Origin of the sequence: Planktothrix agardhii (assembly GCF_904830935.1) — a bacterium.
GTDB classification, from domain to species: Bacteria; Cyanobacteriota; Cyanobacteriia; order Cyanobacteriales; family Microcoleaceae; genus Planktothrix; species Planktothrix agardhii.
In genome coordinates, this window is record NZ_LR882952.1 from 4,475,001 (window position 1) to 4,590,343 (window position 115,343).

At 39.7% G+C, this 115,343-nt stretch carries 98 protein-coding genes, 4 tRNA genes, 2 rRNA genes and 4 pseudogenes (1 of these 108 only partly in view); 60 read left to right on the plus strand and 48 right to left on the minus strand.

Translation table 11 applies throughout. The features are described 5' to 3' along the window. The 6 genes from NMG88_RS20455 to mnmA form a co-directional block, all read right to left on the minus strand. Positions 1-320: ribosomal RNA gene (locus tag NMG88_RS20455) — 23S ribosomal RNA — on the minus strand; it reaches 2,567 nt to the left of the window's first position. 208 nt (positions 321-528) lie between these two features. Further along, positions 529-601 (minus strand) — tRNA-Ala (locus NMG88_RS20460). Positions 602-613: 12 nt separating this feature from the next. Further along, positions 614-687: transfer RNA gene (locus tag NMG88_RS20465), tRNA-Ile, on the minus strand. A 118-nt stretch (positions 688-805) separates the two neighbouring features. After that, a 16S ribosomal RNA gene (locus NMG88_RS20470) occupies positions 806-2,298 on the minus strand. Together the 16S and 23S rRNA genes with 2 tRNA genes alongside form the textbook arrangement of a ribosomal RNA operon. Positions 2,299-2,964: 666 nt before the next feature. Next, positions 2,965-4,257 (minus strand): M16 family metallopeptidase, encoded by a 1,293-nt coding sequence (locus NMG88_RS20475; RefSeq protein ID WP_026797974.1) that lies wholly within the window; start codon positions 4,255-4,257, stop codon positions 2,965-2,967. 176 nt (positions 4,258-4,433) lie between these two features. Next, positions 4,434-5,522: a tRNA 2-thiouridine(34) synthase MnmA gene (gene mnmA, locus NMG88_RS20480; protein WP_042156405.1), complete on the minus strand. Its 1,089-nt coding sequence runs from the start codon at positions 5,520-5,522 to the stop codon at positions 4,434-4,436. 136 nt (positions 5,523-5,658) lie between these two features. On the opposite strand from mnmA, the gene NMG88_RS20485 reads away from it, so the two are divergent. After that, positions 5,659-6,630 carry an SPOR domain-containing protein gene (locus tag NMG88_RS20485; protein WP_235766090.1) on the plus strand — a complete coding sequence of 324 codons (972 nt, stop codon included), beginning with the start codon at positions 5,659-5,661 and terminating at the stop codon, positions 6,628-6,630. 316 nt (positions 6,631-6,946) lie between these two features. Here NMG88_RS20485 and NMG88_RS20490 read toward each other — a convergent pair whose 3' ends face one another. Further along, the gene (locus tag NMG88_RS20490; RefSeq protein WP_254035756.1) at positions 6,947-8,626 is read right to left on the minus strand and encodes an ArnT family glycosyltransferase; all 1,680 of its coding nucleotides are present in this window, start codon (positions 8,624-8,626) and stop codon (positions 6,947-6,949) included. 7 nt (positions 8,627-8,633) lie between these two features. Here NMG88_RS20490 and NMG88_RS20495 point away from each other — a divergent pair, with 7 nt between their 5' ends. The 6 genes from NMG88_RS20495 (at position 8,634) to NMG88_RS20520 (ending at position 17,452) form a co-directional block, all read left to right on the plus strand. Then, positions 8,634-8,789 (plus strand): hypothetical protein, encoded by a 156-nt coding sequence (locus NMG88_RS20495; RefSeq protein ID WP_167541241.1) that lies wholly within the window; start codon positions 8,634-8,636, stop codon positions 8,787-8,789. After that, positions 8,715-9,837, plus strand: a protein-coding gene (prfB, locus tag NMG88_RS20500; RefSeq protein WP_235752158.1) for a peptide chain release factor 2 whose coding sequence is annotated in 2 segments (ribosomal slippage) — positions 8,715-8,786 and positions 8,788-9,837 — 1,122 coding nt in all. Because the reading frame shifts where the segments join, the coding sequence is not laid out codon by codon here. The genes NMG88_RS20495 and prfB overlap by 75 nt, the downstream gene beginning before the upstream one ends. A 52-nt stretch (positions 9,838-9,889) precedes the next feature. Next, positions 9,890-11,164: a caspase family protein gene (locus tag NMG88_RS20505; protein WP_042156413.1), complete on the plus strand. Its 1,275-nt coding sequence runs from the start codon at positions 9,890-9,892 to the stop codon at positions 11,162-11,164. Between the two features lie 117 nt (positions 11,165-11,281). Further along, positions 11,282-15,262 (plus strand): nSTAND1 domain-containing NTPase, encoded by a 3,981-nt coding sequence (locus NMG88_RS20510; RefSeq protein WP_254035757.1) that lies wholly within the window; start codon positions 11,282-11,284, stop codon positions 15,260-15,262. After that, entirely contained in the window at positions 15,243-16,835 is a 1,593-nt protein-coding gene (locus NMG88_RS20515) for a tetratricopeptide repeat protein (protein WP_254035758.1), read from the plus strand. Before NMG88_RS20510 ends, NMG88_RS20515 begins: the two co-directional genes overlap by 20 nt. 95 nt (positions 16,836-16,930) lie before the next feature. Further along, positions 16,931-17,452, plus strand: a complete 522-nt coding sequence (locus tag NMG88_RS20520) for a C39 family peptidase (RefSeq protein ID WP_254035759.1) — start codon at positions 16,931-16,933, stop codon at positions 17,450-17,452. Between the two features lie 40 nt (positions 17,453-17,492). On the opposite strand, the gene NMG88_RS20525 is transcribed toward NMG88_RS20520, so the two are convergent. Next, positions 17,493-18,902, minus strand: coding sequence for a hypothetical protein (locus NMG88_RS20525; RefSeq protein WP_254035760.1), 1,410 nt, complete (start codon positions 18,900-18,902; stop codon positions 17,493-17,495). A gap of 153 nt (positions 18,903-19,055) precedes the next feature. Continuing rightward, complete coding sequence (locus NMG88_RS20530) at positions 19,056-19,322, minus strand: hypothetical protein (RefSeq protein ID WP_042156422.1); 267 nt, start codon at positions 19,320-19,322, stop codon at positions 19,056-19,058. Positions 19,323-19,650: 328 nt separating this feature from the next. Here NMG88_RS20530 and NMG88_RS20535 point away from each other — a divergent pair, with 328 nt between their 5' ends. Next, a complete protein-coding gene (locus NMG88_RS20535) occupies positions 19,651-20,883 on the plus strand; it encodes a molybdopterin molybdotransferase MoeA (RefSeq protein ID WP_027249622.1) in 1,233 nt (410 codons plus the stop codon). A 58-nt stretch (positions 20,884-20,941) separates the two neighbouring features. On the opposite strand, the gene NMG88_RS20540 is transcribed toward NMG88_RS20535, so the two are convergent. From NMG88_RS20540 to NMG88_RS20560, 5 genes are all read right to left on the minus strand, one after another. Continuing rightward, the gene (locus NMG88_RS20540) at positions 20,942-21,121 is read right to left on the minus strand and encodes a chlorophyll a-b binding domain-containing protein (RefSeq protein WP_026786275.1); all 180 of its coding nucleotides are present in this window, start codon (positions 21,119-21,121) and stop codon (positions 20,942-20,944) included. Beyond that, entirely contained in the window at positions 21,118-22,131 is a 1,014-nt protein-coding gene (locus NMG88_RS20545; RefSeq protein ID WP_027249621.1) for a succinate dehydrogenase/fumarate reductase iron-sulfur subunit, read from the minus strand. The genes NMG88_RS20540 and NMG88_RS20545 overlap by 4 nt, the downstream gene beginning before the upstream one ends. Before the next feature lie 99 nt (positions 22,132-22,230). Continuing rightward, complete coding sequence (locus NMG88_RS20550; RefSeq protein ID WP_027249620.1) at positions 22,231-23,754, minus strand: hypothetical protein; 1,524 nt, start codon at positions 23,752-23,754, stop codon at positions 22,231-22,233. Between the two features lie 37 nt (positions 23,755-23,791). Further along, positions 23,792-24,586: a TIGR03943 family putative permease subunit gene (locus tag NMG88_RS20555; protein WP_042156428.1), complete on the minus strand. Its 795-nt coding sequence runs from the start codon at positions 24,584-24,586 to the stop codon at positions 23,792-23,794. Positions 24,587-24,610: 24 nt separating this feature from the next. After that, on the minus strand, positions 24,611-25,705 hold the full coding sequence (locus NMG88_RS20560) for a permease (RefSeq protein ID WP_083621069.1): 1,095 nt from the start codon (positions 25,703-25,705) through the stop codon (positions 24,611-24,613). A gap of 378 nt (positions 25,706-26,083) precedes the next feature. Here NMG88_RS20560 and acsF point away from each other — a divergent pair, with 378 nt between their 5' ends. Further along, positions 26,084-27,160 carry a magnesium-protoporphyrin IX monomethyl ester (oxidative) cyclase gene (gene acsF, locus NMG88_RS20565; RefSeq protein ID WP_042156432.1) on the plus strand — a complete coding sequence of 359 codons (1,077 nt, stop codon included), beginning with the start codon at positions 26,084-26,086 and terminating at the stop codon, positions 27,158-27,160. A gap of 95 nt (positions 27,161-27,255) precedes the next feature. Here acsF and NMG88_RS20570 read toward each other — a convergent pair whose 3' ends face one another. Then, positions 27,256-28,758 (minus strand): CHAT domain-containing protein, encoded by a 1,503-nt coding sequence (locus tag NMG88_RS20570; protein WP_235766099.1) that lies wholly within the window; start codon positions 28,756-28,758, stop codon positions 27,256-27,258. A gap of 199 nt (positions 28,759-28,957) precedes the next feature. On the opposite strand from NMG88_RS20570, the gene tatC reads away from it, so the two are divergent. Next, a complete protein-coding gene (tatC, locus tag NMG88_RS20575; protein WP_235752002.1) occupies positions 28,958-29,929 on the plus strand; it encodes a twin-arginine translocase subunit TatC in 972 nt (323 codons plus the stop codon). Positions 29,930-29,974: 45 nt separating this feature from the next. On the opposite strand, the gene NMG88_RS20580 is transcribed toward tatC, so the two are convergent. Next, on the minus strand, positions 29,975-31,339 hold the full coding sequence (locus NMG88_RS20580) for a hypothetical protein (RefSeq protein ID WP_042156433.1): 1,365 nt from the start codon (positions 31,337-31,339) through the stop codon (positions 29,975-29,977). A gap of 235 nt (positions 31,340-31,574) precedes the next feature. On the opposite strand from NMG88_RS20580, the gene NMG88_RS20585 reads away from it, so the two are divergent. Further along, positions 31,575-32,456 carry an NAD(P)-dependent oxidoreductase gene (locus NMG88_RS20585; protein WP_042156436.1) on the plus strand — a complete coding sequence of 294 codons (882 nt, stop codon included), beginning with the start codon at positions 31,575-31,577 and terminating at the stop codon, positions 32,454-32,456. Positions 32,457-32,497: 41 nt separating this feature from the next. Here NMG88_RS20585 and NMG88_RS20590 read toward each other — a convergent pair whose 3' ends face one another. Beyond that, positions 32,498-32,794, minus strand: a complete 297-nt coding sequence (locus tag NMG88_RS20590; protein WP_052369682.1) for an NUDIX hydrolase — start codon at positions 32,792-32,794, stop codon at positions 32,498-32,500. Between the two features lie 190 nt (positions 32,795-32,984). Here NMG88_RS20590 and NMG88_RS20595 point away from each other — a divergent pair. Then, positions 32,985-33,056: transfer RNA gene (locus NMG88_RS20595), tRNA-Gln, on the plus strand. Positions 33,057-33,191: 135 nt separating this feature from the next. Here NMG88_RS20595 and NMG88_RS20600 read toward each other — a convergent pair. Continuing rightward, positions 33,192-33,869, minus strand: a complete 678-nt coding sequence (locus NMG88_RS20600; RefSeq protein WP_026786286.1) for a lecithin retinol acyltransferase family protein — start codon at positions 33,867-33,869, stop codon at positions 33,192-33,194. Positions 33,870-33,905: 36 nt separating this feature from the next. Next, positions 33,906-35,825, minus strand: coding sequence for a putative bifunctional diguanylate cyclase/phosphodiesterase (locus NMG88_RS20605; RefSeq protein WP_227381150.1), 1,920 nt, complete (start codon positions 35,823-35,825; stop codon positions 33,906-33,908). 141 nt (positions 35,826-35,966) lie between these two features. On the opposite strand from NMG88_RS20605, the gene mutS reads away from it, so the two are divergent. From mutS to NMG88_RS20620, 3 genes are all read left to right on the plus strand, one after another. Then, positions 35,967-38,630 (plus strand): DNA mismatch repair protein MutS, encoded by a 2,664-nt coding sequence (gene mutS / locus NMG88_RS20610; RefSeq protein WP_254035761.1) that lies wholly within the window; start codon positions 35,967-35,969, stop codon positions 38,628-38,630. Between the two features lie 191 nt (positions 38,631-38,821). Beyond that, the gene (locus NMG88_RS20615; RefSeq protein WP_254035762.1) at positions 38,822-39,643 is read left to right on the plus strand and encodes a MotA/TolQ/ExbB proton channel family protein; all 822 of its coding nucleotides are present in this window, start codon (positions 38,822-38,824) and stop codon (positions 39,641-39,643) included. A 67-nt stretch (positions 39,644-39,710) separates the two neighbouring features. Next, on the plus strand, positions 39,711-40,331 hold the full coding sequence (locus tag NMG88_RS20620; RefSeq protein ID WP_026786288.1) for an ExbD/TolR family protein: 621 nt from the start codon (positions 39,711-39,713) through the stop codon (positions 40,329-40,331). A gap of 34 nt (positions 40,332-40,365) precedes the next feature. On the opposite strand, the gene ruvA is transcribed toward NMG88_RS20620, so the two are convergent. Beyond that, a complete protein-coding gene (gene ruvA, locus NMG88_RS20625) occupies positions 40,366-40,998 on the minus strand; it encodes a Holliday junction branch migration protein RuvA (RefSeq protein WP_254035763.1) in 633 nt (210 codons plus the stop codon). A 75-nt stretch (positions 40,999-41,073) separates the two neighbouring features. On the opposite strand from ruvA, the gene NMG88_RS20630 reads away from it, so the two are divergent. Next, positions 41,074-41,265 carry a hypothetical protein gene (locus tag NMG88_RS20630; RefSeq protein WP_026786290.1) on the plus strand — a complete coding sequence of 64 codons (192 nt, stop codon included), beginning with the start codon at positions 41,074-41,076 and terminating at the stop codon, positions 41,263-41,265. Between the two features lie 36 nt (positions 41,266-41,301). Here NMG88_RS20630 and NMG88_RS20635 read toward each other — a convergent pair whose 3' ends face one another. After that, positions 41,302-42,540 carry a BaiN/RdsA family NAD(P)/FAD-dependent oxidoreductase gene (locus tag NMG88_RS20635; RefSeq protein WP_254035764.1) on the minus strand — a complete coding sequence of 413 codons (1,239 nt, stop codon included), beginning with the start codon at positions 42,538-42,540 and terminating at the stop codon, positions 41,302-41,304. Positions 42,541-42,549: 9 nt separating this feature from the next. Continuing rightward, positions 42,550-42,711 (minus strand): rubredoxin, encoded by a 162-nt coding sequence (rd, locus tag NMG88_RS20640; protein ID WP_071783089.1) that lies wholly within the window; start codon positions 42,709-42,711, stop codon positions 42,550-42,552. Between the two features lie 94 nt (positions 42,712-42,805). Between rd and NMG88_RS20645 the strand changes: the two genes are divergently transcribed. The 8 genes from NMG88_RS20645 (at position 42,806) to NMG88_RS20680 (ending at position 49,957) form a co-directional block, all read left to right on the plus strand. Further along, positions 42,806-43,510 carry a polysaccharide deacetylase family protein gene (locus tag NMG88_RS20645; protein ID WP_043938587.1) on the plus strand — a complete coding sequence of 235 codons (705 nt, stop codon included), beginning with the start codon at positions 42,806-42,808 and terminating at the stop codon, positions 43,508-43,510. 43 nt (positions 43,511-43,553) lie between these two features. After that, a complete protein-coding gene (locus NMG88_RS20650) occupies positions 43,554-45,995 on the plus strand; it encodes a calcium-binding protein (protein WP_227351278.1) in 2,442 nt (813 codons plus the stop codon). 15 nt (positions 45,996-46,010) lie between these two features. After that, positions 46,011-47,636 (plus strand): S-layer homology domain-containing protein, encoded by a 1,626-nt coding sequence (locus NMG88_RS20655; protein ID WP_227364748.1) that lies wholly within the window; start codon positions 46,011-46,013, stop codon positions 47,634-47,636. Between the two features lie 48 nt (positions 47,637-47,684). Next, positions 47,685-47,975, plus strand: coding sequence for a type II toxin-antitoxin system HicB family antitoxin (locus NMG88_RS20660; RefSeq protein ID WP_227351280.1), 291 nt, complete (start codon positions 47,685-47,687; stop codon positions 47,973-47,975). Next, complete coding sequence (locus NMG88_RS20665; RefSeq protein WP_235752005.1) at positions 47,953-48,183, plus strand: type II toxin-antitoxin system HicA family toxin; 231 nt, start codon at positions 47,953-47,955, stop codon at positions 48,181-48,183. Before NMG88_RS20660 ends, NMG88_RS20665 begins: the two co-directional genes overlap by 23 nt. 62 nt (positions 48,184-48,245) lie before the next feature. After that, positions 48,246-49,196 (plus strand): class I SAM-dependent methyltransferase, encoded by a 951-nt coding sequence (locus tag NMG88_RS20670; RefSeq protein WP_430203986.1) that lies wholly within the window; start codon positions 48,246-48,248, stop codon positions 49,194-49,196. Between the two features lie 397 nt (positions 49,197-49,593). Then, positions 49,594-49,689, plus strand: a complete 96-nt coding sequence (locus NMG88_RS20675) for a DUF5615 family PIN-like protein (protein ID WP_235752006.1) — start codon at positions 49,594-49,596, stop codon at positions 49,687-49,689. A gap of 22 nt (positions 49,690-49,711) precedes the next feature. After that, positions 49,712-49,957, plus strand: coding sequence for a DUF5615 family PIN-like protein (locus NMG88_RS20680; protein WP_202807919.1), 246 nt, complete (start codon positions 49,712-49,714; stop codon positions 49,955-49,957). A gap of 47 nt (positions 49,958-50,004) precedes the next feature. Here the strand turns inward: NMG88_RS20680 and NMG88_RS20685 are convergent, their stop codons facing one another. Continuing rightward, positions 50,005-55,320 (minus strand): CHAT domain-containing protein, encoded by a 5,316-nt coding sequence (locus NMG88_RS20685; RefSeq protein WP_254035765.1) that lies wholly within the window; start codon positions 55,318-55,320, stop codon positions 50,005-50,007. A gap of 125 nt (positions 55,321-55,445) precedes the next feature. Between NMG88_RS20685 and coaE the strand changes: the two genes are divergently transcribed. The 9 genes and pseudogenes from coaE to NMG88_RS20725 all read left to right on the plus strand — a co-directional run bounded on the left by coaE (position 55,446) and on the right by NMG88_RS20725 (position 63,617). After that, positions 55,446-56,087, plus strand: a complete 642-nt coding sequence (gene coaE / locus NMG88_RS20690) for a dephospho-CoA kinase (protein ID WP_027249607.1) — start codon at positions 55,446-55,448, stop codon at positions 56,085-56,087. 67 nt (positions 56,088-56,154) lie between these two features. Then, complete coding sequence (gene psb28 / locus NMG88_RS20695; RefSeq protein ID WP_026793357.1) at positions 56,155-56,505, plus strand: photosystem II reaction center protein Psb28; 351 nt, start codon at positions 56,155-56,157, stop codon at positions 56,503-56,505. A gap of 292 nt (positions 56,506-56,797) precedes the next feature. Then, positions 56,798-57,244, plus strand: coding sequence for a T3SS (YopN, CesT) and YbjN peptide-binding chaperone 1 (locus tag NMG88_RS20700; protein ID WP_026786304.1), 447 nt, complete (start codon positions 56,798-56,800; stop codon positions 57,242-57,244). 270 nt (positions 57,245-57,514) lie between these two features. Further along, positions 57,515-57,697: pseudogene (locus NMG88_RS20705) on the plus strand (AAA family ATPase); the annotation flags it as partial. Further along, positions 57,688-57,870, plus strand: a pseudogene (locus NMG88_RS22785) (CapA family protein); the annotation flags it as partial. The pseudogenes NMG88_RS20705 and NMG88_RS22785, both read left to right, overlap by 10 nt. Before the next feature lie 557 nt (positions 57,871-58,427). Then, the gene (locus NMG88_RS20710) at positions 58,428-60,245 is read left to right on the plus strand and encodes an AAA family ATPase (protein WP_227351282.1); all 1,818 of its coding nucleotides are present in this window, start codon (positions 58,428-58,430) and stop codon (positions 60,243-60,245) included. A gap of 278 nt (positions 60,246-60,523) precedes the next feature. After that, a complete protein-coding gene (locus tag NMG88_RS20715) occupies positions 60,524-62,512 on the plus strand; it encodes a CapA family protein (RefSeq protein WP_227351283.1) in 1,989 nt (662 codons plus the stop codon). A 69-nt stretch (positions 62,513-62,581) separates the two neighbouring features. Next, positions 62,582-63,475 (plus strand): aldose epimerase family protein, encoded by an 894-nt coding sequence (locus NMG88_RS20720; RefSeq protein WP_042156452.1) that lies wholly within the window; start codon positions 62,582-62,584, stop codon positions 63,473-63,475. A gap of 70 nt (positions 63,476-63,545) precedes the next feature. After that, positions 63,546-63,617, plus strand: a tRNA-Lys gene (locus NMG88_RS20725). Between the two features lie 91 nt (positions 63,618-63,708). On the opposite strand, the gene NMG88_RS20730 is transcribed toward NMG88_RS20725, so the two are convergent. After that, positions 63,709-65,448 (minus strand): GmrSD restriction endonuclease domain-containing protein, encoded by a 1,740-nt coding sequence (locus NMG88_RS20730; protein WP_227351285.1) that lies wholly within the window; start codon positions 65,446-65,448, stop codon positions 63,709-63,711. A gap of 429 nt (positions 65,449-65,877) precedes the next feature. On the opposite strand from NMG88_RS20730, the gene fba reads away from it, so the two are divergent. Further along, positions 65,878-66,957 (plus strand): class II fructose-bisphosphate aldolase, encoded by a 1,080-nt coding sequence (gene fba, locus NMG88_RS20735; protein ID WP_026793361.1) that lies wholly within the window; start codon positions 65,878-65,880, stop codon positions 66,955-66,957. Between the two features lie 376 nt (positions 66,958-67,333). After that, on the plus strand, positions 67,334-68,428 hold the full coding sequence (locus NMG88_RS20740; protein WP_087882223.1) for a sensor histidine kinase: 1,095 nt from the start codon (positions 67,334-67,336) through the stop codon (positions 68,426-68,428). Between the two features lie 7 nt (positions 68,429-68,435). Here NMG88_RS20740 and NMG88_RS20745 read toward each other — a convergent pair whose 3' ends face one another. Continuing rightward, positions 68,436-69,218, minus strand: a complete 783-nt coding sequence (locus tag NMG88_RS20745; protein WP_051319792.1) for a calcium-binding protein — start codon at positions 69,216-69,218, stop codon at positions 68,436-68,438. A gap of 192 nt (positions 69,219-69,410) precedes the next feature. Between NMG88_RS20745 and NMG88_RS20750 the strand changes: the two genes are divergently transcribed. The 11 genes from NMG88_RS20750 to NMG88_RS20800 all read left to right on the plus strand — a co-directional run bounded on the left by NMG88_RS20750 (position 69,411) and on the right by NMG88_RS20800 (position 79,482). Then, a complete protein-coding gene (locus tag NMG88_RS20750) occupies positions 69,411-70,826 on the plus strand; it encodes an HD domain-containing phosphohydrolase (protein WP_235752009.1) in 1,416 nt (471 codons plus the stop codon). Positions 70,827-70,848: 22 nt separating this feature from the next. Then, positions 70,849-71,463 carry a pentapeptide repeat-containing protein gene (locus tag NMG88_RS20755; RefSeq protein ID WP_026787597.1) on the plus strand — a complete coding sequence of 205 codons (615 nt, stop codon included), beginning with the start codon at positions 70,849-70,851 and terminating at the stop codon, positions 71,461-71,463. A gap of 126 nt (positions 71,464-71,589) precedes the next feature. Continuing rightward, on the plus strand, positions 71,590-72,498 hold the full coding sequence (locus NMG88_RS20760) for a tetratricopeptide repeat protein (protein ID WP_042156465.1): 909 nt from the start codon (positions 71,590-71,592) through the stop codon (positions 72,496-72,498). A gap of 79 nt (positions 72,499-72,577) precedes the next feature. Next, positions 72,578-72,928, plus strand: coding sequence for a VOC family protein (locus tag NMG88_RS20765; RefSeq protein WP_026787595.1), 351 nt, complete (start codon positions 72,578-72,580; stop codon positions 72,926-72,928). A gap of 25 nt (positions 72,929-72,953) precedes the next feature. Next, entirely contained in the window at positions 72,954-74,207 is a 1,254-nt protein-coding gene (gene rodA, locus NMG88_RS20770; RefSeq protein ID WP_026787594.1) for a rod shape-determining protein RodA, read from the plus strand. An 82-nt stretch (positions 74,208-74,289) separates the two neighbouring features. Next, positions 74,290-74,700, plus strand: coding sequence for a lysozyme inhibitor LprI family protein (locus tag NMG88_RS20775; RefSeq protein WP_026787593.1), 411 nt, complete (start codon positions 74,290-74,292; stop codon positions 74,698-74,700). Continuing rightward, positions 74,700-75,653, plus strand: a complete 954-nt coding sequence (locus NMG88_RS20780; RefSeq protein WP_201799587.1) for a lysylphosphatidylglycerol synthase domain-containing protein — start codon at positions 74,700-74,702, stop codon at positions 75,651-75,653. The genes NMG88_RS20775 and NMG88_RS20780 overlap by 1 nt, the downstream gene beginning before the upstream one ends. Positions 75,654-75,684: 31 nt before the next feature. Continuing rightward, positions 75,685-77,589 carry a hypothetical protein gene (locus NMG88_RS20785; protein ID WP_227398112.1) on the plus strand — a complete coding sequence of 635 codons (1,905 nt, stop codon included), beginning with the start codon at positions 75,685-75,687 and terminating at the stop codon, positions 77,587-77,589. Between the two features lie 118 nt (positions 77,590-77,707). Then, a complete protein-coding gene (petJ, locus tag NMG88_RS20790; protein ID WP_026787591.1) occupies positions 77,708-78,043 on the plus strand; it encodes a cytochrome c6 PetJ in 336 nt (111 codons plus the stop codon). Positions 78,044-78,214: 171 nt separating this feature from the next. Next, positions 78,215-78,637, plus strand: a complete 423-nt coding sequence (locus NMG88_RS20795) for a BlaI/MecI/CopY family transcriptional regulator (RefSeq protein WP_026787590.1) — start codon at positions 78,215-78,217, stop codon at positions 78,635-78,637. After that, positions 78,637-79,482: a M56 family metallopeptidase gene (locus NMG88_RS20800; RefSeq protein WP_042156470.1), complete on the plus strand. Its 846-nt coding sequence runs from the start codon at positions 78,637-78,639 to the stop codon at positions 79,480-79,482. The genes NMG88_RS20795 and NMG88_RS20800 overlap by 1 nt, the downstream gene beginning before the upstream one ends. Positions 79,483-79,548: 66 nt before the next feature. Here NMG88_RS20800 and hypD read toward each other — a convergent pair whose 3' ends face one another. The 6 genes from hypD to NMG88_RS20830 all read right to left on the minus strand — a co-directional run bounded on the left by hypD (position 79,549) and on the right by NMG88_RS20830 (position 83,963). Beyond that, positions 79,549-80,691, minus strand: coding sequence for a hydrogenase formation protein HypD (hypD, locus tag NMG88_RS20805; RefSeq protein WP_254035766.1), 1,143 nt, complete (start codon positions 80,689-80,691; stop codon positions 79,549-79,551). Positions 80,692-80,765: 74 nt separating this feature from the next. Then, positions 80,766-81,131 (minus strand): hypothetical protein, encoded by a 366-nt coding sequence (locus NMG88_RS20810; RefSeq protein WP_254035767.1) that lies wholly within the window; start codon positions 81,129-81,131, stop codon positions 80,766-80,768. After that, positions 81,131-81,346 carry a hypothetical protein gene (locus NMG88_RS20815; RefSeq protein WP_254035768.1) on the minus strand — a complete coding sequence of 72 codons (216 nt, stop codon included), beginning with the start codon at positions 81,344-81,346 and terminating at the stop codon, positions 81,131-81,133. Before NMG88_RS20815 ends, NMG88_RS20810 begins: the two co-directional genes overlap by 1 nt. A 41-nt stretch (positions 81,347-81,387) precedes the next feature. Then, positions 81,388-81,603, minus strand: a complete 216-nt coding sequence (locus NMG88_RS20820; RefSeq protein WP_254035769.1) for a hypothetical protein — start codon at positions 81,601-81,603, stop codon at positions 81,388-81,390. Continuing rightward, positions 81,596-82,492 carry an AAA family ATPase gene (locus tag NMG88_RS20825; RefSeq protein ID WP_254035770.1) on the minus strand — a complete coding sequence of 299 codons (897 nt, stop codon included), beginning with the start codon at positions 82,490-82,492 and terminating at the stop codon, positions 81,596-81,598. The genes NMG88_RS20820 and NMG88_RS20825 overlap by 8 nt, the downstream gene beginning before the upstream one ends. A 130-nt stretch (positions 82,493-82,622) precedes the next feature. After that, positions 82,623-83,963: an adenylosuccinate synthase gene (locus tag NMG88_RS20830; protein ID WP_254035771.1), complete on the minus strand. Its 1,341-nt coding sequence runs from the start codon at positions 83,961-83,963 to the stop codon at positions 82,623-82,625. Positions 83,964-84,600: 637 nt separating this feature from the next. Between NMG88_RS20830 and NMG88_RS20835 the strand changes: the two genes are divergently transcribed. Beyond that, a complete protein-coding gene (locus NMG88_RS20835) occupies positions 84,601-85,635 on the plus strand; it encodes an amidohydrolase family protein (protein ID WP_042156476.1) in 1,035 nt (344 codons plus the stop codon). 54 nt (positions 85,636-85,689) lie between these two features. On the opposite strand, the gene NMG88_RS20840 is transcribed toward NMG88_RS20835, so the two are convergent. Further along, a complete protein-coding gene (locus tag NMG88_RS20840; RefSeq protein WP_042156479.1) occupies positions 85,690-86,121 on the minus strand; it encodes an ATP-binding protein in 432 nt (143 codons plus the stop codon). A 44-nt stretch (positions 86,122-86,165) separates the two neighbouring features. Beyond that, a pseudogene (locus NMG88_RS20845) lies at positions 86,166-87,138 on the minus strand (RNA-guided endonuclease InsQ/TnpB family protein). A gap of 163 nt (positions 87,139-87,301) precedes the next feature. On the opposite strand from NMG88_RS20845, the gene NMG88_RS20850 reads away from it, so the two are divergent. Both NMG88_RS20850 and NMG88_RS20855 read left to right on the plus strand, forming a co-directional pair. Further along, entirely contained in the window at positions 87,302-87,598 is a 297-nt protein-coding gene (locus NMG88_RS20850; protein ID WP_042156481.1) for an antitoxin, read from the plus strand. A gap of 22 nt (positions 87,599-87,620) precedes the next feature. Further along, complete coding sequence (locus NMG88_RS20855; RefSeq protein WP_254035772.1) at positions 87,621-88,757, plus strand: PP2C family protein-serine/threonine phosphatase; 1,137 nt, start codon at positions 87,621-87,623, stop codon at positions 88,755-88,757. A gap of 116 nt (positions 88,758-88,873) precedes the next feature. On the opposite strand, the gene NMG88_RS20860 is transcribed toward NMG88_RS20855, so the two are convergent. The 3 genes from NMG88_RS20860 to dps form a co-directional block, all read right to left on the minus strand. Beyond that, positions 88,874-89,203 carry an STAS domain-containing protein gene (locus NMG88_RS20860; RefSeq protein ID WP_026797310.1) on the minus strand — a complete coding sequence of 110 codons (330 nt, stop codon included), beginning with the start codon at positions 89,201-89,203 and terminating at the stop codon, positions 88,874-88,876. A gap of 101 nt (positions 89,204-89,304) precedes the next feature. Further along, positions 89,305-89,967 (minus strand): helix-turn-helix domain-containing protein, encoded by a 663-nt coding sequence (locus tag NMG88_RS20865; protein WP_254035773.1) that lies wholly within the window; start codon positions 89,965-89,967, stop codon positions 89,305-89,307. A gap of 17 nt (positions 89,968-89,984) precedes the next feature. Continuing rightward, positions 89,985-90,491, minus strand: coding sequence for a DNA starvation/stationary phase protection protein Dps (gene dps, locus NMG88_RS20870; protein WP_026793374.1), 507 nt, complete (start codon positions 90,489-90,491; stop codon positions 89,985-89,987). Between the two features lie 348 nt (positions 90,492-90,839). On the opposite strand from dps, the gene ftsH4 reads away from it, so the two are divergent. After that, positions 90,840-92,738 carry an ATP-dependent zinc metalloprotease FtsH gene (ftsH4, locus tag NMG88_RS20875; protein ID WP_042156489.1) on the plus strand — a complete coding sequence of 633 codons (1,899 nt, stop codon included), beginning with the start codon at positions 90,840-90,842 and terminating at the stop codon, positions 92,736-92,738. 174 nt (positions 92,739-92,912) lie between these two features. Then, on the plus strand, positions 92,913-94,766 hold the full coding sequence (ftsH, locus tag NMG88_RS20880; RefSeq protein ID WP_254034610.1) for an ATP-dependent zinc metalloprotease FtsH: 1,854 nt from the start codon (positions 92,913-92,915) through the stop codon (positions 94,764-94,766). Positions 94,767-94,826: 60 nt separating this feature from the next. Here ftsH and NMG88_RS20885 read toward each other — a convergent pair whose 3' ends face one another. From NMG88_RS20885 to NMG88_RS20895, 3 genes are all read right to left on the minus strand, one after another. After that, positions 94,827-95,207, minus strand: coding sequence for a hypothetical protein (locus NMG88_RS20885; RefSeq protein ID WP_235752016.1), 381 nt, complete (start codon positions 95,205-95,207; stop codon positions 94,827-94,829). A 407-nt stretch (positions 95,208-95,614) separates the two neighbouring features. Continuing rightward, positions 95,615-96,517, minus strand: a complete 903-nt coding sequence (locus NMG88_RS20890; protein ID WP_235752017.1) for a CHAT domain-containing protein — start codon at positions 96,515-96,517, stop codon at positions 95,615-95,617. 202 nt (positions 96,518-96,719) lie between these two features. Next, positions 96,720-97,190, minus strand: coding sequence for a DUF29 domain-containing protein (locus tag NMG88_RS20895; RefSeq protein ID WP_227351294.1), 471 nt, complete (start codon positions 97,188-97,190; stop codon positions 96,720-96,722). A 169-nt stretch (positions 97,191-97,359) separates the two neighbouring features. Between NMG88_RS20895 and NMG88_RS20900 the strand changes: the two genes are divergently transcribed. The 4 genes from NMG88_RS20900 (at position 97,360) to NMG88_RS20915 (ending at position 102,528) form a co-directional block, all read left to right on the plus strand. Beyond that, positions 97,360-98,547, plus strand: coding sequence for an iron-containing alcohol dehydrogenase family protein (locus tag NMG88_RS20900; RefSeq protein WP_235752018.1), 1,188 nt, complete (start codon positions 97,360-97,362; stop codon positions 98,545-98,547). Between the two features lie 249 nt (positions 98,548-98,796). Then, on the plus strand, positions 98,797-99,984 hold the full coding sequence (locus tag NMG88_RS20905; RefSeq protein ID WP_026787575.1) for an aspartate aminotransferase: 1,188 nt from the start codon (positions 98,797-98,799) through the stop codon (positions 99,982-99,984). A gap of 107 nt (positions 99,985-100,091) precedes the next feature. Then, positions 100,092-101,276, plus strand: coding sequence for a class I SAM-dependent methyltransferase (locus NMG88_RS20910; RefSeq protein WP_235766107.1), 1,185 nt, complete (start codon positions 100,092-100,094; stop codon positions 101,274-101,276). Between the two features lie 406 nt (positions 101,277-101,682). Beyond that, positions 101,683-102,528, plus strand: a complete 846-nt coding sequence (locus NMG88_RS20915) for a PEP-CTERM sorting domain-containing protein (RefSeq protein WP_227364736.1) — start codon at positions 101,683-101,685, stop codon at positions 102,526-102,528. A gap of 327 nt (positions 102,529-102,855) precedes the next feature. On the opposite strand, the gene bioU is transcribed toward NMG88_RS20915, so the two are convergent. Beyond that, the gene (gene bioU, locus NMG88_RS20920) at positions 102,856-103,869 is read right to left on the minus strand and encodes a (S)-8-amino-7-oxononanoate synthase BioU (protein ID WP_227351298.1); all 1,014 of its coding nucleotides are present in this window, start codon (positions 103,867-103,869) and stop codon (positions 102,856-102,858) included. A 103-nt stretch (positions 103,870-103,972) separates the two neighbouring features. Continuing rightward, positions 103,973-104,587, minus strand: a complete 615-nt coding sequence (locus NMG88_RS20925) for a hypothetical protein (protein ID WP_026797321.1) — start codon at positions 104,585-104,587, stop codon at positions 103,973-103,975. A gap of 233 nt (positions 104,588-104,820) precedes the next feature. Here NMG88_RS20925 and ureE point away from each other — a divergent pair, with 233 nt between their 5' ends. The 5 genes from ureE to ureA all read left to right on the plus strand — a co-directional run bounded on the left by ureE (position 104,821) and on the right by ureA (position 107,925). Then, positions 104,821-105,258, plus strand: a complete 438-nt coding sequence (gene ureE, locus NMG88_RS20930; protein WP_042156506.1) for an urease accessory protein UreE — start codon at positions 104,821-104,823, stop codon at positions 105,256-105,258. A gap of 19 nt (positions 105,259-105,277) precedes the next feature. Further along, positions 105,278-105,967 carry an urease accessory protein UreF gene (locus NMG88_RS20935; RefSeq protein WP_042156508.1) on the plus strand — a complete coding sequence of 230 codons (690 nt, stop codon included), beginning with the start codon at positions 105,278-105,280 and terminating at the stop codon, positions 105,965-105,967. A 51-nt stretch (positions 105,968-106,018) separates the two neighbouring features. Next, positions 106,019-106,618 carry an urease accessory protein UreG gene (ureG, locus tag NMG88_RS20940; protein ID WP_026787568.1) on the plus strand — a complete coding sequence of 200 codons (600 nt, stop codon included), beginning with the start codon at positions 106,019-106,021 and terminating at the stop codon, positions 106,616-106,618. Positions 106,619-106,743: 125 nt separating this feature from the next. Beyond that, positions 106,744-107,592, plus strand: coding sequence for an urease accessory protein UreD (locus NMG88_RS20945; RefSeq protein WP_227351300.1), 849 nt, complete (start codon positions 106,744-106,746; stop codon positions 107,590-107,592). A gap of 27 nt (positions 107,593-107,619) precedes the next feature. After that, positions 107,620-107,925 carry an urease subunit gamma gene (gene ureA / locus NMG88_RS20950; RefSeq protein WP_227351301.1) on the plus strand — a complete coding sequence of 102 codons (306 nt, stop codon included), beginning with the start codon at positions 107,620-107,622 and terminating at the stop codon, positions 107,923-107,925. 149 nt (positions 107,926-108,074) lie between these two features. On the opposite strand, the gene NMG88_RS20955 is transcribed toward ureA, so the two are convergent. The 7 genes and pseudogenes from NMG88_RS20955 to NMG88_RS20990 form a co-directional block, all read right to left on the minus strand. Next, positions 108,075-109,355 (minus strand): HhoA/HhoB/HtrA family serine endopeptidase, encoded by a 1,281-nt coding sequence (locus NMG88_RS20955; RefSeq protein ID WP_227351302.1) that lies wholly within the window; start codon positions 109,353-109,355, stop codon positions 108,075-108,077. A 179-nt stretch (positions 109,356-109,534) separates the two neighbouring features. Continuing rightward, positions 109,535-109,984: pseudogene (locus NMG88_RS22615) on the minus strand (zinc ribbon domain-containing protein). Between the two features lie 187 nt (positions 109,985-110,171). After that, positions 110,172-111,323, minus strand: coding sequence for a SpoIID/LytB domain-containing protein (locus NMG88_RS20970; RefSeq protein WP_254035774.1), 1,152 nt, complete (start codon positions 111,321-111,323; stop codon positions 110,172-110,174). A gap of 266 nt (positions 111,324-111,589) precedes the next feature. Then, positions 111,590-112,507 carry a sensor histidine kinase gene (locus NMG88_RS20975; protein WP_227351303.1) on the minus strand — a complete coding sequence of 306 codons (918 nt, stop codon included), beginning with the start codon at positions 112,505-112,507 and terminating at the stop codon, positions 111,590-111,592. A 175-nt stretch (positions 112,508-112,682) separates the two neighbouring features. Then, positions 112,683-113,282, minus strand: a complete 600-nt coding sequence (locus NMG88_RS20980; protein ID WP_042156516.1) for an L-threonylcarbamoyladenylate synthase — start codon at positions 113,280-113,282, stop codon at positions 112,683-112,685. Positions 113,283-113,325: 43 nt separating this feature from the next. Next, a complete protein-coding gene (gene prmC, locus NMG88_RS20985; RefSeq protein ID WP_235766109.1) occupies positions 113,326-114,315 on the minus strand; it encodes a peptide chain release factor N(5)-glutamine methyltransferase in 990 nt (329 codons plus the stop codon). A 24-nt stretch (positions 114,316-114,339) separates the two neighbouring features. After that, positions 114,340-115,134, minus strand: a complete 795-nt coding sequence (locus NMG88_RS20990; protein WP_052369690.1) for a Tic22 family protein — start codon at positions 115,132-115,134, stop codon at positions 114,340-114,342. Positions 115,135-115,343: the final 209 nt, after the last annotated feature.

The window sequence follows — 115,343 nt, forward strand, 5'->3', positions numbered from 1 at the left end:
TTTGTCTAACTCTCTAAGTCCAGTGTCGCTGTCCCACTACCCCAATCGGTAAACCGACTGGTTTAGGCTGTTTCCCTTTCGCTCACCACTACTCGGGAAATCGCTTTTGCTTTCTTTTCCTCGGGCTACTAAGATGTTTCAGTTCGCCCGGTTCGCTCATGCCCACCTATTTGATTCAGTGGGCTGTTTTTGGGTTGCCCCATTCGGACACCCCCGGCTCGTCGCTCGCTTCCAGCTCCCCGGAGTTTATCGTCGGTCGCCACGTCCTTCTTCGCCTCTGTGTGCCAAGGTTTCCACCGTCAGCCCTTTCTATCTTGACCACTTTCTCTTTTTTAGAGATTTTCTGTTCGTTTCCGAACTCCTGAACACCAGAACTTTTCCGGGTTTCTGATTCCCGGTTCTGGTTTCATTGTTGATCCCTTTTGATTCTTCTATGCAGTTTTCAAGGTTCTGGCTGGAACTTTTTCCAGCATTTACTCTTTCTTCACAGAAAGCTGTAGTGCTGATTTGTTCTAGGAATATTTTTAGTGGAGGTAAGCGGACTCGAACCGCTGACATCTGCCTTGCAAAGGCAGCGCTCTACCAACTGAGCTATACCCCCACATTTTTTAGGTGGGCCATCCTGGACTTGAACCAGGGACCTCACCCTTATCAGGGGTGCGCTCTAACCACCTGAGCTAATAGCCCTTTTTCCGAACTTTAGATACGTTTGAAAGTCTCTTTCTTTCCTAGCACGACCTGGGATGACTTTTGATGGTGCTATTTTTGTTGGATTTGGCACTCTCATCAAAAGTAGGTCTCCCTAAAAGGAGGTGATCCAGCCACACCTTCCGGTACGGCTACCTTGTTACGACTTCACCCCAGTCATCAACCCCGCCTTCGGCACCCTCCTCCCCCGAAAGGGTTAGAGTAATGACTTCGGGCGTGGCTCACTTCCATGGTGTGACGGGCGGTGTGTACAAGGCCCGGGAACGGATTCACCGCAGTATGCTGACCTGCGATTACTAGCGATTCCTCCTTCATGCAGGCGAGTTGCAGCCTGCAATCTGAACTGTGCCAGGGTTTGTGAGATTCGCTCTCCCTCGCGGGTTGGCTGCTCTGTGTCCCTCGCATTGTAGTACGTGTGTCGCCCAGGACGTAAGGGCCATGCTGACTTGACGTCATCCTCACCTTCCTCCGGTTTGTCACCGGCAGTCTCGCTAGAGTTCCCAACTTAATGATGGCAACTAACGACGAGGGTTGCGCTCGTTGCGGGACTTAACCCAACATCTCACGACACGAGCTGACGACAGCCATGCAGCACCTGTCTTCTGGTTCCTTACGGCACTCTCCCCTTTCAAGGAGATTCCAGAGATGTCAAGTCCTGGTAAGGTTCTTCGCGTTGCATCGAATTAAACCACATACTCCACCGCTTGTGCGGGCCCCCGTCAATTCCTTTGAGTTTCACACTTGCGTGCGTACTCCCCAGGCGGGAAACTTAACGCGTTTGCTTCGGCACGGCCCGGGTCGATACAGGCCACACCTAGTTTCCATCGTTTACCGCTAGGACTACTGGGGTATCTAATCCCATTCGCTCCCCTAGCTTTCGTCCCTCAGTGTCAGTTATAGCCCAGCAGAGCGCCTTCGCCACCGGTGTTCTTCCTGATCTCTACGCATTTCACCGCTACACCAGGAATTCCCTCTGCCCCTACTACACTCTAGTCTTCCAGTTTCCACTGCCTTTACGAAGTTAAGCCTCGCTCTTTAACAGCAGACTTGGATGACTACCTACGGACTCTTTACGCCCAATCATTCCGGATAACGCTTGCATCCCCCGTATTACCGCGGCTGCTGGCACGGAGTTAGCCGATGCTTTTTCCTCAGGTACCGTCATTGTGTTCTTCCCTGAGAAAAGGGGTTGACAATCCAAGAACCTTCCTCCCCCACGCGGTCTTGCTCCGTCAGGCTTTCGCCCATTGCGGAAAATTCCCCACTGCTGCCTCCCGTAGGAGTCTGGGCCGTGTCTCAGTCCCAGTGTGGCTGATCATCCTCTCAGACCAGCTACTGATCGTCGCCTTGGTGGGCTCTTACCTCACCAACTAGCTAATCAGACGCAAGCCCCTCTCTAGGCGATTAATCTTTTACCTTTCGGCTCATCCGGGTTTAGCAGTCGTTTCCAACTGTTGTCCCCGTCCTAGAGGCAGGTTCTTACGTGTTACTCACCCGTCCGCCACTAAATCCCTAAGGATTCCGTTCGACTTGCATGTGTTAAGCAGACCGCCAGCGTTCATCCTGAGCCAGGATCAAACTCTCCGTTTTGAAGAATCTGTTAGCTCTTCTGTTGACTAATTTAATTAGTCATGTTATTTTTGAGTCATCAACTTTACAGTTGACTCCTCGTTTAGTTTTTTGACTAGGAGTTTGTAAATTCGACTTTCAAACGTATTCTTTTTTCTAGGTTCGGCGCGCTCTCGTCGCTTTCGTTTCTCAAGCGCATTTACTAATTTATCTAATCTGCTCTGGTTTGTCAAGCTTTTTTTGAGGTTTTTTTGTTTTTTTTTGAAATTCTTGTACCATCAGGGTTTGGGCTGTTTTGAGGTTGGGCAGATCTGAGAAATAAACTGAACGCACAACGAAATCCAGCAAAAATTTATTGGACATCGGGATGATACCCATGGCTCAGGGACGGGTTCCGCTGCTTCCACCTTTGAGAAATAAATCTGTTAGTGCCACTTGGACTCCCCCCCTTTAAACAGGACTGTTTCACTCTCCAAAATTGGGGAGTAACCATCTTCTGTCGTTTTTAATCTAGTAGTCAAGGAAGTTAGGACATCAACAAGAATGTCAAACCCGACAAGATTCAGACTTTCCTTTCAAAATCTTGACAACAAGACTGCTATATATACATCGTAGCTCCATCGGTTCTGAGTTAGCAAGGGAGGATCTCACGCTATTTCCCCATGGGTTCAAAGCCAGAGTCAACCCCTAAGACTGGGAAGTAGAAAAGGAACTCACGAAAGATTCCGGGCCAACAACGGAAAGATAGGGTTCAATAAAATAGTGGTTAGCGACGTCCAGGGTTTCTGAGGAAGTCACCGCCGCAATATTATTCTGAAATTCCGTATCAAATTCAATCCCCAACCCTAAACACTCATACCAGCCATAAATTTGCGCCAGTTGGGAGTTAGTTTGTTTTCCTAGAGCATATTGACCCAACAGTTTATTTTTAGACACCTGTAACTCATCGGGCGTTAGGGGAATATTGACCAGGCGTTCTACTTCGGTGCGTAACCCTTCAATAGCAATTTCGGTATTTTCCGGCGCCGTACCCATATAGACAACAAATTGAGACTGGTCGAGACGGGTGGGGAAAAAAGCCGATACATCGTAAGCTAAACCCCGTTTTTCCCGCAATTCCACAAATAACCGACTGGATAACCCATTTCCCAGATAGGTATTTAAGACTTTTAAGGCTGAATAGTCCTCATGATTGACAGAACTGGTTAAATAGCCCAACATGACAACGGATTGTTGGGTTTCTTGGGGAGTAATGGTGTTTTGGGGATAGGAAGTTAAGATGGGTAGGGATAGGGTAGGTAAGGGAGTAGAAGGGGCCCTCCAGTCACCAAATACCTGTTGTATTTGTTCTAGGGCTTGTTCTAGGGTCACGCATCCGGCGATGGAAATAATTAAATTATCAGGACGAAAATAGGTTTGATGGAATTCTTGTAGGTCAGTGCGGCTGATTTGGGCAACGCTGGCTTCGGTTCCTAGGATGGAGAGGGCGTAGGGATGATGTTGATACATCTGTTGTCGCAGTTGTTCAAAGGCGACGGAGAAAGGTTGTTCCCGTTGTGAGCGAATTCCTTGGAGGGTGATGCGACGTTCTAGTTCGATTTCTTCTTCGGGAAAGGAGGGAAACCGTAATAACTGACCCGTTAGACTTAAGATTTCTTGAAAATCGGAAGCAACGGTTTTTAGACTGAGTAAAAAGTAATCCGTTGATGTGTCTGCACTTAATTTAGCCCCTACTGATTCAACTTGTTCGGCAATTTCCAGGGAAGAAAGCTGGTCTGTTCCTTTGGTTAATACCGCCGCTAATAGATGGGATAATCCTGCTTTTTCTTGGGGTTCCCATCGGCTTCCTGTGCGTAAAAATAAACGAGTTGCAACAATATCAGCGGCAGGATTTTGGGTGACTAGCAACACAATTCCGTTATCGAGAACTGTGCGATGGACATTACGAATGGCATTAGATGGGGTTAAAGTTTGGGTCACAGTTCCTCTATTTTTCCTTCAAGGTCAGGGGGTGAGATCGGCATGGGTAATGGGTAATGGGTAATGGGTAATGGGTAATCCCTATTTCTTCCTATTGCCCATTGCCTATCCCCTATTCCCTGTTACTGCATTTTTTAACACAAATAAACCCCAATTTGTCATCGTTCAATTAAAACTTATTTTTGAATATCAATAATTCCCCCACCTAAAACTAAATCTCCGTCATACCAAACTGCTGCTTGACCCGGAGTAATCCCAAAGATGGGTTCATCAAAAATGAGTTTAACGCAGGAACCGATTTTGGGATCAATTTCTGCTCCATCTGGGGGATGAATCGGAATCACGGTAACGGGCTGGGGTTCCGACCGATAGCGAATTTGGACTTGGGCACGAATGGGGGTGTTAGGTGTCCCTATCCCCACCCAATTTACTCGTTTAATCGCACATTCAGTTTGTACCGCACTTTCTTTGTCCCCCACAATCACTTGATTCCGACCCGCATCAATCCCAACAACATATAGGGGATTGGGAGCCGAAATTCCTAAGCCTTTGCGTTGTCCAATGGTATAATGATGAATGCCTTCATGTTGTCCTAAAACTTGACCCTTGGTATCAATAATATCGCCTTTTTTTCCCGTAATATATTTATCTAAAAAAGCCTGCATGGAGCCATTCGCTTCTACTAAACATAAATCTTGACTTTCGGGTTTGTCGGCGGTTTTTAATTCATATTGATTAGCAATTTGACGGGTTTCAGTTTTTAAAATTTCTCCCAGGGGAAATAGAGTTGCAGCAAGTAAATCTTGGGTTAAATCGTATAAGAAATAAGACTGATCTTTATTGCGGTCTAGGGCTCGTTTTAATTGATAGCGATCGCTCTTTTCATCATATTCGATTCTAGCATAATGACCCGTGGCAATTCGATCAATTCCTAACTGTTCCCGAGCATAATTTAACATCGGGCCAAATTTCACCGTCCGATTACATTGAGAACAGGGTAAGGGGGTAATTCCCTCCCGGTATCCATCCACCAAATAGTCTATAATATGGGTTTGAAATAAATCTCGACTATCCACAATATGATGAGGAACACCTAATTGTTCACAAATGTAGGCTGCATCTACCATCCCTTCAGAACAGCATTGTCCTTTTCCCTTCATCAACCAAAGGGTTAAGCCCACCACCTCATAACCTTGGTGGTGTAGCAGGGCGGCGGCGGCGGAACTATCGACTCCACCCGAAAGACCTACAACAACTTTTCTCATAATTCCATTAGAATAACTTGCTAATCTTGATCAACTAACCTAACTTTAATCTTGACTGTTCTGCCAATTTTGATTAATCTGAACTGACTTACTTACCAATATCAAACGAACCCACTCAAAACGGGAGAACACCAAAATGTCATTCCATTCCATTGTAATACAGAAAAAAACAAATCGCCTGACAAAATTGATCTGGAAAATACCTCTATTTTCTAGTCTGATGCTATTAGGGGTATATGGAGCCATAGTTTCCCCTGTTTTAGCTCAAGAACGCTATGGGGTTTATGTCAATGGCGAAAGTCCTTTTCTCCTAGAAGTCGTGCAGCAAATTCAGCCCGGAGCCATGATGCAACGATATGATAATCGTAACATTATTGATCTTGGTATTTATTTTAATCAAAGTGAAGCTCAAAAACTGATTGAAAATTTAAGAAGACAGGGAGTTCAAGGAGAAATTATTAACTTAAAATCTGGAGAAGATTTCAATAGTCCAGTCCAGGTTAATCCCATGGTGATTCCCCCTGACCAAACGGATATTAAAGTGATTAAAAGTTCGATTCCCACGGGTCAACTTCCGATTACAACAGACTTAGGATTATATCAAGTTTACGTCAGTCCGACTACAAATTCTTTAAGTGCAGTCCGCCAAATTTCTCCCAATGCTCGAACATCAACCTATCAAGGACAATTAATTATTCAAGCGGGCAGTTTTGTGAATCAATCTAATGCTGACCAACTTCGTCAAAAGTTATCCTTCGCGGGGATTTCTTCGACTATTATTAATAGTACCGCACAATTACAAGCATTTTTAGCTAGTATTCCCAATATCCCCCCGAATACTTTGCCCGCATTTCCGGGTTCTGGTTTAGGATTAGGGAATACCGATAGCTATTTTATCTTAATTCCTAGCCAAAGAAACCAACTGGTTTCTTTGGCTGAAAATGTGGTAGCTTTGGGCATTCCTTCCCAAAGTATTCAGATGCAACAGGCGACTGCTAATCCGTTTGTTGCAGTTGGCCCTTTTGCCAATCAACAGTTAGCTAAAGAATGGGAAATTTACTTGCAAAGTTCGGGTTTATCTCGCGCTATTGTTTATTTTGGGAGATAATGTTCAATTAGATATATTGTAGGAAGAATATCTTTAACCCTATAGTGCTACGGATTACAGTTAGGACACTTCTAAATCCAACAAACTCATTCACTACTTACTTTTTCCTCCCCCCCTAGCCCTGCGTTTACGGGGTGTTTGGGGGGCTTTTCCCCTGTTCCCCAGTGCGTAGCGCTATAGAATTGGTAAGTACCTAAACAAAATTAATTACACATCCTCTACCCTGTTCCCTCCCCCCCTAGCCCCCCGTGCACGGGGGGTTTGGGGGGGCTGTTCCGGTGTTCCCTCTCACAACTAGGTAATTTATTTTGTGCAACTACTTATGAGTTATTAAAATCCAATCGGAAGTTTGATCAATTTTTTTAACCTTGTTTAAGTTTAATTTTCTCAGGGTATTTTCTTTTAATAGTAAGTAGGGTTGATCCAGGGTTTGCCATTTATTTTTTAGGGTGATATCATTAACCGCATGAATATGGCGATCGCTATAAAAATTCAACGACGGACGCCCAAAAGGATGACCCATATAAATTTCTTGTCCGGGGGGTGTTCCTTCCCTAATCATAGTCGCCACGGGTTTAACAGCAAAATCTTCATTCAATTCCCAAACCCAATAATTGGAAGTAAAAAATAACAATAAAGATACATAGGTTCCCCAAAATAAAACTATCAAAAATTGTCGATCTTTTTGGCTAATTAAAACCGATACAAAGGACATTGTTAACATCAAAGTGCCCAAGGTAAATTGTAAATCTCTTTGAGCGATAAAATTACGATCAACCCAAGAAAGCATCCCGCCAAAATAACAATATCCAATGGCTGAAATGATCGCTAATAGAATAAAAAATGGTAAGAGTTGATCAGGCGTTGGTTTAACAAAATGTTCATATTTGCCTCGCCCCACTTTCCCCAATTTCCATAACCCAATATCCCGATCTCCTTCCTTCCAAACTTCCGCCAAATATCGCCCCACCCCCAAGGCTAAAACCGGATAAATTGGTAAAATATACCAGGGTAATTTAGTTGTCATTAATGAAATAGAAACAAAATAAATCCCCGTCCAAACTATAATTAATTTCGCCCAACTTAAATTCCGATTTTGCCAAGCTAATTTTAATCCCTGGGGCAAAAATAAGAGCCAAGGCCAGCCATATTTGAAAAGTTCCAATAAATAATACCAAATCGGCCCGGAATGGTTTTCAACCGGTTGCCAAACTCGTTGTAAAGATTGATTGACTAAATTTCCTTGAATAAATCCCTGTCCATAATAAATCCATTGTGCCCCATACCAAAAACCCACAGGTACTAAACCAAACCCTAAACCCAACCACAGATAGGGACTGGTTAACAAGCGAGGCGTATCCCAAAATAGGAAGAAAAAGGCGATCGCACCTAATAATAATCCTAAAAAAATTCCCTTAGTTAAACATAATAAACCAAAGGCAATTCCCGACCCTAAAGCAAATCTTAAATCCCGTCGAGAACGCAACACACACCAAACTAAAACTAACCATAAAAATATCACTGTTCCATCTAACATCGCTAACCGTCCTTGACGGATAACAGGCATTAAAGTTAAATAAACTAAAGCTGAAAATAGAGCCGAAGTACGATGGCGAAATAGTTCCAAACCAATACCATACAAAATAGGAACCGAAATGGCTGTTAATAGTGCACAAGGAAGTCGCGCCATCCATTCATTAACGCCGCCAATTTGATAGGCAAAAGCCATTAACCAATGCACTAAAGGAGGCTTATTCAAATAGGGAATTCCATGTAAAGTTGGATGGAGCCAAGTTTGTTGTCCCCGCCCAATTTCCCGCGCCACTTGAGCCGCTAACCCCTCATCCCAATCTCGTAGGGGGACTCCACCTAGATTCAGTCCATAGAGGGTCAGCGCCGCTACCAATAAACCCAAAAACCATAATAAATCAACCCAACGATCAACGGGACGCATTTGGCGCAAAGGACTATCTCCAGTAAAAATTTGACGCGACATAGTTTAAATGTTGACAGTTGACTGTTCCCCAATTCCCGCTAAAATTAAAAGTGTACCTTTTTGTGTTGAAAAACGGTTAGTGATTGCAATGGATGTTTTAGAAATTAAACGGGAAATCGAACTGTTGTCTGAGCACCTGGGTAAAACCCAGGACTATCTTTGACCTGCCTGCACTTCAAGCCAAAATTCAAGATTTAGAGCAAGTTTGTGCCCAACCCGACTTTTGGGATGAGCAAAAAACCGCACAACAAACCCTTCAACAGTTGAATGATCTTAAATCAATTGTGCAGCAGCAGGAACACTGGCGGCAAGCGATTGAAGATACAAAGGCTATCTTGGAATTATTGGATATAGAAACCGATGACTCCCTTTTAGAAGAAGCAACAGCTACGATTTTGCGACTCAATCGAGAATTTGATCAATGGGAATTGCAACAACTTCTCTCAGGGATTTATGATCAACATGGTGCTATTTTAACCATTAATGCCGGAGCGGGTGGAACTGATGCTCAAGACTGGGCAGAAATGCTGTTACGTATGTATACTCGTTGGGGAGAAGCTCAGGGATATAAAGTACATTTAACCGAAATTTCTGAAGGGGATGAAGCAGGAATTAAATCGGTTTCTTTGGAAATTGACGGTCGTTATGCCTACGGTTATTTAAAAGGAGAAAAAGGAACCCATCGTTTAGTTAGAATTTCTCCTTTTAATGCCAATGATAAGCGACAAACCAGTTTTGCTGGGGTGGAAATTATGCCAATTTTGGATAATTCTATTCAGTTGGATATTCCTGATAAAGACCTAGAAATTACCACCACTCGGTCGGGAGGAAAAGGGGGACAAAACGTTAACAAAGTTGAAACAGCCGTGCGTATTGTTCACCTACCAACGGGACTCGCCGTGCGTTGTACCCAAGAACGTTCTCAGTTGCAAAATAAAGAAAAAGCCCTAGCTTTATTGAAGGCAAAATTATTAATTATTGCCCAAGAACAACGGGCAATAGCGATCGCTGAAATTCGCGGGGATTTAGTCGAAGCAGCTTGGGGAAATCAAATCAGAAACTATGTATTTCATCCCTATCAAATGGTGAAGGATTTACGCACTAATGAAGAAACAACGGCAATTCAGGATGTGATGGATGGAAAATTAGATGCTTTCATTCAAGCCTATTTACGTCAGGAAAATCAAATCCTAGAACCCCAAACTGCCTAATTACCAATTTATCAACCGTAGGGGCGGGGTTTTCCTGCCCACCCTAATTAATATGACAACATTAAACAACTGTTACGCTCTCATTGCTGGAATTGCCAATTATCAAAAGATCAAACCTTTGCCGTCAACGGTTCTCAACGATGCTAAGGATATTTATAGTTTACTCACAGAACCTTCATTCTGTGGTTATTTGATCGAAAATGTGGAATTATTATTAGATGAAAAAGCCACAAAATCAGCCTTAACTCAAGCATTAACTGATTTATCTACTAAAACCAACGCCGATTCAACGGTATTAATTTATTATTCGGGACATGGCGGCAGAATTGAATTCGGGCCCACTGCGGGAGAATATTTATTACCCGTTGATACGGTTTATACGTCCGGTGCATCCTTAGTAGAAACCGCTATTTCAGGATCTCAATTTACAGAGGTATTAAGAGCAATTCCAGCCCGAAAATTAGTTGTAATTTTTGATTGTTGTCACGCTGGGGGAATTGGTCAACCTAAAGATCCAACCATACCCGAAATTAAAGGGGGATTACCCGATAATTATTATGATCAATTAGTGCAAGGAAAAGGTCGGGTAATTTTCGCATCCTCTCGTAATACTGAACAATCCTATGTAACTTCCGGCTCAACTAATAGCGTTTTTACTAAACATTTAATTGCCGGGTTAAAAGGAGGAATTACTAGCAATGATGGATTAATTAGAATATTTGATATTTTTGAATATTTACAACCGAAAGTTACCGCCGACCAACCCAACCAACATCCAATTTTTAAATCCGATATTGAGGAAAATTTTCCCCTAACTCTATATTTAGGGGGACAAAAAGGAGTGAGTCCGATTTCTCCTTCTGTACAAGAAGAATTCCGCTATGATGTTTATATTAGTTATGTGGATGAAGACCCTGATTCAACTTGGGTTTGGGATGTTTTAGTGCCGAAATTAGAAGCCGAAAACTTAAAAGTAGCGGTTTCAGGAGATGTGGATTTATTAGGGGTCGCACGGGTAATTAATATAGAACGAGGTGTTAAGTTTTCTAAACGAACCCTTGTCATTTTATCGAATTTATACTTAGATAATAATATGGCAGAATTTGAGAATACTCTGGCTCAAAACTTAGGAATTGAGGAAGGGAAAGCTCGTATAGTTTGTGTTGAGAAAGAGGCTGTTGATGCCATTAAACTTCCTGAACGTTTGAAGTTAGGGTCTATGGCTAAACTCAATCATCCTCGACGGGCTGAACGGGAATTTCAAAAGTTAATTGAGCAGTTAAAACAACCTCTTCCTCATCGCAGTGCATCAGGACTTTACGAATGATTAAAAAATTATAAAAAAATTGTACAGGAATTTCCTTTGATAGCACTGTAATGTAAAACAGGTGAATTGATCACATTAAATACCGTTTTCACCCCCAAATAAACCAGAGGGATTGCTATGTCCAAAAAATATTCTGTATTTGTCTCCTACGCCGATGAGGATGACGCCTGGGTGGAAGGTTATTTATTAAATGCTTTAGAAGAAGCGGGGTTAACCTGTCATTCCGAGGCGATGTTTCGGTTAGGTGTTCCTCGATTAATTGAATTTGAGAGTGCGGTTAAAAATAGTGAACGAACCTTATTAGTTATTTCCCCGGCCTATTTAGCCGATAATTTTGTAGAATTTGCTAATTTACTGTTCCAATCCTACGGAGTTGATGCTACCTTATGGCCAGTTGTTCCGATTATTTTGAATCCCGTTCAAGAATTACCCATGCGCTTAGAAATGTTAGGGTGTTTGGATGCGACGGATGCGACAAAACAACAGGAAGTCATTCAACGAATTTGTGAGGATTTTAAAAAACCGGTTCCAACTTTAACCACCATTCCAGATTGTCCCTATCCGGGGATGGTTCCCTTTAAACAAGAAGATAGCGATCGCTTTTTTGGACGACAACGAGAAGTTAATGATTTAATTCAACACTTAAGATTATATCCCTTTTTAGCGGTAATTGGAGCATCGGGAAGCGGTAAATCTTCGTTAGTTTTTGCTGGGTTAATTCCCCAAATGCAAAAAAATCATTTATTAGGAAAAGAACCCTGGCAAATCTATTCCATGCGTCCGGGTACAACACCGATAACCACATTAACCGCAACATTAGGCTGTGATCTTACCTCTGCTGAAGCTATAACTACAAAGTTTAAGTTATCACAAAAATCCCTATTAGTAATTGATCAATTTGAAGAAATTTTTACCCTATCTCCTCAAGACGTAACTCCATTTCAAGAAATATTATTAAATCTGTATAAACAGCCTAATTTTTATGTCGTTTTAACAGTTAGAGCCGACTTTTATCCGCAATTAATGGAATCAACTTGTTTCTGGCGAGAAATTAAAGCCCATCGCTATGAAGTGTTACCTTTAGATCAAATGGGACTGCAAGAAGCTATTCTTAAACCTGCGGAACAGGCGAGAGTTTTTATAGAAGGCACATTATTAGAACGGTTAATTACAACAGCAGCAAAAGAACCTGGGGTTTTACCTTTATTACAAGAAACATTAGTCTTATTATGGGAAAAAATAGAACGACGATATTTACCGTTAAGAGCTTATGAAGCGTTGGTATTATCCTATTATAATGCAGTCTCTACTACTAATAATAAATTAATCGGAATTCAAGTAGCGCTCGCGCAAAGGGCAGATGCTGCGATCGCTGATTTAACCGATGAACAACAAATCATCGCCCGTCGGGTATTTTTACGTTTAATTCAGTTTGGAGAAGGGCGGGCAGATACCCGGCGACAAGAATCTGTAGAAGCCTTAAAAGCCAGGGGAGATAATGATCAAATCTTTGAAGAAACCTTACGTTATTTAGCAGATCGTCGGTTATTAACCTTAAGTGGAAAGGAGGACAAAACCCGAAAAGTGGATATTTCTCACGAAATTTTAATTAGCAGTTGGCCCCAATTACAGGACTGGATTATTCAACGCCGAGAAGCCGAACAAACCCGTCGCCGACTGATAGCAAAAGTACAAGAGTGGGCGAGGTTAGGGAAAGGTAAAGGGGGGTTATTAGATGAATTTGAGATCATTGAAGCTCAACATTGGTTAGAGAGTTCGGATGCAGCAGAATTAGGGAGTGATGATCAATTAGTAGTGTTAGTTGAATTAAGTAAAACGGCAATAGAGGATGAAAAACAACAAAAATTAGAAGCTCAAGAACGGGAATTAGCGTTAATTCGAGAACGGTTAGAACAGGAAACAATTGCCAATGAGAATAAACAAAAAGCCTTAAAAGCCGAAAAATCTAAAAATAGAACTTTGATAGTTTCATTATTGTTAATGGCTGGCTTAACCGCTTTTTCTGCTTATCAATCTTTACAAGCAAGACTCCAAACTATTAAAGCTCTCAGTGAATCCTCTCAGGCTTTGTTTGCTGATAATCAAGATTTAGATGCTTTAATGAAAAGTATCAAAGCGGGGGAAATGGTAAAAGGAATATCTTTTTTAGTTCCGGGTTCTCTAAAAATCAAAGTTTTAACTGAATTAAATCAAGTTTTATATAATATTCGAGAAACTAATCATTTAGAAGATCATACAGATGCAGTAATCAGTGTCAGTTTTAGCCCAGATAGCCAAACGATCGCTTCCTCTAGTCGAGATAAAACTATTAAACTTTGGACAGCAGACGGTCAACTCATAAAATCTTTATCCGGGCATGAAGCCGAGATCTATCGAGTTATTTTTAGCCCGAATGGTCAAACTCTTGCTTCTGCAAGTGCAGATAAAACCATTAAACTTTGGAGCAAAGAGGGTGATTTATTACGAACGATTCCAGCCCATAATTTAGAAGTTTATGATGTTAGTTTTCATCCTACTTTGCCCATCATTGCCTCTGCCAGTGCAGACAAAACGATTAAGCTATGGGATGCCGAAACAGGAAAATTTTTGCATCAAATTTTAGGGCATACAGATGAAGTGATTAGTGTTAGCTTTAGCCCTGATGGGGATATGATTGCTTCAGGTAGTGCAGACAAAACCATCAAACTTTGGAATGCAAAAAATAGAATATTAATCAAGACATTAACCGGACATCAAGATAAAGTTTTAGAAGTTAGTTTTAGTCCCGATGGTGATATAATTGCTTCAGCCAGTGCAGACAAAACCATCAAACTTTGGAGAACCAAAGATGGAAAATTAATTAAAACATTAACGGGACATCAAGATAAAGTTTTAGAAGTTGATTTTAGCCCTGATAGTAAGATGATTGCTTCAGCTAGTGCTGATAACACAATTAAACTCTGGAAGGTTAAGAATGGAGAACTATTACAAACTTTAGAAGCTCATAAAGCTCCAGTCGTAGGTGTTCGTTTTAGTCCTGATGGTAAGACATTAGCTTCAGCCAGTACAGACCAAACTATTAGACTTTGGAGATGGGAGGGTATACATCCTCAACTTCTTAAACACAATGCTCCGGTGATGGGTGTTAGCTTCTCTCCTGATGGTCAAATCATTGCTTCTGCTAGTCAAGATACAACGATTAAATTATGGAAGCCTAATGGAGATTTACTACATATTTTAAAAGGACATAAAAAACCCGTAATCAAAGTTCGTTTTAGTCCTGATGGAGAAATGATTGCCTCTGCGAGTAGCGATAAAACTGTTAAGCTGTGGAATAAGAATGGCGATTTACTTAAAACCTTTCAAGGGCATAATGGTAAAGTTGTGAGTGTTAGTATTAATTCTCAAGATAAGATGATAGCCTCTGCGAGTGAGGATGGAACTATTAAACTTTGGAAACTAGACGGAACCTTGATTAAGACTTTAAATGTTGAAAATCCTGTTTGGGATGTAACTTTTAGCCCTGATGGGAATACTCTTGTTTCTGGGAGTAAAAATGGAAACATTCAGTTTTGGAGTCTTGAGGGGTCTTTAATTAAAAGTATTAATGCCCATGAAGGTTCAGTAACAAAATTAACGTTTAGCCCTAATGGTCAGATTCTAGCATCAGCCAGCATGGATGGAACGATAAAACTATGGAAACCCGATGGTGAATCAATTCCTTTAACAAATGTTCCTAGACATAATATGAGTATCCTCGATATTAATTTTACTCCTGATGGTCAAACTATTGCATCAGCCAGTTTTGACCGAACAATAAAATTATGGGATTTAGCGGGGAATTTATTACAGACTATACCTGAAACTAATTATCTGTATGGTGTTAGTTTAAGCCCTGATAGTCAAACCTTAGCTTCAGCCAGTCAGGATAATTTAGTCGTTTTGCGAAATTTAAACCTAGAGCAATTGTTGTCACAAAGCTGTACTTGGTCAAAGGGATATATCGTATCTCATCACCAGAAGGAAGCTAATCAGTCTAATTTATGTTACAATTTAATTAAAAATGGAGATTTTAGCCATGAAAAACCTGCTCAATAATTTTAAAAGCGTTTTAAAGAATAACCATCAAAAGCTCTTAATATTGATTTTAGCATTTTTGGCTGGGGTAGAATTATTAGGGTTAGTCTATGCCTTCAATATTATTCGATTAAGCCAAAAAGAGAAACTTTCTTTAGAGCAATCTCAAAGTTGGGATTATTATACCTTAGCAAGCTATTTATCTAAAGATCCTCTGTATAATGATGAAACAAAAGTGATTGAATCTTTGAGTAAATATTTAAGATTAGATCCAGACTTAAAAATTGCTAATAAAGTTTTATTTGATAAAATTTATAATCAGACTTTATCAGACCATGAATTAGATGATAACAAAGGCTATAACAATTTAAATAGTCGGCAATTTCATGATTATCGAAATAGTTGCTTGAGTTCAATTATTACCCCAGAAATAGTTAACAGCTTTTCTAAGCTTAAACTTGATTCTGATACAGCCTATATTAAAAGGGGGAAAATTCGTTTTTATTTAGAAGATTATAAAGGAGCTATTGAGGATTTTAAAAAAGCCCAAGATCTCAATCCAAACAATAAAGATAAATTAAATCAAGCCATAGCCTTAGCTTACTTTGAATTAGGAAATCCTAAATATTTTGGAAGTAGATATGCTAGATTTGATCTCTTGATGCAAATAGGTAGTCAGGGAATACTGTCTTCTTACCTAAAACAGTATTCAAGTTCAACTATAAGTTTAAACCCCAATTTTGCTAATGCTTATTATTTAAGAGGTTATCTAAGTTCTTATAAAATTGCTTCTCAGTTTTCTGTTGGCTCCGAAAGAATGAATACAAAGAAAAATATTAATAATGCGATTGAAAATGGTATTTTCAATGACCGTATATTTCTTGAAATGATCGATGATTTCACTAATGCTATTCGGAATGATCCATTTTTTTATAAAAATTATCCTATTAATACAATTAATCCCTGTCCTATTTTTAGTGATGAATATTCAAGCAGGATAAAAAGTTTAACTGAAAAAATAAAAACCAATCCTAATGATGATTCTTTATATCATCAACGCGCTCTAATTTACTTAGATAGTAACAATAATCAAAAAGCCATTGAGGACTTGAATCAAGTTATTCAGTTAAATTCCAGCGACAATTCATTAAAAGCTTTAGCTTACTATGGTCTTTGGTTAGCTCATTATAAACAAAAAAACTATAAAGAAGCTCTGGAAAATATTAACCAAGTTATTAAAATATATCCTGATTTTGCAGACTTTTATGCAATTCGAGGATTGACCTATTATGATTTTTATAAGTTGTCAAAGAATACAAAATATTTAGAGAAAGTGATTGAAGATTCTAACCATGCAATTAAACTGCATGAAGAATTACTGAAAAAACTTAACTCTGAAGCTAAGGAACCCCATGCTAATGCTTACTTTATTCGAGGTCTAGCATACTATGATCTGGGAAATCAAACACAAGCTCTTTCAGATTATCTTCAAGCTTTACCCGAATGGTCTGGGAGTATGTGGCCAGCTTTAATTAATGGGCCTGAAGGAGGTGGAGTTAGAGAGATCCCATTCCCCCCTGGATTTCCGCCATAATTTAATATTTTAATTAACAATTCTTAAACAATTGCTTCCGAATATTGACTAAGTTCTTGTGTAAATTGAAATAAACAATTATATTGATAGCTAATATGTCTATTAATCTTCCTGTTGGGCATTTCTTTCAAATTACTAATTATTGGTATCCTAAAGACTCTTGTGCTGCAACTTGCATCACAATGGTCATGAAACACTATGGCTACCCTGGAACCCATAACGAAATTAAAGATAAACTTTATACTGAATTAGAGCAGAGAGGGTTACATCGTCAAAATGGAATTCACTTAGCAGAAGTCTTTAATATTCTGATGAAAGATGTTGCCATTGATAACTTTACTATGCAAGGCAGAATTGAAGATGTGAAAAAAAACCTGGAAAACCAAAATCCTGTTGTAGTTCATACTCAGCTTACTACTCAAGGACATATTATTTTATTACGCGGTTATGATGAAACAGGATTCTGGGTTAATGATCCCTATGGTGAATGGTTTCCTTATGGCTATAGAACCGATCTAAGTGGAGACAATTTGCACTATTCCTATGATTTAATTAATCAAACAGTATTTTTTGATCCAGGTCAGACAGGTTGGGTGCATTTATTTCATCGGATTTAACCCCTGTTTTTAATTGGCTTTGATGTACTATTATTTGATTTCACTTCAACCCCGGTAAATTCCAACTTTGAACAACTTTTGTAATCGCATCCCGGGTGGCTTCTGCACCAAAACCCCAAGCCATTAATGCAAAATAATCTTTCCAGGGATTGGCTCCAAAGGTGGGGTTATCAATGTATAATTGACTGAATCCGGCTCCGGCTAAAAAGATAACGGCGATCGCATAACTGGTTCCAGTAAATAACTTTAATCGGACTCCGGCTTTGGTTGTTTCTGGTGTGGAAATTGTGGAACGAGTCTGAGGAGGAGAGCTAATTCCTCCCGATTCCAATAGATTCTTAGAAATAGCTGATTGGGATGAAGGTTGATCATCAAATTGTTCAACTTGTACCTTTAAATCATTTAATTCTGCTGTTAAAGCCTTAAATTGTGTAAAATTAGCCGGAGATTCAGCAGCAATTTTTGCTTCTAATTGTTGAAATTGAGGCAGAATAGAATTCCGTTTATCTAAGGGAATTTCTGCAATTAAGGCTTTTAAATCTTGTTTTTGATTCTCCAAAACCAACTGATTCATCTGTTGGTAAATTTTCTCTAACCGTTCTCGAAATTGTTCGGGGGTTTCCAGTTCTGGCGCATCGTTAATCGTGGCTTCTAAATTCCGTAATATGGCTTTTATTTCTAAATCATTGGGGTTTTTATCCTCTAACTGTTGTCTGATTTGTTGACAATAATCGAATTGTTGTAACCAATCTGATCGTCCTTTTACCCAGCGTTTCCAAATATTTTCTGCTTGTTCCAAAATGGCGATCGCTTGTTCCCATTTTTCCGTTTGTAAATCCATTTTAACTTCAATTAAACACCCCTCAATATATTGTTTAAATGCCGTGATTTTTACAAATTCTATATCCTCCTGCATCTGAGTTTGTAATTGTCCTATCCGCACCAAAACTTCATCCCGAGGTCGTCCTTGGGCGCGATATACAGAGACTAAAATTCCTAATCCTGTTCCTAAAAATAATACTAACAGAGGAGGTAACCACCAATCTTTAATTTGTAAAGTAATAGGAAGGGTTAATTCTCCTCCGGTATAGGTTAAACGTAAATTGCCGAGATATTCTCCACTACTGGGAGCTTGACTTAAATTAAATTCAACTGGAACTATAATTTGATTTGATCTAATAGTTTGCCAATTTGACTTATTAGAAATAATACCCGATGCAGGAAATATTGTGATTCCATCCCGACTATTCAAATCTAATGCTAAAACCTGTAAATCCTGAATCGGACTATTAGTTTGGACAAAAATTTGACGAGATGGTTGTTTTTCTATGCGGTTTCCTGCAATCGTGATTTGAGTGGGTTGAATAGTGGTTTCAACTTGAGCATTCGCCACCGTTGGAGATAGGAAACAAAGAACAGGTAGGATGATTCCGGCTAAATATTTTTTCATGGTTGAAGTTGCAATCTAAAAAAAATAGCGTGATCGCTTGCTGTGTCTACGCTCTAGGACTCAAAAAATGCAAGATTTTTCGGAGAATGACAAAAGAGGGTTATTACTGATAATAACCACAATAACCAATCTGCCCTTATTATCCCCTAATATTTAATATTCGCAGACTGATAGGTAATTTTCGACATATTGCCAATGGTCATCACCATAGCTTTCTTTTAACAGGTTTCTGGTTGCCATTCCCAGAATTAATTCTCCTTCGTGGGTATAGAAAATTTTATGATCGACCTGGGTTTCTTCATCCGCCAAAAGTTGTTTTAGGGTACTGAGAGTATGGGCAAAACTCGCTAATACATAATGCTCTGTGAGCCATTCCTCGGGATCGGGGATGATGCTTTTAGTCCGGTTTGGTTTTATCATGGTTATATCCCAGTAAGGCGAGGGGTTAATAAATTTTAGTCTTAAAACTCAGAAATCGTTTTGATTAGTGTTTAATATTTGATCCTGTTCTAATTGTGACAAAAATTTTAATCAGTTTCAGTGACGCTTATTGGGGAAGAATGATGATCAATTCCCGCCTTTTTTGTGATACAGATCACAGAAAGCCAGACAAAAGAGAAAAAGTTGACCTTTTGATCTCAAAACCGGTTCTAAAATCCGGTGTGGAGGTTTAGAGGGATTTGATATTAAGTATAATTCAACTTTACCAGAGTAAAGACCATCCATAGTCAATCCTAGAAAAATAATCATGTTACCTGTAGAACAAGTAGAATCAATAATATTAAGTTTAGTCCAACCTTTGGATGCTGAAATTGATCAAGAAAAGGTGGCAATAACTCAAGTTTCTGGTCGAATTTTGACAAAATCTGTAGTGAGTTCATTGGATTTTCCCCATTGGGATAATTCGGCAATGGATGGATATGCAGTCCGATATCAAGATGTTGAGGATGCTTCCATAGACCATCCTAAATTATTAGAAATTATTGAAGAAATCCCGGCTGGATCTACTCCTAAATCTACAATTAAAATGGGACAAGCTGCCAGAATTTTTACAGGTTCTTGTATTCCAAATGGTGCGGATATTATTGTAATTCAGGAAGATACAAAACGGGAGGGAAATCAGGTTAAAATTTTATCGTCTCCCACCAAACCCCAGGCTTTTATTCGACATCAGGGCTCGTATTACAAAGCAGGAGAACCCCTGCTTACTCCTGGCATTCCTTTGGATGCTGCGGAGATTGCGGTGTTAGCAGCGGCACAATGTACCCAGGTTCCGGTTTATCGACGGTTGCGGGTGGCGTTATTATCAACGGGGGATGAATTAGTCACGGCTGATACCCCTTTAAAACGAGGACAATTAGTAGACTCTAATCAGTATGCGTTATTTACGGTGGTCAGGAATTTAGGGGCAGAAGTGATCGAATTAGGGATAATTCCTGATCGACCGGAGGTATTAAAAAAAGCTATTTCTCAAGCGATAGAAACAGCCGATATTGTGATCTCAACCGGGGGGGTTTCTGTTGGGGATTATGATTATGTTGAGGAAATTTTAACGGAATTAGGCGGAACTATTCATATCCAATCGGTGGCAATTAAACCGGGAAAACCTTTAACAGTAGCCAAATTCCCGAATTGTTTATATTTTGGTTTACCCGGAAATCCTGTTTCTACTTTAGTAACTTTCTGGCGTTTTGTCCAACCTGCGATTAAAAAACAATCGGGGTTATTATCTCAGTTTTGGGGGCCAGAATTTGTGAAGGCGCGATCGCGTCAAGAGTTAAAAGGAGGAGGAAAACGGGAAATTTATGTATGGGGTCAATTATGTTTAATTGATGGGGAATATGAGTTTCAATTAGCCCCCGGAAGTCAAATTTCTGGTAATTTAATTAATTTGGCACAAACAACGGGTTTAGCAGTTTTACCGATTGGTCAATCTCAAATTAATGCGGGGGATACTGTTAAGGTATTGAAAATTCGTTAACAGCCGAGGGAAACCCTGAGCGAGCGAGGACGCTCGCACTTTCATCTAGTTGGAAAACCTAACGTAAACCCAACCAAGTGAATAAATCTTGATGGGTAAAAAATTCTAATACAATTAATAGAACAAATCCCAACATGGCAAAACGGCCGTTAATTTGTTCGGCGTAGAGAGTCCAACCCATGGCGGGTTCGGGTTGGGGGTTGGGTTGGGCTGGAGTAGAAGGTGTGGAAGAAGTCATGGTTGTTTTTCTAAGTCTTGAATAGATTGAATGAGCGATCGCACGGTTTCTGTGCCTTCAGAGGGTTCAAAGGTCAAGGGAAATTTACCCCGCATGATCACCCGCATTCCCACGGGCCCTAAGCTGAGTAACCCCTTGAGATCGCGGAAATAATTCCCCACTACCATTACAGCAAATTTGCGTTCATCTACCCAACCTCCCTGTTTTACCAATTCCACTAAAACCTTCCGGTGGCGGATGGGACGACTGGCGCTGGCATCTTTGCGTTCGAGAATTTCATGTTTAATTTTAGTAATCTGATCTAGGGGGGCGACCTCCATCGGACAAACAGAGTTACAGTTAAAGCAACGGGTACAGCCCCAAACCCCGTTGGTTCCTTGGCTATATTGTTCTAAACGTTGTTCAGTTTTGGCATCCCTGGAGTCGGCTACCATCCGTTGAGCTTTAGCTAAGGCGTGGGGCCCGACAAAATCGGGGTTAACTTCGACGGCATTACATTCGGAATAACAAGCCCCACAGAGGATACAGTTGCCCATTTGATCAAGTTGGGATCGTTCTTCTGGGGTTTGCAGAAATTCCCGTTCAGGAATAGCCCGACCTGCGGTACTAATATAGGGTTCAACGGTTTGCAAGTTATCCCAAAAACGGCTCATGTCCACCACCAAGTCTTTGATCACGGGGAAATTCCCCATCGGAGCAATAGTCATTTCTGGGATATCGTTTGAAGGAGTCTGACTGGAGTTCGCCTCGGCAATTTTTTGTAAACGGGCAACTTCACTGCCAATATTTTCCTTACAGGCTAACGCAGAACGGCCATTAATTCCCATGGAACAACTACCACAGATGGTATTGCGACAGTTTTTTCTAAAGGCTAAAGTTCCGTCCTGTTCCCATTTAATTCGGTTAAGACAGTCTAAAATAGTATTTCCGGGTTCGACATCGAGGAGATAACTTTGCACCTCCCTTGAGGTATTAGGATTTTGGCGGACAATATTAAACTTAACTCTCATATTTTTACACTGATTAGTTAATTTCGTAGTAAGTCCTTTAGGACTCTCTTAGCCCTAAAGGGCTTACTACCTCTTAGCCCTAAAGGGCTTACTACTATTTTAGGGTAGCCATTGGGGATGGAAACCAAAAAAGGGCAATTCTTCTGGTTTAACTTGAGGTTTGGAACCATCGGTAGGCGTATCTATCATTAATGGTAAAATCCAGATGCGACTGGTTTTAATTGTATCTCCTGCTTGGGTTTTTGTAGCTTGACTCGAATTATTAGATTCACCTATTTCAATAACGGTTTGATCAAAAAGTAAGGCTAATCCATCGGGAGACAAACTGATATTAATTTCTTGTTGGTTAGGTAAAATCACAAAGGGAACAACTTGTTTGGTTTTGATATCAATTGCTACAATATAAGGCTGTTCTTTGTAGACTTCAGGATTATCCAAAACTTCAGTAATTAAAGAATATAAAAGGCTATTACTGGGATCAAATTCGGCACTAACAATATTCCCAAACGGCGGGGTACGGTAGAGTTCCTGTTCTTGTCCTTGGTTATTAACTATAAACAGTGATCGGGTTCCATCGGGATTAAATTTTAACATCGCCGCCGCACTACCGTCATTAGCAAATCCTAAAACTCGACCAAATTTTGGTAAAAATTCTAAGGGTTTAGCATCGGGTTTTAGAGGTAAAATTGTTGTTAAATCTGGCCCTTGAGCAATAACCAGAGATTGACTATCTGGAGCAATTAAGAAGTCTCCTCCTTGTATATTTAAGGGTTTAGGAGATTTTCCGCTTTCAATAAACCAGGGACTGGCATCATTAGGATTAGTTTGACTAACCCTTTGAACTACAATAATTTTACCATCTGGGGATAAATCAAATTTTAAATTTCGATAATATTTAGCATCTAAAATCTTTTCAATTTTTCCGACTGGTTGAGCAGGTTCAGGATCTTCTCCAGGGGATTGAGGATTAATTCCTGTGGCAACAGTATATAATTCAGGTGAAATTGATCCTTGTTTTTGTTCGGATTTATTAATAGCAGAAAAAAGAATTTTATCTCCTTTAGGATAGATTTTAAAATCTAAAACAACTAAATCTTCAGGAGTTAAAATAATAGGTTTAGGTTCTTTTTCACTTAGATTAACTAAAACTAATTTTCCTTCTTGATTTTCCTGAACTCCAATATAAGCAAAGGCGCGATCGCGACTTCTGAAAAAGCCAGTAAACGGTTGAATTAATGTTCCTGGTTTATCGCCATATAAATGGTCTCTAGCTCCTTTTAACTGCACACTAAAGGGGGTTCCATAGGGTACAGGTTCCGATAAGGTATAGGCCATGCGTCGTCCTGCCCAACTAATTTTACCAGGTAAAGGTGGATCAATTTGAAAGTTTTTTTCTACACTTTCCCGATTCATAGGACGATTGAAAGTCAGCAATAATCCCATGTCTTCTGCCCCAATTTGTTTGTTTTGCCAACTAAATTCTTTGACTTGGGGAGTGGTGCGATCGCCTGTTAATAAAACAATTCCGATTAATACAGTTAAAACTGTAATTAAAATCCAGGCGGCTTGATCTAAGGGTTCAACCCATTTTAATTGTTTGAATTTTGAGAGGGTATTGTTCATGATTGAGTATAATCAGCCCTAAAAGGCTTACTACGGTTTAATAATCGTAGGGATTTTTGGGGGGGAGAATAGCTTTAACTGTTTGGGCTTTTAAGGTTAATTTCCGTTCGTTATTAAAGGTTTCTGTAAACATTATACCTTCAATATCTAACCAAGAATCTTGAGGATATAATTCTCGCGATTTGCCTTCGGGAAGTAAAACTGGAATCCCCACAGGATAAGCGTCTGCTGCACAACAGGTAAGAATAAATCGCCCTAACCAAATATAATTTTTAGGTAAATCTGGAGGATGGATCACAAACCCGGTAATTTTTGCCTTTTGACCTGTATAAGCATCGGGTTCAGGATTAAGATTGAGTAATCTAACCCATTCAATTAAAGAGCGATTTTCCGGTTGAATTGCGGTTCTAAACTTCTGGGGTTGAGCGCGAGTTATGGGTAAAGACTCAGTTAAACCCCGTTTTAATGCCGTTTGTGCCCCGAACATTTGGGGGGTAATTAATAATCCTAAACAGGCAGTAATGATTAATAATAAGCTCCCCATACCCCTTGGAAACAAGGTAATATGTTGTACTGAAGGCGAAGAACCTACGGAACTTTCTTGAATAATTTGTCTAGCCTTTAATCCTCCTAAAACCAGTAGTGTAATTCCCGCTATGATCGACAAACTAAAATAGTTGGGATGGATAAGAATATAAAGTTTGCCCGTGATCCAATATTTTAATAATAAAATCCCCCAAACGAACAGGGCAACTACATCTAACCAAGGGTTTTCTAAACCTGGGGAAAATCTATTGTAGAAGCGGGTTAGTCGTTGAGTCAGATGAGTCATATTGGGTGGAACTCCAAAGCCAAATTAACTGAAATTTAAGTTAACAATCAGGGTGAATAAAAAGGTTAACTGAAAGGCAAGAATCACCAGATAAAAAACCGCCCGAGCCTTAAAAACCGATAACATTAATCCCACGGTTTTAATATCAATCATCGGCCCAAATACTAAAAATGCTAACAGCGAGCCACTCGTAAATGCAGAGGAAAAAGACAGGGCAAAAAAGGAATCAACCGTTGAACAAATAGAAACAACTCCCGCTAACAATAACATCGCCAGAATCGACGTCACAGGACTTTGACCTAAATTTAGAATAAATTCCCGGGGAACTGCAACTTGGATCACAGCAGCGATAAAACTTCCTAGGACTAACACTCCCCCCAATTCTCGAAATTCCTGCACCATATTTTCTAACATTGAACCCCAACGTTCTGGGGTCGGGGTCAAGAATATTGTTTTCCAATGGGGAAGGGAAGGTTTAACACCAACAGATGCTTTTTGACGGGTTTTCAGCAGGTTTTGAGTTTTCCATGCGGGAATAGACTCTAGGCGAGTGGGTTGGGCTGACTCCCCTAAAAAATAGGTTCCCGACTGGAGTAGGGGAGAAACCAATATATCCGAGGGTGGGGGTTCAACTAGGTCAGCAATGGGTAAAGCTCGGGCGATCGCAGGTTGAACTAGGGGTCTTAAGTCCTTCTGCACACCAAATAACCAGCCTAAAGTTGTAGCAATGGTTAAGGAAAATAAAACCCTTAAAACCACGATTTCTGGCTGATCTCGGAAGGCGACCCAGGTTGACCAGATCACGATCGGATTAATAGTGGGGGCGGCAAATAAAAACCCAATGGCCACAGATGAGGGAACTCCCTGCAAAATTAAGCGCCGGGCTACCGGAACGTTCCCACATTCACACACTGGAAACAGAAACCCAACCAAACTCCCAGCAAATGCCCCTAACAGGGGATGGGGGGGAATATAAGACAAAAGTTTCTGTTCATCGACAAACCACAACAGCACACTGGAAAACAAAACCCCTAACATCAGAAAGGGGATCGCTTCTACCAGTAAGCTGAGAAATAGGGTAAAACCACTACTAAATTGATGGATGAATGTTGCTGGCATCCGTTACCTAGGGGAAGGACAAAACAATTCTGTGATCCAGGGGATCATTGAGACGATGGAAGTTGAGCGATTTACTGACTAGATTCCCTATCCAACTTAGCAGATCTTAGGCCTCGATTGCCAGAAGGGATTAAAAGTACGGCTATCGGATAGAACTTGGGTAAACCGCTTACGGTCAATTGTCAATCAATCGCTGACTTTGTTGCAATTCTTAATATTAATCATCTCTTGTTTGGGTATAGAGGTTGTTAGACTATATTGCATGGCAATTTTAACTCATTCATAAATTCAGCCTAACCTCAAGCGGGGTGACGGGCGAAATGTCCCGTGAACTCCTAACTTTAAGACACAACGCGATAAGAAAGAGATCCAACAGACATGGTAGATTCCCTGAAAAAACCCGCTTTTGACGAAATCCGACCTGGGGTAAAAAGCCCAGCGAAAGAAACCATTCTCACTCCTCGTTTCTATACGACGGATTTTGAGGAAATGGAGAAAATGGACATCTCCGTCAATGAGGAAGAACTCTTAGCCATTTTGGAAGAGTTTCGTGTAGACTACAACCGCCATCACTTTGTCCGGGATGCACAATTTGACCAATCCTGGGATCATATTGATGGAAATACCCGTGGTTTGTTCATCGAATTTTTAGAGCGTTCCTGCACCGCCGAATTTTCAGGTTTCCTGCTCTATAAAGAACTCAGCCGTCGTCTCAAGGGAAAAAGCCCGGTTTTGGCAGAGTGTTTTGAATTGATGTCTCGCGATGAAGCTCGTCATGCGGGTTTTCTGAATAAAGCGATGTCGGATTTTAACCTCTCCTTAGACCTAGGATTTTTGACCAAAAACCATCAATATACGTTTTTTAAACCGAAATTTATTTTTTACGCCACCTATTTGTCAGAAAAAATTGGGTATTGGCGCTATATCACGATTTATCGGCATTTAGAAGCGAATCCTGAAAACCGGATTTACCCGATTTTCCGCTTCTTTGAAAATTGGTGTCAGGATGAAAACCGTCATGGCGATTTCTTTGATGCCATCATGCAATCTCAACCCCAAATGCTGAATGATTGGAAGGCGAAACTCTGGTGTCGTTTCTTCTTATTATCTGTATTTGCAACAATGTATTTAAACGATTTACAACGGGCGGACTTCTACGCTTGTTTAGGTTTAAATGCCCGGGATTATGATATTCACGTCATTGAAAAAACCAATCAAACCGCAGGTCGTGTTTTCCCTGTGATGCTGGATGTAAATAATCCTGAGTTCTATAACCGGTTAGATGTTTGTGTGAAGAATAACCAACAGTTGACGGCGATCGCGAATTCTGGTAGTCCTAAATTCGTGCAATTCTTCCAAAAACTGCCCTATTATCTGTCTAACGGATGGCAATTAATTAGCCTGTACTTCATGAAACCGATTGATATTACCGCATCTCAAGGTGCTGTTTATTAATAAGTAGTTTCACAATCTAAATTAAGCTGAAGGGGTTTCTGTGTTTATGGAACCTCTTTTTTTGACCGGATCTCAACTGAACTCAATTATCAACTCTACCAAGGACTACCAATTAATGTAAATGCTGCCCAATAATAGGGATGGGAAAGATTGTAGTTTTCCTGTGCGGCAATTTCAGGCGGTAAGGTCAGTTCACCCCGGGATGATAATAATTCTCCCCGTTGTAAACGGATATTCCCTTTTAACATTTGAATTTGAGTTTGTTGCAAGGCTTGGGCTTTAGTAGAAGCGGTTTTTAACTGTTGATAAAACTCGGTCATTAAGGCTAAAGTTCCCGTGTCACTCACATACCATAAACTTGCTAAAGCTGTTTTTACCCCCGACTGAAACGCTAATCCCGCAAATCCCAATTCTGCCTCCGTATCCCCAACGGCGGTTTTACAAGCACTTAAAACTAATAATTCAATCTGAGGATTTTTCCAGTTAAACTGACCCATTTGATCTAATTTTAACTGCTCATTCCAAAATTGAATATAGGAATTTCCGGGTGTTCCAGGTTTAAATTCCGCATGGGTCGCCAGATGAACAATTCTATAGGGACTCAAGGATAATAAACGTCTTAAATTATCTACAGTAAACCCTTGATTTAGAAAAGATTTTCCTTGCCACTGTCCCGAATTATCCCGATTTCCCATCGGAAAGATTACCCCATTCATTCCATCAGAGTTGACAATTGTAGATAACTCAAAAGGAACCGCAGGTAAGGGATTTTGATTCTTAAATTCCGAGGCTCCCATAGCTAAAACTAGAGCATCTTTTACGCTTTCATAATTGAGATTCATCAGATTAAAAGCTGGAATTCGGGTTAAGGCATATTTTTCAATTAAAAATTTCTCTCCATCATGTAAAACCGCTAGGGGAAGCGTTCTTAATCCATTACCCAAACAGAACAAAATTGTCTGAATATTTTCTGCTTTTAATTGGGCTTCAACGGGCCTAATAATCAGATCATAAAGTCGTTGAGCCGATGCCAAATAAGACTGATTTTGTAAATTTCGAGGATTGGTTATTTCTTGAAATAAATTAATCGCTTCAGCTTTTAAGGTTTCGGTTTGGACATTGGGTTGAATTAAACCTAAAGGTTCTTTTCCGGGGGTAATTAATGCTAAAACTAATCCCTGGGGTTCAGGAACGACCCAGAGAACCGCGTGTTTAGTTTGGGTTTTTTGGCTAATTTCTGTTAAAATTTTGGCAATATCAGAAGCCTGAAGTTTACTATCGGTTAGATTTCGACCAAAATAGGTTTCATAGTCCAATTCCCATTTTTTTTCCATCGTGGTAATCGGATTATTGCCGTTAATATTGCGAATGATTTGTTGTTGGGAAGTGGGAACAGGTTCGGTGAGAACTGGACGACCAAAAGATAATTTCTCCCCATGAACTAGACTCGACCCCCAGAGTCCAATCACAACCAGAATGAATAAAAATATTGGCAGGGTTCGGCGCATCAGTTGATTAACCCGGGGATTGGTGAAACCAGAACCCAGATATTTTAAAATATCTAAAAATAGCAGACAATAACGTTGTATTATTTTCATAGATTCAAGATGAAAAAATAATTGGAGGAAATTAATATCAATCTTTGTTTATCTCGGTTTGTGTCTGGTGGTTGTCTAATCTAAGGTCTAAATTTTGAAGTAGAATAGATGTTGGCTAAACATTGATAATTAGTTTTCAAAAATCCCGTCCCTTGAGACTGGGTAGTTTCTAACCCTAGTTTAACGCTTACTGATAATTATGACACCTGCTTCAAATTCGGAGACACCGGAATCTAACTCCAACTTAAACCCCGTTTTACCGGAAAATCCCGAACAAAATTCTCCCTCTCCTATCTCTAATCTTGATGATATTTCTGAGGATATTGACTTATCGACTGAATTAGGAGAAGAAAAGGAAAATCAGTCATCTTCTGAAAGCCAAATCCCTCAACCTGAGTTTTATCTTCCTGTGAGTCAAGCTACAACCGATGAAGGTGATGAAATTCCCGATGAAGTTGAGATGGGTTTTTTCGACCATTTAGAGGAATTAAGACAACGAATTTTTTATGTTTTGATTGCGGTATTTATTGCGATTATTGGTTGCTTTGCTTTTGTTAATCCGATTGTACAATTATTACAACGTCCCGCATCGGGGATTAAATTTGTTCAACTCGCCCCTGGGGAATATTTCTTTGTTTCTTTAAAAGTAGCGGGTTATAGTGGGTTAGTCGTCGCAACTCCGTTTATTTTATATCAAATTACGATGTTCGTTTTACCCGGATTAACCCGCAAAGAACGCCGTTTATTAGTCCCCACCTTATTAGGTTCAAGTGTATTGTTTTTATTGGGTTTAGGCTTTGCTTATATTGCCTTAATTCCAGCAGCATTGAACTTTTTTGTTAGTTATGGCGCGGATGTGGTTGAACAATTCTTTTCCATTGAAAAATACTTTGAATTTGTTTTAGTCCTATTATTTTGTACCGGAATCGCCTTTCAAATTCCCGTAATTCAAGCCATTTTAGGCGGATTAAAAATCGTATCTTCCCAGCAAATGTTATCCGGTTGGCGATATGTTATTTTAGGAGGAGCCGTATTAGGGGCCGTGTTAACCCCATCTACTGACCCCCTCACCCAAAGTTTATTAGCTGGCGCTATATTAGGGCTTTATTTTGGCGGAATTGGCATTGTCAAAATGATTGAAAATACCTCAAAACCTTCTCAAAACCAATAAAAAATAAAGCCCCAAAACCCAAAACCCATTATTCCCTGTTCCCTCTTACAAAGATTTACAAAGAGAAGCTTTTCGAGAGTCAAATAACTGAACAATTCCATCGGTGACAGCTTTTTTAACATCCGTATCAAAACCTGCCAAAAATTCTTCATGACTAATTTTATCTTGAAAAAATTGTTGGGCGCGGTTGCGTTGATGAATAATTTCATCAAACCCTAAACACTTAACCATATAAGTCGTTAAGGGTGAATTTTTGATATCATAGGATGAACTTTGGGTGCGTCCTTCATCTAATAACGTTAAAACCAGTTTTTCTAAGTCCGTTGTCGGTTGGTGTGGTTGGGGAATTAGGGGCAGAAAATCTACTAAAGAAACCGCAGAAAATCCTTCCGATGGCATTTCACCCATTAAAGTTGAAACCGGAATCACTCGCCCAAATCGTAAGGATAAAGCTTCTAAAAACGCAATCGTAAATAATTTACTCACCAAATAAAGCCGCCCCACCTCAATATTTTTTCTCGCCATTACGACTAGATTATTATAGGTAGCATCATCTGGATATTCTCTAAATTGATGAAAGATAATTTCGGGTTTAATAAAATTCATAAACCCTTCCATTTTTTGCAAAGCTGTCCGATATTGATTAATGGTATAGGAACTAGAATTTTTTAGGTAGTGATTGGTTTCGGGTAATAAATTCCAGGTATTATCTAAAAATTTTGCTGCACTTTCATGGGCAAAACTTCCCACATCTCGATTAGAAAGTCTCACAGAACGTTTAATGGTTTCGATTAACTCCTCATCAGTTAATTTTAAATTAAATCGTTCACAGACATACTTTAATCGTCCATATAAAATATCACTATTACTGCCTAATTCTGTTTTGGTTCTAAAGGGAATAGTCGCTTCAATACAAGCTACTACTTGTACTAATAATTCCAAAGATAACAAATCTTCTAATACTTTACCCGCGACTAATGCACTTAAAAACTCATTCTGTCCCGTCATCGGAGATAGGGTTTGACCGGGAACAAAATCAAAAATTTGTCTGACCATTTCAAAGATCTGATCCTGGGGTAATTCCTGAGCATCACGGATGACTAAATGTACCTCCACTTGCCGCACAAAAGGAGCAATATAATAGGTTAAATTAAAATTAACACTCTGATCCACCTGCACATAGACAACATCATGGAATAAGGCCGCTAAAACCTCAATCGGGTCATCTTCCCCCCCCACCTCAAAAATATGATTGGGGGTGTGAAAATAGCGCCAAGGCCCGGTCATTGTTTGTACAATCAGTTCTGCTATTTTAGGGAGTTCTGTATAATCAGTATCAATATTGAGATTTTGCATCGCCCAAATTAGCTTTTCTAAGCACTGTTGATTGTAATCGGTGTTCATACCCATTTTTACCAATACACCTTATATACTTAAATTGAATTACTGATATCTTATTATGGCTTGAGTTTTATGGGCAGTAGTTGGTTAACCCCCTCAATTTAGATTGAAACCGAATTCAAGCTCCAACAGAGGTTTAAAATTAGGAAAATTCTGTATTAAATGTTGCACTTTGTTTACGAACTCCCTCTGCCTATCTGCCAGTACACCTCCGATCCTACATCCTCAATCTTAATAATTAAACATGAAAACAGCATTTTTAGGTTTAGGGGTCATGGGTGGCCCCATGAGTGTCAACCTCGCAGCATCGGGATATTCTGTTAAGGCTTGGAATCGAACGAGCGATCGCCTGGGTGTTAAAATAGCTTCGGAAGCGGGTGCTAATATTGTTTCTTCTATTCAAGAAGCCGTTACGGATGTTGATATTATTTTTACCTGTGTGGGGGATATTCCTGACGTTGAAGCCGTGATATTAGGCGAAAAAGGCATCATTAATTTTGCCAAACCTGGGGCAATTGTGATTGATTTTAGTACCATTGGTTCAGAAGCTGCCCGTCGCATTTCCCAACAGCTTGAACCTGCTAAAATTCAATTCTTAGATGCTCCGGTTTCGGGGGGTGATATTGGAGCCAAAAACGGCACATTAACTATTATGGTCGGAGGGGATCAAAACACCTTTGAAACGGTAAAACCCCTGTTGGAAACTATGGGGAAAACAATTCGTTATTGTGGAAAAGTTGGCAGTGGTCAAGGGGTGAAATTATGTAATCAAGTTTTGGCTTCTTTAAATATGGTGGGTATTTGTGAAGCCCTATTATTAGCCCAAAAACAAGGTATTGATCCTAATTTAGTTGTGGAAATTTGCAGTACCGGAGCCGCCGGATCTTGGGCTTTATCGAATTTAGGATTAAAAGTCGCCGAGGGTGATTTTGAACCGGGCTTTATGATTAAACATATCCTCAAAGACCTCAGAATTGTTCAAGAAACTCTCAATTGTGATCCCGCTTTACCTGGTACTGAATTAGCTGATTATCTGTTTAAAATCGTCCAAAAATTAGATCAAGGATTCGGGGAAAATCAAGGGACACAAGCGATGATTCGAGCCTATAAAGAAGCCGATAGTTAAAGGTTTTTTGACTTACAAAATTGAATCTTTAGATGAAGAAGTCAGTTGGGTTGAGTATTACCTTCAGGACGGGCCAAAAAAAAGACTCCCAGACGAGACTTTTCCCTCGGATGGGGAAGATGCTGAATTCTCAAAATCCCTTCCAGGATGATAGGAATTCCCGCTTCTTCTAGGGTTTCCCGTTGGGCCGCAGCAGCAAAGGTTTCATCCGGTTCCACTCGTCTGCCTGGAAAGTACCAGGGACTGTTTCTCGTAACCTCCTGAATCAATAAAAAGCGGTTGTCAGAACGCACGACAACCACCACAAACAACTCTGTTGAGATCAGATTAACGGACATAGACGATAACAGTTTGAAGTCGATTCTCTTTATTCTGGCTTCCCTCGAAACCCAATTTCAAGGTGAAAATGGCTAAAAGCTCTATTTTATAAGGGTTTTAGAGAATTATGTAAAAATGTTATCAATTTTTTGGTAAAAACCCTTGACAAATCCCGGGTAGGTGATGCTATTATTAGTAACTGTGAAGCAATGGGGCGTCGCCAAGTGGTAAGGCATCGGGTTTTGGTCCCGACATCCAGAGGTTCGAATCCTTTCGCCCCAGTTATAAACATTACCCATTAACAATCATAGATTTAAGATGATTAACACAGATTAAAATCCGGATCACGGATTAAACGGATTACGCAGATTAACACAGATTAAAATCCGTGAAATCCTCTTAAATCAGTGATCCCCATTACCCATTATCCGCTTGATTTTTTAACAAATTTTGAGTCATCGTTGCTAACTTTTCCAAATTTTCTTCTAATTCTGTTGCTCGTTTTTTGGAATTTAGTTTTCGCTTAATGGCTTCTTTTGCTAAATCTTCTCGATTTCGTTTTAAGGCTTCCATCGCCACTTGATGCCAAGAATTCATTTCATCTAGGGCTTTTTTATACTGAGGATGAACGTCATCCCAAGCGACGCGAATTTCCCCTAATGCTTGATTTAAAAGTCGTTTAGCATCTTGGGGTTGACTACCCATAAACGCTTGTTTGAGAGGCTCAGATAAGGTATCAATATTAATATGACGGAGAAGGGGAATAAAATTCTCAACTTGTTGACTTTTACTCTCCCCAGTTATGCACCAAGTCGCAAAATGTTCACAATTATTAAACAGTAAATTATATTGTTTTTCCCCCAAGCGACTTTGGGCGCGGTTAATAACCGTATCTGCTATATAACGAATGGGATACTGTCGAATATAAATCTTTTGACCCCTGGAAAAAATTTCTATAGAAGTCTGTTCAATAATTTCGCTGGGTTTGCGATAATGAATCACAGTGCCATCACCACAATCAATGCCATGATGTTCATATAAACCCTCTAGGTTCCAAAATTCCCGAAAAATATAGATTTGGTCGCCTCTTGCCATATTATTTTTAATAATTACTTCAATTACTATTTTATTTTAACGGTTTTCAGGTGAACATCTAGGACGGTTATTTGAACAGTTTTGGTTGAGAAAATCCATCACCTCTGTTGGGTTTAGGGGAGGAGAGAATAAATATCCCTGTCCAAATTCACAGCGCAGTTGTTGAAAAATTTCAACTTGCTGGGAGGTTTCAATTCCTTCAGTTACCACTTGTAAACCCAAACTATGAGCTAAATTAATAATAGTTTTAGCAATTTCAAAATCTTTATTATTAACTTCGATATTCTGGACAAAAGAGCGGTCTATTTTCAAGGTATCTACGGGCAACTTTTGTAAATAACTCAAGGAAGAATATCCCGTGCCAAAATCATCAATTAATAATCGAATTTTAAGGGTTTTTAACTGTTCTAATAATCCGGTTGACCAGGTAATATTCTCCATCAAACTGCTCTCTGTAATTTCTAATTTTAAGCTAAATGGTGGAAGTTGTAAAGAATCTAAGACCCGTTTAACTTCTTGAATTAAACTCGGATGTCGTAACTGAATTTCCGAAAGATTAACACTCACATAGAGGTCAGGAAATCGGGTTTGCCATTCTAATAAATGTTTACAGGCTTGGGATAAAACCCATTGCCCCATGGAAACAATTAATCCCGCTTTTTCGGCTAAATTAATTAACTGAACTGGAGACACAAAACCCCGGTCGGGATGATACCAACGCACTAAGGCTTCAAAACCCACCACTTTTTGAGTTTCTAGGGAAACAATTGGTTGATAATTTAAACTGAGTTGTTGACGTTCAATTGCCCGTTGTAAATCCGCTTCTAATTGCAGGTGTTCAGCTACAACTTTTGCCATACTAGGCTCATAAAATACCGTTGTTCCCCGTCCTTTTTGTTTGGCATAATACATGGCAGTATCGGCGGCTTGAAGATAATCTTCTGGACGTTGACTCTGGAGTTTATCCAAAACCACACCAATACTGGTCGCCGATGAAATAGTCACCGTATCCAACCGAAAGGGAAAATCTAAAGCCGCATGAATACGTTCAATTTTTTCGGTTAAAATATTATAATTGGCAATATCAGTAAATAAAATTGCAAATTCATCGGTTCCCACCCGAGCAACTATATCGCGGGGGCTGACCAAGGTTTTAAGGCGCTGGGCAACGGCAATTAATAGTTGTTCTGCTAAATCATGACCAAAGGCATATTTGAGAGGCTTAAATCGATCAATATCTAAGGATAAAATGGCAAAATTATTTGAGTTTTGGGACGGATAATTAATCACAAATTGTAGGCGTTCTAATAACAAACTAAGACTGGCTAATCCGGTGAGTAAATCACTAAAAGCGTAGTTTTCTAATTCGGCTTTAGTTTGTAGCCGTTTTGTAATATCTTGAGCTAGAATTACTTCGGCAAATTTACCTTTCCATTCTAAAGTATGACCTGTTACTTCTACAGATATTAACGTGCCATCTTTTTTATGATGTTGCCATAGTCCAACTCGATTAAGTCCCATTTCAATTTTAGATAGGCTTTCTAATAGTCGCGGAATTTCTTCAGGAAGTATAATTTCTGTAATTTTCATCAAGAGAAATTCTGCTTCTGAATAGCCATAATGTTCGATTGTTGCTTCATTAACCGCTAGAAATTTAAGGGTTTTTATGTCATAAACCCACATCGGTTGGGGATGGGCAAAAAATAAAGTTCGATACCGTTGTTCAGATTTCTCTAAACGACGAGTTCCTAAGCGCACAAAAAAGTAGAGAATGGTAGTCGTAATAACAACAAATGCTCCTCCTTTTATACTCTGAATCAGGGTCAAAGATTGGGGATTAGGCACGAGAAATTGCAGTATTTGATCGGATGAAAAAATCCAAATACTACTGAGAAAGGCATAAATACTAGCAACTTGACGAGCTAGGTTTTCGGATGAAATGCGATCGCGTTTCACTTTAAAAATACAGTCTGACGACTGTTGTGGACTAAGATTTGTATGAATTAAAGTCTAAACTAAAGTGCTACCTATTGGCAGAAAAGCACTAAACGCGCTAAAGTCTTAAGGATTAGTCTTGGTTTGCATCTTCAAAAAACTATGAGCGTTCCCCCCAGTGCGTCCTCTGCTCCTTCAGTTCCCGACAATTCGCTTCCGCCCAATGCAGACTATCACCTGATCGATCGGGAAAAGTTATCGGAAATGATGCACCGCTATATCGAAGTCAAAGAACAATATCCCCATGCCTTATTATTATTTCGGGTGGGGGATTTCTTTGAGTGCTTTTTTCAGGATGCTATTACCATAGCTCAAGAATTGGAATTAGTGCAAACTGCAAAACACGGAGGGAAAGAAATTGGCCGAGTTCCGATGACGGGTGTTCCCCATCATGCAGTAGAACGCTATGCTACCATGCTATTAGAAAAAGGCTATGCGGTGGCGATTTGTGATCAAGTTGAAGATGCGGAAATTGCGGCCAGGGAAAAACGCCAAGTGCGTCGAGAAATTACCCGAATTTTAACCCCCGGAACTTTGACGGATGACGGAATGCTCAAGGGTCGTAAAAATAATTATTTGGCGGCGGTTGTGATTGCTGGAGATCATTGGGGGCTGGCTTATTCTGATATTTCTACGGGGGAATTTTTAACCACCCAATCCCAAAATTTAGAACAACTAACCCAAGAGTTAATGCGTCTACAACCGTCGGAAGTGTTGTTTCCTATTAATGCCCCGGATTTAGGAAAAATGTTGCGTCCAGGGGAAAAATCTAGTCAGTTACCGGACTGTTTACCGAATTGTTTTTGTTATTCCTTGCGATCGCAATTTCCCTTTAGTTTAAGTGAAGCCAGAAATAAAATTTTAGAACAATTTCAAATGCGTTCTTTAGAAGGATTAGGCTGTGATCATTTACCCCTAGGAGTACGAGCCGCCGGAGGATTATTAGATTATTTAGAAGATACTCAACGGCAAAATCAAGTTCCCCTACAAAGACTTCATACCTATACAATTACCGATTATTTAATCTTAGATTATCAAAGTCGCCGCAATTTAGAAATTACCCAAACCGTTCGAGATGGAACTTTACACGGTTCTTTATTATGGGCTTTAGATAAAACTAGCACCGCTATGGGAGGTCGGGCGTTGCGTCGTTGGTTATTACAACCATTATTAGATCTGCGAGGAATTAGGGCGCGTCATGATACAATTCAAGAGTTAGTTGACAACCATGAATTAAGATATCAGTTACAGCAATTACTCCGGCAAATTTATGATTTAGAAAGGTTAACCGGACGGGCGGGAAATGGCACTGCAAATGCCAGGGATTTAGTTGCTTTAGCAGATTCTTTAGCCAAATTACCGGAATTATCGGTTTTAGTCAGTCGGGGTAATTCTCCCTATTTAAAATCCCTACAAACTGTTCCCCCCGTATTAGAAGAATTAGCCCATAAAATTCAATCCTATTTAGTAGACTCTCCGCCCCAACACTTGAAAGAAGGGGGGATAATTCGTTCGGGAATGGATGAACAATTAGACTCGCTGCGGGTATTAGCAGAAGCAGATCAACAATGGTTAGCAAATTTAGAAATTAAAGAACGGGAACGCACCGGAATTTCTACTTTAAAAGTAGGTTTTAATAAAGCCTTTGGCTATTATATTAGTATTACTCGTTCTAAATTAGATCAAGCTCCCAATGATTATATTAGGAAACAAACCTTAACCAATGAAGAACGATTTATTACCCCGGAATTAAAGGAACGAGAAGCCAGAATTTTAACCGCAAAAGACGATTTAAACCAATTAGAATATGAGATTTTTCTGCGATTAAGATTAGAAGTGGGAGAACACTCAGAATTAATTAGAGATGTATCGCGGGCGGTAGCCGCAATTGATGTTTTATCTGGGTTAGCGGATATTGCGGTTTATCAAGGTTATTGTCGTCCTGAAATGGTGAATAGTCGAGAAGTTAAAATTATTGAAGGTCGCCATCCCGTAGTTGAAAAATCCTTACCTCCGGGGTTTTTTGTTCCGAATACGGCTCAGTTGGGAAGTCAAGAAGAAGGGTCAGAAACCCCAGAAATTAAACCCTATTCTCACCCTGATCTAATTATTTTAACTGGGCCGAATGCCAGTGGTAAAAGTTGTTATCTAAGACAAATTGGCTTAATTCAATTATTAGCTCAAGTGGGTAGTTTTGTTCCGGCTAAATCGGCTAAATTAGGAATTTGCGATCGCATTTTTACCCGGGTGGGCGCAGTGGATGATTTAGCCACAGGTCAATCAACCTTTATGGTAGAAATGAATGAAACCGCTAATATTTTAAATCATGCAACTCAAAAATCCTTAGTGTTATTAGATGAAATTGGCCGAGGGACGGCTACCTTTGACGGTTTATCTATTGCTTGGTCAGTGGCGGAATATTTAGCCACAGAAATTCGTTCTCGGACAATTTTTGCTACCCATTACCACGAATTAAATGAACTCGCTTCAATTATTCCCAATGTGGCAAACTATCAAGTTACAGTTAAAGAATTACCCGATAAAATTATATTTTTGCATCAAGTTCAACCCGGAGGAGCCGATAAATCTTATGGAATTGAAGCGGGACGGTTAGCGGGTTTACCAGATGTTGTAATTCAACGGGCTAAACAAGTGATGCGTCAAATTGAAAAGCATAGTAAAATAGCCATGGGATTGAGAAAAGGAATTAAAAAACAGGATAAAAAAGATGATTCTGTAGAACAGTTAGATATTTTTGAGAATTAATTTCAAAAATCCAATTATTGATTAACTGATTAGGATTAAATAGCCATACCGGAGAATTTGAAACCAGAAACCCCTAGCGATTCACCCGGTGAGAATGGCAAAATTGAAAGGGTTTGGCTTTTTGTTCGCCAAATGCCTGTACATCTAATACAGTTGTAGGGGTGAGATTTTTAGGAGGTTGTGCGAGTTCGATGAATATTCAAGAGATTTTTGCCAAGGGTGGGCCAGCAATGTGGCCATTGCTGATCTTGTCCATTCTGTCGATGAGTGTGGTCATAGAAAGGATTTGGTTTTGGGGTACGACCCTGACCAAAGAAAAACAAATCGTTAACCGAGTCATTGACTCAGCCCGACGGGGACAATGGGGGAAAGCCCATCAAATTGCTAAACAATCTAGCAATCAACCAATGGGACGGTTTCTCTATGCACCCCTACGGTTAGAGTCTCCCGACCCCGAACTTTTTCGTTTAGCCCTAGAAGCGGCGGCGGATGAAGAATTAGCCTTTATGCGTCGGGGGGATAAAATTTTCGAGGCGGTGATTGCCATGTCCCCTCTGTTGGGACTCTTGGGAACTGTGTTAGGGTTAATTAACTCTCTGGGTTCGATTCGTTTGGGTGATATCGGGACTTCATCCTCTGCGGATGTGACCTTGGGGATTGCGGAAGCCTTAATTTCCACTGCAACGGGATTAATTGTAGCGATTATTAGTTTGGCATTTTATCGATTGTTTCAGGGATTAATGTTTGGTCAAGCCAAAATATTTCGGAAAGCGGGAAACGAATTAGAATTGATGTATCGTCAGAATTGGCCATATCCAAAATCTCAGTTACAAATTCTTGAAACCGATGAAGAAGAAGAATCAGAAGAAGAATCAGAAGAAACAAATGAGCCACTTTTGAAATTTCCTCTAATAGATGAAGACAATAATAACTCTATTCCTGAAACAGAAAAAAGGCCTAAACCCGTAAAAAAATCTGAGTCTTTGGAGGAGGAAGAAAAAGAGGAAAAATAAATGTTTTCAACAGAAAAAGTTACTTTTTTATCCAAGAAGACTCTAAAACATTAATCCCCAAATTTTTATGAAAATTAGAACAGATTCGACCACTGATGAAGCCAGAATAGAATTAATTCCGTTAATTGATGTCGTGTTTTGTATTCTCACGTTCTTTATTTTGGCATCCCTACAATTAACTCGTCAACAGGCAATTAATGTGGATTTGCCCAAGGCGAGTACGGGGGAAACCCAAATGCAAAAAATGTTAATTGTGGGGATTGATAAATCTGGACAAACCTATATTGAACAACAACCAGTTAATCAAGATCAATTAGACCGATCTTTACTCCGATTTCGACGTTGGAATCCCAGTGGATTAATCGTACTCTATGCCCCAAGAGAAGCCCTTTATAATGATGTGATTCGGGTATTAGACCGTTTACGAGCTATTGGCGGAGAACGGGTCGCCCTGGCGACATTACCCAGTTCTCAGGAAATCAAACCCCCAATCAATCCTTCAAATCCTACATTAACGCCTCCCAATCCGACTAATCTCACCCCACCTTTTGCTCCCACAGCACCCAACTCAGGAGATATGCTGCCTCCGATTTTACCTTCTCCGGTTCCCCCGTCGGACAATACTAATCCTTTTGCTCCCCAAATTCCCCCTGCTGGAAATACTATTCCCCCTGAGGGTAAGCTATGAGACTTGAGTTTTGGGGAGTTTCTGTCAATAGCTTTCAAGTCCCTTGACTTAACCAAGCGATCGCACTTCTGATCCATTCATCGGAATTAGTTTGTTTGGCTAAACTAGAATCTTGACTAATAACTTGTAAAGCTTGCATCACTTCTGCTCCAGTATAACCCAAAGCCAGTAGGGTCATTTCGACTTCTTCTTGAATTTTTGGGGTAATATTGGAGGGATTAGATGAAAGCATTCCAGCTTGTTGTCGCCATTCCGATAGTTTAGTTTTGAGTTCTAGGGCGATGCGTTCTGCGGTTTTGCTTCCGACGCCTGGAGTTTTGGCTAAAACACGGGTATTACCGCCTACAATTGCTTGAATTAGATCTTGAAGTCCGAGGGTATCTAAAAGAGCGATCGCTAATTGAGTTCCGATGCCACTAACGCTAATTAATTGGCGAAACAAATCCCGTTCAGCCATATTATAAAAGCCATATAAAACAATTTGATCTTCTCGGACTTGTAAATGGGTAAAAATTTGTATCGACTCCCCAACAGCAGGTAATTCTGCTCTCATTCGAGGTAAAATTTGCACTTCATACCCAATATTATTAACATCGAGTAATAGGGTAATTCTATTTCCATTTCCCTTTTGCAGATCGGCAACGTTCCCCTTGAGATAACCCATCATATAGAAAATTAAAATAGTTGAAAGTGTTATAATTATTATACCATTATTTTCATTAATTATAAGGATATCAACATCATGGGTAAACAATCTAAACTCAAACACAAACGCCAGGATTTAAAAAATCATCCTCCCGAAATATTACCTGAAAATAATAATCAAGATCCTACTCATTTTGTAGAGACAATGGAGAAACAAGGTTATCAATTAAAAACCTTCAATTCCTGTCCAGATATTCCAAAATCAGAGGACGGAAAACCAAAAATTTAATAATTTGTTGTTGCGCTTCAGCGCTCTTTCCCTGGGCTAAAGCCCAACAACAGATTTTCCTGCTAACCATCCAGTTGTCCAAGCACTTTGAAAATTAAATCCCCCGGTAACTCCATCAATATCTAAGATTTCTCCGGCTAAATATAACCCTGGACAACAACGACTTTCCATGGTTTTAAAATTAACTTCCTTTAAATTTATTCCACCACAGGTAACAAATTCCTCCTTGAAAACGCCTTTTCCATTAATATTATAACTTCCTTGTGTCAACTCTTGAATTAGTTGATTTAAAGATTTATTAGAAATTTCTGACCAGCGTTTTTCCTCATCAATTCCAAGATAATCAACCAATTGTTTCCAAAGACGACGAGGTAAATCAACCGGACAATTTGCCGAAATTAAACGATTAGGGAATTGTGATTTTAGGTCTAATAATTTTTCCTTTAATTGTTCTGGATGTTCCTGGGGAAGCCAATTAATTTGTAGAGGGGATTTATAATGACAATCATATAAAACCCTCGCCCCCCAAGCGGATAATTTTAAAATTGCTGGCCCACTTAATCCCCAATGGGTAATTAATAATGGCCCGGTTTGTTCTAATTTAGCTTGGGGGAGTTTAACCCGCGCCGAACTAACAGAAACTCCCGCTAAATCTTGCAGTCGTTTATCTTTAAGATTAAAGGTAAATAAAGAGGGAACTGGCTGAATAATTGTATGTCCTAAAGCTTGAGCAAATTTATAACCAGAGGGGTTACTTCCGGTGGCCAATAAAATGCGATCGCCTTCTAAAATTTCTCCCGATTTCAGTTGAATTTTAAAAGGATGGGGGCTATAATTATTGTAGGAAATAGAAGCCACCAGAGCTTGCGTTTTAATCCTGACTCCCGCCTGTTCTGCTACTCTAATTAAACAGTTAACAATCGTTGCAGAATCGTCCGTTGTGGGGAACATTCGCCCGTCGGTTTCTGTTTTTAATTTCACCCCATGATTAGCAAACCATTCCACGGTATTTTTAGCTTGGAATCGACTAAAAGCACCGCGCAAAACTTTGCTTCCCCTGGGGTAATTTTGTACAAATTGAGTCGGTTCAAAACAAGCATGGGTGACATTACACCGTCCCCCGCCGGAAATCCTTACTTTAGCCAGGGTTTGTTGTCCGGCTTCAAGCAAAATTACTTGAGTCTGGGCGTGGTGATTTGCACAAGTAATCGCCCCAAAAAAACCTGCTGCTCCACCCCCAATTACAATCACTTTTAAAGGCTGTATACTAGACAAATTAACCCTCTATTCTTCTAATTCAAAATCTTTTTTTTCCGCGCTACAAAGTGGACAAATCCAGTCTTCTGGGATATCTTCAAAAGCTGTACCCGGTTCAATACCGCCATCGGTATCACCGTATTCGGGATCGTAGGTATAGCCACAGGTTTTACAAACATACTTTTTCATGTCAGATTTGCCAATTAATTACCGATCAATATGGTACATTTTTTTTAACCCAATACCAACTTATTTATACAAAGATTTGTGAACTTAAACCTTTATGAATAACCATTTCAATTTTAAACTACAATTTGCCTCATTTTTCCCCTATTTGTATCCACTTTTAAGCCAAAAATTTCCCCGATGTCTATGGACAGGGGATTCATCTCAACCAGAAATTTGCTTAACCTTTGATGATGGGCCGCACCCCCAATATACCTTAGAATTATTAAAGGTTTTAGAACATTTTCAAATTACGGCCAGTTTTTTTTGGTTAGGACATGAGGTAGAAAAATATCCTGAAATTGCCCAAGCTGTCTATCAACAAGGTCATTGGATAGGGTTACATGGTTATCAACACGATACTTTCCCTTTATTAACAGAAATTGTATTAAAACAAAGCCTAGAAAAAACTAAAACTGCTATTTTTAATGCTTGTGGTCTGGAACCGGAATTAATCCTAGATGTTCGTCCCCCTAACGGTGTATTTTTACCCAGAACTTTAGATTTATTAACAAGTTGGGGATATCGTCCGGTGATGTGGAGTGTTGTCCCTGAAGATTGGGTACAACCTGGGGTTGAAATTGTCAGTAATAGGGTGATCAAACAAACCCGAAATGGGTCAATTATTGTCCTCCATGATGGCTATAATGGGGGAAAAGATGTGGCAAAAACTGCTGAAGAAATTATTCCTAAATTATTAGAACAGGGCTATCAATTTGTAACGATTTCTAAATTTTGGCAGTCAGCAAAACCGATGCTATAATTAGCAATGTTAGTATTTTAATTTCAGTTTACAAAATAACATTATGGTGCTAAAACCAGAAACCGATTCTACCACAGGTTTACTTCGCTTAGTCGGAGATAATACCCCTGAAGACATCAGATTTTTCCCTGGAGAATTGGGAGTATTTAAGTTAGGTGCTTTTTTATTAGGAGGAGATGATACGGTTCGGGGTTCGTCAGATCCTGAACTAATTTATGGTGACTCAGATAACGATCAATTATTTGGAGAAGGGGGAAATGATACCCTATTTGGCGGGGTTGGAGACGATCAAATTTTAGGAGGTGAAGGCAATGATCTGTTATTTGGAGAAGCAGGAAATGATCGATTTGTGGGATTTGTAAATCCTGATAATCCCACTCAATTATCGGGAGTTGAAGGAGATGATACAATTTATTCCGGGTCAGGAAATGATCAAGTTAGAGAGGATTTAGGTAAGGATTTTATATTCGGAGGTCAAGGAAATGATGAACTTCGAGCAGGCGCCGATAATGATTGGGTAGAGGGTAATGATGGAGATGATTTTATTGGGGGAGAAGATGGAGATGATACGGTTTTTGGAGGTAATGGAAATGATCAGATTCGAGGGGATGGGGGGAATGATTTAGTAACAGGAAATGCTGGAGATGACCAGGTATCGGGAGGGATCGGAAATGATACCTTAGTTGGAGGTCAAGGAAATGATCAAATCATTGGAGATAACGGAAATGATTGGATTTCTGGGGACGCAGGAAGTGATACTTTAATCGGTGGAGAAGGTAAAGATATTTTTGTTTTAGATAGTAATAATTTAGAATTATCTGATATAATTGTAGATTATAAACCAGAAGAAGATATTATTTTTTTAACGGGTGATTTAGCTTTTAAAAACTTAACCATTAAATCCGATCCCAGAAACGAAAATAGTACAATTATATCCTCTAATTTAGGGGAAATTGTAGCTATTTTACAAGGAATTAAACCAGATCAAATTAATCGTTCTAACTTTATTATTCCTGGCTCGGTAGCTTTTAGTTCCGAGCAGTTTGCTGTTAATGAAAATGGGACTATAATTAATCCGATTACCGTTGTTAGAAATAGTGGAAATGATGGAGAAATCAGCGTTACGGTAGTTCCAATTCCTACTCCCTTAACACCAACGGGAAATCAAGTAGATACCACACCAATTATTGTTAATTTTGCCAATGGGGATACTACTCCTAAAATCATTAAAATTCCCATTGTTAATAATAATTTCCCTAATTATTCATCTAACTTACTTTTAACCTTAGAAAACCCCACTAATTTTGCCCAAATTGGTACACCTAATCAAGCTATTTTAGACATTATAGATGATGAAATTCCACCTTCAGCATTAGGAAAATTAGTTAATCCGATTCCTGAAACTAATGCTCAATTTGGTTCAAATTTATCTCGGTTAGGAAATAATTTCTTAGCAATAGCCGCCCCGGGTCAAACCAATAATCAAGGAATCGCCTATTTATTCAATCTCACAACTCAACAACCAACATTAACATTTCGTAACCCTTCTGCGACTGCGGGTACTTCAAAATTTGGTCAATCCGTAGCTACAACTTTAGGAGATAATATTATTATTGGTGCATCTCAAGATAGTAGTTTAGCTCCTAATTCTGGGGCGGTTTATGGGTTTAATACCGCCACGGGAGCCCCCTATTTAACTATCAATAACCCGACCCCAAATATATTTGATTTATTTGGCTATTCCGTCGCAACTTTAGGCAATAATATTATTGTCGGTGCACCCGGTAATTCCACCTTAGCACCCACCGGAGGAATCGCCTATTTACTGGATGAAAATACGGGTCAACTATTGCAAACATTTTTGAATCCTAACCCTCAAGTTAATGACTTTTTTGGTGCGTCCGTAGCGGCGGTTGGTGGGGATAGAATATTAATTGGTGCGCCCGCCAGCTTAACTCCAACTGGGGGAAAACAACCCGGTGAAGCCTATATGTTTGATAGTGTAACCGGACAGCTTTTACAAACCTTTAAAAATCCCAATCCCGGGTTAGATAATTTTGGTTATTCTGTCGCCTGGACGGGTGTTGGTCGAGATATTTTAATCGGTGCGCCAGGAAACGACCAGGGGGGAATAGATGCGGGAATCGCCTTTTTATTCGATGGGATTACCGGAGCGGTTTTACAACGTTATAATGCTCCTAAAGTGGAGGAATTTAATCAATTTGGTCAAGCCTTAGCCTTGATAGGAAATGAGGTTTTGATTGGTTCTCCGGGCTACGGTTTAGGAAATTTAGGAGGAACATTTCGCTATGAATTAAGAAGCGGAAATTTAGTTCAAACTTATTTAAGTCCGGTTACGGATAATTCCGATACCGACTTGAATTTTGGAACATCTGTTGCTAGTGTTGGTAATCTTGTGTTGGTGGGTGTTCCTAATTTGGATATCACCTTACCTAGTGCGGGTGCTGTTGTTCAATTTGTTTAAATAAGGAGTATTAGTATGAAATTCAAAATTGTATCCTATTTTAAGTCTGCAAAATTGATAGCTGTTTTGATGCAAAAATTGAGGTCTAATCTATCCCCAATTAAGTTATTTATTCTCGTCGCTTTGGGAATAATTATTACTCATAAATCTCTAGCATTTATCAATCCCGTTTTCGCCGAAGATTCTCAAAAATTTTCAGATATTAAAGGTCATTGGGCGCAAAATTGTATTGAAAATTTAGCCCAAAAAAATATTGTGAAAGGCTATTATGAAGATGATACTTTTCGCCCCGATAGTCCCGTTAATCGGGCTGAATTTGCAGCGATTCTGAGTCAAGCATTTCCTAAAATTCCTCGAAGTGAAAAAGCGATTGATTTTGTCGATGTCCCGACGGATTTTTGGGCCTATAATGCTATTCAAGGGGCGAATCAAAAAGGTTTTATGTCGGGATATTTAGGAAGTGTTTTTAATCCTTTATTAAATATCCCCAGAGTCCAGGCGTTAGTGGCGGTAGTTAATGGTTTAGATTATAAATCCAGCCAAGTTTCCTATCAACAATTAACCAAAATCTTTGATGATGCTTCTGATATTCCTGAATATGCTAAAAAAGCGATCGCAACAGCAACAGAAAATTGGTTAGTAGTTAATTATCCAAATCTGCGACGATTAAATCCTAATAAACCCGCAACTAGGGCGGAAGTTGCTACCTTAATTTGTCAAGCCATTTCCCAAGATAAAAAACAGGCTTTAGTCCCGACTCAATATATTGCCAGAATCTCAATTTCTGATACTCCAGCAGTTAGTTCAGAGCCTAAATCTTCTCCGACAACCCCACCAGTTACCATGCAACCTCAAGGGACACCCCCAATAGAATCAAAACCCGAATCCTATCCAGAAATAAAGGATTTAAAGGTGCAAAAAACAGTTATTTTAGGAGAGATTAAAGCTCAATTATTAGCAGATTCTAATAGTACAATTCAACTCATGCAAATTAAACTTACCAGAAAAGGAGATTTGATTTCAGAAGATGTTATTTCTATGGCAAATTTATCTAGTCCTGGAGTAAAAACCGTTAAAAATGCCCGGGTGATTGATTTTAAAATCCTAGATTTAGATAATGATAAAGAACCCGAAATTTTAGTAGATTTATTAATTGATGAAGATAACAATTTAAAAAGTTACTATTCCGTGATTTATCGGTATAGTCCGATTAAACGGGAATATCGAGATTTACAACAAAAATGGGGTTTAATTTCCTATCAACTCAAAACAGACAACCAAGAAACCCCCATTTTAATTCATTATGACCAACGATTTAGCAAACAATTTCAAGTCTATACCCCGGAACAATTGCCTTTACAAATTTTTAAATATCAGTTTGGAGAATGGCAAGATGTGACTAAAAAATATTCTGAATTACTCGCCGAACATAACTCAGTTTTGTTACAAGAAATCACTAAACGTAATCGCCTGAAACAAGATTTAAAAGGAGTTTTAGCCGCTTATTTAGCCCAACAGTATTTACTAGGTGAAGCAGATGCGGGATGGAAAACGGTTAAAGAAGTTTATCAAAACCCCGATAGAAACCAATTTTTTACTCAACTTCGCCAATGGTTGAAACAGACAGGATACATGGAATAAAACTTCATAAATACATTGACTCAAATATTCTATAATAGGAAAAATGCAATGAATTTAGGATTAGCAATGGCTGTACAGTATATCCTTAGTGATTATCTTGAGCAGGCAATGGCTGAAGCAATTTATGATAAACTTGAAGACCAGACTTTTGTGGGAAAAATCCCAATTTGTCAAGGAGTTATTGCTTTTGGTTCAACCTTAAAACAATGTGAACAAGAATTGCGTTCAACTTTAGAAGATTGGATTTTATTGGGGATCAAATTGGGGCATCCATTACCAATTATTAATAACATTGATTTGAATAAGGAGCCACAACTTGAGCCGATGGAAACCATGTAAACGACGAGACTTTATTCAAAAATTACATAAATTTGGTTTTTCCGGCCCTTTTTCAGGAAGTAAACATCAGTTTATAATTTATGAGAGTCATCGTCTTACTATCCCCTCTAATGATGAATATTCTGTTCCTCAGTTGCGAATTATGATTCGAGAGGTTGAAGATATTTTAGCCCAGCAAATTACCCTAAAAGAATGGGATAGTCTTTAACCTTTTATGATCTCATTCTATTTCATGATAAATTAATCCTTGTCTTCAACCATTTTTAAACTATGATTAACACCAAACTAAAACCAGACTGGGCAGGAGAAGATTTTCTATCTAAAATTGTTAATGTTCTGATCAAAACTAAACCGCTTTACAGTTTAATGAAACTTCAAGCGAGAAAAGTTTTAATTAAAACCGCCGAAAAAAATGGAGTTCCATGGCGAAAAACTTGTCAAGAATTAGACGCATCGGGAGCCAAAGAACTGTTAAAAACTGTCACAAATCCTAATATTAAATATCCCGATTATTATCAAGTTCCCTTTCATGCGTATGACCAGGGAAATCTATGTTGGTTAGCCGCCTTTGAAGCCGAACCCGCAACAAAAGCCATGGGGTTGCGAATCTGGCCAAAAGAACAAATTACCTGGGAAACCGCCGAACATCGGTTGCGTTATAGTTTCCATGAAATCCTAGGACAATATTGTCCTGAACGGGTGGAGAATGTATTAGATATTGGCTGTTCTGTGGGGATGTCTACCCTACCATTACACCGTTATTTAGTACAGAAATATGGTGATAATATTAGGACAGTCGGGTTGGATTTATCACCCTATATGTTAGCAGTGGCAAAAGTCCGAGATAAACAGGGAGAAATAGCCGAATGGAAACAGGAACTCGCTGAAAATACCAGTTTTCCCGATAACAGTTTTGATGTTATTACCCTGCAATTTTTATTACATGAACTCCCGAACAAACCCAGTCGAGAAATCTTTCAAGAAGCGTTCAGAATTTTACGTCCGGGTGGCTGTTTAGCCATTGTTGATAATAACCCCAAATCAGAAGTAATTCAAAACTTGCCCCCAGCGTTATTTATTCTAATGAAAAGTACCGAACCCTGGAGTGATGAATATTATACTTTTGATGTGGAAGAAACCTTAAAAGAGGTAGGGTTTGATTATAAAATCACCCTTCCCAGTGACCCTCGCCATCGGACAATTATTGCTCTCAAACCCTAACCCCGTTGTTGTGCTTGAGCACCATCTTAGTCATAAAATAATAGTAGATAGTGCGTGCTATTAGACCCCGTTGTTGTGCTTGAGCACCATCTTTCTTAGTAGTCAAATATCCAGGTTTAAGCCGAATTAATTTGACCCTGTTGGTTTAACTGATGCCGGGTGGGAAATGTTAGATTGTTTAGAATCTTATTTAGCTAAAAATTTATCAGGTCTTATTTATGCACCAGATCAAGGATTTTTTGATAGTAATCTCAAACTATTTTATGATGTAATATTACCAACAAATCAAACTAATCAGAATATTACGCTGAGTCAACTATGAACTGTTATAATAAAGTTTAAGACTCACAGAATAACAGAGCTAAAATTCATGTTTGATCGAAGGGAGTAGATTAACGTGAAATTTCTTGCTGATATGGGAGTTTCTCCCTTGACAGTGAAGGTACTCCGTCAACAAGGATATGATGCTGTTCATTTAAGCGAACAAGGATGAGAGCGTCTTCTGTGATTCTCAGATTTTAGAAAAAGCAAGACAAGAAAATCGAATTATTTTAACGTTTGATTTGGATTTTGCTGATCTTTTAGCCGCGAGTTCTCACCAACTTCCCAGTACAATTATTTTCCGTTTAAAAAATACAAAGCCTGCCGTTGTTAGTGGTAGATTACTGATTATTTTGAATGAATGTCAGGAAGAACTGAACACAGGTGCAATCGTGACAATTAATGATACTCGTTATCGTTTGCGATCGCTTCCTATATAATCCCAATAAGACTGTCTATTAAAGATTGTATTGAAAATTGTTTAATCTTACCAAGGACTCCCAATTAAAGTAAAACCTGCCCAATAAAAAGGATGGGATAAATTAACATTTCCCCGGGAAGCAATTTCTGGAGGAAGGGGAATTTTGGCAGTATTTGTTCCAGTTTCATTGATTAAATAACCCTGTTCTAAACGAACTTTTCCCTGTAACATTCCTAGTTGAGCTTGTCGTAGAGCTTCTGCTTTAATCGGACTGGTTGATAGGGCTTGATAAAAGGTATTCATTAACCCTAATGTTCCCGCATCGCTAACATACCATAAACTCGCTAAAGCCGATTTAACCCCGGCTTGAACTGCTAACCCAGCAAACCCTAATTCCGCTTTTTCATCCCCTACGGCTGTTGTACAAGCACTCAAAACCAATAATTCTACAGGGGGTTGATTTAACTTGAGGTTTCTGAGTTGATTTAACCGTAATTTTTGATCCCAAAATTGAATATAAGATTGGTCAGAACCTCCGGCTTGAAATTCTCCATGGGTGGCTAAATGCACAATTGAAAATTGATTTTGACTACGTTGGGATGTGAGATTATTAACGGTAAAATTCTCATTCAAAAATGATTTACCCTGCCAAGTATTATGATTAATAATTAAGTCCAATTCCATCGGAACTGCGTGGAGAGGGAGTTGATTGGAATTGGGAAAAACAGAAGCCCCCATCGCTAATATTTTAGAATCTTTAATATTAACATAGCGAGTATCTGTTAAACTTAAACTGGGAATTAATCCTAAACTATAGCGTTCTAACAGAAATTGTTTCCCATCGTATAATGCGGCTAAGGGTAGGGTTCTTAATCCCGTATCCATTGAAAAGACTAGGGTATTAATTCCTTCGGCTTCTAATGGGCTTTCCAGAGGTTCAATTAACCATTTATATAATTGTTTGCCATTTTCTTTATAGCGGGTATCTTCTAAATTTTCGGGCGAACGAATTTGATTAGAAAAAGTTCTAGCGGTTTTTAATACCGTTTCTCGCGGAACTGGAATACTTTTAAATATTGGTTGTCCATCGGGTAAAATCAACCTTAATTCTAATTGATTCGATTGACTAGATACATAGATAATGGCGGTTTTATATCCGGTTAATTTATAGATTTCATTTAAGGTTTTACGAATACTTTGATCCGTAAGGGTTGTATTATTTGAGTTTGAACCTAAATAGTTAGAAAATTCAATTCCTCGAAATGTATCAATTTGAGCCAAGGAGGAAATCACGGAACCGGAAGCAATTTGATCCATTGGAATGGTGGGAGTATTGAGGGGAATAATAGGGGTTTCTAAGGGTTCGTTGGGATTAGATGAAATATCCGAGGTTTCCTCTAATACAACATCCGATGTTAAGTCGGTTAAAACAGGTGTGGTATTCTCGGTTTTAGGGGGTATGGGTGAGGTTTTGGTTTCTTGATTTGTCCCTTGTAATTCGGAATTAATTTGATTAATAATAGTCTGGGTTTCTCCGGTTGATTGATTAGAATTTGAGGAGGAATTATTAGTAGGTAAAAGACTCACCAAATTGCCATCAGTAATTGCTCCAGCCGTCCCATTTAAAAGGGGATTTCCCACGGAAAAAGGAATACTACCACATTCAGCAGTGCTACAATGGTCGCCTCCTTGTTGAATAACAATCGAACCACCTTTTTCTCCTCCTACGCTGGAAATACTGGAGTTTATTTGATTACGACTATTAAAAATTCCCGTGGCTCTAAATAATCCATGAGTTGAAATTCCAATATCGCCGCCTTGAGTTTCTCCTTCCCCCCGCAGGGAAACTACATCAATATCTTGAGCAGCATTTAATGAAATATTGCCACTTTTTCCCTCGGAAGAACTAGCGTTAATTCGTCCAGTATTAATGCTAGAACCTGCAATGATAAAAATATTTCCTCCCCCTCTAATTCCGGCTGAATTTATGTTTCCTGACTGTATTGTTCCCATCATGCTATTCAAATTAATTCCTCGATAGGCTTTAATATCTCCGGTGGTGATGTTTCTATTTGCTAATAATTCAATAGCGATGGAGTCGCCCACTAAGGATGAATTAAAAATCTGACCGTTGACTCTGATTCCCCCATTTAGACTGATTAAATTAATATCTTGACTATTCAATAAAACATTACTATTTTTATTGCTATTATCCTGGGTAATAGCACGAATTTCTCCCGTTTCAATCTGACCTAATGCCGATATATTAATATTTCCATTTCTTTGATTTTCTGATAATAATTGTAAAGATCCTGTCCTAATTTCTCCTTGAGAACTGGTGAGTTGAATGGTTCCCCCTTCGGTACTAATATCTCCAATTAAAATATTTGATCCGGCGGTTAAGGTGACTGAGCTATTATCAACTCCCGTAATCCGACCAGTTCCAATAATAGATTGTGCTTGTAAATTAAGCGGATCATAAACCGTAAAATCTCCGTCTAAATTTAGGGTATTTGTGCTATCTACTCGGCCAATTCTAATTTGAATAAATCCATTCTTTAAGGCTTCTAAATCCCGATTACTCATATCAAAACTAGAGGCATTTTCTGTTCCCCCTAATGTCATAGCTTGGGTCTTCCGACTAGGTTGTAAAATTAGAACTCCTGAACCCTGAACAGAATTTAGTCCTCCTAATAAATTTACTTCTGTTCCGGTTAAATTAATTGTAGCAGAGCCAGAATTTCCCGTTGATAACTGTTGAGTATAAATAGTTCCAGATTCACTGGAAATCGAAATATTACCACCGTTTGTGAGTAGGTTGCCCAAGGTAATATTTTCTAATGCCGATAGTTTTAAACTGGCATTATCTAAACCAGTAACGGTATAAAATTGTTCTCGAAATGGTGTTCCACTAGCAATCATACCTTGAGGAGATTGGATGATAACGGGATCTTTGAATGCAATATTTCCAGCGATAAAAATAGTTCCGTTTCCTTGATTTCCTCCGATAATAATTTCTTTAAATCCATTTTCTAAACTGTTTAAATCACGAGAGGTTAAATTTAATGTGAGTTCCGAGTTATTGTCTTGACCTGCGATTTCAATATCTTGAGCCACCGTTGCTGGTTGTAAGACAATTTGACCTTGACCTTGAATTGAGTTTTCACCCCCGGTGAAATTAATTTCATCACTGGTAATTTCAATATTTCCTGTGGCGGGTTCTAAATGATCAAATATTCCGGTTCGTAGTCCTTTAGTTTCAACTTTTAACTCAGCATTCAGAATAATATTTCCTCCAGTTTCTTTGCCTCTTGTATCAATTAAATCTGTTGTTAAAGTTCGAGGAGTATTAACTAAAATATTCCCCCCCGAACCTTCACTAGAAGTCGCATCAATACTATAAGAATTTCCCTCTAAAATAATATCTCCCCGTAAACTTGTGAAGGTAATATCTCCCGATTTACTACTACTAGAGGTATTAATACTGTTAGTTTGAATGCGGTTTGATGCGTTAAGATATATATTACCTCCAGTGCCATTTCCCATCGCGCGGGTTGAGAGGGTATTAGTAATAATATCTCGGTCGCTTTTAAGGGTTATATTCCCGCCTTGGGTATTCGCAGAAGTCGATAGGTTTTCAGTCCGAATCCCCCCATTATTGGTTGTTGTTAGGTCTAAATTTCCTCCTTGGGTAATAATATCTCCCGTGAGTAAATTTACCCCGGTAATTACAATTGCAGCGCCGGAAGTCTGGAGAGTATTTCCTGAATTTATAGTAAAATTACCACTCCCAGATTTATCTGCATCGGCGGTAAAAGTTAAGGTTCCAGTGGTAGCCGGAAAGTTTAATTTATTGTCAGTTAGGTTGCCAATATTAATACTATTTTTTGCTTCTATAAATACATTTGCTGTTAGGGCAAGATTTTCTAAAGTTTGCTGGGATAGGTTAATATTTTCTTGGGTTTTATCTTGATTACCGATGTTTATTTCCGGTGCATTAATTATTAAATTCCCAGGAATTGAATTAGTTGTTTTTAGGTTAATATTTCCAGATATATTTAGATTATTTTGACTAAAAATAGTGGCAAATCCTCCCAATCTTTCAGTTGTGTTAGGATTAGAAAATCCTTGGGCACTAATATTACCAAAAAATTGGGTTGAATCCTTGGCTCCAATAATTATTCGTCCCCCATTTCCATCGGTTAAGCCATCGGCTATAATCGTAGATTGATCATTAATTAATGTGCGGGAAGCCGTGGGCAAAAGAGCATTTTCTTGATAATTACTTCCAATTCGGACGATTCCGCCTCCATTTATACCAGAAGCATCAATTTCCGAATTAAATAAATGAATATTATTGCCAATAATATTAACTTGAGGAAGATTTGATGAAGATGAGTTAAAATTGGTATTTCTGGTATTCAAAAAACCAGAAATTAAAGCCCCCCCGCCTTGAGGAGAAAATGGTGTATTAGAAGCGGTTAATTCTACGCTTCCATCGGATAAAATATTAACACTAGAGGCTTGATTATTTTGTGAATTTCCTGTCAATAATTTGGGTAAGTCTAGGGGAATAATTACGGATTCATTATTCTCAAGACTGGGGGTAACGGTTTCAATTTCTAAATTGAGTAAATATCCGGTTTGACTAATTCTAACTAAATTATTTCCTTCAATAGCTGCAATGGTAATTTGTCCTGCGGGTGCATTCAATGTTCCGGTATTAATAACGTTTCCCCCAATTAAGGTTAAGGTTTGTCCTTGGGAAACCGTAAGTTCTCCAGAATTAACAATATTACCCGGGTTGGATGTGGAGAAAAGAAAACTATTGGGTTCCCCTGAAAGGCTATTATAATCATTAGAATTTAAGCTATTAAATAAACCGGAATTAAATCCTATACCTGTAGCGGTTGTGGCGGTAAATGCACCCGGAACATCTAAACGTGCTTCCGAACCAAAAATAATTCCAGAGGGATTTAAAATAAATAGGTTAGAATTGCCTCCGGTCACTTTAATTAACCCTTCAATTACCGAAGGTTGTCCGCCCACGACACGGCTAAAAATATTTTGAATGGAATTATTAGAAACAAAATTAGCAATCTGACCCGGCGGCACATTAAATTGTGTAAAACTATGAAATAAATTTCTCCCATCTCCCGACTGTTGACCTCCGGTAATATCCACACGATTATTAACGGAATTAGTCAGGGTATTTGTACTATTAGGTTCGGGAACAATTGATTGGGCTAAAACTTGATTTATGGGAAAACTAATTTTAAGATTATTACTCAAAAAATTAGGGAAATCACCCATCCCCACCGTCCAAAATCCAGTTAAAGGTAGGGAGATGAAAATTAACTTAACAAAACGTCCAGGCTGCATAAGGGTTTATGCCTTGAATAAACAATTACCGAAAGGGAATCTACTATTTATTTTTTACAGAAGCCACCCAGATAGACTATTTCTATTACTATTATGAATAGTATTATAGATTTAAAAACAGGATTATGCGTTTAATTGGTCTTACCGGAGGGATAGGAAGCGGAAAAACGACCGTATCCAACTATCTTACCACGACCTACCGACTCCCCATTTGGGACGCGGATTTATATGCGAGAGAGGCAGTGGAACCCGGTTCACCTGTTCTCAAACAAATTGTTGACCGCTATGGGAGGGATATTCTACTTTATAATGGTAACTTAAATCGGCAGAAATTGGCTAGTCTGATTTTCTCAGACTCATCGGAGCGAACCTGGCTAGAGCAACAGATACACCCCTTTGTGCGCCATTGTTTTGTTAACAATATTAAACAATTAAAAGCTCAAAAAATCCAGAATCCCGATGGCAACCCTTACGCTGACGGGGTTTTAGTGATTCCGTTATTATTTGAATCGCAAATGACGGATTTAGTCACGGAAATTTGGGTTGTCTATTGTCCTCTTGAACAGCAATATTTGAGGTTAATAGAAAGAGAAAAAATTAATTTTGGTCGACTTTTAACCACCGAAGAAGCTGAAGCTAAAATTAATAGCCAAATGTCTTTAGCAGAAAAATGTAAACAAGCAGATATAATTTTATACAATTCTTCAACCCCAGCAGAACTTTTTAAACAAGTGGATGCAGCAATTCGAGGGCAAAATATCCCCTAAAACTAGAAAAGAGTTGAGGTTTTCCTAAAAATAGGATAAAATCAAGGAAAAGCAGAGAGGAAAAATCATGACAACCTCTGTACAGTTTATTGATGGATTAGATGAAGAAATTAGCGGGATTAGTCTGCGGAAACGCAAAGACTCCGAAACTAAAATTGTGGTCTTGCTATTTGAGCGTCTTCAAGCGATAGAAAGATTAAGAGCCTATCGGAAACAAATCACTAATTTGTGGTTACGCGATGAAGAAGGACAAATCAAAGTTACCCCCAGCAATGTCAAGTTCTTCTATGCAGAAAATGAGGATCTTTCTAAGGTTGAATGTTACTTTGAAGTATACTCAGAAGACATTTTTGAGCGAGTCATGCGGTTTTTAAATCGTTATGCTGATGAGAATGGATTCCAATTTCAGTCTACCTAAAAAATCAGAACGCGCCAGAGCGCGTCCTAAATCCTATTTTTCCAATTGTTTCAACGCTTGAAACGTGGCAAAGAAAAAGCCCAATGAACCTAACACAGTAATCACTTGAGCAATTAATTTAGCATTAGTGATTGCAATTTCATCCATGGTTTACCCTCCAATCAAACTCAACTTCAGATTCACTATTTTTAGTGTAACCGAGTTTCAGCGTGTTGAGAAATAATACAAACTCTGTTTCTAGTGACCCCAAAGATGTTAAAACTGAGGAAAAAGTTTAGGGAGAACGCTAAAAATGCAATTTCAAACCGCAATCCAAGAAGCCTGTTATAACAAAATTGCCACCTGGATGAGAGAATTATATGGCAAATTTCCTTGTGCTAGAGAAGACGTACCCGGATTAGCAATGGTCATGGGTTCTGCATTAGTTGAGGTATTTGTATTCCCTTGGGAAAAAGATGATGCCATTATTAATGCTCGGTCTTATGTGGTGACAGATGTAGAACTTTCTCCAGATTTATTACATTTTCTCCTACGAGAAAATAATATTATGAGGTTTGGAGCTTTTGGGATTGATGAACACGGGGATATTATTTTTGAGCATACTATTGTTGGTTCTACTTGTGATAAATTAGAACTAGAAGCCTCAGTTAATGCAGTGTTAGAAATTGCCGATGATTATGATGATAAAATAGTAGAACGTTGGGGAGGAAGACGGGCTTTAGATCGGATTTCAAGTTAAAAATAATGATAGCTGGGAATTGGGAACAGGGAACAGACTTTACCACAAGTGGTTTGCTGGATTAGTTTTTGTCAAATACCCAATTTAGATGCGCTCCGAAGATTATATAGCGCTACGCATTACAGTTAGGACACTTTTTATTCCTGAAACCCTTTCACTGCTTACTGTTCCCTGTTCCCTGTTCCCTAGTGGGTAGCACTATAACAGTTTTATGGGTGGTTTTAATTATTTTTTTTAGTTATAATTAACTTAAATAAATCCGCCCGTAATCCTATAAAACGTCCTGAATTGTTACCAAAATTAGGCTTAGAACCCCCCCGTGGCGTATTATTTGTTAGCCCACCCGGAACGGGTAAAACCCTAACCGCCAGGGCTTTTGCAGAAGAATTAGGAGTCAGTTATATTGCTATTGTCGGCCCGGAAGTTATGGGCAAATATTATGGGGAAAACGAATTGCCTATTTAGGCTATTACGATGCCGACTTTCATGCTGCTACTGAGAGTTTAGCCGGAACCAATCCCCGTTATGATGAGCGGGTAGCCGCCGATATTAAAGCCATTCGAGATCAGGTGGATTGGGTGGTGGTTAACTACCATTGGGGCGTAGAACTGGCGGAATATCCGGGGACTAATGTTTGAAATCCTTGGTTTCTGATGGGTCGGGGTCTATGTCACAGACTGAATCCCCCTTACCCCCTAAATTAGAAACTAAATGCGATGAATACGGGAAAATTATTGACCTATCTCAAGCCTGGAGCCATTTGTGAGATGCTCGTTCACCTGAACGCAACATTTTTTTAAGAAACCCCTTGCCAACCCCAAAGTGTTGTGTTACTATTAGAAGTTGTGCGTGAGAAAAGTACAAAACGCGCGGGTCGGATTTCAAGTTAAAAATAATGATAGCTGGGAATTGGGAACAGGGAACAGGGAACAGACTTTACCACAAGTGGTTTACTGGATTAGTTTTTGTCAAATACCCAATTTAGATGCGCTCCGAAGATTATATAGCGCTACGCATTACAGTTAGGACACTTTTTATTCCTGAAACCCTTTCACTGCTTACTGTTCCCTGTTCCCGAGTGCTACGCACCATAACAGTTTTATGGTGGTTTTGATTATTTTTTTTAGTTATAATTAACTTGAATAAATCCGCCCGTAATCCTATTTTTTAATCAGGTTTTAAAATGACTAATTTATTTGATGGGTTTGATCAATTATTTGAACTAGCAAAAACCTTAGATGAAAAAATCAAAAGTGGAGAAATTAAAACCGACGTACAAATTGGTTCTCGCACCAGTATTCCTAGACAGGGGAATATACCCAAAAACAATACAGAATCCCATTCTGTAATTATTACACCTCCATCGGTGGAAACCCCATCAGAAACCCCTAATTTTTCTCCTCAAAATTTCCATCCCCTATGCAATATTTCAGAAGTGGGGGGGTTAGGAGATGTGATTCAACAATTACGAGAATTAGTAGAATTGCCTTTAAAACGTCCTGAATTGTTAGCAAAATTAGGCTTAGAACCCCCCCGTGGCGTATTATTTGTTGGCCCACCCGGAACGGGTAAAACCCTAACCGCCAGGGCTTTTGCAGAAGAATTAGGAGTCAGTTATATTGCTATTGTCGGCCCGGAAGTTATGGGCAAATATTATGGGGAAGCGGAAGCCAAATTAAGACAAATTTTTGAGAAAGCCGCGAAATCAGCCCCTTGTATTATATTTATTGATGAAATTGACAGTTTAGCCCCCCATCGTTCCCAAGTAGAAGGGGAAGTGGAAAAACGATTAGTCGCTCAATTATTAGGCTTAATGGATGGTTTTGCCAAAACCCCAGGCGTGATTGTTTTAGCCTCAACAAATCGCCCCGATGCTATTGACCCAGCCCTACGACGTCCGGGCAGATTTGATAAAGAAATTCGCTTTCGAGTTCCTGATAGAAATGGGCGCTTAGAAATCCTTACCATTCTAACACAATCCATGCCCTTAAAAACAGTTAATTTAGAAGAAATTGCCGATTTGTCTGTGGGATTTGTCGGGGCAGATTTAAAAGCTACTTGTCAAGCCGCAGCCTATACAGCTTTACGTCGTCAGGTTCCCTCTTTAGAAGCGACCGTTCCCGATCAATTGTATATTAATCAACAGGATTTTATCGACGCTTTAACGGAAATTAAGCCTTCGGTTTTGCGGTCGGTAGAAGTGGAAAATCCCAATATTTCATGGGAAGAAATTGGCGGTTTAGAGAGTATTAAACAAACCTTACAGGATTCCGTAGAAGGTCAGTTACTTTACCCGGAATTGTATCAACAAACCGGAGCCAAAGCCCCTCGCGGAATCTTACTTTGGGGGCCACCCGGAACGGGTAAAACCTTATTAGCAAAAGCGATCGCATCCCAATCTAGGGCTAATTTTATTGCGGTGAATGGGCCGGAATTATTAACCCGTTGGCTAGGAGCAGCCGAAGCCGCTGTTCGAGAATTATTTGCTAAGGCTAGACAAGCCTCTCCCTGTGTTATTTTTATTGATGAAATTGATAGTTTAGCTCCGATTCGTGGGGCTTATCTGGGAGATTCAGGGGTAAGCGATCGCGTTGTAGGGCAATTATTAACGGAATTAGACGGGTTACAAAATAGTTCTGAAGTATTATTAATTGGGGCAACAAATCGCCCCGAAGCTATCGATCCAGCCCTCTTGAGATCGGGAAGATTAGATTTACAATTGAAAGTCGATTTACCCGATATTAATAGTCGTTTAGCGATCCTGAAAGTTCATAATAAAAACCGTCCTTTAGTTGATATTAATTTAACAAATTGGGCAACGGAAACTGAAGGTTGGAATGGGGCAGATTTAGCATTATTAAGTAATCAAGCCGCCTTAGAAGCCATCCGTCGCTATCGTCGCCAAGGGTTAACTGATCCGAAAGAAATTTCGATTACGACCGAAGATTTCCGTTTAGGATATGAAGGATTGATCTTACATCGAACTCAATCCAAACCCTAACCAAAACTTTAAGCTGTATTCCCTAACCTAATTATTCTGGATGTTGGCGGCAGGGTGCAACCTGAGAGTTTATCCTATATTAGAAGCCTGTAGCCACTATTTGATTAGTAGTTACGAATAGATGTTGTAGGTAGACTAGAAATTCCTAAATCTATTCCTATGGCTACCATTTTTGATAAAATCTAATGATCAACGACTCGCTAGGGTCAGGGTTAAGGTGATCTTTATATTAAACTGAACCGCAAGCAAAATTTCTATAGGGAGAGGATAGTATTTTTATGGTTTATGCAGAATATTTAGGTCAACCTTCTATTTTTGAATTAGCCCGGACTGGAGACCTAAGGGCAATTAGCGATTTAATTAATACCTATCTCAGACCTGAAGGGATCTCAGCGAGAGTCGCGCCCCCCGATCATAAAGGCTGTTTACCCGTCCTGGTTGAATTTCAACAGGAAGCCATGAATGAGGGCATTGTTAAGTTTATCTGTCACTTGCTGTGGAAACTCAACGCCCCTAACCTAGAAGGAGTAAAAATTGCCGCCCGGTATCAAGGAGATGGGGAGATTCTCTGGAAACAATCGGTACGGCTAGTGACTCCAGCCAATCAAGTTTATCGAAGCAAAGGACAAGCATACCGACGGTGGTTAAATCTGGACGGGATTAAATTTAAAACCCTGCGGTTAATGTTTATGATGGGTTCGGCCGTTTCTACCTTTGTATTGGGCTGTTGGGTGAGTTACTACGAAGTCAACGCCCAACAACTCCCCCTATCCAACCCTCAAGAAAAGGTAGTGATGGTCGCACCGCCACCAAAACGCCATGATACCGTGCAAGCCGCCTTAGAAGTAGTTCCAGTGGTACAACAGGAACAAGTCAAAAATCCCCAAGATCCAACGGTGACTTTAGTATTTGGGGGAGATGTAACCCTGTCCGATCACTTTGAAGATGTGATTGGGACGAACTACTCCCTACCCTTTGCCCAACTCCCCGAATATCAGGATGCCGATGTGGCTATGGTGAATTTAGAAAATCCCCTCACCCGTTCTACCCTACGCCGTCCTAACAAACAATTTAATTTTAAGGCCGATCCAGAATCCGTAAAAGTATTAACAGAAGGGGGAATTGATATTGTCAATCTCGCCAATAATCATACGATGGACTATGAGGAACCGGGGCTAGTGGAAACCATGGCAACTTTAGACCAAGCGGGAATTAAGACCGTGGGAGCAGGTCGGGATATTAAAGAAGCTCGTCGGCCCACGATTATTGAAGTTAAAGGTCAACGAATTGCCTATTTAGGCTATTACGATGCCGACTTTCATGCTGCTACTGAGAGTTTAGCCGGAACCAATCCCCGTTATGATGAGCGGGTAGCCGCCGATATTAAAGCCATTCGAGATCAGGTGGATTGGGTGGTGGTTAACTACCATTGGGGCGTAGAACTGGCGGAATATCCGGGGGACTGGCAAATTGACCTGGCTCGATTTACGATTGATCAAGGAGCCGATGTGGTGATTGGTCATCATCCCCATACCCTACAGGGTGCAGAAATTTATAAAGGTCGGCCGATTGTTTACTCCCTGGGGAATTTTATTTTTGGGGGAAATAGTCGCGCGGACTATGAAACTGCTGTGCTTAGAGTTGCCCTAAATGCTAACCATCAAATGAAGGTCGAGTTTTTACCAGTAGAAGTGACCCAATATCAAGCTAAGGTGATATCAACTAAAAAAGGCGAGGATATTATTAAACGGGTGGGGCGACTCTCACAAATTTTTGATCAGCCCATGCAGTCCTCCGTCGTCTTAGACACCCACCAACGACAGATTAAACAGGTGGATGCAGCCTTAACCGAACCGACTTTACCCTTAGTGACGGAACCTAAGCCAGAAAGTCCACCTACTGCGACGGAGATAGTCCCATCGGAACCCCCGAAAACACTGTTCTCCGAACCCATGCAGTCTCCAGTTTCTGATGGGTCGGGGTCTATGTCACAGACTGAATCCCCCTTACCCCCTAAATTAGAAACTAAAACGGAAACCCAGGATGACCTCAAACCCTATATTGATCAACCTTTTATTAAAGATCCGTTTATCTCCCTTCCTTCTTTTCCCCAGGCTCCCGTCCCTAGCACCCAAAGTTATAGGGGTTCCAACTCCCCAATTTCGTTTCAAATTGCTATTCCTAAACAGCAATCTGTGAGCACGGGATCTCATGCTGAAATTGATCTTCCTTTGAAACATCGAGAGCTTGATCAAGTCATAGGCTAAGATTCTAACGGTCACCCACTGAGTGAATTTGTTTACCTGTCCAAAGTTTATTTATTCCTAACTATTACTGTGTTTGCGATCGCACTGAAACCCCATCAACAATATAAAACCTACGTCCTATCTGACCCGGCTACCCAGTCGAGCCTAGAAGTTGTACCCGAACGGGGCGGAATCATTACCCGTTGGCAAGTCGAGGATCAGGATTTACTGTATTTAGATAGTGAACGGTTTGCTAATCCTGAGTTAACGGTACGGGGCGGAATCCCGATTTTATTCCCCATTTGTGGGAATTTACCCGATGATACCTACACCTATCAGGGTCAAAAGTATACCCTCAAACAACATGGTTTTGCTCGAAATTTGCCCTGGACAGTAGCACAACAGGCGACAAATCAGGGGGCTGCGATTACCTTGGTCTTGACAAGTAATCCCCAAACCCGTTCCGTTTATCCCTTTGATTTTGAAGTGGAGTTTACCTATACCCTCAAAGGTAACTCTTTACAAATTTTCCAACGTTATACGAACCTCTGCGGGACAACCGATAGTCTACCCGCCCAGACCATGCCCTTTTCCACGGGGTTACATCCTTATTTCCTAGCGGGAGATAAGGAGCAATTGGCTTTTGAAATTCCAGCGATGCAGTATCGAGATCAACGTAACCAGAAAAACCATTTGTTTACGGGGCGCTTTGATCCCTTGGAGGAGGAAATAGACGGGCTGTTTAATCCCTTAACTGGGTTAGCTACCACCACCATTGATCACAGTCGTCGCTCTAAAATTATTATGGGCTATAGTTATGCCTATTCTAGTGTGGTCTATTGGACAGTCAAGGGCAAAGATTACTATTGTTTGGAACCTTGGACAGCCCCTCGCAATGCGATGAATACGGGAAAATTATTGACCTATCTCAAGCCCGGAGCCAGTTGTGAGATGGTCGTCCACCTGAGTGCAACATTTTTTTGAGAAACCCCTTGCCAACCCCAAAGTGTTGTGTTACTATTAGAAACTGTGCGTGAGAAAAAGAAAAACGCGCGGGTCGCTAACTCAATGGTAGAGTACTCGGCTTTTAACCGATTTGTTCCGGGTTCGAGCCCCGGGCGACCCATAAAAGATTTACCAGTCATGCCATTCATCAACCAACAGTGAATGACATGACTGATAATGACTTATGTTCAGCATTCGCAGTATATGATTTTTTAATGTTCTCGTTGCAAATTGCATTGACGATGCACTAAACGAGCATTTTCTGGAATAGTTTTACCGCCTCGCCAGTAATGTTTTTCATGATCGAGAGCAGCATCATTAATTAAGGTAATGCGCTGATTACAAATTTTGCAAGTTGGGTCTTGTCGATAAATTTCTTCTTTCAACTGGCGGGAAAATACTCGTTGCGAGTCATTAGGATATGTAACCTTCATCACTTCAGCTAATCGTTGTTTCCACGTTGAAAATGAGTAATCAATTCTTTGAATATCTCCCGTTGAAGTTTTAACGCAATCCACCCATTTTTCATCTGTACTAATTAAATCTAAATATTCCTCATAAATTAGATCAGAAGCACGGGTTAAAGCACCTAAATCATAATCGGCGAATGAAACAGTAAGAACTTGAAAAATAGAAGCATTAAGCTGTGTTGACCAACTTCCTCTTTCTGTTCTTAATCGAAAGGCTTGAATTCCGAAAATAGTATAAGCTGCTTTCATTGATTTTTTAAAAGTCTCTCTAAATTCGTTAAGTTTGTCTGCGCCTGGATTTCGATAAGCTTGTAGAAACTCATTTAAAAAATTCTTCATTCCTTTTCGAGCATTCCTATAATTCATTTGCAAGAAAGCCAAGTATCGTAAAACTAAACCTCGATCTTTCATACGTTTATCCAAATTTCTTTGATTAACACAAGCTAAAAATTCATCTGATTTGGCGAGTTCTCGAATTAAGTCATTTAATTGACCTCGATAAAGACAATTCCTAATTTCCATATCATTCAGAACAATACCACCTGTATTCAAACGTTCAAAAATTAAAAATTTTAGGTTTTTGTCTGTATCCTTGGGCAGTTCAAAGGCTCTCATGGTACAATCTTCTAAATGATTTTGATATTCTGGAGGAAGTTGATTAAACTTACGCCCATTAAATTGCCGTAAGCTTTCTAATCCTTTAAGCTCGTATTTATTATCAAAAAAATTAAAAATAGATGTTAACCTTTGTAACCCATCAATAACTTCACGGGCTCCTTCTTCATTAAATGCTAAATAAATAACGGGAACAGGTAAACCAATTAAAAATGATTCAATTAATCGAGACGCTTTTTTTAAGTCCCAAACATATTCCCGTTGCCATTCAGGATCAACAATTAACCGTCCTTTTTTATACCATTTATGATATTCTGACAAACTGCGATCGCTTTTATCTAAAGATACACTTTGAGGTTCTACAACAATATCTCCTTCCTCATTGCCCTCAACATCAACTTCTTCAGATTGACGAGATGGTATTATAGATTCAATCCCATTAATTAATTGTTTCACTCTTTCCCATTGACCAAGCGTAACTGCATAGTTTGTTGATTGAGGTTGTCGAATCACCATCAATTCTTTTAAAATATCGTCTTCTTTAACTTGGTTTCTGAGAATTGGATTATTAACCAATTTATTTGTAAACTGAATAATAGCAAAATTTAAGTTTTTATCTTTACTTCTTCTGTCCTGATCAAGCCAGTAATCTTCATCAGGAAAATTATTGATCGCTTGAGGGAGTTCAAGGATTTTTGCTATAGCATAAATTCCTGAATCTTGGCCCGATATCCAAATTAATACACCATCACCAACAGACATTTGATTAGCAAATCGATTGACTAACCAAGGCATTTGTTCTAAATCTTGGATAGCATCAAGGATTCTGTAATATTTAGGGTTACTTTGAAATAGCCAATAAGCCATTGACTGCTCCTCTTATTTTTTATATTTTTATATTTTATATTAATCAGAGTCAGCCCTTTAGGGCTTAATATTATGGTATGATGATGAGCGATCGCAGAATTCCCAAAAGCCAACAGCGATACTTGACAAAATTAACATTATGTGATAAACGAAAGTTCAAAACCGATACGAGGCAACAAGATCAATTGTTGTGAGCTTTTCTGGGCTTAATTTAGAGTATTTGAAGTTCCTTACCTCTAGCCGTGGGATTGAAGCCCTGAAGGGCTTACTACGGTTTTGAAGCCCTGAAAAGCTGACTTCCATGCTGGCTCACCAAATTTGACAAATTTCTGATCCGATCCACCGGAAATTACCAAATTGTCTTAATATTGTTTTAATTAGGACGATCTCGGAACCAATTTACAAAACAACAACTTAGGAGGCAATTTTATGGCGCTCGTACCCATGCGGCTTTTGCTAGATCATGCGGCTGAAAACGATTATGGACTTCCTGCATACAATGTGAATAACATGGAGCAGATCCAAGCCATTATGCAGGCTGCGGAAGAAACTAATAGCCCTGTGATTTTGCAAGCTTCTCGCGGCGCTCGTCAATATGCGGGCGAAAGCTTCCTACGCCACCTGATTTTAGCGGCGGTGGAAACCTATCCCCACATCCCCATTGCCATGCACCAAGATCACGGCAACTCTCCCGCCACCTGCTATTCGGCGATGCGTCATGGCTTTACTAGCGTGATGATGGATGGTTCCCTCAAAGCCGATGGTAAAACCCCCGCCAACCTTGAATATAACGTGGCTGTCACCTTAGAAGTGGTGAAAGTGGCTCACTCCATTGGTGTTAGCGTTGAAGGCGAACTAGGTTGTTTAGGTTCCCTGGAAACCATGCAAGGTGACAAAGAAGATGGTCACGGTGCAGAAGGGAAATTAACCATGGAACAGTTGTTAACTGACCCTGACGAAGCTGTTGAGTTCGTGGAACGTACCCAAGTAGACGCTTTAGCGATCGCCATTGGCACCAGTCACGGAGCTTACAAATTCACCCGGAAACCGACTGGTGAAATTTTGGCAATTAGTCGCATTGAAGAAATTCACCGTCGTTTACCGAATACTCACTTAGTGATGCACGGTTCTTCTTCTGTTCCTGAAAATTTGTTAGAAATCATCAACAAATACGGTGGTCAAATCCCTGAAACCTATGGGGTTCCTGTGGAAGAAATCCAAAAAGGAATTAAGAGCGGTGTTCGGAAAGTTAATATTGATACTGACAACCGTTTAGCGATTACCGCAGCCTTCCGAGAAGCGGCTTTCTCAGATCCTTCTAACTTTGATCCCCGTCACTTCCTGAAACCTTCTATCAAATATATGAAGCAAGTTTGTGCGGATCGTTATAATCAATTCGGTTCTGCGGGTAATGCAGATAAGATCAAAGTTCAAACTTTAGATGAGTTTGCAGCTAAGTACGCTAAAGGTGAATTGAGTGCTACTACTAAAACGGCTGTGGCAGTTTAATTAATCGGCCCTGATTTTAGCTTTAAATCATCTAAGTTGATGAATTGAAAGCCTGGTTTCTTAAAAAAGAGGCCAGGTTTTTCCTTGTAGTAAGCGCTTCAGGGCTTAATTTTGATTTGAAACTCAGTGATTAAGATTTCCGTCCTGGCAAAAAAAGGGGGATTTCAAAATCAACTTTGCAAGATAGCATAGGAGGGGAAGTTTTAATATAGCAACCGCCAAGGCAGTTAAGACACCAGACGGATATTGGAACCCAGACGGTAAAGTGTTTTCCCCCTGGCCGTGCACGGGGGGTTTGGGGGGCTGTTCCGGTGTTCCGCTGTTCCCTGCTATATCGCTAAAAATTAACCTTTGGAGCAACTGACGGGTGTAATATATGGGGCAAAAGCTCAGACAATCAATGGAGCTAAAGCGAGGAGTGCCAATTGCTATAATAGCTTTGATAGCATTGGGAGTTATTGCTTATCTTGCTCACAGTTTTTCGGTATCCAAAGTATTGATACCGATTGTTTCCGTATTAGTGGCTTTTTTCAGTTCTCTAATGGCGTTAATTTATTATCAAAATCTGCAACAGTTAAAACAAAAAAATGCTTCCTTAGAGGCACTATTACAAACTACGAAAGAACGGTTTTTACTAGAAAAACATGATCTAGGAAAACAACTGAAAACAACGGTTGAAAAATATAGCAATCTTGAATCTAAAAATAAAGTTTTGCAGGAGATGAATCATCGAAAAGATGATTTTCTGAGGCAAACATCCCATGAGTTAAGAACTCCGATGAATGGGATTATTGGTTCCTTACAACTCCTATTGGATGATTTATGTGATGATCGAGATGAAGAACTGGAGCTTTTAAAACAAGCCCATGATTCTTCCCTGCATCTATTAACGTTAATTAATCAGGTTTTAGACTTAGCTCGAATTGAAGAAGGTAGAATTTCTTTTGATATTAAAACTATTGATTTACAGGCGTGTTTAACGGCCGCTCTTTACCTACAATTTTCTAATATTCGTCAAAAAGGATTACGACTCTATAAACAGGATTATTCCCACCGAATTAATGTCAAAGCTGACCCCACAAAACTTAAGCAAATTTTCATTAATATTATTGGGAATGCCATTAAATTTACAGACCGAGGCAGTATTTCAATTAGTACAGAAATTCGTCATGGTAATCATCCTCAAACACAAGAGAGTGAAGAAATAGCTGTGATTACGATTAAGGATACGGGAATTGGGATTTCACCTCACATTCAAGAAAAACTATTTCAACCCTTTGTGGTGGAAGATGAATCTCGACTCCACACCCTAGGAAGTACCGGATTGGGATTAGCAATTTCAAAAAATTTAGTCGAAATGATGGGAGGTAGAATTCAATTAGTTAGTCCAGGGAAGAATCAAGGAACCATCATTGAAATCTTTTTACCCTTAAGTGATGGAGAAACCTACAATTCATATTTAAACGAATAAACTAACCTCAAGGAGTCGGGAAAAAGAGAAAGGAAGATGTTAATAATTGTTGGGGTTGAATATTTTCTAAAAAGCCAATAATTTGACCTGTGCCTTGAACTTCAATTAAAGTTCCACCGCCAAGGGTACGTTCAATACTAGGAAATACCCCTCGCACAGCTTCTGGGGGAATGGAGGTTAAACGCAACTGAGCAAAAGAAGGAACTCCACTAACAATAATTAGATCTTCTCCGGGGGTAAAATCCGTAATTATATCTGCATTAGTGGGAATAAAATTGGATGAAGAACCTGTATTTTCGGGAGGAAAAGCACGAACCGAAAAGTTGTCAATCCCAAATCCTCCGGTTAACTGATTTATCCCTTTATCTCCGGCCAGATAATCATTTCCTCCTCCGCCCAAAAGGGTATCATTTCCCTGTCCTCCATAAACAGAATCATTCCCATCTCCGCTATTAATATAATCCGCACCTAAATTTCCTTGAATAATATCATTGCCATTTAAACCGATTAAAGAATCGTTTCCTTTCCCTCCAAATAAACTATCATCTCCAGCACCTCCCGATAGGGTATCCTGCTCCTCTAAACCATAAATGGCAAAGTTAAACGGGGCAAGAAACGGAGAGACTTGAATATAATCTGGGCCACTTGTGCCAATATATTGACCCTTTCTATTGACATCTTTTTGGGTAATCGTAATAATATTAACCCCCACTAGGGAAGTTGTAGTCCCTGTGGACATTGGCACAGGTTGTGAAACAGATAGAGATGAAAAATCTGGTTGCATTGTCATAAATCGACTCTCCCTAAAACATTAGGGCAAAGGAAATCACTGGGTTTCAAAAGCAATAACATCTTACGGTGATTGATCCTACCCTGGATTGGGGGCGATCTCGACGAGAAAATGAAAATTTTTCATGATTGACCCTGAAATTCTGCCCATAACAGTTAAGATTTAAGGAATAGTCGGGACTCGCTTTTGCCAATGAATCCAGAATCCACGCTCAATCAGCTTAAATCATCCCTTGGGGATGGTCAAATGCCTTCTAGTTACGGTGTTTACTTCAAAAATACCCTAGTTGCCCTGTGTCATGCCCTCGAAGATCACATTTTACAAAATAGTGATGCCACACCGGATCAACAACCTCTAGTATTAGTCACATTTCAGGAGGGAAAATGGTATCTTCAAGAAGCCGAACGGTATTTTGATATGGTTCAATCTTGTCGCCATGTTGTGATTAGTGCCGTTGCGGATAGTGGATTTTTGACCCATCGCACCGGGCAATTAGAGAATGTTTCTTTAATTAATTTAGACCCTTCTGATAGTTTAGTGATGGAGTGGAATTTAATTATTTTAGCTCCGAGCTATACCACTATGGTATTGTGCCATGAATTGATGTTGGAAGAATATCCGGCTCATAGTCAACCCACTATTGATACTGAACGAAAGTTTTATGGATTATGGACATTTGATCAGAAATTAGTTCGGAAAGCTGCTGAAATTTTAATTGAGCGTTTTCGACCATATAATCCCGAATTAGCAGATAATTTATTGGCACAACATCAGCAAATTGTAGCTACACCTTATCACCAGATTCCTGATTTAACCAGCGTGGTTTCTCGGATTGTTAGTTATTTACAATCTTCTCAACAAGAATTAATTACCGTTAACCGCCAAACCCGGGAATTATGGGAATTAGAAGGGCAAGCCAAACGAGTCAGCCGGAATATTAGTGGCAATAAATTACAGGCGTTTTTAAGAATGGCACAACGGGTGGATGAACGAGATCACGATAACCCCTGTGCTTCCTTACAAGTAGCAGCTTTATCAGAAACCATTGGTCAAATTTTAGATTTGCCTACGGTGACTTTAAGGCGGTTACGGTTAGCGGGATTATTATATAGAATTGGGTTAGCATCAGCACCGGATGAGGTGTTTAATCAAACCCCGGAAGAAATGGATGATGCCACGAAAAGGTTTTGGTCAGAACGGACATTAATTGGGGCTAGATTATTGGAATCTATGCCAGAATTATCGGAAGTTCGGGATGTCGTGTATTATTATTTAGAACATTGGGACGGCACGGGCAAACCCAATGGTTTAAAAGGAGAAGAAATTGATATTAAATCCCGAATTTTAGCCGTTGTAGCTTATTTTCAAGCCTTTATTCAACGCCGTGGTAAACGTCCGGCTTTGGGTTTAAGTGAAGCGCTAGAAAAATGTCAGGAGTTGAGTGGAACTCGGTTTGATCCAGCCATAATTGAATCTTTAAAAACCGTTGTAAAATTAACGGAAATAGGGTTGATGCAATTGCCAACTCAACCCTGTCAATTACCGAATATTTGGTTAGAGGAGGAGTTAACTTCTAAATCTAAACATCAAAAAGAATCTACAATTTAAGTTGTTTCAATCATCATTGATTATGACTATGACTCGCACATTATCGGTTGATTTTAATGCCATTAAACAAGGAAATATTAAAGACCTGACTAATATGAATTTATCCGGTATTGATTTGTCCGGTATTGATTTGTCCGGGGCTAATTTGTCCGGTGCTAATTTATCCGGGGCTAATTTATCCGGGGCTAATTTACAAGGAGCGCAACTCCGAGCTAATTTAAGAGGGGCTGATTTATCCGGGGCTAATTTATCTGGGGCTGACTTGAGAAATGCTGATTTAAGGGGGGCTATTCTATTCGATGTTGAGGTAAAAGAAGCGAGTTTTGCTGGAGCTTTTTTAACCGGGGCCACCTGTGGAAATTTGGATTTAAGTGGTATTGATTTAAGGGGTGCAGATTTACGCGGTGTTAATTTATCCCAAGGAATTTTATATCAAGCGGATTTAAGAAATACTAATTTATCCGGTGCAGATTTATCTCAAGCTGATTTAGAAGAAGCTAATTTATCCGGCGCGGTGTTGCGAGGAACAAATTTAGAACGGGCTAATTTACTATGTGCAATTCTGGAACAAACCTTATTTCTAGGTGTGGTTTTAGATGGCGCTTGTCTGGAAGGAACAGAGTTAGGGAATTGTTGATGGTTTCTAGTTTAAGTTGGTCTAAAATTTGTTATATCATGCTTTCACCTATGCACTTGTGGACACTGTTTCTGTTAACATATTAGCTGCAAGGAAGTTGGCCTAATATGTACAGGATTGAGTTTCATGGTAGATAAACGTCGTGGGTTGATTAGTGTAGTTTTGGTTTTAGCGGTGATTGCCTTTGTGGGATTTTCTATGGGGCCACTGATTAGTGGGATTGTCCAGAACAATCAGTCGAAACAACAACCGACTCCCACTCCCACACAATCGGCTCAAACGGGTAAACAATCCGATTTACAAGCACAAGCCCGGGGTTATGAGTTAGTATTGCAGCGAGAACCCGATAACGAAACGGCTTTGAAGGGTTTATTACAAGCCAGGTTAGAACTAATTCGGTTTAAGCAAGCCGAAATGAAGGATGTGATTGAACCTTTAGAGAAACTGGCAAAAAAACACCCTGAAGATACACGCTACAGTGTTTTATTGGCACAGGCGAAAGCCTATACCGGAGATCAAGAAGGAGCGGCTCAAACCTATCGTACTGTTTTAGCCAGTCAACCCGGAGATATTCAAGCCTTACAAGGTTTAGCAAATTTATTCCTACAACAAAAACGTCCAGAAGCGGCAATTGGATTATTACAGGATACCCTGAAATCGGCTGCAAATGCGAATCAAACTGTACCCAATACGATTGATGAAATGTCGGTGCAGTTAATTTTGGGACAGGTTTATGCAGAGGATAAACGCTATGATGAGGCGATCGCTATTTATGATGAAGCGATCAAAAATGATGAGAAAGATTTTCGTCCAGTTTTTGCCAAAGCTCTAGTTTTAAAAGAACAGGGAAATGCGGGAGAAGCGGAACCTTTATTCGCTAAAGCGGTGGATTTAGCCCCAGCAGTTTATAAAGATCAAATTCAAAAACAAGCTGGTAGTAGTATAGCTCCAGCTAAGTCTGTTAAACCCGGTTCTCCTAATGCTTTGGAAACTAAACCGGAAGCTAATTCTGCACCCAAAAAATCGGCCGAGTAAACTGGTGGCTTTCTCCTGCAAAATCTAGTTATATTCCCTAGAATATAGTTAGGGAAACGTTAATTTTTTCAATCTAATTATGAACTTGAAACGTCTAGGCCATGTTGCTATTTGTGTGAATGATATCGACTCATCCGCAGCGTTTTATCAAAACTTAGGGATGGATTTGGTTTGGAAGGATACGGACTGGGCTTATTTAAAAGCGGGTGAGGATGGATTAGCTTTACTGAGTCCGGGTTATGATCAAGCTGGCCCTCACTTTGGTTTTGTATTTAGCGATCGCACCGAGATGGAAAGTGCCTATCATAGCTTAAAGGCTCAAGGGATTCCGGTGACAACAATTCATGAACATCGGGATGGTACGGCTTCCTTTTATGGGCGAGATCTTGACGGAAATGGCTTTGAATACCTGTATGAACCCATTAAATGAGTTAAGGGCGTTTTAACTAAAAACTATGTTTCAAAAAATTCGATGGGGAAGTCGCCGGAGTTCAATGTTTTATACTCGGGTTGAGGTAGATTTGTGGCTGATGGGAGCCTGTCTTCTTCTCACCGTATTTGCAGGAATTATGATCCGCAGTGTGGAGTTAAATCAAGGTTTAACTGATTGGTGGCAACATTGGGTGACGGGAGCGATTGGTTTAACTTTAGCTTTGATTTTTTCCCGTTGTCGTTATGAACGTCTGATTCAGTGGAAATGGGTGATTTATGGAATCACAAATTTATCGTTGGTTGCGGTACAAATTATTGGGACAACGGCATTAGGGGCGCAACGATGGATTAATATTGCGGGTTTTCATGTCCAACCCTCGGAGTTTGCTAAGGTCGGAATTATTATTACTTTAGCAGCCCTACTCCAAGAGTTAAAAAATCCAAATTTGAGGGATATGATTCGGATTTTAGCGATCGCTGCTGTTCCTTGGGGGCTGGTTTTTATTGAACCTAACTTGGGAACTTCTTTAGTGTTTGGTGCGATTACTTTAGGGATGATGTATTGGGGTAATATTCATCCTGGTTGGTTGATTTTGCTCCTTTCTCCAGTGATCACTGCAATTATTTTTAATGTCTATCTTCCGGCGGGAATTGTTTGGGTTGTATTAATGGGTTTTGTCGGTTGGTGGAGTCTCCCTTGGCGATGGCTGACTGGCCCTTTAGCTCTATTAGTGAATTTAGGAGCCGGAGAGTTAAGCCATATTCTCTGGAATGTGTTGCAAGACTATCAAAAAATGCGACTGATTGGGTTTTTGAATCCTGAACAAGATCCCTTGGGGAGTGGTTATCATTTAATTCAGTCTCGAATTGCCATTGGTGCGGGACAATTATATGGACGGGGACTTAATCATGGGACTCAAACTCAATTGAATTTTATTCCTGAACAACATACGGATTTTATCTTTTCCGCCATCGGTGAGGAGTTGGGTTTGATCGGTTGCATTGCAGTATTAGCTATTTTTTGGTTTATCTGTTTACGTCTAGTGATTATTGCCCAAACTGCTAAGGATTCTTTTGGATCTTTAATTGCTATTGGAGTCCTTTGTATGTTATTGTTTCAGGTGTTTGTTAACATTGGGATGAATATTGGCATAGCACCAGTTACCGGAATTCCTCTACCTTTCTTAAGCTATGGTCGATCTTCATTACTGAGTAATTGGATAGCCATTGGGATTGTACAATCGGTGGCTAACTACCGGCAAAAGCTTAATCTTTAAGCAATTTTACCTTTAATACCTATAGGAAATATTGCCTTAACTTAACACTTTTTTTCTTAAAAAATCCATTCTTTCTTACTCTATGCGAAAAACATTACAAGTTTGTTTTCTGGTATTTATAATTGCCAACTTTACGGCTTTTGTAAATCTGAGTTTAGCCACACCTGAAACATTGATTGCCCAAAATGTTCAGTGTAAGCCCGATGGCAATACTTTAGAAATGCGAAAATGTGCCTCTGATCAATATCAAATCGCGGATCAAAAGCTGAATCAAACTTACCAAAAACTCATCGGTCAATTATCTCCCGAACGCAAAAAACGGTTAATTGAAGCCCAAAGAGCTTGGATTTCCTTTCGAGACAAAACCTGTAGTTTTGAATCGAGTCAAGTTTTAGGGGGTACAGCCGAACCTTTATTTTTAACCCTATGTTTAGCAAAAGTAACTCAGCAAAGGGTTCAAGATTTGCAAGACTATTTAGCTAAAATTAAGTAATGTCCAACAGTTTAGGGTTAAATTCCGAGATGAATCGAATGCGTAAGATTGTGCCTTCTCTTCTCGGCTTTTTTCTATTTTGTCTCTCGATTTGGGCCATTAGCCAAAAGCTGGAAAAATATTCTATAGATGATGTTTTGATTAGTCTATCTAATATTCCTAAAATTAATAGGCTGGGTGCAATTGCCCTAATGACAACCAGTTATTTAATGACCACAGCTTATGATATTTTAGCGTTTATTTATATCGGGTTTCCCCTGAATTATGTTAAAGTCGCCCTCGGTGCATTTACCAGTTATGCAATTAGTAATAATGTTGGTTTGTCCCTATTGACAGGGAGTGCCGTTCGTTATCGGTTATATTCAAAATGGCGTGTTCCTCCAGGTATAATTGCCCAGGTAATTGCCTTTACTAACTTAACATTTTGGTTAGGATTATTGGGAGTCTGTGGATTAGTTTTTCTGTTGACCCCCTTAAAGGTTCCCAGTATTTTAGATTTACCCTTTGTTTCAGTTCGTCCGGTGGGAATCATCTTTCTTCTCATCATTGGAGTCTATCTATTATGGGCAAGTTTTAATCATAAACCTGTCAAACTTGGAGAATTAGAATTAAACTTTCCTACCGTCAGTGTTTCACTGGCTTTAATTGCTTTTGCCTCCGTAGATTGGGGAGCCGCCGCCGGGGTTTTATATGTATTATTACCTGAAGGTAGCACCGCTTCTTATCTCAGTTGTTTTAGCATTTATTTATTAGCAATGACGGCTAGTATGGTTAGTAATATTCCAGGAGGTTTAGGGGTCTTTGAAACTGTGGTTTTAACCTTGGTTTCTTCTCAAGTAAATCCAGCTAATGTTTTAGGATCTTTATTAGCCTATCGTGCCATTTATTATCTACTTCCAATGATTGTCGCAACTATATTACTGGGAATTAATGAACTAAAAAAGCATCACTAAGCTGTTTAAAAGTTATCCGCTATAGGTGATTATGACGACGAAATTTGAACCCCCAATTTCTACTCAACGTACAGGTTTATCTCTCCTCGTCGCTAGAATTTTAGCTCTGATTGTTACGGCTAATTTTTGTTTAGTCGTTTTTGATTTAAGTTATATTAAACTTCGTCGATTTTATTTACAATGGAGTCAACATCAAGCCCAATCTGAAAATACACCTAAAAATCAATATTTGCAGCAAGTTGATCAACTTGAAAAAACAATTAATCAATTTGGAATTGAGTCTAAAGAAGTTAAGTTAGCATTAAAAAATATTCGTGAATCGAGTTTACAAATATTTATAGAAAATCCCCCATTTCGGGTTTTAAATTCCTATGGAACTTTAGTAGAAATTCAAAAACGCTTTCAGAACCATGTCAAAATTAATAATTTTCAGCAAGCCTTGGAAACCTTCTGGAGTCCTGATTTTTTCAATCAAAAACAATGGCAAAAAGAGTTAATTTTTTTCAATCAAAATATTAGATTTTTAATTTTATTTAATGAACCCAGTTTAACCTATGATATTATTAAAGGGATTGAACCCGATCGTATGACTCAAAGTTATTTAGTTAAAGTTTCCGAATTAAAAGTTTATTTAAAATACAATGAGTTAAATACCCCGAAAGCCGAAACTTTACTCAAAGATCTACGAGAATCAAGTGCTAAGATTATTGATCGGACTTATTTTTTACAATTAGAACATAATTTAGGGCCATTAACAGAAGCGAAATATCGCATGATTAATCATATCTATAGTCGAGATCCCAGGGTGACAACTCGGCTAACTCCTACCTTAAAATTTTTATATAAAATTAACCTATTAAATTTTTTAGCCCCGGAGTTAATTTGGGCTGATCGCTCCTCCAGACAGGCTTTTTATGTCTTTTGGAGTGTGGAAAATTTAGAAAAACAAGGATGGGAAAAAGAACTCAAATTTTTTGAAAATGATATTCAAAGTTTAATGGAGTCATTCTATTTTCGACAATTGAGTTTAAATGGTCAATTTGTGAATCGATTTTGGTTGATTGATTTACCTTGGATCAGCCTGTTTTTCTTAATCTTCTTAATGGAAATCTATGTTCTTCGTTCTCGCCAACCCCAACTAACACTAAGGGAGGCAATTTTAAAATTATGGTATTATGTATTTTTGTTAATTCCTAAATTATTATTTTTACGTTTTATTTCAGCCATTTATCACTTAAATCGAGCCAATTTTCCGAGTTTACAACCAACTATTGATTACCTAAAATTAAAAATAATCTATAGTTTTGCTCAGGAATTAGTTCAAGTTTTGGTGAATCAAGGGGTTGATAAAATTAAAGATTTTGTTAAACAAGGAAGCCTGAAAAAGTTAGTTAATCCTCCTTCTTCCTATCAATCTATTTCCTTAGAAGATATTGAACTCGAATCCCAGTCTCCCCCCGGAATTTCTAACCAAATTGTTGAAATTACAATTGCTAAAGTGTTACCCACAATTCGTCCTGAATTAGAAGCTTACCTACACTATCAAGTCACTAACTCGATTCAACAGTCTGCGATTTATAAAGGATTAAATAAAATTCCTTTGATCGGAAATTTTCCTCAACAAGTTGCTGATAGTTTTGTTAAAAAAATTGCAATTACCATTTCAGAAAGTCCTAAAAAATCCCTGGAAGCAGGAAAAAACAAACCTCCAGATTTTATCGCCATACAGTTACAAAAACGCCTGACACGACAGTTCGTAGATACATTAAGAATAGAATTACAAAAAGAACAAATTTTTGATGATGCCGAACTAATTTTAGTCAAGTGGTTAGAAGGGTTAAAATCCAATCAAGTTAAAGATTTAGAAGCTAAACAAATCATTAAAACAGTTAACATCGAAGACAATAAACAAATTTCTCCGAGTCCAGATTCATAAAATCAAGCGATGGCTTTTCCCCTGGAGAGGGACAAGTTTGACGGCCTGTCTTTTGACAAGGGGGAACCCATTTTGCACCATAGAATAATTGATTCAATTTCCCAACAGGAGAACACCGATGAAAAAAATAATTTCAGTTTTGTTAGTCATGACCGTCGCTATTTTAACTTTTGTTCCCAGTGCCTTCGCCGCCGATTTAGCAAGTGGAGCTAAAATATTTGCGTCAAATTGTGCATCTTGTCACGCCGGGGGGAGAAACTTAATTAATGCGAGCAAAACTTTGAAAAAATCGGATCTGGAAAAATATGGGATGTATGATCTCCAGGCAATTATAACCCAAGTAACAAATGGGAAAGCAGCCATGCCTAGCTTCAAAGGTCGTTTAAAAGACAATCAAATTGCCGATGTTGCCGCTTATGTATTAGCTCAAGCGGATAAAGACTGGAAAAAGTAATCTAAATTAACCTGGGATTTTAATACAGTTAAACCTCTTAAGCTCTTTAATTAATTATAGTTTTGGGAGGTTTTCTGTTTTTTTGCATTGAGTTAAGAAATTAGGAAAACTTGATTTTGGTTCAAATAATCTGTTACAGTAAATAATTAGTCTTATTTTTATGTATTTCCTATGGCTCCTTTGCCTAATTATCGTCCTCGGCAACTTTCCCTCGGCCCGTTAGAAACGGAAATCCTAGAAATAGTCTGGGAATTGGGTATAACCACGGTTAAAGACGTCCATGAACGGATTTTATCTGACCCAAATCGAGAATTAGCTTATACTTCAGTAACAACAGTATTGCGTCGTTTAACAGATAAGGGTTGGTTAACTTGCAATAAACAGGAGCGGGCTTTTTATTGGCAAGCTTTACTCACCCGTGAACAAGCCCAGGCTATTTTAGCTTATGATCGTTTAAATAGATTTTTAGCCATAGGTAATCCCGATATAGTTGCTTCTTTTGCTGATAGTTTAGATACTGCAAGTTTAGATCAAATTGATGCCATTGCCTCACGCCTTGATGCTATTCGTCGCCAACGGGAGGGACAACAATAATGCACTTAATGATTATTTTATTCGCCCTAGGATGCGCGGTCGGTTTGCGACTTATCCCATTGTCTCAAGGGGAAAATTGGCATCAACGCTGGCAAAAATCTCTATTTTTGTTTGTCTGTCCACCTTTGGTTTTATTGATGACCGCTTTGGCGGTATTATCGATGGGAACAAAGGGGGAAATGTTGGGACTTCAAGCCAGTTGGTTTAGTTATTTTCTGGCTTTGGGATTTATCGGTTGGGGAATATTAACGGTTATTAAGTTAATCGGTCAATTGTGGCAATCTCAATACCGAATTCATCGCCTATCTCAACAGCTTGTGATGGGAAAAACAGCACGAATTTTAGAGGATGATTTTCCCTATAGCGCTCAAATTGGATTTTGGCAGCCGAAATTGGTAGTTAGTAGAGGATTATTAAACCTCTTAGATGAGACCCATTTAGAAGCAGTGATTGCCCATGAACAAGCCCATTTAAACTATCGAGATACTTTCTGGTTTTTTGCATTAGGCTGGCTACAAACTTTAACCATTTGGCTTCCTAATACCAACCAACTCTGGCAAGAATTACTATTATTAAGGGAAATGCGGGCTGATCGTTACGCCACCCAACAAGTTGACGCTTTAGTATTAGCAGAATCCCTATTATATCTTGCTAAAGCTCCTTTTGAATCTCCCGATTATGGCAATTTATCCTTTAGTTGTTCCATTCGTAGTAGTCGTTTAGAAGAAAGAATAGATGCAATTCTAATGGAAGATTCTGCTCCTTTAACCTGGGGATGGTGGGTGTGGATATTACTATTTTGGGTCTGTTTACCTTGGATTACAGTCCCCTTCCATTATTCCTAATCATACTAATTCTTTGAATAGCCTTAACCTTAAAGGACGGGATTTTATAGCAGTCTCGCCTGGAAATTAGGACATCAACTGATGCTCTAAACTCTTTTCTTCCCTGTTGCCTGTTATAGTCTGTTGACGATAGCGATAATAGGCAGCACAAGCTCCTTCAGAAGAAACCATTGGCGCCCCTAACGGATGTTCGGGAGTGCAACGGGTTCCAAAAACCGGACATTCCTGGGGTTTTTTAATCCCCTGGAGAATTTCACCACTAATACAATCTTGGCAGGGAGAAGAAGCGGGAATTAACTGTTGAGAATTAAACCGTTTTTGAGCATCAAAATTAATATATTTTTGTTTAATTCCTAACCCACTTTGCGGAATTTCTCCCAGTCCTCGCCATTCCCGGGGGACAATTTCAAATACTTCTTGAATGATCGTTTTAGCGGTTTCATTTCCTTCTGGACGCACGGAACGATTATATTGATTTTGTAATTTATATTCTCCTTTTTCCAGTTGTTGAATACAGAAATAAATTCCTTGTAAAATATCAATGGGTTCAAACCCAGTTACAACAATTGGAATCTGATATTGATCAACAATTGGTTCATATTCCGTATATCCCATGATGGTGCAAACATGACCCGCGGCCAAGAACCCTTGCACTTGACAATTAGGACTTGATAAGAGGGCTTCCATCGCTGGAGGAACCAGAACATGAGATACTAGAAGGGAAAAGTTATTAATATTTTGTTGGTGGGCTTGATACACAGCCATGGCGGTGATTGGGGCGGTAGTTTCAAAGCCAACGGCAAAGAAAATCACCTGTTTTGTGGGGTTTTGTTGGGCAATTTTTAAACAGTCTAAGGGATTATAAATAATTCGGATATCTCCCCCAGTAGCTTTAACACTTAATAGGTCTTTTTCACTCCCCGGAACCCTTAACATATCTCCAAAGGAACAAAAAATAATATTAGGTAAAGAGGCGAGGGCAATGGCTTGATCAATAATATTAATATCGGTGACACAAACGGGACAGCCAGGGCCATGAATTAAGGTAATTTCCGAGGGGAGAAGTTCATCAATTCCGTATTTAACAATAGAATGGGTTTGGCCTCCACAAATCTCCATAATTTTCCAGGGTTTTGTGGTGATTGATGCGATCGCTTTTGCATAATCTTGAGCTAATTTTCCATCCCGGTATTCATCAACAAATTTCATAATATTTTTTATAACAAATCAATCGATTATCGTTATATTAACACTTGTTCCGTGGTAGAGCCACGGAATTAAAGCTAACATCTTTGCAAATACAGATAATCCTGATTTTCGATGCACTTGCGGAGTTCTTGTAAGATTTTTAAGCGGTATGTCGCCTTTTGATACTCCTGTTTTGAAGGAGAATCCCCAAGTTGAGTTAGCACTTGATCACTTTCTTGGGTGATCACATCTCGAAAAAAATTCTTGAACTTTTTGCGAGTGTCTTTCCCTAACTTAACCAAGAATAGTTTTTCTGTTTCTCCATCAATCTCCATTTTTCGCAATACCGACTTCCCAATTTTAGAGAATTCTGACTTTGCTAACCATTGATAGATTTCTTCTGAAACATCGACTGAATAAGATGATTCACCATTAGCAGGATAGAATACAATATCTAACATTATCCTTCCTCCTCTACTTCGGATTCCATGAACTCGCTTTCAGGGACTTCTGCATAGGCAATATTAGCACTATCTAATAATTTTTTAGCCGGAGATGTAATTTTACCACCACATACAACACCAATTATAGAACCTTTTTCAATCATTTTCTGTGCATCTCCTTTAGTTACTCTTTGTCCCTTAATTTCAATATGAGGTTGTTCTGACTCGTTCATGATTTAATATGGTTTAAAGAATTAAATTACAGTTTTTTTCATCAATTAAACTTGTTCTTCATTTGATTAATAATTTCCTTAACCCTTGGGGCATCTTCAGGCTTAACAATTAAAATATCTCCTTTCGGATCATTTTTAGTAGTTTCCTGACAACTTATTCCTTCTTGTTTTAATTTTTTCATAACATACAACTTTAAATCCCTATGTTCAATGAAAATTTTGATCATTTTGTCTTCATCAGACATAAAATCAGACATTTAAGACCTCCTTTGTTGTTTTATGTAAATGCTCTTGACTGGAGAATCCTTGATTAAACATACAGATAAGACGTTCAGATGTAGGATTGTTTTTGCTGTTACATAGTATATCAATAATTAGAGTTTGGTATAAAGCTTTAATATCACCTACAGTAAAACCTCGTTCCTGATATATGCTATATAACTTTTGTAATTCTTGTTCAGAGGAGATATGTTGAATGGGCTGATTCAAATATCCAATGTAGGCTTTAAACTCAAGCCATGATAAACAAGGATTAACAGAATATTTTAAAGAAAATCTTCTAACTACGGCTGTATCAATAAAATCAGGTACATTAGTTATACCAAATACTAACAAGTTGTTACTGGTGGCAATTTGCAATTTATCCAATTCTAGCATCAGTGTTGTCATCGCTCGACGAACTGCATCATGTTCTTGAGCTCGACTTCGGCTCATACAAAACATATCAAGTTCATCTAACAATAAAAATGCTGATGACCCATCTGAGCAAATTTTGTGTAAATAATCAAAAATCTGCTCTAAATTTCGAGAAGATTGACCCAATGCAGGATCAAGCATTCGACCTACATCAAGAGTGTAGAAATTAATTTCGTTTGTAACTTCTTCTTTGATTTGATTAAAAATCAGATAAGAAAGTGTTGTTTTACCCGTATTCGGTGGGCCATAGATAAGAATAGATGGTGCTAAGTCATAAAAGCTTAAGTGACTTAATAAACGTTCATCTGCCGTTAGAATTGCTTTACAGAATCCAAAAAGCTGTTTCTGTAATTCTTCTAAGCCGAATAACTTCTGATGATTAATTTTGCGCTTGATCTCGCTGGATGTCAACTGCAATAATGCACTCGATCCTGAAACAAGATTACCCATGCTCAGGTGTCCTCGGCTTTAGGTAATGATTAGTTTGTTTGAGTTACATCCTATCACAACAACCTAAATCTCAGGCAGAAACCATAAAAAAGCATTCCCCGGCCGAAACCAGGGAATAAGGGGGAAGATATTAACCGCCAACGGTGATCGGTTGTCCATCTGCATCTAATAGCGCTCGTTTGGGGCCGTGAATCGGATCTTCAACAATAATAGTTTGATCTCGACTCGCACCTAACGAAACAATCGCGATCGGAACTTTCATTAATTCCGCCAAAAATTTCAAATAACTCAGTGCGGCTGGGGGTAAATCTTCTAATTTACGACAGTCTGCTGTTGATTCTTTCCAACCTGGAACCGTTTCATAAATGGGTTCACACCGGGCAAAAGTTCGCGCACTACTGGGGAAATGTTCGCAGCGTTCGCCATCAATATCGTAAGCGATGCAAACTTTAATTTCATCCAAGCCATCCAAAACATCTAGTTTAGTAATGGCTAAACAGTCTAAACCGTTAATTCTGACGGCATAACGGCCAATCACCGCATCAAACCAACCGCAACGGCGTTGACGTCCGGTGGTGGTTCCGAATTCCGCACCGCGATCGCACAATACCTGGCCAATTCCATCCACCATTTCCGTCGGGAATGGCCCCTCACCGACCCGGGTAGTATAGGCTTTCGCCACCCCAATTACCCGATCAATCATTGTCGGGCCAACTCCCGTACCCACACAGGCACCACCCGCAACCGGGTTAGAAGATGTGACATAGGGGTACGTCCCATGATCCAAATCTAACAGTGTCCCTTGTGCCCCTTCAAATAAAATATTCCGTCGATCCTGCACCGCCGCGTAGATTTTTAGTGACGCATCGACGACATGAGGACGCAAGCGTTCTGCATATTGCAGATATTCCTCAATCACCGCTTCCGGGTCAAGGGGCGGGAGATTATAGAGTTTTTCGAGAATAACGTTTTTATTGCTAATCGTCCAGCGCAATTGTTCGGGCAAACTTTCGGTTTCCATCAAATCAATGATCCGAATACCCGTGCGTTCAGACTTATCGGCGTAGGTCGGGCCAATTCCCCTGCCCGTTGTCCCAATCTTTTGAGATCCCCGTTGTTGTTCCGATGCTTGATCCAAGAGGCGATGGTAGGGCATCGTAACATGGGCCGTCTGGGAAATCATCAAATTTTTGGTGGAAATCTTCAGCGACTCCAGTTGATCCAGTTCTTCGATTAAAATTTTGGGATCAATTACGGTTCCTGAACCGATGATGCACTCGGTATCGGGATATAAGATGCCTGAAGGAATCAAGTGCAGTTTGAAGGTTTGATTGTCCACAACAACCGTGTGACCAGCATTTACGCCACCTTGGTAGCGGACAACTACATCTGCTGAACCACTGAGCAGATCGGTTATTTTGCCTTTTCCTTCATCGCCCCACTGGGCACCGATAACAACTACGTTAGCCAAGAGAGTTTTCACTCCGACAGTTTACACAAATCCTGATTATCTGTTATTCCGGGAACTCTGTCAAATTAAGTTTTGTGAAATCTTTTGTGGAGACGCGGCATAGCACCTCTCCACTGAAGATGCTGATCTTGATAAGCTGTACTGCATTTAAACTGTATATTCCAGCGAGCGAGGACGCTCGCACTGCATAGGATTCAAGATTTCTGCATGACTAATTTAGATGCAGCAACAGCTTATCGGTTTTTTCAGCAAAAAAACAGTAATCTGTAGTGCGAGCGTCCTCGCTCGCTAAAATATATGGTTGAAATATATGGTTGAAATATATGGTTGAAATATATGGTTGAAATATATGGTTGAAATATATGGTTGAAATATATGGTTGAAATATATGGTTGAAATATATGGTTGAAATATATGGTTGAAATATATGGTTGAAATATATGGTTGAAATTCTCAAAGGATTACAACCTGTTTAGAAGACTTGCTACATTTTTATACAGCTTTTCATTATAACAAAAAAAATAGGTTTTGGTTGATTATCCTAAAAAACAATAATCTTCATAAAAATACTAGGTTTGACCCCATATTTTTTTAGGGCTGTGCTATGGTGAATAGTCAATATCATCATCAGTTTATTATGCCGTTACACGCCGAGTTACATCGCCATTTAGGGGGTTCAGTTGTACCGCGCATTCTGTGGCGGTATTTCCAACGTCATAACCCTCAGTTTACCCAAGGTTTCGCAGAATATGAAGGGTTTGAAGATTTTTATACCAAGCCCCGCAATACCTTAGATGAATATTTAGAACTGCATACTATGGTTGAAAGTGTGCAGACCGTTGAAACCCTTCCCTATTTTATTTATCGGTTGATGCGCGGTGCTTATACTTTTGAAAATTTAGCCTATTTAGAATTACGTTATACACCCTATTTACGCACCCCAGAACATCTCAGTCAGTCCGAAAGAATTGACTGTATGGCTGAAATTGTGGAAGTCGTCGGAAAAGCCAGTCAACTTAGTAATACTCCAATTATCACCAGCCAAATTTTATGTATGCACACCCGACTTCCCTTTGAGGTCAACCGAGCTATTATTGATTTAGCTGCCCAAATGCCCCAATATGTTTGTGCTGTTGATATCGCCGGAGGGGATAATTATTATGGTCAACGGTTGGATGAATTTATCAATTTGTATAAATATGCCCTATCCTTGGGCTTGAAAACTACCGGACATTTATATGAAACTCCAGAAGGTTGTTATCCTGAATTATTGCCCTATTTAATGAGAATTGGTCACGGTATCCAAATTCCGTTATTACATCCAGAATTATTACCGGAATTAGCCAAAAATAATCAATGTTTAGAGGTTTGTCCCACGACCTATATTAAAACTGGAACCCTCAAGGATATTCAGCAGTTAAAAATAGTTTTTGAACGCTGTTTTGATGCTGGGGTTGATATTGCTATTTGTACCGATAATGCGGGTTTACATAATGTTCGTTTACCCTTTGAATACGAAAATTTATTAACCCTGGATATTATAGAATTTGAACAATTAGAAGCCTGTCAACAAGCCGCCTTTCGTCATGCCTTTGCCTGGCCCCATCAAAACCCACCCACACAAATTCTTCATGGTTTATTAAAACCAGAACTCATCATCAGTTATCAGTAAAGACGTGCCCGATCACAGCCATGCAGTAGGCTATTGGCGCGTCTATACCAGTTATCAGTAATCAGTTGAAAATTGCTTAACAATTAATAAACAATTTCGTCCATCTTCTTCTTGTTCATAACTTAAATAATCAGCAATATCTCGCATTAATTTTAAACCCCTTCCCCCTCCTGAATGGTGATCAATATCCGTGGGAAGATCCTTAATTTGTTTCATTAAATCAAAAGGACTTCCAAAATCCCAGATCCGAATTTCAACTTGTTGCTCTAAAACTGTGACTTCTAAATCAATCTGTAAATCAGAAGAAAGTCCTTTGTGAGCGTGACGAACAGCATTGGTAAATCCCTCCGCTAAAGCTAACTGACAGCGTAGCCAAACGGATTTAGGAATAAAGGACTGATACAGTTGATCAAACCAAGACAAAACCTTAGCTAGACTATCTAGGCTAGAGGGAACTTGAAGTGGAGTAATTTGGGGTAATGGCAATGGTTTTAAACCCTCTTATTCAATCACATTGACACTCCCTGTGCCTAAAGGCATGGGGATTCTTTGTTCGCAGAGCCAACTTGCTCGAACAGGATTTCTCCAGCCTGAGTAGAGGTCAATTCTCCCAAAGCGTTGCTTGCGTGCTTCGCAAAAGTTTCCGTATGTCCTACGGTACTTAATCCTCGACTAAGGATATTTCTAGCTGCGTTTTCATTTCTATCCATTATACAACCGCACCTACAAAGATGGGTTCTAGTGGATAGTTTTTTCTTAACAATTTGACCACAGCTAGAGCAATATGAGCTGGTATATTGCGGATTTACCGCCACCGTGACTCTTTCAAATACTTTACCAAAATATTCAAGCCAGATCCGAAACTGATACCAAGATGCGTCATTAATAGACTTAGCTAAACAATGATTTTTTACCAGATTTTTAACTCTCAAATCTTCGTAGGCTATCAAGTCGTTAGACTGAACTACGCACCGTGCTAATTTTACAGCATGGTCTTTACGTTGCCTACTTATTTTGAGGTGGTGTTTACCTAAAATCTGTCTAGCTTTGCCTCGATTTTTTGAACCTTTTACTTTTCTGGAAATCCGACGTTGTGAACGTTTAAGAACTTTTTCCCCTTGACGGAGAAATTTAGGATTCTCAACCATTATACCATTAGAGTCGGTGTAGTATTCCTTCAAACCCACATCTAAAGTTTTTCTGGAATTGGGGATATCCTTTTTTACCAGGAATTGACTTTTTGCAGTTCTCGTAAAAATGGGAAATAGCAGACCAGGCTCGTTCGGCACTAGATTGTCTAGCTTGAGAGTTGAGTTCATTAGCAAACGGAAAATTCTTAGCCAGCACGGCGCAATATTTGTTTAGATCATACTTATCTATTTTTTTATGATCCATCCAATAGCGTAAACAGCTATTGCGGACAAATTGTGCTGTACGAATCGCTTGATTTACTGCCTCAATCTGACTTGCTTTTCCGTAAGATTTGAACTCAAACACTAACATCGCCTTACCTTTCTTCGTATGTGTTATGCTATATCTTTGGGTACAAGATTGGTTGATATTGCAACAAAAGTTTATAATTAAAGCCTAACTAGAAGTTAGGGGTTTTAAACCCAATTTTCTGATAAACATCGGTATAATCCGATCTGTATATACGGAGCTACCAATGGAAACGGCAAAGCTGTTTATGAGTGGCAATAGTCAGGCGGTATATTTGCCGCAGAGTTATCGATTTTCTGGGGATGAAGTCGTAATTAAACGATTGGGCAATGCAGTGGTCTTGCTGCCGAAGGAAGACCCCTGGCAGGTGATATTTGATGCGATTCAGGAATTCCCAGAGTCGCTGCAAATCGAGCACGATCAATTTAGTCATCCCATTTTACAATTGATTGTTCACATATTCTTTAATCGCTGGTGGGAGGGTGAAGCGCGATCGACCCTTTTCCTTTACTTTTTCAATTAAACACCGACGTACCTCAACACTCATGTTTAAAATTCTGGTTATCGATGATGATGTTGCCATTTTAGAACTTCTTAAAAGAACGCTGAAGAAACAGGGTTATGATGTCAGCGTGGCGACCAATGGTGAAGAAGGCGTACAACAGGCTAAAGAACTATGTCCAGCATTAATTATTTGTGATTGGATCATGCCCAGACTAACGGGAATTGAGGTCTGTCGTCAAATTAAAGCCACCCCAGAATTATCAACAACACAGTTTTTTTTATTAACTTCTTTGGGTTCGGTTTCTGACCGAGTTACGGGGTTAGATGCGGGGGCTGATGATTTTATTTCTAAACCAATTGAAATGAATGAACTCTATGCTAGAGTTCGGGCTGGGTTGAGATTACATCAATTGAGTCAGGATTTACAAACTCAAAAACAACGCATTGAGGCTGAACTCGCCGAAGCTGCTGAGTATGTGCGATCGCTCCTTCCTGAACCTTTAACGGAACCGATTAGAATTGATACCAAATTCATTCCTTCTCGTCAATTAGGCGGTGACTCCTTTGACTATTATTGGCTGGATTCTGACCATTTATCAATTTATTTATTAGATACATCAGGACATGGTTTAAAAGCGGCACTCCCTTCGGTTTCCGTGCTGAATTTACTCCGATCTAGGGCAATTCCTAATATTAATTACTATCAACCCAGTAACGTTTTAAAAGCATTAAATACCACCTTTCAAATGACCTACCAAAACGATAAATATTTTACGATTTGGTATGGGGTTTATGATTTTTCAACTCGAAAATTATTGTATTCTAGTGCTGGTCATCCCCCAGCTATTTTGTTAACTGGCAAAGATCCCAAAAATCTCAAAATTGAAATGTTAAAAACCCGGGGAATGCCAGTTGGAATGTTTTTAGAGGCTGAATATATAGATGCAACCCACGATATTCCAGAATTCAGTAATCTTTATATTTTTAGTGACGGAGTTTATGAAATCCAACAACCGGAGAATGCAATGTTGGGTTTAGATGGATTTATCTCTATTTTAACAGAATATAATCATTTACAATCGAACACTTTAGAATCGGTCTTAAATACAGTTAAAAAATACAACGCTGATAATCCTTTTGATGATGATTTCTCCTTACTAAAATTAACTTTTGATTAACCTTTTGCCCAGAATTACTGTCCAGACTTGCGACAGAAACGTAAAACTTAACCGATGGTGAAATTGGGAAACACCAATCTGTTTGAATTCAGATTACCCCCCGTTTTCACCCTAACTTATTGACCCAATTGAATAATCACTTCCAAAAATTTTTCTTGGTTTTCAAAAATCTCGAATACCCGATCCATGCTGGTAAGTTCAAATAAAATCTTAATTTGCTCATTAATAGAGCAAACAAATAATTTACTTCCAGCCGCTCTCACTCCTTTCAAAGCTAAGACCAATGCACCCAAACCAGAACTATCCATAAACGTGACATCTTGGAAGTCAATTAATATGATCTTGGCTCCTTTTTCAACTAAAGCAACAATATCCTGCCGAAATTGACTTGCTTTAGTGCCATCCAAAATCCCGTTAGGTTTAAGAATTTTAACATCAGAACTCATAGTTTTCTAAGGGTTGAACCCTCCATAAGACTCGCTCGACTCCGTTAGTATAGCTTTGAGTTGAACTCCATGCCAAATACATCCGTTTAACTCAAACACGCCTATACCGGACTGACCTTAGCGCGATAGAGCAGTTTACTTCCATATCGGTATCCAGTATATCGCACAATCACTGGTTCTCCGGGTTTAGCCGTTCCCTCCAAAAGCTGATGGAGATGGGGTTCATAGGGAACTTCTGCCCCAACAGGTGCGATCGCTTCTACTCCCCATTCTCCCATAAGCTGTTCTACCGGACTTACAAAACGTAATAATTTGACCGCCGGGAGTTGGGGATTTTCTTGAACGCGATACACCACCGTTGGCCATTGCAAGAGCCAAGACTCCAGGGTGTGCAGACTTTCCTGTTTCCACTCATCGAGCAACACAGAGCGTTGTTGTTCTATCTGGGTTTGTAAACGTTGATATTCCTGTTCTAAATTCCCTTCAGAGGCTTTTTCTTCATCCGGGACAGAACCTGGAGCAAACACGGATAAGAGTTCCGTCAGGGAAATCTTTAAACCCTGGCTAATTTTCAGCAAAACACCCACAGGGGTTTGCAGTGCGAGTCCCCGTCGCAGTCGAATAATCTGTAACGGGGGAACCCCAGCATTTTGACTGAGTTCTTCTAGGCTAGAAACCCCCGCCCGTTGCATTAATTCCTGCAACTGGGAAGTATAATCAGGCAACGCAGATTCACTCATTCTAAGTTTTAGTTCACGAGTCATCTGCCATTGACGGCTCTTTAATTGCCTTGTAAATGGGATTCTAAGAACCACAAGCGCTGATCAATGGCGCGGGAAATTCCAGTATATAAATCGGCTGTATCCGCGTCGCCTAGTGCGCCTGTTTTATCAATGGCTTCTCGAACCATTTTGCCATAAGGAGCATAGCGATCGGCTAAGGCCACTACATAATCTTTATCATTGGCTAGATCTAAGGGAAATTCAGGTAAAATAGTGTCGGCAACCGCCATCCGAGCCGTTCCCAAAGCCGTCCCTCCCAAAGCCGTCGCCCGTTCTGCAATTAAATCCACATATCCTTCTAATTCCGTTGCCATTTCATCAAACAACAAATGCAACTGATAGAAATTAATCCCTTTGACATTCCAGTGAGCTTGTTTGACTTGGGTTTTTAAGTCTAGTGTTGTCGCTAAACTGTGATTAAGAATCTCGATAATTTCGGCGCGGGTAGCTTCGGGTAAATCAATTCGAGTCGCATAAAGACGTTGTTTACGGCTAGTTGTTACCATGATTGAAAATTCTCCTTTAAGGGTTTTATCAGATTATAGCAACCGACATGACTATTAAGACAAAATATAGGTGGCAATTCCCGCCCACCCACCGAATCTATATCCTAAGCGTTATAGTAAATGCTATAAGCTGTTGTGCATTTAAACTGTATATTCCAGCGAGCGAGGACGCTCGCACTGCATAAGATTCAAGATTTCTGCATGACCAATTTAGATGCTGAACAGCTTACAACTAATTTAAAATTGCTATATAATATAGGAATCCTAAATAAATTCTAAGGATTTCAGACCTTGATAAAATAACTAAAAGTTCATTACCCATTATCCATTACCCATTACCCAAATACAATGAGTGTAAAAGACAAACCTAAATTTCCCCGTAATCTTCCCATCGGAAGTATCCTATTTTGGTTAGGAATTATATTTTTAATTGCTAACCTCACCTTACCCGGATTATTCGGGCCACAAGTTCCCCAGGTTCCCTATAGTTTATTCATTAAACAAGTCGAAGATGGACAAGTATCCCAAGTTTATCTCAGCCAAGATCAAATCCGCTATTTAGTCAAAAGCGAACAAGAAGAAACCGGACAAATCCTATCAACTACCCCAATTTTTGATATGGATTTACCCAAACGTTTAGAAGCCAAAGGGGTCGAATTTGCCGCTGCCGCACCCCCTAAAAATACATGGTTTTCTAGTTTACTCGGTTGGGTGATTCCCCCCTTAATTTTTGTCGGAATTTGGGTAGCTGTCGGACAATTTATGCAAAGTCGCGGCGGAGGTTTTGGCGGGCCCCAGGGGGCACTTTCTATTAGTAAGAGTAAAGCCAAGGTTTATGTCGAAAATGATGCTACTAAAGTCACCTTTCAAGATGTAGCCGGGGTAGAAGAAGCCAAAACCGAATTAGAAGAAGTGGTGGAATTCTTAAAGACTCCTGAACGATTTTTAAAGATAGGAGCTAGAATTCCTAAAGGGGTGTTATTAGTTGGCCCCCCAGGAACAGGAAAAACTCTATTAGCCAAAGCCGTAGCCGGAGAAGCAGGTGTTCCATTCTTTAGCATTTCTGGTTCAGAATTCGTAGAATTGTTCGTCGGTGCAGGCGCGGCGCGAGTTCGAGATTTATTTGAACAAGCCAAAAAGAAAGCCCCCTGTATCATCTTTATTGACGAATTAGATGCCATTGGAAAATCCCGTTCCAGTGGCGGAATATATGGGGGAAATGATGAACGAGAACAAACCCTAAACCAGTTATTAACCGAGATGGATGGGTTTGCCGCCGGACAAGCGACGGTGATAGTTTTAGCTGCTACCAACCGCCCCGAAACCTTAGACCCGGCCTTACTGCGTCCCGGTCGATTTGATCGCCAAGTTTTAGTTGATCGTCCTGATTTATCCGGTCGTTTAATGATCCTAGAAATCTATGCTAAAAAAGTTAAAATCGGGCCCGATGTGGAGTTAAAAGCGATCGCTACTCGTACCCCTGGTTTTGCTGGCGCAGATTTAGCTAATATAGTTAATGAAGCTGCCTTATTAGCTGCTAGAAATAAACGGGAAACCGTGAGTCAAGCCGACTTTGCTGAAGCCATTGAAAGGGTGATTGCTGGGTTAGAAAAAAAATCCAGGGTTCTTAACGAAAAAGAGAAGAAAATTGTCGCCTATCATGAAGTTGGTCATGCCATTGTTGGGTCAGTAGTATCCGGTCAAAATAAAGTTGCTAAAATCTCAATTGTGCCACGGGGAATGGCGGCTTTAGGATATACTTTACAACTGCCCACCGAAGACCGTTTCTTACTCAGTGAAGAAGAAATTAAAGCCGAAATTGCTACTTTATTAGGGGGACGTTCGGCCGAAGAAGTTGTGTTTGGAAGTATTACCACAGGCGCAACAAATGACCTGCAACGGGCAACGGATTTAGCCGAACGGATGGTCACCAGTTATGGGATGAGTAAGGTATTGGGGCCATTGGCTTATGAAAAGGGTCAACAAAATACCTTCCTCGGTGATAATATGATGACGAATCCTCGCCGTTATGTCAGTGATGAAACCGCAAAAGCCATTGATGATGAGGTGAAACAATTAGTTGAAAACGCCCATGAAATTGCCCTAGATATCCTGAATCAAAATAAAGATTTAATGGAGCAAATTGCCCAACAAATCTTAGAAACAGAAGTGATTGAAGGGGAGAATTTACAACACTTGTTAAATCAAGTTAAATATCAGACTAAAGTTGTCACTGCGATCGCATAATTAATCTATCCCCCTCTTGTTTTTCGTTCCCTGGTTCCACCAGGGAATGCCGATCAGAGGCTCTGCCTCTAAAAATACTATCCTATTGGGAGAAGGGTGGCAGAGCCACCCTAGGAGCATTTCTAGGTAGAACCTAGAAACGAGGTTAATGAGAGTAAACTAGAACCAAATTTTATGAGTATTAAAAAAAGACCTAAATTACCCAGTTATCAAAAAATTACCCAATTTTTATTAATCTCAGCCGGGGTAATATTAATCGGAAATTGGTTGTTTCCCCAACTGACTCGTCCTCGGTTTCCTAAAGTTCCCTATAGTTTTTTTATCCAACAAATAGAAGATGGTAAAGTCTCAAAAGTTTTAGTCGGAGAAAACGAAATTCTTTACCAAATTAAAGGAAAAGATAATCAACCGGAAAGTGTTTTATCCACAACCCCAATTTTTGATTTAGAACTTCCCAAACGCTTAGAAGCCAAAGGGATCGAATTCGCCGCCGCTCCTCCTCCTAAACAAAGTTGGGTTAATGTTGTCTTAAATTGGGTAATTCCGCCTTTAATTTTAGTAGTGGCGTTTCAATATTTTATGAAACGAGATCCCCAAGGAGCATTATCAATTAATAAAAGTAAAGCCAAGGTTTTTGTTAAAGGTCAAACCGATAATATTACCTTTGCCGATGTGGCGGGAGTTGATGAAGCCAAAACCGAATTAGCCGAAATAGTTGATTTCCTGAAAAGTCCCCAAAGATTCACCGAAATTGGGGCGAAAATTCCCAAAGGTGTGCTATTAGTTGGCCCCCCAGGAACCGGAAAAACCCTATTAGGAAAAGCCGTAGCTGGAGAAGCCGGAGTTCCATTTTTTAGTATATCCGGTTCTGAATTTATTGAATTATTTGTAGGAACCGGAGCCGCCCGGGTGCGAGATTTATTTGAACAGGCGAAAAAGAAAGCTCCCTGTATTATTTTTATTGATGAATTAGATGCTATTGGTAAGTCCAGAAGTAGTGGAAGTTTCCAGAGTGGCAGTAATGATGAACGGGAACAAACCCTAAATCAATTATTAACAGAAATGGATGGTTTTGGGGTAGGAGATGCCACGGTAATTGTATTAGCAGCCACCAACCGCCCCGAAGCCTTGGACGCGGCATTATTACGCCCCGGACGCTTTGATAGACAGGTATTAGTCGATAGACCCGACTTAGCCGGACGCAAAGCCGTATTAGAAATTTATGCTAAAAAAGTTAAATTAGAAGACGATGTTGATTTACACACAATTGCCACCAGAACTCCGGGTTTTGGCGGGGCAGAGTTAGCTAATTTAGTCAATGAAGCTGCCCTATTAGCGGCTAGAAATCAACGCAAATTGGTCAAACAAGAAGATTTTTATGAAGCCATTGAAAGGGTGGTTGCCGGGTTAGAAAAACGCAGTCGCGTGTTAAATGAAAAAGAGAAGAAAATTGTCGCCTATCATGAAGTTGGTCATGCCATTGTGGGGGCGTTAATGCCGGGGGGTGGAAAGGTTACTAAAATTTCGATTGTACCGCGTGGAATGTCGGCGTTAGGATATACTTTAAGAATGCCAACGGAAGACCGTTTTTTAATGGATGAAATCGAATTTCGGGAACAAATTGCCATGCTATTAGGAGGACGATCTGCCGAAGAATTAGTCTTTGGAAATGTTACCAATGGTGCCTCCGATGACCTACAACGGGCAACGGAATTAGCCGAAAGAATGGTACTTAATTATGGCATGAGTAAAGCCCTGGGGCCCTTAGCTTATGAAAAAGCCAAACAGAATAATTTTCTAGGCAATTCGGAGGCAAATTTGCGCCGTCCCATGAGTGAAAAAACCGCAGAAGCCATTGATGATGAGGTGAAGGATATTGTTAATAATGCTCATGAAAAAGCCTTAGCTATTTTGAATTATAACCGAGAATTATTAACAGACATTGCTCAAAAAGTGTTAGAAACAGAAGTCATAGAAGGGGATGAATTACAACAGTTATTAGATCAGGTTAAACCTGTATCTCGATAATTGATATTTTCCATCTCAGATTAGATCAGGGTCGTCTTCAATTCAAGAAAGATGAGGACATTAACTTTCTTCAGTGGGCAAACTAGCTTTCCAAGATTTACAAATTTCTTCAGAACCTGCTTTGGCAATTTTTTTAATTACTAACGTAGCAATTAAAGTAGCGATCGCCGGAGCTAGTCCTAATCCAGATACGAGAACAGGAGCCAATATTCCTGCCGCTTTAGTATAATTTTGGTTAATGACTTCATCTAACACTTTCTCCGTTTCTGAATCTGAACCCAAAGGATTACACATCAGATCATAAAGTCCTGAATTGAGTCGTTTCAGTAACTGTTGACCTGCGGCTAATACTTCAGGACTGATCGGTGCTCTAGCCGCCGCATCAAGATCAATCGAATCAATTGTTAATCCCTGACTTCCACCTCTAACATCAGAGTCCATTTCTTAAACTTGAAGACCCAATTGTGCTTCTAGGGATTCTTCATCCAGTTCTAACAACTGTGGGATTAATTCATTGTAATCTTGCATTGAAAAACTCCAGCTAAAGTCAGTTTATTATTTGGGGATTAACCGATTTAAAATAGGGTTTTATTCCTATCTATTTAATGGAATTAACTTTAGCTAAATTTTACTAAAAAACTTGGTTAAAGTCAACTTTATTTAAACTTATTGCTAGGGAAAACGGTTCTCGCGTCCTTCTGGTGATAACGCCAACTTATAATCTAGTCCCAGGTTGTGCGATTAATAAAATCAGGGCAAATATAGCAGGGAACAGCTTAATTGGAAGGAAAAAAATTCACCATCTAGGTTTCAGCATCCTCTCCCCTGTCTCCTGCTATCAAACAAAACTAGCTTTTTTTTAACACAAATTCTACCTTTTCCGTTGTCCATTCCTCACTGGCATCTACCGCCATTGTAACCTTTCGCGTTGGGTTATTTTCATCCACAACAGCCGCTAATAATTTCTCCAAGGAATTAGTCGGTGGCTGAGTTCCAAATCCTCTTCGTTCTTGGTCTAAGGCGGGTAATTCTAAGAATTCAAATAATTTATTAATAAAGTTTTCTTGCCCAAAAAAGAAGTCGGCATCTTCTTCCTCAAAAGCTGCTAATCCTTGATACGGGTTCGGGGGAATAACATCATCAAAAACCGGAATATCTGTATTAATCAGAGTCGGAATTAAGGGTTTTTTCTTAAAAACAGGAGTTTCCTGTTCTAAAAAACTCATCATCTGCGAACGGCCTAACTCGTAGGCTTCTTCGACTTCATATCCGGCGGCTAGAGCATCATAAAAAGCGACGGAAAAGGCAACGGCGGCTTTATCTCCCACCGCTTTCTTCATCCCTAATACATAATCAACATATTGACTAATTGCCTCGGCTTGTACTTCTGAATAACAAGCATTTAAAATCACACATTCAACACTTTTTTTGGCAAATAATTTAAACATACTGGCGAGGGTTTTTGTCTCCAGTAAGACCATTTTTCCCGTATCATCTTCGAGGACAATTCCATCCTGTCCTGCCCCATGTCCGCAGAAATGAACAATTTGCGGTTGATAATCTAATATTGCCCGATAAAAATCACGAGAACGGACTGCTAATTTCTGTTCTAATTTATACTGATGTCGTTGATTTGCCCGTCGTAATCCTTCATCAATTTCCCGAATTTCTTCTTCTAATCGCAACCGAGACGTATTAGTTGGGTTAGCAGCTAGAATCAGAATTGTCTTAACAGCATCATTGTTATTCATCAATTAATAAAAATTATTTATGTCCATTTTTTATATCTGGCTAGTAACGGTTTAACACATCAATTAATGATTGTCAATGTATTTTTTAATTCAGATCACAATCAGGATAGGGAATAAACTAAACTTTTGGCTAGGTGCAAAATAAAACAAGAGATGCTATAGATAATTTTTTATAATTCTAAAATTAAGAGGGTGCGATCGCTTAACTTTCAGGCAAAAAATCACGATCAAGTACCTGTTCAGAAGTCAAGGGACAAGTTAACGAAAAAACATCTAATGATAAACCCGTTTCCACAGATGCTAATATTCTAGCATCTTGATAGGTTTCATCAAAAATTTGTTCAAAATATCCCTTTAAACTAGGACTGGCTTTCAACTCTTTACTAATTCTAATTCGATGTTCTATTATCGTAGACAGCCAACTATTAGAACGGCGTTCAGGTTGATATTGATATTTGAGTAAGTGCATTAACAAAACTCGTAAATTACTCTCGATCGCTCGTTTATCACTCCTCCCCATACTCTCTAATTCTTCAATTAAATTATCTCGATCCAGTTCTAAAAAATTTTCTGTCCTTAATAAATTAACTGTTTTTTCAAGCCATAAATAAAAATCTTGATCATACAAACTAGACAGTGGAAGTGTTTCTGATGGGGGTTGAAAGATTGTCATTTTGTTCTCTCGCTGTTACTGATTATAGAATAGCTTAGAATTTATTTATATATTTGGAGTGGGGAAGCAATCTATAATCAAAAACGGTCTACAAAATTGGTAACTCTCTAGTCAAATCTGGGAACAATACGCTACAATCAGGGATTTAGCACCACTGACTAAACTTGCCATGCCTCAAACCGCCTCAACCCAGAATCTAATATCCACTTCGGTTGTGAGTTTAAATATTGCCCCAGCCCAAGTTTTACGCGGCAATAACGCCTTAACACAAGCAGGAGAGGCGATCGCAGGCTTTGGTCAACGGCCCTTAATCATTGGTGGCGATCGCTCCTTACCCCTGACTGTTCAAGCCCTACAACCCATTTTAGAACGTCATCAACTCCAATATTCTCAAATCTACTATGGGGCTGACTGTAGCGAAACCAGCTTAACCGCCCTACGTCAAGCCGTTAGCAACCATAAGGCCGATTTTATCATCGGGACGGGGGGCGGAAAAGCCCTGGATGCGGCCAAACTGATCGCCCATCAATGTCATCTCCCGATCGTTACCATTCCCACTTCTGGGGCGACCTGCGCCGCTTGGACAGCCCTCTCTAACGTTTATTCCGAGGATGGGGCTTTTTTATATGATGTTAGTTTAGCCCGGTGTCCTGATTTATTGATTTTGGACTATAACTTAATTCAAACCGCCCCCCAACGGATGTTAGTGGCGGGTATTGGGGATGCGATCGCTAAATGGTATGAAGCCAGTGTCAGTAGTGGACATTCCGATCAAACCTTCATGATTGCTGCGGTACAACAGGCGCGAGTCTTGCGAGATATATTATTACAAAAATCCTTAACCGCCTTACAAGACAACGGTGGCGAAACTTGGCGGGAAGTTGTCGATGCGACGGTATTACTAGCCGGAGTGATTGGCGGTATTGGTGGCGCCCAATGTCGCACCGTTGCGGCCCATGCGGTTCATAATGGTTTAACCCATGTTGCGGCTAGTCACGGGACTTTACACGGGGAAAAAGTCGCCTTTGGAATTTTAGTACAACTGCGTTTAGAAGAAATGGTACAGGGCAATCAACTCGCGGCCACTGCTAGACAACAATTATTAAAGTTTTACACCGATTTAGGTTTACCCCAAACCCTGAATGATTTGGGAATGGGTAAAATCACCTTAGCCGAACTGCGACAAGCCGCCGACGTTGCTTGTAATGAACGTTCTGATATTCACCGTTTACCGTTTAAAGTAGTTCCAGAACAGTTAATGGCGGCAATGGTATCAACTACAGCCCCAGGGGAATTACGAATTACGAATTACGAATTACGAATGGGGAAGACCAAAGACTCTTACCCAGAATCCTAGACAAATGGCGATATAGCAGGGAACACCGGAACAGCCCCCCCAAACCCCCCGTGCACGGGGGGCTTGGGGGGAAAATACTTCACTGTCTGGGTTACAAGATCCGTCTGGTGTCCTAACTGCCTTGGCGGTTGCGATATCAGAATTAAGAATTGAGAAGGGAAGGAAAAAAGCAGACCTGATCGGGGGAAAATAAAGAATCACTTTTTTCTTCTACTGAAGACATTAATTTTAACCTCACATAATCGACCAATGACATTAGATTGGATTAGCCCTGCTGACCGGATACAAGCCTTACCTCCTTATGTTTTTGCCCGTTTAGATGAATTGAAAGCCAACGCCCGTCAACAGGGCTTAGATTTAATTGATTTAGGTATGGGAAATCCTGACGGGGCCACACCTGAACCGATTGTTGAAGCGGCAATTGAAGCATTAAAAAATCCGGCAAATCATGGCTATCCACCCTTTGAAGGAACGGCTAATTTTAGACGAGCAATTACTAATTGGTATCACCGACGTTATGGTGTTTCCCTCGATCCCAATGGCGAAGCTTTACCCCTATTAGGGTCAAAAGAAGGATTAGGTCATTTGGCTTTAGCTTATATTAATCCGGGGGATCTGGTGTTAGTTCCTAGTCCTTCCTATCCCGTGCATTTTCGGGGGCCAATAATTGCCGGGGGAAAGGTTCATTCTATTATTTTGAAACCGGAAAATAACTGGCTAATTGATTTAGGATCTATTCCTGATTCTGTTGCTGAACAAGCTAAAATTCTCTATTTTAATTATCCCAGTAACCCCACGGGTGCAACCGCTCCCAGGGAATTTTTTGAGGAAATTGTTGCCTTTGCCCATAAATATCAAATTCTGCTAGTTCATGATTTATGTTATGCCGAATTAGCTTTTGACGGTTATCAACCTACGAGTTTATTAGAAATTCCTGGGGGAAAAGAAATCGGGGTAGAATTCCATACTATGTCTAAAACCTATAATATGGCAGGTTGGCGAGTTGGTTTTGCGGTGGGCAATTCCAAGGTTTTACAAGGGTTAAGAACCTTAAAAACTAATTTAGATTACGGGGTATTTTCGGCACTACAAACGGCGGCGGAAACTGCTTTGAATTTGCCCGATTCCTATTTAAAAGAAGTTCAAGAACGCTATTGCACCCGGCGAGATTTCCTGATTAAAGGGTTAGCAGAATTGGGCTGGAATGTGCCTAAAACCTTAGCTACAATGTATTTATGGGTTCCCTGTCCAGAGGGGATGAATTCCACGGATTTTGCTCTCACAGTCTTACAACAAACAGGTGTGGTTTTTACCCCTGGAAATGCCTTTGGTATCGGTGGAGAAGGCTATTTTAGAATTAGTTTAGTGGCAGATTGCGATCGCTTGGGAGAAGCATTAAACCGCTTAAAAGATGCTAATATTCGGTATCAACCCTAATGCGTTGTTAAGCTGTTGTTGTGCTTCAGCACTCATTGAAGAAGGGCTAAAGCCCAACAACGGTAAAACAACGAGGAATTTATTAATATTATGAATAATTGTTTGTTATGGAATATGAAAACAATCGGAATTTATGTAATTTTATTGCTCAAAAAATCAAGGAAAATTCCCAAAATAGAATTACTTTTGCTGATTATATGAACTGGGTTTTATATCACCCAGAATATGGATATTATAGCATTAATAAACCCAAATTAGGAGCAGAAGGAGATTTCGTTACCTCTCCATATTTAGGATCGGATTTTGGGGAAATGTTAGCAGAACAGTTTTTCCAAATCTGGGAAATTATGGATTGTCCTAACGCCTTTACTTTAGTAGAAATGGGCGCAGGACAAGGAATATTAGCTAGTGATATTCTATTATATTTACAAAAAAAATATCCTGACTTTTTTCAATGTTTAAATTATATTATTATCGAAAAATCTAATTTTCTCAAAGCTCAACAACAACACCAACTCAAAAAAACCCTAGCTGCTTCAATATCAATTCAATGGTGTGACCTTGAGGATATTCCAAATAATAATATTATCGGTTGTTTTTTCTCTAATGAATTAGTAGATGCTTTTCCCGTTCATCAAATTATAGTTCAGGATCAACAGCTTCAAGAAATTTATATTACCTTAGATTCAGAAGTAAAATTTAAGGAAATCATCGCCGAACTTTCTACCGAAAAGATCACAGATTATTTTAAATTAATTGATATTGATTTATGTTCTAATTCTTACCCAGAAAGATATCGAACAGAAGTTAATTTAGCTGCCCTAGACTGGATCAAAACCCTAGTGACCAAACTGAATCAAGGCTTTATTTTAACAATTGATTATGGTTACACCGCCCAACGATATTACCTTCCCAGTCGCAAAGAAGGAACCCTACAATGTTATTATCAACATAGTCATCATAACGATCCCTATCTGAATATTGGTCGCCAGGATATCACCGCCCATGTTAACTTTACCGCCTTACAACTTTATGGGAAAGACTGGGGAATTGATGGCGTTGGGTTTACACAACAGGCTTTATTTTTAATGGCGTTAGGGTTAGGCGATCGCATTTCCGCCCTATCCCAACCCTCAAACTATTCTATTTCAGAAATATTACAAAGACGAGAATGCTTACACTCTCTAATTGATCCTATGGGTTTAGGCAATTTTGGCGTCCTTCTACAATCTAAAGGCTTAAGTCCATCTCAACAACAAATTCCCCTTCAAGGTTTCAGTTTTCCCATTTAAAGCCCAAAAAAGCTCCGACGGTCAAAAACTTGATGCTGATCTTCGTTTTCTGCGGATATTGCAGAAGATTAAGTGTAATTTGCTACCTACATACGGATATATTTGTACGGAATCTTGTGATCAAAATCACGGCTTTTATCCTCAAAAATCCATTTTTATTTTAGGTAGATATAAAGTCCACACATCCGATAGAAAGGTTTTTTTAGCTAATTTCATCATCCCTTTATATTTGTACCGACCCACTGTAAACCTTCGGTAAAAATAACCAATATTTACAAAAACCTATAGACAACCCCAAACTAATTGCGTAATATTGGTAACAGGGTAGGACAAAGAGACCAAGAACGCCTAAGTTCAATCCCCTTGTTTCTACCCCAGGCTATAAAATATAAAGGATGAGGCTGAGATGAAAAACACACTATCTAAAATTATTGGTTCTACTATATTAGCTACTGGAGTTGCAGTTTCCTTGGTTGCAGCACCTGCACAAGCAGGAAATGGAAATGGAAATGGAAATGGAAATGGAAATGGAAATGGAAATAATCAACAGACAACTCCAACAACTCCAACAAATTCCACAACAACAACTTCCAGTACAGGTTCCACAACTTTAAGTACAGGTTCCACAACTTCTAGTGCAGGTTCCAACATTTTCACGTTTGGATTTGGCAATGTCTTAGGTGGCGACACAGTTGGAGATAATCTTGTTGGCCAATTTAATTTTGATGTCAGCAAAACCAGTAACAACAAAGTTCTGTTCCAGTTTAAAAATACAGGTACAGTATCAAGTTCATTTATTAGCCAGATTAAATTTTCTGATGCTAGTAATTTACTGAACTTCAGTGCTTTGGCACCTAGTTTCAATATTTTGAATCCTGATGCTGGAAATTCTGTTAGTTTTGCCCTAGATACTGCTAATAAAGATTTAGCTCAATCTAATCTTATTACAAATTGGGTGGACAGCTTTGGTTTTGCATCAACCCAACAAGGTGCTAACCAAGCCGGAGTTGATCAAAAAGAAGCATTAGGCTTACTGTTTGATGGTAACTTTGACTCAGTGATCAGTAGCTTAAAGTCTAATCAGTTAAAAATCGGAATGCACGTTCAAGGAATTTATAATGGTAAAAGCGATGTTTTTGTTAGCTCTGTAGAAATCATCAAACCCGTTGAAGTTCCCGAACCCGCCACATTAGTTGGTTTAGGTTTAGCTTTTGGTGGAATGTTGGCTTCCCGTCGTCGTCAATCTAACTAAGAAAACGATGATTAAATTAGTCATCCCAAACCACTCAAAAATTGCATTAATATCTGTCTCACACTGTTGAGACCCTCAACCTTCATCTTATCCAAATAGTAGCGGTACTCATCATGCCGCTACTTTATTTAAGAAATAGATAACTCCAATTCAGGCTGTAGTTACAAGATTTAATCAATTGTATATCCAAACAATAAAATTACTATCAAAATCAGAGTACCGGGTGCATTTATCTATTAATAAACATCAAAAAATACAGTTTTAACTCAGGTAGAATTTTAATCTCCCTGAGTTTTTTTAAAGTTAGCGATCGCTTTTTATTGAATATTAACTAACAAATTGAGGCATAATTTCCGCCGCCGTAAATAAACCGTAAATCCCTCGACGATGAAGCTGAATTCCTGCCTTTAAATAGCCAAAAGCTGGCCCACAAACATTAGCTGCCATACTGGTTTCATCCCCTAAAGTAAAGGTATGGGTTGAAACTTTCCCTTCAAAAGTTCGGCCGGTAATTTGAACATTTGTACTTAAAGGTTTTTTGGGGTTGCGAGTATCCACAATTCCACCCACGGTAACGCGATCGCGTGAACAAATACCCGCCAACTCTAACATAATATCATCGGCGTGTTCCATATTTTCCAAGGTCAGTAAGCCCCCCGTTTCTGCTAACAAGGCTTCTATCTCTGCATCGGTCATCGCTCTAGCTTGTTCAACCGTATATCCGGGTAAATGACCAATATCTTCTCGAATAGTAGCGCGATAGGCTTCCCAATTAGCAATCCCGACTCCAAAAGTAATTTTAATGTTGTGAATTTCTGTATAACTTTGGGCGGCGAGGGCGGCTGCTGCTGTTAATAACCCAGGTGTCGCTCCACATCCGGTCATATAGGTAATTCCGGCGGTTTGTAACTCATCTTTGAGTTCTAATAATAATTCCACGGCACTCGTCCGTTTAATCGCATCGACTAATACCCCTCGCCATCCCAACCGAATAAAGGTTTTAGCCACACTAGCCATAAAATCATTAGGTAAATTCGGCAAAGCCAGAAAATATCCTTCAACCCCTGGGGCGGTTTTAACTAAATCTTCAATACTGTTACTACTCAAAACTCCATGGGTTTCTAAATATCCCACCGACCCTTGAGCTTGATATATCTCAATACAGCGATTCGGGTTCAGTCCCTCCCCATCATAAGCATAGCCCTTCTGATCGGCCACAGCCACCCACTGCATTTGCTGTTTTGGGGCTAAAACCCTTGTTGCTGCCTGTCCTAGCCCGCCAAATCCTAAAATTCCTACCCGAATCGGAGACAAACCTGCATTAACCATTACTGGACTCATTGAATCTGATTGAATTTAGACAATTCTCCATTATAATCCTTTCTTTACTATTACCCATTACCCATTACCCATTACCCATTACCCATTACCCATTACCCATTACTTAATTTCCAGACCCATTGGTGTCTCCAGACGCTGGGGGAGAAGGCTCAGAAGTGGGACTAGAATTGGTTTCTGGTAATACTTCGTCCTTCTTGGGTTCAGCTTGAGGAGCCGCCGGAGGAACTGTTACATTAACATTGGGAGCAGCTTGAGGAGCCGCCGGAGGAACTGTTACATTAACATTGGGAGCAGCTTGAGGAGCCGCCGGAGGAACTGTTACATTAACATTAGGAGCAGCTTGAGGAGCCGCCGGAGGAACTGTTACGTTAACATTGGGCTTAGGTTGGGGGACTTGCACGGGAACAGGAACAACTTGAGTTCGATTTTTCTCAATAATTACCGTATCTCGCCCTGGGGTTTGAGTTTTGGGAGTATTAAGTTCCGATTGTCCTGGCCCTACGGTTGGAGCTTTGGAGTCATCGGGTTTAAATAAACTAGGCCAAACTAGAAAACCAATTCCCAGTGATAATAATACAGCAATTCCTATGCCAATTATGGTACTCCAAGCTATGTCATTATTAACTTTAGTTCTTTCATTTTGACGAATAGATTCATCCCTTACTGGGTCAGGATTATCCCGATTAGAATGGGGCTGATTTAAAGGTCGATTATTCATAAATTTTTACCAAAGTTTATCCCAATTAAAAACGAATTGATTTAGATGAGATGATTAAATTAAATGTACCTAAAATTCTGGCCTAAATTCATCTATCTGAAGGCATAACCTATTGTGATATAAAAGTTGTTGGGCTTTAGCCCTTCTTGAAATCGGTGCTCAAGCACAACAACGAGGAATTTATTAATAGATTGATTTAAACTTTATTCTATTAGTTCTAATCACCTACAATTATGATTATTTTTACGCAATTAATTCCAGAGAAAGAGCATCAACAGGTTACAGTTAATCTGGCTCTAACCGCAGAAGAACGCACAAAAACCCGTCAATATATTGAAACCTTAGAGGGTAAAACCTATTATCTTCGTCTTCCTAGGGGAATAGTTTTAAAAGCGGGGGATTTATTAACCTCTGATGCTCAAGATATTTGGGCAAAAGTGATTGCTAAACCTGAACCTATTATTACAGTCAGGGCTAACCATTCCCTCGATTTATTAAAAGCGGCTTATCATTTAGGAAATCGTCATGTTCGGTTAGAAATTACCTCCGACTATTTACGATTTTCCCCCGATCCTGTACTATCTTCAATGTTAGTGCATCAAGGATTAACAATTCAAGAAGAAATTGCTCCTTTTTATCCTGAACGGGGAGCTTATGGACACGAGCATTAATAATTACGAATTACGAATAATGATTTTAAATTTATTACAACTTTCAAGTCCGGCTTTACCTTTGGGTGCTTATAGTTATTCTGAAGGTTTAGAAACCTTAGTGGAAACTCAAGTTATTACTGATCATTCTAGTTTATTACAGTGGTTAATTCAAGACTTGAATTATGGCGCAATTCGGTTAGAAGCTGCCTTAATGGTTCGGGCTTATCGCTGTGTGATTAATCAAGATTATCACCAATTTAGTTATTGGAATCAATGGTCAACGGCGGCGAAAGAAACATCGGAATTTCGACAACAAAGTTGGCAGATGGGAAATACTTTAATCCAGCTTTTAGTTAATTTGGAAAAGGTAAAACAAACAGATTTAGAATTACCTGATCTGAAAGATTGGACGGAAAAAGTGGGCAAACCTTGTAATTATGCGATCGCATTTGGACTAGGTGCAGTATATTGGGATCTTGATCTCAAAAATGCTTTACTGGGATATCTCTATAGTTGGGCGACTAATTTAATTAATGCTGGGGTAAAACTAATTCCTTTAGGTCAAACTATGGGTCAAACTTTACTCTTACAATTACACCCGGAAATAGAATCAACAGCTACAGCTATTTTACAATTAGAAGATGAGGATTTAGTGAGTTGTAATTGGGGGTTAGCATTAGCAAGCATGGCCCATGAAACCCAATATAGTCGATTATTTAGAAGTTGATTTTATTAAATTTATGCTATAATTAATATGGGTAATTTTAGTTTTAATTTTATGTCTGGTTTACGAGTTGGAATTGCTGGGCCAGTAGGTTCGGGAAAAACAGCCTTAGTTGATGTTTTGTGTAAGCAAATGCGAACCTCCTATCAATTAGCGGTAGTTACAAACGATATTTATACTCAAGAAGATGCTCAATTTTTAGTTAATTCCCAAGCCTTAGAAAGCGATCGCATTTTAGGGGTAGAAACCGGAGGTTGTCCCCATACAGCTATTCGGGAAGATGCTTCATTAAATTTAGCAGCTATTGAACAATTAGAAACCAAATTTAATCATTTAGATTTGTTATTTGTAGAAAGTGGTGGGGATAATTTAGCCGCTACCTTTAGCCCAGAATTAGTGGATATTACTATTTACGTTATTGATGTAGCCGCCGGAGATAAAATTCCCCGTAAAGGTGGCCCAGGAATTACCAAATCCGATCTATTAGTAATTAATAAAATTGATCTCGCGCCCTTAGTCGGTGCAGATTTAGGCATCATGGAAAGAGACGCGAAAAAAATGCGAGGAAACAAACCCTTTGTATTTACAAACCTAAAAACCCAACAAGGATTAGATGCTATCATCAAATTTATTAAATCCCACTTAATCCCGTAGTAAGCCCTTCAGGGCTTTCTTTGTTCCCTAGATTTAATAGTAAAAACTAATATTAATAACGATGTATAATTATTGGTTTGGTAACGATAAAAACTTGAAGAAGCCCTAAAGGGCTTACTACTTTTATGAAAAATTTAGAAATTAATCCCTCGCAATGGCAAGGAATATTAGAGTTAGATTATCAAAAAATCAATAATTCTACTCAGTTAGTTAAAGCCTATAGTCAAGCTCCATTAAAGATTCAGCGTTCTTTTTATCCTGAAGGTCAGGAGATTTGCCATAGTATAATATTACATACTGCCGGAGGAATGGTAGGCGGCGATCGCCTATCCCAAACCATTAATTTACAGCCGGAAACCCAGGTTTTATTAACTACTCCCGCAGCCAGTAAAATTTATCGAAGTTCGGGAGAGACCGTCCAAAATACTATTAATATTGAAATCCAAGAACAAGCCTATTTAGAGTTTATTCCCAGGGAAATGATTATCTTTAATGGAGCTATTTTTAGTCAAAATCTTCGAGTGAATTTAGCCCCGAATGCTTGTTATTTGGGATGGGAAATTACCCGGTTTGGACGTACAGCTAGGGGAGAAATATTCAACCAAGGACAATGGAAATCCTGTACGGAAATTTGGCAGAATGGCTGTCCAGTTTGGGTTGATCGACAGGGGTTTATTGCGAATGAAGAAATATTGAATAGTCCCCATGGTTTGGGGGGAAAACCTGTAATTGCCACCTTAACTTGGGTGGGACAACCTGTTTCTGAAGATATTGTGAAAAATATCAGACAATTGTGGTCGCAGCGAGAAACTTCTAGTCAAGCTGGAGTGACGCAATTAATATCAGGATTACTCTGTCGCTATCGGGGAAATTCTACCCAAGAGGTGATAAACTGGTTTACGGATGTTTGGCAGTTGCTCCGTCAAAATTATACGGGAAAATCAATTGTCAAACCCCGCGTCTGGCAACTTTAATCCTTGAAAAATTATTAACATAAATCTATGCAATTATCCCCGCAAGAAAAAGATAAGTTGTTGATTTTTACGGCTGCTTTATTAGCAGAAAGACGCAAAGAAAAAGGACTAAAATTAAACTATCCAGAAGCTGTTGCTTATATCACGGCTGCTATTTTGGAAGGAGCAAGGGAAGGACAAACGGTTTCGGAATTAATGAGTTATGGAAAAACAATTTTAAGGCGAGAAGATGTTATGGAGGGGATTCCTGAAATGATTCATGACGTACAGGTTGAAGCCACTTTTCCCGATGGAACAAAATTAGTTACGGTTCATGATCCTATCAGCAATTAGTAAATATCTAAAAGTATTCCTGCCAAAGTATATTAGTGAGCGAGGACGCTCACACTACAAGGATTTAAGCTACTAAGACTAATTCATGAATAATCGTACAATCCTTGTAGTGCCAGTGTCCTCACTGGCTAGAATATACAGTTTACTGATTACTGATTAATGGGGATAGCTCCGGTTTTTACGTCTAAATTTAGGGGTTGACCTTGACGTTTGATTTGCATTTTTAACTGACTTCCTACGGTTACATTTTCAACAATTTGTTGGATTTCATCGGCTTTAGTAACTGCGATATTATCCACTTGAATAATCACGTCTCCAGCGCGTAATCCTGATTGATGGGCGGGAGAATTGGGCATAACTCTGGCAATCAAAACTCCTTGATCTTCATTCACACTAATCGGACTATTGGGATCTTGATTTAAACTTTCTTTGACTTCAGGAGAAAGCGTGACCATTTGAATTCCCAAATAGGGATGTTCAACTTTTCCAGTGGTAGAAATTTGATCCGCAATGCGTTGAACTTGATTAATCGGAATCGCAAATCCTAAGCCCTGGGCGCCTTGAATAATGGCGGTATTCATCCCAATTACCTCACCCTTTTGATTCAGTAACGGCCCACCAGAATTACCCGGATTAATAGCGGCATCGGTTTGAATAAAACTAACTCGTTTATCGGGAATGCCAACTTCACTTCCCGAACGACCTGTAGCACTAATAATACCAACAGTTACAGTATTATCTAATCCTAATGGGTTGCCAATAGCGATCGCTAATTCCCCCGGTTGTAAAGTTTCAGAATTACCAATAGTTAAAGTCGGTAAATTATCCGCTTGAATTTCAATCACAGCAACATCCGTTACCGGGTCAGTACCAACTACTTTTCCTTCAAATTGACGACCATCTTTTAATACAACCGATACCTTTGTTGCCCCATCCACAACGTGAGCATTAGTAATAATTCTACCATTGGAATTAACAATAAATCCTGACCCGGAACCCCGAACAATTTCCTGTTTAGGAGCATTGGGCATTTGAGAACCAAAGAAACGTTCAAACGAGGGATCATTAAACTGTTGTGGCATCTGATTTTCAACGGTTTTGGTCGCATTAATTCGGACAACAGCCGGCCCGAAATGCTGTACCACGGAAGCCACCAGGTCAGGAGTAGCAATTGTCCCCTGCTTGGCACTGACCGGGGCGGGGAGGGCGGTCGGGGGTACGGGGGATGTCACCGTCGGGGGGCTGGGTTGAGGGCGTTGGAGTTGAGGCAGAATAGACATCCCAGCGATTCCTGCCCCTACCCCTAATAAAACTAAAGATAAAGATGTTAAAGATTGAGTTCTCGGGCGTTGAGTCGGACGGGGTGTTTCCGTCCATTCCAACCGAGAAGACTCTAGGGGAGAATTTAAAGCATCAAAATCAGATTTCATTGTAATACCTCTATCTATAAGGATTTATGGGAGTAGAACTGTTTAGTGCTTTACCCCGATATTCTTTAAGTTACAGGGTGAATATGACGTTACTGTGGCAAAGATATGACACGGAGATGAAGATTTAATCCGTATCCCGTATTGACACTCCCATGCCTAAAGGCGATGGGATTCTTGAATCAATGACCGCACTTAACCAATTCTGATTGCTCAGAACTAGCCAGAGGTTCAGTCTCCTCAAGCGTAGAAATTTCGGTGTGCCCCACCGTATTTTTTAATCCTAATCCTCTGGCTAAAATATTTTTTGCCGCGTTTAAATCCCGATGTTCAGCTAATCCACAATTAGGACATTTGGGTTTCTGTTTTTGACAGTTTTGATAAAACCGAGAAATTCCCATCCAAGCTCGATCAGCAGCAGCTTGTCTAGCTTGAGAATTAAGTTTTTTAGCCCATTCAAATTCCTTAGCTAAAGTGGCACAAAGTTTTTGCAGGTCGTTTTTGCTAACACCGCGATTGTCCATCCATTACCTTAAAGCCTTATTACGAACAAAATTAGTAGTACGAATAGCTTCATCCAGTGCCTCATACTGCCAATTTTTTCCGCTCAACTTTACTTCTAGTACCAGCATTTATTTCTTGGTGTTAGTATTAATAGTATAACATACAATTAATTAATCTTGACTGCCCCGCGCATAGACAGTCCGATTCATCCCAACGCCTTAAGTCGTGGGCTTTCTCGGTCGTTACCTGTAAGCCCTTCAGGGCTTATTCCCCATCTTTAAATATCATAAGAGAGTCCTGAAGGACTCACTACGGTTAGCGAACATCAATTTTTGCTAAGGTCGTATTGCGGTAATAGTGGGCTAGAATTTGTTGATAATTGTATCCACCCCGAGCCAAATTATAGGCCCCCCATTGACTTAAACCCACCCCATGACCAAAGCCACGACCCGTGACTTGAAAACTGGTCGTCCCACTTTTTCGATTCACTTGAAACCGGGTGCTACGAAGTCCCAGGGCTGAGGCAATATCATCCCCACTCATCACTCGCGCCCCTTTGTCCCCAACTACTTTCATCGCCAGAATACTACCATAGGCCGAAGTCCGTTGCGGAGTCATCGTCGTAATATTCCCGACACCAGAAATCCGTTTACTTAAATCCGTTTGTGAGAAGGTTTTTGTCCATTCAAATACCGGAGTTCCTTGGTCAAAGTCTGGGACTCCCCGTAAATAGGGTAAGGGTTCATTCCAGACATCCTCAACGTTCTCGGTATGTCCCCCAGAAGCCGAATGAAAAGCCGCCAAAATGGCTTGACCGTTATAGGTCAAAACCTGTCCCCTGGTCGCATTCACCGCCGCCAGAGTTCCCGTGGATTCAGTAATTAAACCTTTATAGACCTGGGAATTTTGATCATCTCCAACATCAAAAACCCCATTGCTGCGTTGACGTCTGTAGAGAGCGTAGGTTCGCGCCGCCACCGCCTGAGCTTTCAGGGCTTCCTGGGGCCATCCGCTATCCATTTCCGCCCCCAGAACACTATAGAGATATTCTTCTAAATCAACATAATTAATCGCCGTTAAACCGCCATTCCGAGGCACTAATAACACCCGTCCTCGATACCAACCATTACCTATCCACACATTCCCCCCATTGCTGGGGTCAATCCAGAGTTGGGAACCTTGCCAGTTGCCCAGGGCGACCTGTCCGGCTTTGGCTTGGGCGACACCGCCTCCCATCGCTGCCAACTCCCCTAGGACTTTACCATTGCCATCTCGGACAACAGCCTGGGTGGTGCTACCGACTTTAACCTGATTCGCACCGTCTTTAATAGCGACCCGCAATAATAATTGGGCTTGGGCCGGGGCAACCAGACAGAACCAAATCAGCAATGTCGCCCACCCATAGCGTTTGAAACGTTGCACGGAGTTAGTAAAAGTATTCTGAGGTTGGGTCAGGGAACAAACCATAATCTCGATCAGATCCAGCACCGACTAATCTATCACAACTTCCCAAACCAAAACACCCTCCCCTAGAGATTTTAACTTTAGGGGAGGGCTAATTCAAAAAATACTGGCAACTTTTTTAGAGATAGGATAGTTTAAAGTAATATTGCTGACGGTTTACAAGGGGGCTAAAAGGTATAGGGGTTCTGGAAAAGGCTTAAAAATTAAGCAATTGGGGTAACAAAAATATATTAATAGCTGACAAGAATTAAGCCGTGTCTCTAATTCAGTTAGGGTTTTGCTAAGGGAATCGAACATTGAGTCCGATTAAAATTAGAATCTTCTCCCTCAGAAGGAATCGCTAAAATTTCTAAACGACCCTTCATTAAACTCAATAAAGTTTGATTCATCAACAGCCGCATTCCTGGGGATAAAGTTCCTTGCTCAAACGGAGGTTGATCAATATCTAATGTGGATTTTAATAAATCCCAAGACTCACTCCAAGCACTAACCGGACGTTGATCATCAACCCAAATATGCACAAATCCCGTTTCGGGAGAAGGATGTGCAGAAACATTCACACTTCCCTCGGTCATTTGAGCGATCGCAGTATCCACTAAACTGACTAAAACTTGTCGCAGTCGAGGTAAATCTGCCATCACATAAATATCACTATCAGGAGGATCAATTTTTAATCTAATACTACGATTTTCCGCCTGCATACAGGTTAAATCTTCTACCTCATCCATGAGTTTTGCTAACCCAATGGCATGAATATCCATAGTATCTGTGCCATATTCTGTTTTAGCCACAGAAATCACTTCATCTAATAATCTCACCATTTTCAACGCTGATGTGTGGGTGAGATTGATAAATTCTCGCTCCTCCTCTGGGTTCTCGCAGAGATCGGAAATAATTATTTGTAACGTACCAATCATGCTACTAAGGGGCGATCGCAACTCATGGGACGTCCGCGCCAAAAACCCCGCTTTAAATAAACTCAATTCCGTCGCCGAATGATAGGCAAGTTGAGTTTGTTTCAATTGATAAGATAGGGTTTGCACCTGCTGTTGATAATCGACATTTTTCAAGGGGTCATCCGTCCCAACTGGGTCGGGCGATTTTTTGCCTTTTCCCAGCCATAGCTGATTTAGGGCGACCCCTAACCCCAACCCAAAACCTAAATATAAAAATTCATTCCAACCCATTTCAGTTATCAGTAATCAGTTATCAGTTATCAGTGTAGGAGTTGATCAGTTATTGGTCAACTTCAGTAATCAGTAATTAGTTTCCCCCTTTTCCAAGCAGGGCTAGGGGGTAAGAGTTAAGAGTTGATCAACCGTTTGAAATCTCGAAGTTAATCAACAGATTAGTATTTATTCTTTACTGATTACTGATTACTAAATTACCCTGTCTTAGAATTTTCCATTGACCATTGCTTTGCCATTTTACCACCGTTGAAGGAATAGTTGATGGGATGATAGTTGGATCAAATTCCGAGGAAAATAACGTGAAAACATCGGGAAATTGAGTATTAATTTCAGCCATTGTTAACAGGGGCGGTTGTCCTGATAAATTAGCGCTAGTGGTTGCCATCGGGCCAGTGCGGGCTAAAATAGATTCAGCGATCACACAATTCGGAACCCTTACCCCAATTGTAGACGGATCAGCCGGATTCATTGCCGGAGAAACTTTTTCAGAAGCAGGTAATACCAAAGTTAAGGCTCCGGGCCAATACTGTTGGGCGATACTTTTCCAAACTAATAATTCTTCAACTGTCCCATTCACATAAGGCCATAATGTTTCCGGTGTGGCGGCCATTAATATTAATGGTTTATCTTGACTCCTTTGTTTCGTCTGAAAAATCAATTCCGCCCGATCGGGACGGGTGGCTAAAGCGGGTACAGTGTCCGTTGGGAAACTAACCACACCCTCACCAGCAATTGCCATATCAATTAGAGCATCAACAGAGACTTGAACCATAGATTTGAATCATAACGAAGAGATCCAGCGATTGAAATCGTGGCTACACAAGCGAAGTCCGCCTACGCGGACTATTGATCAAGGGTTTAAAACCCGCGCAGGCGGGTTTTGTTTGTGTAGCCACGGTTTCAACCGATGGATCACTGTTTTTCTTATAAGCTATAACAAAACGATCAAATCCCGCTAAGTCAGGAATAATTTTAATCCCAGAGTAACTTCCTTGAGCCTCTAACAACCTGGCAACCCCTTCTCCTTGTCCGGCCATCATTTCCACAATCCAAACCCCTCCAGGGCGCAAATAATGGGGAGCAGTTTCTACTAAATAGCGAATACAATCAAAACCATCGTCACCACCATCTAAGGCTAAAGTTGGCTCATGTTGGGCAACTTCCGGTTGCAAAGTCGGAATAATATCAGAGGGAATATAGGGCGGGTTAGATACCATTCCCGTTAGTTGTCCTTTTAAGAATTGTAGCGGTTCCCACCAAGACCCGTGATGGAATTGGATACGGCTACTTAAACCTGTGGTTTCAGCGTTAGATTCAGCGATCGCCAAAGCCTCTAAACTGGTATCTACACCATGAATTTCAGCCGTTGGAAAACTATCAGCCAAACCCAGAGCGATCGCACCACTTCCCGTCCCCAAATCCACCCAAATCCCACTATTATCAATATTTTCAATAGCAGATACAGCTAAATCAATAATTAACTCCGTTTCAGGACGAGGAATCAGAACCTGCGGAGACACCTTTAACGTAAAATGACGCCAGTAAGTTCTCCCCGCAAGATATTGCAAAGGTATACGCTCAGTCAAGCGTCGTTGCCACAGTTGAGTTAATTCCGACCAAGGAACTAGAAGGGGAATCGCAGGTTGTTGTTTGAAGGCTTGTAAACGTAGAGTTAACCGATCCAAACCCCCTAACTCTTGGAGAAACCAGTGAATTTCATTAGGGGAAACCCCAAAGGCGGCACATTCAGCATGAGCCTGTTCAATCCACCCTTGCAGTTGCCAACCCGATATCGTTTCCCCCATGATAGTTTCCTCGGATTGATTCAATTAACGAGGGGCGGGGGCGGGGGCGGGTTGATTTTTTTGTAAATACTCCAAAGTTTCACGAGGCGGAATCAAGACAACCCGATTTAAGAATTGGTCATTATCTTTTTTCAAAGCATCCAACAACCCTTCCAGGTTAACCACATCAATTTTTACGTTAGAGATTAAATCAGGCTGTTGAGTTTTAAATTGAGTCAACATATTTTGCAGATCCTCTTTGTAGAAGAACATTGGGATCACCTGTTCATTACCATTTTGAATCGTCAGATAGCCATTATCCGGCCCACCCTTAGCAATAAACAACGGAACACCGTTAAACTCGCTTACACCTTGTCCATTTTCTTGTAAAACAGTCTTGGCTAAATCCACTTGTTTTTGTACCGGGACGTAGGCAAACTGAACTTCATCCGCCGAACCCTGACCTTGTTGACTCATCCGGTATACTTCCCCCAGGGAAACCGTGGTGACTTGAATAGTCGAAGCCAATTTGGGGTCACGACTTTTTAAGCGATCGATAAAGGCCACAGCATCCGTGCGACTAATAAACACACCCGCGACCGCAGCTTTTTTATCTCCCTGGGGTACAGTCGCAACTAAAGGGGCTCCCTGGGTATCAGTAATCGTAAAAACTGGAATCGAACGAAGTTTTTCTAGAATTTGGTTTTCTGGAATTGCATAAGCTGGCTCAGTTCCCACCGGAATCAAGCTAAATAAACGTAATCCCGAATCAGGACTTAGTAAAAACGTACCGCCCACAACTCCCAATACCGCGCCCAAACGAACAATTGATCTGATCATGTTTCCAAATTTTGAATTAAATATTTTTTAGATTGCAGATGCAGTGTGTACCACTGAACCCAGGGGGATGCAGTAGGAGTAACGCTAAACACAGAACCCGGGTCATGTTGACCACCGATAAGTTGCACTGACGATAAAGGAGTTGTTTTTCTCCCCAAAATCTCAAGAAATATCAACCAGAGAAAATTTTAATCCAAGTCAGCCTGCCC

Coding starts and splice junctions, on each gene's coding strand:
- mnmA (WP_042156405.1), bottom strand. CDS start 5,522: ATGAGAAAAGTTGTTGTAGGTCTTTCGGGTGGAGTCGATAGTTCCGCC.
- NMG88_RS20895 (WP_227351294.1), bottom strand. CDS start 97,190: ATGACAATCTTTCAACCCCCATCAGAAACACTTCCACTGTCTAGTTTG.
- NMG88_RS20590 (WP_052369682.1), bottom strand. CDS start 32,794: ATGTCCGTTAATCTGATCTCAACAGAGTTGTTTGTGGTGGTTGTCGTG.
- NMG88_RS20670 (WP_430203986.1), top strand. CDS start 48,246: ATGATTAACACCAAACTAAAACCAGACTGGGCAGGAGAAGATTTTCTA.
- mutS (WP_254035761.1), top strand. CDS start 35,967: ATGAGCGTTCCCCCCAGTGCGTCCTCTGCTCCTTCAGTTCCCGACAAT.
- acsF (WP_042156432.1), top strand. CDS start 26,084: ATGGTAGATTCCCTGAAAAAACCCGCTTTTGACGAAATCCGACCTGGG.
- ureA (WP_227351301.1), top strand. CDS start 107,620: ATGCAATTATCCCCGCAAGAAAAAGATAAGTTGTTGATTTTTACGGCT.
- NMG88_RS20745 (WP_051319792.1), bottom strand. CDS start 69,218: ATGACAATGCAACCAGATTTTTCATCTCTATCTGTTTCACAACCTGTG.
- NMG88_RS20555 (WP_042156428.1), bottom strand. CDS start 24,586: ATGACTCATCTGACTCAACGACTAACCCGCTTCTACAATAGATTTTCC.
- coaE (WP_027249607.1), top strand. CDS start 55,446: ATGCGTTTAATTGGTCTTACCGGAGGGATAGGAAGCGGAAAAACGACC.
- NMG88_RS20700 (WP_026786304.1), top strand. CDS start 56,798: ATGCAATTTCAAACCGCAATCCAAGAAGCCTGTTATAACAAAATTGCC.
- ftsH4 (WP_042156489.1), top strand. CDS start 90,840: ATGAGTGTAAAAGACAAACCTAAATTTCCCCGTAATCTTCCCATCGGA.
- prmC (WP_235766109.1), bottom strand. CDS start 114,315: ATGGGGGAAACGATATCGGGTTGGCAACTGCAAGGGTGGATTGAACAG.
- NMG88_RS20975 (WP_227351303.1), bottom strand. CDS start 112,507: ATGGGTTGGAATGAATTTTTATATTTAGGTTTTGGGTTGGGGTTAGGG.
- NMG88_RS20780 (WP_201799587.1), top strand. CDS start 74,700: ATGTCCAACAGTTTAGGGTTAAATTCCGAGATGAATCGAATGCGTAAG.
- NMG88_RS20585 (WP_042156436.1), top strand. CDS start 31,575: ATGAAAACAGCATTTTTAGGTTTAGGGGTCATGGGTGGCCCCATGAGT.
- rodA (WP_026787594.1), top strand. CDS start 72,954: ATGTTTCAAAAAATTCGATGGGGAAGTCGCCGGAGTTCAATGTTTTAT.
- NMG88_RS20795 (WP_026787590.1), top strand. CDS start 78,215: ATGGCTCCTTTGCCTAATTATCGTCCTCGGCAACTTTCCCTCGGCCCG.
- ftsH (WP_254034610.1), top strand. CDS start 92,913: ATGAGTATTAAAAAAAGACCTAAATTACCCAGTTATCAAAAAATTACC.
- NMG88_RS20530 (WP_042156422.1), bottom strand. CDS start 19,322: ATGATAAAACCAAACCGGACTAAAAGCATCATCCCCGATCCCGAGGAA.
- NMG88_RS20865 (WP_254035773.1), bottom strand. CDS start 89,967: ATGACTCGTGAACTAAAACTTAGAATGAGTGAATCTGCGTTGCCTGAT.
- NMG88_RS20490 (WP_254035756.1), bottom strand. CDS start 8,626: ATGTCGCGTCAAATTTTTACTGGAGATAGTCCTTTGCGCCAAATGCGT.
- NMG88_RS20710 (WP_227351282.1), top strand. CDS start 58,428: ATGACTAATTTATTTGATGGGTTTGATCAATTATTTGAACTAGCAAAA.
- NMG88_RS20850 (WP_042156481.1), top strand. CDS start 87,302: ATGGAAACGGCAAAGCTGTTTATGAGTGGCAATAGTCAGGCGGTATAT.
- NMG88_RS20915 (WP_227364736.1), top strand. CDS start 101,683: ATGAAAAACACACTATCTAAAATTATTGGTTCTACTATATTAGCTACT.
- petJ (WP_026787591.1), top strand. CDS start 77,708: ATGAAAAAAATAATTTCAGTTTTGTTAGTCATGACCGTCGCTATTTTA.
- bioU (WP_227351298.1), bottom strand. CDS start 103,869: ATGAGTCCAGTAATGGTTAATGCAGGTTTGTCTCCGATTCGGGTAGGA.
- ruvA (WP_254035763.1), bottom strand. CDS start 40,998: ATGATGGGTTATCTCAAGGGGAACGTTGCCGATCTGCAAAAGGGAAAT.
- rd (WP_071783089.1), bottom strand. CDS start 42,711: ATGAAAAAGTATGTTTGTAAAACCTGTGGCTATACCTACGATCCCGAA.
- NMG88_RS20835 (WP_042156476.1), top strand. CDS start 84,601: ATGCCGTTACACGCCGAGTTACATCGCCATTTAGGGGGTTCAGTTGTA.
- NMG88_RS20540 (WP_026786275.1), bottom strand. CDS start 21,121: ATGACTTCTTCCACACCTTCTACTCCAGCCCAACCCAACCCCCAACCC.
- NMG88_RS20990 (WP_052369690.1), bottom strand. CDS start 115,134: ATGATCAGATCAATTGTTCGTTTGGGCGCGGTATTGGGAGTTGTGGGC.
- dps (WP_026793374.1), bottom strand. CDS start 90,491: ATGGTAACAACTAGCCGTAAACAACGTCTTTATGCGACTCGAATTGAT.
- NMG88_RS20560 (WP_083621069.1), bottom strand. CDS start 25,705: ATGCCAGCAACATTCATCCATCAATTTAGTAGTGGTTTTACCCTATTT.
- NMG88_RS20970 (WP_254035774.1), bottom strand. CDS start 111,323: ATGGTTTGTTCCCTGACCCAACCTCAGAATACTTTTACTAACTCCGTG.
- NMG88_RS20520 (WP_254035759.1), top strand. CDS start 16,931: ATGTCTATTAATCTTCCTGTTGGGCATTTCTTTCAAATTACTAATTAT.
- NMG88_RS20910 (WP_235766107.1), top strand. CDS start 100,092: ATGGAATATGAAAACAATCGGAATTTATGTAATTTTATTGCTCAAAAA.
- NMG88_RS20820 (WP_254035769.1), bottom strand. CDS start 81,603: ATGTCTGATTTTATGTCTGATGAAGACAAAATGATCAAAATTTTCATT.
- NMG88_RS20495 (WP_167541241.1), top strand. CDS start 8,634: ATGTTGACAGTTGACTGTTCCCCAATTCCCGCTAAAATTAAAAGTGTA.
- NMG88_RS20860 (WP_026797310.1), bottom strand. CDS start 89,203: ATGAGTTCTGATGTTAAAATTCTTAAACCTAACGGGATTTTGGATGGC.
- NMG88_RS20615 (WP_254035762.1), top strand. CDS start 38,822: ATGAATATTCAAGAGATTTTTGCCAAGGGTGGGCCAGCAATGTGGCCA.
- NMG88_RS20485 (WP_235766090.1), top strand. CDS start 5,659: ATGTCATTCCATTCCATTGTAATACAGAAAAAAACAAATCGCCTGACA.
- NMG88_RS20775 (WP_026787593.1), top strand. CDS start 74,290: ATGCGAAAAACATTACAAGTTTGTTTTCTGGTATTTATAATTGCCAAC.
- NMG88_RS20955 (WP_227351302.1), bottom strand. CDS start 109,355: ATGAAATCTGATTTTGATGCTTTAAATTCTCCCCTAGAGTCTTCTCGG.
- NMG88_RS20535 (WP_027249622.1), top strand. CDS start 19,651: ATGTTACCTGTAGAACAAGTAGAATCAATAATATTAAGTTTAGTCCAA.
- NMG88_RS20935 (WP_042156508.1), top strand. CDS start 105,278: ATGATTTTAAATTTATTACAACTTTCAAGTCCGGCTTTACCTTTGGGT.
- NMG88_RS20810 (WP_254035767.1), bottom strand. CDS start 81,131: ATGTTAGATATTGTATTCTATCCTGCTAATGGTGAATCATCTTATTCA.
- NMG88_RS20505 (WP_042156413.1), top strand. CDS start 9,890: ATGACAACATTAAACAACTGTTACGCTCTCATTGCTGGAATTGCCAAT.
- NMG88_RS20630 (WP_026786290.1), top strand. CDS start 41,074: ATGGGTAAACAATCTAAACTCAAACACAAACGCCAGGATTTAAAAAAT.
- NMG88_RS20855 (WP_254035772.1), top strand. CDS start 87,621: ATGTTTAAAATTCTGGTTATCGATGATGATGTTGCCATTTTAGAACTT.
- NMG88_RS20755 (WP_026787597.1), top strand. CDS start 70,849: ATGACTATGACTCGCACATTATCGGTTGATTTTAATGCCATTAAACAA.
- NMG88_RS20980 (WP_042156516.1), bottom strand. CDS start 113,282: ATGGTTCAAGTCTCTGTTGATGCTCTAATTGATATGGCAATTGCTGGT.
- NMG88_RS20715 (WP_227351283.1), top strand. CDS start 60,524: ATGGTTTATGCAGAATATTTAGGTCAACCTTCTATTTTTGAATTAGCC.
- ureE (WP_042156506.1), top strand. CDS start 104,821: ATGATTATTTTTACGCAATTAATTCCAGAGAAAGAGCATCAACAGGTT.
- NMG88_RS20765 (WP_026787595.1), top strand. CDS start 72,578: ATGAACTTGAAACGTCTAGGCCATGTTGCTATTTGTGTGAATGATATC.
- NMG88_RS20945 (WP_227351300.1), top strand. CDS start 106,744: ATGAAAAATTTAGAAATTAATCCCTCGCAATGGCAAGGAATATTAGAG.
- NMG88_RS20570 (WP_235766099.1), bottom strand. CDS start 28,758: ATGAAAATAATACAACGTTATTGTCTGCTATTTTTAGATATTTTAAAA.
- NMG88_RS20785 (WP_227398112.1), top strand. CDS start 75,685: ATGACGACGAAATTTGAACCCCCAATTTCTACTCAACGTACAGGTTTA.
- hypD (WP_254035766.1), bottom strand. CDS start 80,691: ATGAAATTTGTTGATGAATACCGGGATGGAAAATTAGCTCAAGATTAT.
- NMG88_RS20645 (WP_043938587.1), top strand. CDS start 42,806: ATGAATAACCATTTCAATTTTAAACTACAATTTGCCTCATTTTTCCCC.
- NMG88_RS20905 (WP_026787575.1), top strand. CDS start 98,797: ATGACATTAGATTGGATTAGCCCTGCTGACCGGATACAAGCCTTACCT.
- NMG88_RS20580 (WP_042156433.1), bottom strand. CDS start 31,339: ATGGGTATGAACACCGATTACAATCAACAGTGCTTAGAAAAGCTAATT.
- NMG88_RS20620 (WP_026786288.1), top strand. CDS start 39,711: ATGAAAATTAGAACAGATTCGACCACTGATGAAGCCAGAATAGAATTA.
- NMG88_RS20600 (WP_026786286.1), bottom strand. CDS start 33,869: ATGGCAAGAGGCGACCAAATCTATATTTTTCGGGAATTTTGGAACCTA.
- NMG88_RS20525 (WP_254035760.1), bottom strand. CDS start 18,902: ATGAAAAAATATTTAGCCGGAATCATCCTACCTGTTCTTTGTTTCCTA.
- NMG88_RS20740 (WP_087882223.1), top strand. CDS start 67,334: ATGGGGCAAAAGCTCAGACAATCAATGGAGCTAAAGCGAGGAGTGCCA.
- NMG88_RS20510 (WP_254035757.1), top strand. CDS start 11,282: ATGTCCAAAAAATATTCTGTATTTGTCTCCTACGCCGATGAGGATGAC.
- NMG88_RS20545 (WP_027249621.1), bottom strand. CDS start 22,131: ATGAGAGTTAAGTTTAATATTGTCCGCCAAAATCCTAATACCTCAAGG.
- NMG88_RS20900 (WP_235752018.1), top strand. CDS start 97,360: ATGCCTCAAACCGCCTCAACCCAGAATCTAATATCCACTTCGGTTGTG.
- NMG88_RS20815 (WP_254035768.1), bottom strand. CDS start 81,346: ATGAACGAGTCAGAACAACCTCATATTGAAATTAAGGGACAAAGAGTA.
- NMG88_RS20685 (WP_254035765.1), bottom strand. CDS start 55,320: ATGCAGCCTGGACGTTTTGTTAAGTTAATTTTCATCTCCCTACCTTTA.
- psb28 (WP_026793357.1), top strand. CDS start 56,155: ATGACAACCTCTGTACAGTTTATTGATGGATTAGATGAAGAAATTAGC.
- NMG88_RS20800 (WP_042156470.1), top strand. CDS start 78,637: ATGCACTTAATGATTATTTTATTCGCCCTAGGATGCGCGGTCGGTTTG.
- NMG88_RS20550 (WP_027249620.1), bottom strand. CDS start 23,754: ATGAACAATACCCTCTCAAAATTCAAACAATTAAAATGGGTTGAACCC.
- NMG88_RS20825 (WP_254035770.1), bottom strand. CDS start 82,492: ATGGGTAATCTTGTTTCAGGATCGAGTGCATTATTGCAGTTGACATCC.
- NMG88_RS20885 (WP_235752016.1), bottom strand. CDS start 95,207: ATGGACTCTGATGTTAGAGGTGGAAGTCAGGGATTAACAATTGATTCG.
- NMG88_RS20730 (WP_227351285.1), bottom strand. CDS start 65,448: ATGGCTTATTGGCTATTTCAAAGTAACCCTAAATATTACAGAATCCTT.
- NMG88_RS20750 (WP_235752009.1), top strand. CDS start 69,411: ATGAATCCAGAATCCACGCTCAATCAGCTTAAATCATCCCTTGGGGAT.
- NMG88_RS20660 (WP_227351280.1), top strand. CDS start 47,685: ATGAATTTAGGATTAGCAATGGCTGTACAGTATATCCTTAGTGATTAT.
- NMG88_RS20760 (WP_042156465.1), top strand. CDS start 71,590: ATGGTAGATAAACGTCGTGGGTTGATTAGTGTAGTTTTGGTTTTAGCG.
- NMG88_RS20655 (WP_227364748.1), top strand. CDS start 46,011: ATGAAATTCAAAATTGTATCCTATTTTAAGTCTGCAAAATTGATAGCT.
- tatC (WP_235752002.1), top strand. CDS start 28,958: ATGACACCTGCTTCAAATTCGGAGACACCGGAATCTAACTCCAACTTA.
- ureG (WP_026787568.1), top strand. CDS start 106,019: ATGTCTGGTTTACGAGTTGGAATTGCTGGGCCAGTAGGTTCGGGAAAA.
- fba (WP_026793361.1), top strand. CDS start 65,878: ATGGCGCTCGTACCCATGCGGCTTTTGCTAGATCATGCGGCTGAAAAC.
- NMG88_RS20925 (WP_026797321.1), bottom strand. CDS start 104,587: ATGAATAATCGACCTTTAAATCAGCCCCATTCTAATCGGGATAATCCT.
- NMG88_RS20650 (WP_227351278.1), top strand. CDS start 43,554: ATGGTGCTAAAACCAGAAACCGATTCTACCACAGGTTTACTTCGCTTA.
- NMG88_RS20515 (WP_254035758.1), top strand. CDS start 15,243: ATGAAAAACCTGCTCAATAATTTTAAAAGCGTTTTAAAGAATAACCAT.
- NMG88_RS20890 (WP_235752017.1), bottom strand. CDS start 96,517: ATGAATAACAATGATGCTGTTAAGACAATTCTGATTCTAGCTGCTAAC.